Origin of the sequence: Aquabacter sediminis (assembly GCF_028863665.1) — a bacterium.
Taxonomy (GTDB): Bacteria; Pseudomonadota; Alphaproteobacteria; order Rhizobiales; family Xanthobacteraceae; genus L1I39.
This window is the reverse complement of the sequence record NZ_JARBFX010000002.1, coordinates 512,703-603,987: the sequence shown is the minus strand read 5'-3', so window position 1 is coordinate 603,987 and position 91,285 is coordinate 512,703. Positions and strand designations below refer to the sequence as shown.

General features: G+C 67.2%; 92 protein-coding genes (1 of these 92 running past the window's edge). 55 read left to right on the top strand and 37 right to left on the bottom strand.

Features of this window, described 5'->3' with window-relative positions:
* Nucleotides 1–371: 371 nt before the first annotated feature.
* The 4 genes from PV781_RS05785 (at nt 372) to lpdA (ending at nt 6,558) form a co-directional block, all read left to right on the top strand.
* A complete protein-coding gene (locus tag PV781_RS05785) occupies nt 372–3,323 on the top strand; it encodes a 2-oxoglutarate dehydrogenase E1 component (RefSeq protein WP_274774661.1) in 2,952 nt (983 codons plus the stop codon).
* A 13-nt stretch (nt 3,324–3,336) separates the two neighbouring features.
* Nucleotides 3,337–3,639 (top strand): YciI family protein, encoded by a 303-nt coding sequence (locus PV781_RS05780; RefSeq protein ID WP_274774660.1) that lies wholly within the window; start codon nt 3,337–3,339, stop codon nt 3,637–3,639.
* Between the two features lie 49 nt (nt 3,640–3,688).
* A complete protein-coding gene (odhB, locus tag PV781_RS05775) occupies nt 3,689–4,924 on the top strand; it encodes a 2-oxoglutarate dehydrogenase complex dihydrolipoyllysine-residue succinyltransferase (RefSeq protein ID WP_274774659.1) in 1,236 nt (411 codons plus the stop codon).
* 230 nt (nt 4,925–5,154) lie between these two features.
* Nucleotides 5,155–6,558 carry a dihydrolipoyl dehydrogenase gene (lpdA, locus tag PV781_RS05770; RefSeq protein ID WP_274774658.1) on the top strand — a complete coding sequence of 468 codons (1,404 nt, stop codon included), beginning with the start codon at nt 5,155–5,157 and terminating at the stop codon, nt 6,556–6,558.
* A gap of 97 nt (nt 6,559–6,655) precedes the next feature.
* Here lpdA and PV781_RS05765 read toward each other — a convergent pair whose 3' ends face one another.
* A complete protein-coding gene (locus tag PV781_RS05765) occupies nt 6,656–6,907 on the bottom strand; it encodes a hypothetical protein (RefSeq protein ID WP_274774657.1) in 252 nt (83 codons plus the stop codon).
* A 102-nt stretch (nt 6,908–7,009) separates the two neighbouring features.
* Nucleotides 7,010–7,420 (bottom strand): VOC family protein, encoded by a 411-nt coding sequence (locus PV781_RS05760; protein WP_274774656.1) that lies wholly within the window; start codon nt 7,418–7,420, stop codon nt 7,010–7,012.
* Between the two features lie 71 nt (nt 7,421–7,491).
* Between PV781_RS05760 and PV781_RS05755 the strand changes: the two genes are divergently transcribed.
* On the top strand, nt 7,492–8,061 hold the full coding sequence (locus PV781_RS05755; protein WP_274774655.1) for a hypothetical protein: 570 nt from the start codon (nt 7,492–7,494) through the stop codon (nt 8,059–8,061).
* Between the two features lie 12 nt (nt 8,062–8,073).
* Here the strand turns inward: PV781_RS05755 and PV781_RS05750 are convergent, their stop codons facing one another.
* The gene (locus tag PV781_RS05750; RefSeq protein ID WP_274774654.1) at nt 8,074–9,057 is read right to left on the bottom strand and encodes a tyrosine recombinase XerC; all 984 of its coding nucleotides are present in this window, start codon (nt 9,055–9,057) and stop codon (nt 8,074–8,076) included.
* 156 nt (nt 9,058–9,213) lie between these two features.
* Here PV781_RS05750 and PV781_RS05745 point away from each other — a divergent pair, with 156 nt between their 5' ends.
* On the top strand, nt 9,214–9,831 hold the full coding sequence (locus tag PV781_RS05745; RefSeq protein WP_274774653.1) for a PadR family transcriptional regulator: 618 nt from the start codon (nt 9,214–9,216) through the stop codon (nt 9,829–9,831).
* A gap of 33 nt (nt 9,832–9,864) precedes the next feature.
* Here the strand turns inward: PV781_RS05745 and PV781_RS05740 are convergent, their stop codons facing one another.
* Both PV781_RS05740 and PV781_RS05735 read right to left on the bottom strand, forming a co-directional pair.
* Nucleotides 9,865–10,254: an MAPEG family protein gene (locus PV781_RS05740; protein ID WP_274774652.1), complete on the bottom strand. Its 390-nt coding sequence runs from the start codon at nt 10,252–10,254 to the stop codon at nt 9,865–9,867.
* Between the two features lie 116 nt (nt 10,255–10,370).
* Nucleotides 10,371–10,859: a YaiI/YqxD family protein gene (locus PV781_RS05735; RefSeq protein WP_274774651.1), complete on the bottom strand. Its 489-nt coding sequence runs from the start codon at nt 10,857–10,859 to the stop codon at nt 10,371–10,373.
* Between the two features lie 69 nt (nt 10,860–10,928).
* Here PV781_RS05735 and PV781_RS05730 point away from each other — a divergent pair, with 69 nt between their 5' ends.
* Complete coding sequence (locus PV781_RS05730) at nt 10,929–11,711, top strand: phosphatase PAP2 family protein (RefSeq protein ID WP_274774650.1); 783 nt, start codon at nt 10,929–10,931, stop codon at nt 11,709–11,711.
* Nucleotides 11,712–11,780: 69 nt separating this feature from the next.
* On the opposite strand, the gene PV781_RS05725 is transcribed toward PV781_RS05730, so the two are convergent.
* The 5 genes from PV781_RS05725 to lgt form a co-directional block, all read right to left on the bottom strand.
* Nucleotides 11,781–12,734, bottom strand: a complete 954-nt coding sequence (locus PV781_RS05725; protein WP_274774649.1) for a ribose-phosphate pyrophosphokinase — start codon at nt 12,732–12,734, stop codon at nt 11,781–11,783.
* Nucleotides 12,735–12,815: 81 nt separating this feature from the next.
* Entirely contained in the window at nt 12,816–13,361 is a 546-nt protein-coding gene (locus PV781_RS05720) for a hypothetical protein (protein WP_274774648.1), read from the bottom strand.
* 259 nt (nt 13,362–13,620) lie between these two features.
* Complete coding sequence (gene pgeF / locus PV781_RS05715; RefSeq protein ID WP_274774647.1) at nt 13,621–14,388, bottom strand: peptidoglycan editing factor PgeF; 768 nt, start codon at nt 14,386–14,388, stop codon at nt 13,621–13,623.
* Nucleotides 14,385–15,500 carry a class I SAM-dependent methyltransferase gene (locus PV781_RS05710; RefSeq protein WP_274774646.1) on the bottom strand — a complete coding sequence of 372 codons (1,116 nt, stop codon included), beginning with the start codon at nt 15,498–15,500 and terminating at the stop codon, nt 14,385–14,387. The genes pgeF and PV781_RS05710 overlap by 4 nt, the downstream gene beginning before the upstream one ends.
* Nucleotides 15,501–15,503: 3 nt before the next feature.
* Nucleotides 15,504–16,337, bottom strand: coding sequence for a prolipoprotein diacylglyceryl transferase (gene lgt, locus PV781_RS05705; RefSeq protein ID WP_274774645.1), 834 nt, complete (start codon nt 16,335–16,337; stop codon nt 15,504–15,506).
* Nucleotides 16,338–16,534: 197 nt separating this feature from the next.
* On the opposite strand from lgt, the gene PV781_RS05700 reads away from it, so the two are divergent.
* The 5 genes from PV781_RS05700 (at nt 16,535) to PV781_RS05680 (ending at nt 19,699) form a co-directional block, all read left to right on the top strand.
* A complete protein-coding gene (locus PV781_RS05700) occupies nt 16,535–16,807 on the top strand; it encodes an accessory factor UbiK family protein (protein ID WP_274774644.1) in 273 nt (90 codons plus the stop codon).
* Between the two features lie 293 nt (nt 16,808–17,100).
* Nucleotides 17,101–17,601 carry a type III secretion system chaperone family protein gene (locus PV781_RS05695; RefSeq protein ID WP_209105036.1) on the top strand — a complete coding sequence of 167 codons (501 nt, stop codon included), beginning with the start codon at nt 17,101–17,103 and terminating at the stop codon, nt 17,599–17,601.
* Between the two features lie 65 nt (nt 17,602–17,666).
* Nucleotides 17,667–18,503 (top strand): pyrroline-5-carboxylate reductase, encoded by an 837-nt coding sequence (gene proC, locus PV781_RS05690; protein ID WP_274774643.1) that lies wholly within the window; start codon nt 17,667–17,669, stop codon nt 18,501–18,503.
* An 83-nt stretch (nt 18,504–18,586) separates the two neighbouring features.
* The gene (locus PV781_RS05685) at nt 18,587–19,243 is read left to right on the top strand and encodes a TetR/AcrR family transcriptional regulator (RefSeq protein WP_274774642.1); all 657 of its coding nucleotides are present in this window, start codon (nt 18,587–18,589) and stop codon (nt 19,241–19,243) included.
* 102 nt (nt 19,244–19,345) lie between these two features.
* On the top strand, nt 19,346–19,699 hold the full coding sequence (locus PV781_RS05680; protein ID WP_274774641.1) for a tRNA-binding protein: 354 nt from the start codon (nt 19,346–19,348) through the stop codon (nt 19,697–19,699).
* A gap of 55 nt (nt 19,700–19,754) precedes the next feature.
* On the opposite strand, the gene fae is transcribed toward PV781_RS05680, so the two are convergent.
* Together fae and PV781_RS05670 are read right to left on the bottom strand one after the other, a co-directional pair.
* A complete protein-coding gene (gene fae, locus PV781_RS05675; protein ID WP_274774640.1) occupies nt 19,755–20,264 on the bottom strand; it encodes a formaldehyde-activating enzyme in 510 nt (169 codons plus the stop codon).
* A 266-nt stretch (nt 20,265–20,530) separates the two neighbouring features.
* Complete coding sequence (locus PV781_RS05670; RefSeq protein WP_274774639.1) at nt 20,531–21,766, bottom strand: glycoside hydrolase family 2 TIM barrel-domain containing protein; 1,236 nt, start codon at nt 21,764–21,766, stop codon at nt 20,531–20,533.
* A gap of 277 nt (nt 21,767–22,043) precedes the next feature.
* On the opposite strand from PV781_RS05670, the gene PV781_RS05665 reads away from it, so the two are divergent.
* The 4 genes from PV781_RS05665 (at nt 22,044) to PV781_RS05650 (ending at nt 25,862) form a co-directional block, all read left to right on the top strand.
* On the top strand, nt 22,044–22,940 hold the full coding sequence (locus PV781_RS05665) for a metallophosphoesterase family protein (RefSeq protein WP_274774638.1): 897 nt from the start codon (nt 22,044–22,046) through the stop codon (nt 22,938–22,940).
* A gap of 256 nt (nt 22,941–23,196) precedes the next feature.
* Nucleotides 23,197–23,748 (top strand): Spy/CpxP family protein refolding chaperone, encoded by a 552-nt coding sequence (locus tag PV781_RS05660; protein ID WP_274774637.1) that lies wholly within the window; start codon nt 23,197–23,199, stop codon nt 23,746–23,748.
* A 245-nt stretch (nt 23,749–23,993) separates the two neighbouring features.
* The gene (locus tag PV781_RS05655) at nt 23,994–25,232 is read left to right on the top strand and encodes an MFS transporter (protein ID WP_274774636.1); all 1,239 of its coding nucleotides are present in this window, start codon (nt 23,994–23,996) and stop codon (nt 25,230–25,232) included.
* A gap of 168 nt (nt 25,233–25,400) precedes the next feature.
* Nucleotides 25,401–25,862: a hypothetical protein gene (locus PV781_RS05650; RefSeq protein WP_274774635.1), complete on the top strand. Its 462-nt coding sequence runs from the start codon at nt 25,401–25,403 to the stop codon at nt 25,860–25,862.
* A 20-nt stretch (nt 25,863–25,882) separates the two neighbouring features.
* On the opposite strand, the gene PV781_RS05645 is transcribed toward PV781_RS05650, so the two are convergent.
* Nucleotides 25,883–26,800 carry a LysR family transcriptional regulator gene (locus PV781_RS05645; RefSeq protein ID WP_274774634.1) on the bottom strand — a complete coding sequence of 306 codons (918 nt, stop codon included), beginning with the start codon at nt 26,798–26,800 and terminating at the stop codon, nt 25,883–25,885.
* Between the two features lie 1,727 nt (nt 26,801–28,527).
* Between PV781_RS05645 and PV781_RS05640 the strand changes: the two genes are divergently transcribed.
* The 6 genes from PV781_RS05640 (at nt 28,528) to PV781_RS05615 (ending at nt 36,700) form a co-directional block, all read left to right on the top strand.
* A complete protein-coding gene (locus PV781_RS05640; RefSeq protein WP_274774633.1) occupies nt 28,528–30,696 on the top strand; it encodes a calcium-binding protein in 2,169 nt (722 codons plus the stop codon).
* Between the two features lie 57 nt (nt 30,697–30,753).
* Nucleotides 30,754–31,473 carry a SapC family protein gene (locus tag PV781_RS05635; RefSeq protein WP_274774632.1) on the top strand — a complete coding sequence of 240 codons (720 nt, stop codon included), beginning with the start codon at nt 30,754–30,756 and terminating at the stop codon, nt 31,471–31,473.
* Nucleotides 31,474–31,485: 12 nt separating this feature from the next.
* Nucleotides 31,486–32,331 carry a SapC family protein gene (locus PV781_RS05630; protein WP_274774631.1) on the top strand — a complete coding sequence of 282 codons (846 nt, stop codon included), beginning with the start codon at nt 31,486–31,488 and terminating at the stop codon, nt 32,329–32,331.
* Nucleotides 32,328–33,560, top strand: coding sequence for a glycosyltransferase family 4 protein (locus PV781_RS05625; RefSeq protein ID WP_274774630.1), 1,233 nt, complete (start codon nt 32,328–32,330; stop codon nt 33,558–33,560). Before PV781_RS05630 ends, PV781_RS05625 begins: the two co-directional genes overlap by 4 nt.
* Before the next feature lie 93 nt (nt 33,561–33,653).
* On the top strand, nt 33,654–35,378 hold the full coding sequence (locus PV781_RS05620; protein WP_274774629.1) for a type I secretion system permease/ATPase: 1,725 nt from the start codon (nt 33,654–33,656) through the stop codon (nt 35,376–35,378).
* Nucleotides 35,378–36,700: an HlyD family type I secretion periplasmic adaptor subunit gene (locus PV781_RS05615; RefSeq protein WP_274774687.1), complete on the top strand. Its 1,323-nt coding sequence runs from the start codon at nt 35,378–35,380 to the stop codon at nt 36,698–36,700. The genes PV781_RS05620 and PV781_RS05615 overlap by 1 nt, the downstream gene beginning before the upstream one ends.
* A gap of 67 nt (nt 36,701–36,767) precedes the next feature.
* On the opposite strand, the gene PV781_RS05610 is transcribed toward PV781_RS05615, so the two are convergent.
* The 4 genes from PV781_RS05610 to PV781_RS05595 form a co-directional block, all read right to left on the bottom strand.
* Nucleotides 36,768–37,568 (bottom strand): cobalamin-binding protein, encoded by an 801-nt coding sequence (locus PV781_RS05610; RefSeq protein ID WP_274774628.1) that lies wholly within the window; start codon nt 37,566–37,568, stop codon nt 36,768–36,770.
* 67 nt (nt 37,569–37,635) lie between these two features.
* The gene (gene gpmI, locus PV781_RS05605) at nt 37,636–39,159 is read right to left on the bottom strand and encodes a 2,3-bisphosphoglycerate-independent phosphoglycerate mutase (RefSeq protein ID WP_274774627.1); all 1,524 of its coding nucleotides are present in this window, start codon (nt 39,157–39,159) and stop codon (nt 37,636–37,638) included.
* 66 nt (nt 39,160–39,225) lie between these two features.
* On the bottom strand, nt 39,226–40,050 hold the full coding sequence (locus PV781_RS05600; protein ID WP_274774626.1) for a GntR family transcriptional regulator: 825 nt from the start codon (nt 40,048–40,050) through the stop codon (nt 39,226–39,228).
* Nucleotides 40,051–40,072: 22 nt separating this feature from the next.
* On the bottom strand, nt 40,073–40,966 hold the full coding sequence (locus PV781_RS05595; RefSeq protein WP_274774625.1) for a LysR family transcriptional regulator: 894 nt from the start codon (nt 40,964–40,966) through the stop codon (nt 40,073–40,075).
* Between the two features lie 110 nt (nt 40,967–41,076).
* Here PV781_RS05595 and PV781_RS05590 point away from each other — a divergent pair, with 110 nt between their 5' ends.
* On the top strand, nt 41,077–42,567 hold the full coding sequence (locus PV781_RS05590) for a CoA-acylating methylmalonate-semialdehyde dehydrogenase (RefSeq protein WP_274774624.1): 1,491 nt from the start codon (nt 41,077–41,079) through the stop codon (nt 42,565–42,567).
* Between the two features lie 71 nt (nt 42,568–42,638).
* Here PV781_RS05590 and PV781_RS05585 read toward each other — a convergent pair whose 3' ends face one another.
* The 3 genes from PV781_RS05585 to uraH are packed head-to-tail and all read right to left on the bottom strand — an operon-like array spanning nt 42,639 to nt 45,749.
* Nucleotides 42,639–43,937, bottom strand: a complete 1,299-nt coding sequence (locus tag PV781_RS05585; protein WP_274774623.1) for an allantoate amidohydrolase — start codon at nt 43,935–43,937, stop codon at nt 42,639–42,641.
* A complete protein-coding gene (gene puuE / locus PV781_RS05580) occupies nt 43,934–45,364 on the bottom strand; it encodes an allantoinase PuuE (RefSeq protein WP_274774622.1) in 1,431 nt (476 codons plus the stop codon). Before puuE ends, PV781_RS05585 begins: the two co-directional genes overlap by 4 nt.
* A 31-nt stretch (nt 45,365–45,395) precedes the next feature.
* Nucleotides 45,396–45,749, bottom strand: a complete 354-nt coding sequence (gene uraH / locus PV781_RS05575) for a hydroxyisourate hydrolase (protein ID WP_274774621.1) — start codon at nt 45,747–45,749, stop codon at nt 45,396–45,398.
* A gap of 209 nt (nt 45,750–45,958) precedes the next feature.
* Here uraH and PV781_RS05570 point away from each other — a divergent pair, with 209 nt between their 5' ends.
* A complete protein-coding gene (locus tag PV781_RS05570; RefSeq protein ID WP_274774620.1) occupies nt 45,959–47,350 on the top strand; it encodes a nucleobase:cation symporter-2 family protein in 1,392 nt (463 codons plus the stop codon).
* Between the two features lie 154 nt (nt 47,351–47,504).
* On the opposite strand, the gene PV781_RS05565 is transcribed toward PV781_RS05570, so the two are convergent.
* Nucleotides 47,505–48,431, bottom strand: a complete 927-nt coding sequence (locus tag PV781_RS05565) for a LysR family transcriptional regulator (protein ID WP_274774619.1) — start codon at nt 48,429–48,431, stop codon at nt 47,505–47,507.
* Nucleotides 48,432–48,567: 136 nt separating this feature from the next.
* On the opposite strand from PV781_RS05565, the gene PV781_RS05560 reads away from it, so the two are divergent.
* From PV781_RS05560 to PV781_RS05540, 5 genes are all read left to right on the top strand, one after another.
* Entirely contained in the window at nt 48,568–49,806 is a 1,239-nt protein-coding gene (locus PV781_RS05560; protein WP_274774618.1) for a urate hydroxylase PuuD, read from the top strand.
* Nucleotides 49,807–49,912: 106 nt separating this feature from the next.
* On the top strand, nt 49,913–51,142 hold the full coding sequence (locus PV781_RS05555) for an ArgE/DapE family deacylase (protein ID WP_274774617.1): 1,230 nt from the start codon (nt 49,913–49,915) through the stop codon (nt 51,140–51,142).
* A 201-nt stretch (nt 51,143–51,343) separates the two neighbouring features.
* Entirely contained in the window at nt 51,344–52,285 is a 942-nt protein-coding gene (locus PV781_RS05550) for a ring-cleaving dioxygenase (protein ID WP_274774616.1), read from the top strand.
* A 71-nt stretch (nt 52,286–52,356) separates the two neighbouring features.
* Nucleotides 52,357–52,998, top strand: a complete 642-nt coding sequence (locus PV781_RS05545; protein ID WP_274774615.1) for an alpha/beta hydrolase — start codon at nt 52,357–52,359, stop codon at nt 52,996–52,998.
* A 359-nt stretch (nt 52,999–53,357) separates the two neighbouring features.
* Nucleotides 53,358–54,668 carry a glycosyltransferase family 4 protein gene (locus PV781_RS05540; RefSeq protein WP_274774614.1) on the top strand — a complete coding sequence of 437 codons (1,311 nt, stop codon included), beginning with the start codon at nt 53,358–53,360 and terminating at the stop codon, nt 54,666–54,668.
* 12 nt (nt 54,669–54,680) lie between these two features.
* Here the strand turns inward: PV781_RS05540 and PV781_RS05535 are convergent, their stop codons facing one another.
* Both PV781_RS05535 and PV781_RS05530 read right to left on the bottom strand, forming a co-directional pair.
* Entirely contained in the window at nt 54,681–55,133 is a 453-nt protein-coding gene (locus PV781_RS05535) for an NUDIX hydrolase (protein WP_274774613.1), read from the bottom strand.
* A gap of 157 nt (nt 55,134–55,290) precedes the next feature.
* Nucleotides 55,291–55,980: a hypothetical protein gene (locus PV781_RS05530; protein ID WP_274774612.1), complete on the bottom strand. Its 690-nt coding sequence runs from the start codon at nt 55,978–55,980 to the stop codon at nt 55,291–55,293.
* Between the two features lie 216 nt (nt 55,981–56,196).
* Between PV781_RS05530 and PV781_RS05525 the strand changes: the two genes are divergently transcribed.
* Nucleotides 56,197–56,955 (top strand): hypothetical protein, encoded by a 759-nt coding sequence (locus PV781_RS05525; RefSeq protein WP_274774611.1) that lies wholly within the window; start codon nt 56,197–56,199, stop codon nt 56,953–56,955.
* A gap of 17 nt (nt 56,956–56,972) precedes the next feature.
* Here PV781_RS05525 and PV781_RS05520 read toward each other — a convergent pair whose 3' ends face one another.
* Nucleotides 56,973–57,950 (bottom strand): GDP-mannose 4,6-dehydratase, encoded by a 978-nt coding sequence (locus PV781_RS05520; protein ID WP_274774610.1) that lies wholly within the window; start codon nt 57,948–57,950, stop codon nt 56,973–56,975.
* A gap of 90 nt (nt 57,951–58,040) precedes the next feature.
* Nucleotides 58,041–60,398 (bottom strand): glycosyltransferase, encoded by a 2,358-nt coding sequence (locus PV781_RS05515; protein WP_274774686.1) that lies wholly within the window; start codon nt 60,396–60,398, stop codon nt 58,041–58,043.
* Nucleotides 60,399–60,673: 275 nt separating this feature from the next.
* On the opposite strand from PV781_RS05515, the gene PV781_RS05510 reads away from it, so the two are divergent.
* Nucleotides 60,674–61,855, top strand: a complete 1,182-nt coding sequence (locus tag PV781_RS05510) for a glycosyltransferase (RefSeq protein WP_274774609.1) — start codon at nt 60,674–60,676, stop codon at nt 61,853–61,855.
* A 15-nt stretch (nt 61,856–61,870) separates the two neighbouring features.
* Here PV781_RS05510 and PV781_RS05505 read toward each other — a convergent pair whose 3' ends face one another.
* The 5 genes from PV781_RS05505 to PV781_RS05485 form a co-directional block, all read right to left on the bottom strand.
* Complete coding sequence (locus PV781_RS05505) at nt 61,871–62,251, bottom strand: hypothetical protein (RefSeq protein WP_274774608.1); 381 nt, start codon at nt 62,249–62,251, stop codon at nt 61,871–61,873.
* 275 nt (nt 62,252–62,526) lie between these two features.
* A complete protein-coding gene (locus PV781_RS05500) occupies nt 62,527–64,251 on the bottom strand; it encodes a methyl-accepting chemotaxis protein (RefSeq protein WP_274774607.1) in 1,725 nt (574 codons plus the stop codon).
* A gap of 66 nt (nt 64,252–64,317) precedes the next feature.
* On the bottom strand, nt 64,318–65,781 hold the full coding sequence (locus PV781_RS05495) for a mannitol dehydrogenase family protein (RefSeq protein WP_274774606.1): 1,464 nt from the start codon (nt 65,779–65,781) through the stop codon (nt 64,318–64,320).
* A 356-nt stretch (nt 65,782–66,137) separates the two neighbouring features.
* The gene (uxaC, locus tag PV781_RS05490; RefSeq protein ID WP_274774605.1) at nt 66,138–67,556 is read right to left on the bottom strand and encodes a glucuronate isomerase; all 1,419 of its coding nucleotides are present in this window, start codon (nt 67,554–67,556) and stop codon (nt 66,138–66,140) included.
* 8 nt (nt 67,557–67,564) lie between these two features.
* Nucleotides 67,565–68,356, bottom strand: a complete 792-nt coding sequence (locus PV781_RS05485) for a GntR family transcriptional regulator (protein WP_274774604.1) — start codon at nt 68,354–68,356, stop codon at nt 67,565–67,567.
* A gap of 110 nt (nt 68,357–68,466) precedes the next feature.
* Here PV781_RS05485 and PV781_RS05480 point away from each other — a divergent pair, with 110 nt between their 5' ends.
* Complete coding sequence (locus PV781_RS05480; RefSeq protein ID WP_274774603.1) at nt 68,467–70,032, top strand: UxaA family hydrolase; 1,566 nt, start codon at nt 68,467–68,469, stop codon at nt 70,030–70,032.
* 317 nt (nt 70,033–70,349) lie between these two features.
* Here PV781_RS05480 and PV781_RS05475 read toward each other — a convergent pair whose 3' ends face one another.
* The gene (locus tag PV781_RS05475) at nt 70,350–71,021 is read right to left on the bottom strand and encodes a GntR family transcriptional regulator (protein WP_274774602.1); all 672 of its coding nucleotides are present in this window, start codon (nt 71,019–71,021) and stop codon (nt 70,350–70,352) included.
* Between the two features lie 158 nt (nt 71,022–71,179).
* On the opposite strand from PV781_RS05475, the gene PV781_RS05470 reads away from it, so the two are divergent.
* The 6 genes from PV781_RS05470 (at nt 71,180) to PV781_RS05445 (ending at nt 76,102) form a co-directional block, all read left to right on the top strand.
* Complete coding sequence (locus PV781_RS05470) at nt 71,180–72,166, top strand: TRAP transporter substrate-binding protein (RefSeq protein WP_425532358.1); 987 nt, start codon at nt 71,180–71,182, stop codon at nt 72,164–72,166.
* A 95-nt stretch (nt 72,167–72,261) separates the two neighbouring features.
* Nucleotides 72,262–72,792, top strand: a complete 531-nt coding sequence (locus tag PV781_RS05465) for a TRAP transporter small permease (RefSeq protein ID WP_274774600.1) — start codon at nt 72,262–72,264, stop codon at nt 72,790–72,792.
* Between the two features lie 16 nt (nt 72,793–72,808).
* The gene (locus PV781_RS05460) at nt 72,809–74,089 is read left to right on the top strand and encodes a TRAP transporter large permease (protein WP_274774599.1); all 1,281 of its coding nucleotides are present in this window, start codon (nt 72,809–72,811) and stop codon (nt 74,087–74,089) included.
* A 31-nt stretch (nt 74,090–74,120) separates the two neighbouring features.
* Nucleotides 74,121–74,960: a 5-dehydro-4-deoxy-D-glucuronate isomerase gene (gene kduI, locus PV781_RS05455; RefSeq protein WP_274774598.1), complete on the top strand. Its 840-nt coding sequence runs from the start codon at nt 74,121–74,123 to the stop codon at nt 74,958–74,960.
* Nucleotides 74,961–74,965: 5 nt separating this feature from the next.
* Nucleotides 74,966–75,724 (top strand): 2-dehydro-3-deoxy-D-gluconate 5-dehydrogenase KduD, encoded by a 759-nt coding sequence (gene kduD / locus PV781_RS05450; protein ID WP_274774597.1) that lies wholly within the window; start codon nt 74,966–74,968, stop codon nt 75,722–75,724.
* A gap of 30 nt (nt 75,725–75,754) precedes the next feature.
* Nucleotides 75,755–76,102: a cupin domain-containing protein gene (locus PV781_RS05445; RefSeq protein WP_209104946.1), complete on the top strand. Its 348-nt coding sequence runs from the start codon at nt 75,755–75,757 to the stop codon at nt 76,100–76,102.
* Between the two features lie 29 nt (nt 76,103–76,131).
* Here the strand turns inward: PV781_RS05445 and PV781_RS05440 are convergent, their stop codons facing one another.
* The gene (locus tag PV781_RS05440; protein WP_274774596.1) at nt 76,132–76,758 is read right to left on the bottom strand and encodes a flavin reductase family protein; all 627 of its coding nucleotides are present in this window, start codon (nt 76,756–76,758) and stop codon (nt 76,132–76,134) included.
* A gap of 197 nt (nt 76,759–76,955) precedes the next feature.
* On the opposite strand from PV781_RS05440, the gene PV781_RS05435 reads away from it, so the two are divergent.
* From PV781_RS05435 to PV781_RS05405, 7 genes are all read left to right on the top strand, one after another.
* Nucleotides 76,956–77,459, top strand: coding sequence for a hypothetical protein (locus PV781_RS05435; RefSeq protein WP_274774595.1), 504 nt, complete (start codon nt 76,956–76,958; stop codon nt 77,457–77,459).
* 7 nt (nt 77,460–77,466) lie between these two features.
* Complete coding sequence (locus tag PV781_RS05430) at nt 77,467–78,747, top strand: DNA-packaging protein (RefSeq protein WP_274774594.1); 1,281 nt, start codon at nt 77,467–77,469, stop codon at nt 78,745–78,747.
* A 950-nt stretch (nt 78,748–79,697) separates the two neighbouring features.
* Entirely contained in the window at nt 79,698–80,870 is a 1,173-nt protein-coding gene (locus tag PV781_RS05425; RefSeq protein ID WP_274774593.1) for a phage portal protein, read from the top strand.
* Nucleotides 80,867–81,073 carry a hypothetical protein gene (locus PV781_RS05420; RefSeq protein WP_425532357.1) on the top strand — a complete coding sequence of 69 codons (207 nt, stop codon included), beginning with the start codon at nt 80,867–80,869 and terminating at the stop codon, nt 81,071–81,073. The genes PV781_RS05425 and PV781_RS05420 overlap by 4 nt, the downstream gene beginning before the upstream one ends.
* 68 nt (nt 81,074–81,141) lie before the next feature.
* The gene (locus tag PV781_RS05415) at nt 81,142–81,330 is read left to right on the top strand and encodes a hypothetical protein (protein WP_274774592.1); all 189 of its coding nucleotides are present in this window, start codon (nt 81,142–81,144) and stop codon (nt 81,328–81,330) included.
* On the top strand, nt 81,327–81,845 hold the full coding sequence (locus PV781_RS05410; protein ID WP_274774591.1) for an HK97 family phage prohead protease: 519 nt from the start codon (nt 81,327–81,329) through the stop codon (nt 81,843–81,845). Before PV781_RS05415 ends, PV781_RS05410 begins: the two co-directional genes overlap by 4 nt.
* Before the next feature lie 9 nt (nt 81,846–81,854).
* The gene (locus PV781_RS05405; RefSeq protein ID WP_274774590.1) at nt 81,855–83,114 is read left to right on the top strand and encodes a phage major capsid protein; all 1,260 of its coding nucleotides are present in this window, start codon (nt 81,855–81,857) and stop codon (nt 83,112–83,114) included.
* Between the two features lie 161 nt (nt 83,115–83,275).
* Here PV781_RS05405 and PV781_RS05400 read toward each other — a convergent pair whose 3' ends face one another.
* Nucleotides 83,276–83,572 (bottom strand): putative quinol monooxygenase, encoded by a 297-nt coding sequence (locus tag PV781_RS05400; protein ID WP_274774589.1) that lies wholly within the window; start codon nt 83,570–83,572, stop codon nt 83,276–83,278.
* Nucleotides 83,569–83,928 carry a nuclear transport factor 2 family protein gene (locus tag PV781_RS05395; RefSeq protein WP_274774588.1) on the bottom strand — a complete coding sequence of 120 codons (360 nt, stop codon included), beginning with the start codon at nt 83,926–83,928 and terminating at the stop codon, nt 83,569–83,571. The genes PV781_RS05400 and PV781_RS05395 overlap by 4 nt, the downstream gene beginning before the upstream one ends.
* A 68-nt stretch (nt 83,929–83,996) precedes the next feature.
* On the opposite strand from PV781_RS05395, the gene PV781_RS05390 reads away from it, so the two are divergent.
* Nucleotides 83,997–84,842 (top strand): MmyB family transcriptional regulator, encoded by an 846-nt coding sequence (locus tag PV781_RS05390; RefSeq protein WP_425532362.1) that lies wholly within the window; start codon nt 83,997–83,999, stop codon nt 84,840–84,842.
* A 75-nt stretch (nt 84,843–84,917) separates the two neighbouring features.
* Here the strand turns inward: PV781_RS05390 and PV781_RS05385 are convergent, their stop codons facing one another.
* The gene (locus PV781_RS05385) at nt 84,918–85,673 is read right to left on the bottom strand and encodes a S1 family peptidase (RefSeq protein WP_274774587.1); all 756 of its coding nucleotides are present in this window, start codon (nt 85,671–85,673) and stop codon (nt 84,918–84,920) included.
* An 84-nt stretch (nt 85,674–85,757) separates the two neighbouring features.
* On the opposite strand from PV781_RS05385, the gene PV781_RS05380 reads away from it, so the two are divergent.
* From PV781_RS05380 to PV781_RS05345, 8 genes are read left to right on the top strand one after another with little or no spacing between them, the layout of a single operon-like run.
* Complete coding sequence (locus PV781_RS05380) at nt 85,758–86,318, top strand: head-tail connector protein (protein ID WP_274774586.1); 561 nt, start codon at nt 85,758–85,760, stop codon at nt 86,316–86,318.
* Nucleotides 86,315–86,638 (top strand): phage head closure protein, encoded by a 324-nt coding sequence (locus tag PV781_RS05375; RefSeq protein ID WP_274774585.1) that lies wholly within the window; start codon nt 86,315–86,317, stop codon nt 86,636–86,638. The genes PV781_RS05380 and PV781_RS05375 overlap by 4 nt, the downstream gene beginning before the upstream one ends.
* The gene (locus PV781_RS05370) at nt 86,635–86,916 is read left to right on the top strand and encodes a hypothetical protein (protein ID WP_274774584.1); all 282 of its coding nucleotides are present in this window, start codon (nt 86,635–86,637) and stop codon (nt 86,914–86,916) included. Before PV781_RS05375 ends, PV781_RS05370 begins: the two co-directional genes overlap by 4 nt.
* Complete coding sequence (locus tag PV781_RS05365; protein ID WP_274774583.1) at nt 86,913–87,338, top strand: DUF3168 domain-containing protein; 426 nt, start codon at nt 86,913–86,915, stop codon at nt 87,336–87,338. Before PV781_RS05370 ends, PV781_RS05365 begins: the two co-directional genes overlap by 4 nt.
* Nucleotides 87,339–87,360: 22 nt before the next feature.
* Complete coding sequence (locus tag PV781_RS05360; protein ID WP_274774582.1) at nt 87,361–87,768, top strand: phage major tail protein, TP901-1 family; 408 nt, start codon at nt 87,361–87,363, stop codon at nt 87,766–87,768.
* Between the two features lie 13 nt (nt 87,769–87,781).
* Nucleotides 87,782–88,135, top strand: coding sequence for a gene transfer agent family protein (locus tag PV781_RS05355; protein WP_274774581.1), 354 nt, complete (start codon nt 87,782–87,784; stop codon nt 88,133–88,135).
* Entirely contained in the window at nt 88,132–88,332 is a 201-nt protein-coding gene (locus PV781_RS05350; protein WP_274774580.1) for a rcc01693 family protein, read from the top strand. Before PV781_RS05355 ends, PV781_RS05350 begins: the two co-directional genes overlap by 4 nt.
* A gap of 15 nt (nt 88,333–88,347) precedes the next feature.
* Nucleotides 88,348–89,055, top strand: coding sequence for a phage tail tape measure protein (locus PV781_RS05345; RefSeq protein ID WP_274774579.1), 708 nt, complete (start codon nt 88,348–88,350; stop codon nt 89,053–89,055).
* Nucleotides 89,056–89,059: 4 nt separating this feature from the next.
* Here PV781_RS05345 and PV781_RS05340 read toward each other — a convergent pair whose 3' ends face one another.
* Both PV781_RS05340 and PV781_RS05335 read right to left on the bottom strand, forming a co-directional pair.
* Nucleotides 89,060–89,446, bottom strand: coding sequence for a porin (locus tag PV781_RS05340; RefSeq protein WP_274774578.1), 387 nt, complete (start codon nt 89,444–89,446; stop codon nt 89,060–89,062).
* A 376-nt stretch (nt 89,447–89,822) separates the two neighbouring features.
* Nucleotides 89,823–90,737 (bottom strand): hypothetical protein, encoded by a 915-nt coding sequence (locus tag PV781_RS05335; RefSeq protein WP_274774577.1) that lies wholly within the window; start codon nt 90,735–90,737, stop codon nt 89,823–89,825.
* Nucleotides 90,738–90,952: 215 nt separating this feature from the next.
* Between PV781_RS05335 and PV781_RS05330 the strand changes: the two genes are divergently transcribed.
* On the top strand, nt 90,953–91,285 hold the 5' portion of the coding sequence (locus PV781_RS05330) for a DUF2460 domain-containing protein (RefSeq protein ID WP_274774576.1). 306 nt of this gene lie beyond the right edge of the window; 333 of the gene's 639 nt are visible here — the first part of the coding sequence; it begins with the start codon at nt 90,953–90,955; the stop codon falls past the right edge of the window.

Sequence of the window (91,285 nt, the reverse complement as noted above, 5' to 3'; positions counted from 1 at the left end):
GAAGAAGCGGGCATCCGCGTCTCTCCCTCCCCGGCGCGTCTCGGCAAGACCCTCGTCGAGGTGCTGAAGGGCTGATCAATCTGGCGGGCCGGAGCAACGCTCCGGCCCGCTGGCATTTGATCTGCCCCCTGGGCAGAGCGGGAATGCGCCAAAAAGGCGGGAAGTGTTCCGCTTGGTGCTTTCGCCGACCATGCGTCAGGGTTATGTACAGCAGGCCGGCCGCTGCCCGGGTTCAGCCTGGACGGGCCGGCGGATGGGGGAAAGTGTCCCCCGAATGCAATTTGTGCCAGTGGACGATCGTGGGGGCTTCGTCGGGCCGCAATTGTGCGCCATAGACGTCGCCGTTCCCGATCCTCCTGGGATGGAAGCCCATGTCGCGCGCCGATCAGAATGATCAGTTTCTTGCCACCTCCTTCCTCTATGGCGCCAATGCGGCGTGGATCGAGGATCTCTATGCCCGGTACGAGGCCGACCCGTCGTCGGTGGACGCCCAGTGGCAGAGCTTCTTCTCCGCGCTGAAGGACGACCCGAACGAGGTCCGCAAGAATGCGGAAGGTGCCTCCTGGAAGAAGGCGGGCTGGCCGATCCATGCCAATGGCGAGCTGGTCTCCGCCATGGACGGCAACTGGATCGAGGTGGAGAAGAAGGTCTCCGAAAAGGTCAAGGAAAAGGCCCAGAAGGCGGGCGTGGAATTCTCCGCGTCCGAGGTTCAGCAGGCCACCCGTGACAGCGTCAAGGCGCTGATGATGATCCGCGCCTATCGCATGCGCGGCCATCTGCATGCGGATCTTGATCCCCTGCACCTGACCCCGCCGCGCGAGGCCCCCGAGCTCGACCCGGCCTCCTACGGCTTCTACGAGGCCGACCTTGATCGCAAGATCTTCATCGATCACGTGCTGGGGCTGGAATTTGCCACCGTGCGCGAGATGCTGGAGATCCTGCGCCGGACCTATTGCCGGTCCATCGGCGTCGAATTCATGCACATCTCCTCGCCTGAGGAGAAGGCCTGGATTCAGGAACGCATCGAGGGCGTGGACAAGGAAGTCTCGTTCACCCGCGAAGGCAAGCGCGCCATCCTCAACAAGCTGGTGGAGGCCGAGGGCTTCGAGAAGTTTCTCGACGTCAAATATACCGGCACCAAGCGCTTCGGCCTGGATGGCGGTGAAAGCCTCATCCCGGCGCTGGAGCAGATCATCAAGCGCGGCGGCAATCTGGGCGTGAAGGAAATCGTGTTCGGCATGGCCCATCGCGGCCGCCTGAACACCCTGACCCAGGTGATGGGCAAGCCCCATCGCGCCCTCTTCCACGAGTTCAAGGGCGGCTCCTGGGCGCCCGACGACGTGGAAGGCTCCGGCGATGTGAAGTACCACCTGGGCGCTTCGTCGGACCGCGAGTTCGACGGCAACAAGGTGCACCTCTCGCTTACCGCCAACCCCTCGCATCTTGAGATCGTGGATCCGGTGGTGCTGGGCAAGTCCCGCGCCAAGCAGGACCAGCTCAAGGACGCCGAGCGCGTCCAGGTGCTGCCGCTGCTCATCCATGGCGATGCGGCCTTTGCCGGCCAGGGCGTGGTGGCCGAGTGCCTGGGCCTGTCCGGCCTGAAGGGCCACCGCACCGGCGGCTCGCTGCACTTCATCATCAACAACCAGATCGGCTTCACCACCAATCCGCGCTATTCGCGCTCCTCGCCCTATCCGTCCGACGTGGCGAAGATGATCGAGGCGCCGATCTTCCATGTGAACGGCGACGATCCGGAAGCGGTGACCTTCTGCGCCAAGGTGGCGACGGAGTTCCGTCAGCGCTTCCACAAGCCTGTCGTGATCGACATGTTCTGCTACCGCCGCTTCGGCCATAATGAGGGCGACGAGCCGGCATTCACGCAGCCGCACATGTACAAGGTCATCCGCGAGCATCCGTCCGTGCTGGAGCTTTATTCCAAGAAGCTCGAGGCGGAGGCCGTGATCGATGCCGGCGAACTCGACAAGATGCGCGCCGCCTGGCGCGACCACCTGGAAGGCGAGTATGAGGCCGGACAGGCCTACAAGCCCAACAAGGCGGATTGGCTGGACGGCCGCTGGGCCGGCTTCCGCCCCGCGCACGAGGATGACGATCCGCGCCGTGGCGACACCGGCGTCGACATCGAAAAGCTGAAGGCCATCGGGGAAAAGATCACCAAGGTCCCGGAAGGCTTCAGCGTCCATCGCACCATCCAGCGCTTCCTGGACAATCGCCGCAAGGCGGTGGAAGACGGCGTTGGCATCGACTGGGCGACCGGCGAGGCCCTGGCCTTCTGCACCCTTCTGGAAGAAGGCCGCCCGGTGCGCCTGTCCGGCCAGGATTGCGAGCGCGGCACCTTCTCGCAGCGCCATTCGGTGCTCACCGACCAGGTCACCGAGGCCCGCTACAAGCCCTTCAACCATCTGGGCGAGGGGCAGGCCAAGTACGAGGTCATCAATTCGATGCTCTCGGAAGAGGCGGTGCTGGGCTTCGAATATGGCTACACCCTGTCGGAGCCCAACACCCTGGTGCTTTGGGAAGCTCAGTTCGGCGACTTCGCCAATGGCGCGCAGGTGGTGTTCGACCAGTTCATCTCTTCGGCCGAGCGCAAGTGGCTGCGCATGTCCGGCCTCGTCTGCCTGCTGCCGCATGGCTATGAAGGCCAGGGGCCGGAGCACTCCTCCGCCCGCCTCGAGCGCTATCTGCAGATGTGCGCCGAGGACAACATGCAGGTGGCCAACTGCACCACGCCGGCCAACTATTTCCACATCCTGCGCCGGCAGATGAAGCGTGAGTTCCGCAAGCCGCTCATCCTGATGACGCCGAAGTCCCTGCTGCGCCACAAGCGTGCGGTGTCGCGGCTGGATGAGTTGGCGGCGGGCACCTCGTTCCACCGCGTCCTGCTGGACGATGCCCAGACCCGCGCCGGCGAGGCCATCACCCTGGTGCCGGACGAGCAGATCCGTCGCGTCGTGCTGTGCTCCGGCAAGGTCTATTACGACCTTTACGAGGAGCGCGAGAAGCGCGGCATCAATGACATTTACCTGCTCCGCGTCGAGCAGCTCTATCCGGTGCCGCTGAAGACGCTGGTGCAGATTTTGTCCCGCTTCAAGGGCGCGGAAGTGGTGTGGTGCCAGGAAGAGCCCAAGAATCAGGGCTCCTGGTTCTTCATCCAGCCCTATCTGGAATGGGTGCTCGAGAATGTGGGCGGCGCCTCCAAGCGCCCCCGTTATGCCGGTCGTCCGGCCTCCGCCGCCACGGCGACGGGCCTGATGTCCAAGCATCTGGCGCAGTTGAAGGCCTTCCTCGAGGAGGCCCTGGGCTGAGAAGGGAGCGGCGGTGGCCTATTTCGCGATGCGGTTGCGCGCCCCGCGCGTGACCTTTCCGTTTGATGCCACCGCTGAGGAAGTGGCGCTGATGCAGTCGCACGGCGCCTATTGGCATGAAAAGGCTCAGGCCGGCATCGCCATCGTGGTGGGACCGGTCATGGACCCCGCAGGGCCTTTCGGGCTGGCGGTGGTGGAAGTGGAGGACGAGGCCGGCGCGCGGGCCCTGGGGCACGCCGATCCGGTGGTGGCGGCGGAGGTGGGCTTCTCCTATGAGGTGATGCCCATGCCGTCGCTGATCTTGCGCCGGTCCTGATCCGGCGCGCGACGGGAAATCGAGGGAGGTCCCTGCGGGGACGAGACAGATGGCGACCGAAATCCGCGTGCCCACCCTGGGCGAGTCCGTTACCGAGGCCACCATCGGCAAGTGGTTCAAGAAGCCCGGCGACGCCGTGAAGGCCGACGAGCCCTTGGTGGAGCTGGAGACCGACAAGGTCACGGTGGAGGTGCCTGCTCCCGCCGCCGGCGTGCTCTCGGAGATCATCGCCAAGGATGGCGAGACCGTCGGCGTCGGCGCCCTGCTGGGCGCCATTGCGGAAGGCGGCGCGGCCGCTGCTGCCGCTCCCGCCGCCCCCAAGGCCGAGGCCCCCAAGGCCGCTCCGGCTCCGGCTGCCGCCGCTCCCGCTGCGCCGGCCAAGCCGGCTCCCGGCGCCGAGAACGGCCCGGCTGTCTCCCGCCTGGCGGCTGAAAGCGGTGTGTCCGCGGCCGGCGTTGCCGGCTCCGGCAAGGATGGCCGGGTGACCAAGGGCGACATGCTGGCGGCCATCGCCACCGGCGGCGCCGCGGCGGCAGCCCCCGCTCCGGTCTCCGTGCCGCGCGTTGCTTCTGCGCCGGTCGATGCGGCCCGCGAAGAGCGGGTCAAGATGACCAAGCTGCGCCAGACCATCGCGCGCCGCCTTAAGGACGCCCAGAACACCGCCGCCATGCTCACCACGTTCAACGACGTGGACATGACCGCGGTGATGAGCCTGCGCGCCCAGTTCAAGGATGCCTTCGAGAAGAAGCACGGCACCAAGCTCGGCTTCATGGGCTTCTTCACCAAGGCGGTCATCGCCGCCCTGAAGGACCTGCCGGCGGTGAATGCCGAGATCGACGGCACCGACATCGTCTACAAGAACTACTACAATATCGGCATTGCGGTGGGCACCGAGAAGGGCCTCGTGGTGCCGGTGGTGCGTGACGCCGACCAGCTCTCCGTCGCCGACATCGAGAAGACCATTGCTGGTTACGGCCGCAAGGCCCGCGATGGCAAGCTCGGCATCGAGGACATGCAGGGCGGCACCTTCACCATCACCAATGGCGGCATCTACGGCTCGCTGATGTCCACCCCTATCCTCAACGCGCCGCAGTCGGGCATTCTCGGCATGCACCGCATTGAGGAGCGCCCGGTGGCCATCAAGGGTCAGGTGGTGATCCGCCCGATGATGTATCTGGCGCTCTCCTACGACCACCGCATCGTTGACGGCCGCGAGGCCGTGACCTTCCTGGTGCGCGTGAAGGAGACCCTGGAGGATCCGGCGCGCCTCGTGCTCGATCTGTGATGTGACGATCGAAAGGCCGCCCACGGGGGCGGCCTTTCCCCTTCCAGCGGGGGAGAAGCCGGGTCCCGGCCGTCGGCCAATGGGACGCGGATGCTGGGCCAAGACCCCTTCCGGCCTGTCCCGGCCGGATATTGATTACATCTCCTCGACCGGGGGCGATCCTGCGGCTTAAGGCCGATGCAGCGCGGGAACATGGGTCGCTCCTTCATTCGAGGCCTGGAGACGAACGCATGTCCTACGATCTCATCGTCATCGGCACCGGCCCCGGCGGCTATGTGGCGGCCATCCGCGCCGCCCAGCTCGGCCTGAAGGTGGCCGTGGTGGAAAAGCGCGGCACCCATGGCGGCACCTGCCTCAATGTGGGCTGCATCCCCTCCAAGGCGCTGCTGTTTGCCTCCGAGAAGTTCGAGGAAGCCGGCCACGTCTTCGCCTCCATGGGCATCGGCGTTCCCGCCCCGACCCTCGACCTGCCCACCATGCTTGGCTTCAAGGACAAGGGCGTGGACGGCAATGTGAAGGGCGTCGAGTTCCTGCTGAAGAAGAACAAGGTCGACGCCTTCTTCGGCACCGGCAAGATTTTGGCGCCCGGCAAGGTGGAAGTGACGCTGAACGCCGACGGCGCCGTGCAGGTGCTGGAGACGAAGAATATCCTGATCGCCACAGGTTCCGACGTGGCGCAGCTGCCCGGCATCACCATTGATGAGAAGCGGGTGGTCTCCTCCACCGGCGCGCTCTCCCTGGACAAGGTGCCCGGCAAGCTGGTGGTCGTGGGCGCGGGCGTGATCGGCCTTGAGCTGGGCAGCGTGTGGCGTCGCCTCGGCGCCAAGGTCACGGTGGTTGAATTCCTCGACCGTATCCTGCCGGGCATGGATGGCGAGGTTGCCAAGAACTTCCAGCGCATCCTCGGCAAGCAGGGCTTCGAATTCAAGCTGGGCACCAAGGTGACCGGCATCGACACCTCCGGCGAGACGCTGAAGGTGTCGGTGGAGCCCGCCGCTGGCGGCGCTGCCGAGACGCTGGATGCCGACGTGGTGCTGGTGGCCATCGGCCGCGTGGCCTACACCGCCGGCCTCGGCCTCGCCGAGATCGGGGTCGAGACCGACAAGCGCGGCCGCGTGGTGGTGGACGGCCACTACAAGTCCACCGTGGACGGCATCTATGCCATCGGTGACGTGATCGCCGGTCCCATGCTCGCCCACAAGGCGGAAGACGAGGGCGTGGCCCTGGCTGAAATGCTCGCCGGCAAGGCGGGGCACGTGAATTACGACGTCATCCCCGGCGTGGTCTACACGTTCCCGGAGGTCGCTTCCGTCGGCAAGACCGAGGAAGAACTGAAGGACGCCGGCATCGCCTACAATGTGGGCAAGTTCCCCTTCACGGCCAATGGCCGGACCAAGGTGAACAACACCACCGACGGCTTCGTGAAGATCCTGGCCGATGCCGCCACCGACAAGGTGCTCGGAGCCCATATCATCGGCCCGGAGGCTGGCGAGATGATCCACGAATGCGCAGTGCTGATGGAGTTCGGCGGCTCGTCCGAAGATCTCGCCCGCACCTGCCATGCCCATCCGACCCGCTCGGAAGCGGTGAAGGAAGCCGCCATGGCGGTGGAGAAGCGCGCCATCCACATGTGAGTGGTCTGACAAGCGGCCCGTCATGCCTCCGAGACGTTCGGCGGCATGGCGGGCCTTTTTCTATGGCTCAAGCGGAACGAGCCGACGGCCGAAGGCCTCATCGCCCTTTGGGGTTTTCCAACTGGTGGATGCCCTCGGTGATGAGGTCGGTGCCCGATTTCATCAGGTCGTGTCCCGTGCGCGCCTGTCCGACCACATGGGTGGTGACGAAGCCTACAGTGGTGACCATCGTCCCGGCGACGGTCTTGGCGACGCCGAGCATTGTGCTTGCCGGGCCTGCGCCCGCCACGTCTTGAAGCTCCTTGTCTGCCAGCGGGGCGGCCTCGGTCTCGGGGGTGTCGGCACTCATGGTCTTGCCCTCAGCAATGCGATCTCACCGTCAGCACGCGCGGCTAAGCGGGCGAAGATATGGCCGTGGAGCCTGAGGTGCTACGGACCGGGAAGCGTCCCCTTAAAGGGAACTGAACGTCACCGCCTCAATCCGCCAGCCATCGAGATCCACCAGGAAGGCGCCATAATAGGCCGGGCCATAGGCCGGGCGCAGGCCTGGGGCGCCATTGTCCCGGCCACCCGCCGCGAGGCCGGCGGCGTGGAAGGCGTGAACCGCCGCGCGGTCTCTGGCGCTGAAGCACAGGTGGAAACCGGGCGGACAGGAAATATCGGCGCCCTTGCGCTCCTCCAGCCAGAAGGCGGCATTGTCGGTTGCGTCCGCGCCGCCGGGAAAATCATAGCCGGCGGAGGCGGTCCCCGTGGGCTCGTCGAAGGTCATCACCCGGACGATGCCGAGTGGGGCGAGGACCCCGTCGTAGAAGGCGGTGGCGCGGGCGAGGTCCCGCACGCCGAGAGACATGTGGTCGAACATTCAGGGCTTCCCTTCCTATCGCGCGGACGGGATTGGACCCCGGCACTGGACCTGAGGCAAGATTGGGATCGATGTCCGATCAAAACTCCCAAGGGCCGGCGCCTCGCCGCCGCTATCGCCCCATCCTGATCCTGCTCGCCTTTCTGTTCCTGGTGGAAGCCTGGCTCTGGCGGCATATGGAGCCGGTGGTCCGCTGGTTTGCCGACCTCATTCCGTTCGAACGGTTCAAGCATTGGGTGGCCGAGCGGGCGCGTGGGCTTCCCCCTTATGCCGCGCTCGCATTGTTTCTGTCCCCCCTGCTGCTGGCGGAGCCGCTGGAAGGCATTGCGGTGTGGGCCTATGCCCACAAGCATTGGATCTTCGGCAGCCTCTGCCTGCTGGCGGTGAAGCTGATCGGCGTCGGCGTGATGGCCTTCCTGTTTGCGGTTTGCGAGACCCAATTGCTGTCCATCGGCTGGTTCGCGCGACTGGTGCAGATTTTTCTCAAGGTAAAGGCCTGGGCGGAGGCGGAGGTTGAACCCGTCAAGGCGTGGCTGCGCACCTGGCGCGACCGGGTGCTGGCCGACTTCCACGCCAGTGGCGGCTTTGGCCGGCGCATTGCGGCGCTGCGCCGGCGCATCTTCTCGCGCAGCCGGGCTTGAACCCGACGGACGTCATGCGCGGGGATGGAAGGCGCGGTAGGCGTCCAGAAGCCGTGTCTCGTCGAGGGCGGTGTAGATCTGCGTGGTAGAAAGCGAGGCGTGGCCCAGCAATTCCTGGATGGCCCGCAATTCCCCACCGCGCGCCAGGAGATGGGTGGCGAAGGAGTGTCTGAGCGCATGGGGCGTTGCAGTGTCGGGCAGGCCCAGCGCCCCCCGCATGCGCTCTACCGCCTGCTGGATGATGCGCGGTGAAAGCGGCCCGCCGCGCGCCCCCAGGAACAGCGGGCCGTCGGGGGAAAGCGGGATCGGGCAGAGCGCCACATAGTCCGCAATCGCCTGAGACACGGGCGCAATGATGGGCACCATGCGCGTCTTGTTGCCCTTGCCGGTCACGGTGATCTCGCCGAGGACCCCGGGCGCAGGGACTTGGCTTGCAGTGAGGCCAAGCGCCTCGGAAATGCGCAGGCCCGCGCCATAGAGCAAGGCGATCACCGCCGCGTCTCGGGCCAGCACCCAGTTTTCACGGGCCTCACCCGCGCGGGTACCAGCATCCGCCAGGGCGCGCGCGGCGTCGGCGGTCACGGGCTTCGGCAAGGCGCGGGGGACCTTAGGCGCCCGAACCGAGGCGAGGGGCGCCACCTTGCCGAGCCCCTCCCGCTCCAGGTGCCGGGCGAAGGAGCGCGCGGCTGCGAGAAGCCGCACCAGCGTGCGCGGTGCGCTGCCTTCGCTGCGGCGGGCGGCGAGCACGGCGCGCACGTCCGCCGGCTTGAGCGCGGCGAGCTCCGCAAGCGAAGGGCGTCCTCCCAAATGATCCGTGAGAATGGTCAGGACGCGGGTGAGATCGCGGGCATAGGCCTCCCGCGTCTTGGGAGAAAGGTGCCGCTCATGGGCCAGGCGCGCCAGCCAGCCTTCGGCGGCGGCGCCCACATCCGGCGCGGTCACACTGAGAAGGGCGCCTTGCGTTCGCCGCGCCTTGGTCTCGTCGCTGCTGGCCATGGCGCCTCCTTGAGGGCTGAGCATGCTGCCACTCCTTCTTGCGCGTCAAATCTCAAGGATCGCTGAATGGGCGGGCAGGGGATCTTGTCAAAAAGATATATCGAACGATATAAGGGGTGCAGGGTATCGAACGATATATCTAATGGAGCACTTCCCATGTTTGGATGCAGATCCCATTTCGAGCGTCATGCCGCCGGCCGGTTCGGCGAAGGCGGAGGTTTCGGCGGTGGCCGGGGCGGTCGCGGCCGGGGGGGCGGCGGCGACATGTTCCGCCTCGGCCGCATGCTGGCCCAGGGCGACCTCAAGCTGCTGGCGCTCGCGCTCATCGCCGAGCAGCCGCGCCACGGCTACGAGATCATCAAGCTGATCGAGGAAAAGACAGGCGGCTGGTACTCGCCGAGCCCGGGCGTGGTCTATCCGACCCTGACCTATCTGGAAGAGGCCGGATTCGTGGTGGCCGAGGCGGACGGCGCCAAGAAGCGCTATGCCATCACACCAGAGGGCGAGGCCCATCTGGCTGAGAATCGGGACTTCGCCGACGCGCTTTTGGGCCGCCTGTCCGAGATCGGCCTGCGCATGAGCCGCTTTAAGAAGTGGATGGGGCGCGGCGAGGAGGAAGGTCACCGGGAGGGCAACCTGCCGCGCCTGGTGGAAGCCGCCTTCGAAAATCTGCGCGAGGCCAGCCAGCAAGCGCTGGAGGCCGACCGCGGTGGGGAACTGCGGATCGTGGAGATCCTCTCCCGCGCTGCCAACGACATCCGCCAGAACGGCTGACAGACGGGCATGCGGCCCCTCAGGGGCCGCGCCTCACAGAAGGGCGGCGAGGATCAGCACGATCCCGCCGCTGGCTGCGCTCCACACCATGGAGCGCACATAGGGAATGCCGAACGCATAAAGCGGCACGTACAGAACCCGCGCCCAGAAATAGAGCGCGGCCCCAAAGCTGGTCAGCGCCGAATGCACCCCCGCGGCGTGGGTGAGCAACACCGCTGCGGCGAACAGGGGAAACGTCTCCAGGACATTGCGAAATGCGCGGTCGAGCCGACCGGCCACGGGAGGCAAGGGGGGCGTCTCCTCATCCCGGGCACCGGCATTCCATGCCAGACCCCGCGCCTTGGTGGCGCCGGCCGCGGCGAGAAACAACTGCACGAAGACCAAGAGAATACTTAAGGCCAGATAGCGCAGTTCCACGGTCATGGATGGTCCTTCCGAGAGGGGGGCGGCGCGCCTGCCTGTCTAGGCGACCGCGATGGCTTTGGCTCAGGCTCGGTCCCGCAACCTTTCAAGTCTCTTACATCCGTCGTGTTCCGCGCTCAGGCCAGATAGCCCGCCCGCTTCAGGCGGACGATGGCCAGATCGAGCGCGGACAGGAAGGCGGAGCGGTCGCGCGGCGAGAAGGGGCGGGGGCCGCGCGTCATTTCTCCGGCAGAGCGCAAGTCTTCCATGAGGTTGCGGGTGGCGAGCGCGGCGCCGATGGTGGCCTCGGTGAAGGCCTTGCCATTGGGTGCGATCACCGACGCGCCCGCCTTCACGCAGCGGTCCGCCAGCGGAATGTCCGCTGTCACGACCACATCGCCCCTTGTTGCCCGGCTGGCGATCCAATCATCCGCCACATCCGCGCCGCTCGCCACCACCACCCGCTCGACAAAGGTCTCGCGCGGCACGGCGATGGGCGAATTGCTCACCACGAACACCTTCAGGCCATGGCGCAGCGCGACCTTGTAGGTCTCCTCCTTTACGGGGCAGGCATCTGCATCCACATAGATGGCGATCGGTTCGGGACGGGGCGGCTCTGTGATCATGGATGGTGTGATGACATCGGACGGCAGCAGGTTCAATGCGAATGCGCGGCACGGATCGGAGCCGTGGGCATGAAGGACACGCTCTCGACCCTCAACCGCCGCCTGCAGAGACTGCCCGTTATCGGCCCCATGCTCACGCGCGTCAGCGAACTGGAGCGCGCCACCCTGGCCATAATCGCGCTCGCGGCCGTTGCCTTCTACGGCTTCCTGGCGCTGGCAGAGGACGTGCTGGAGGGGGAGACCCATTCCCTCGATGAACGCATCCTGCTTGCCCTGCGCGAGACGACGGACCGCTCCGATCCCATCGGCCCGCCCTGGTTCGAGGAGAGCATGCGCGACCTCACGGCGCTTGGCGGCACAACGATTCTCACGCTCATCACGCTGGCGGTGCTCGCCTATCTGATCCTGGTGGGAAAGCGCCACACGGCGCTCATGGTCACCGTTTCCATCGCCGGGGGCGCCATCTTGTCGAGCCTCCTGAAATGGGGCATCGGCCGGCCCCGTCCCGATCTCGTGCCCCATGGCATGGAGGTCTATACGGCCAGCTTCCCGAGCGGCCATTCCACCATGTCCGCGGTGGTCTATTTGACGCTGGGGGCCCTGCTCGCGCGCGCCCAGCCGCGCCAGAGGGTGAAGGTCTTCCTGCTGACGCTGGCTGCCAGCGTCACTGTCATCGTGGGCATCAGCCGCGTCTATCTGGGCGTGCACTGGCCGACCGATGTGCTCGGGGGATGGGCGCTCGGGGCCGGCTGGGCCTGCCTCTCCTGGCTCGTCATGCTGTGGCTGCAGGAGCGCGGCGAAGTGGAGCGGGAGGCGCAGCCCGTGCTCCCCGGGGACAAGCCCGCCGCGTAACCGCGCACAAAAAAGGCGCGCCAGCTTGGCGCGCCCGTAATGGTGGCGTGTTCGGAGAAGCCGGCCGGCTCAGTCGAACAGGCTGGAGACCGATTCCTCATGGGCGGTGCGCGCAATGGCCTCACCGATAAGGGTGCCGATGGACACCACGCGGATGTTGCGCGCAACCCGCACCGCCTCGGTAGGCAGGATGGAATCCGTGATCACCAGTTCCTTGAGCTTGGAGGCGGTGATGCGCGCCACCGCCCCGCCGGAGAGCACGCCGTGGGTGATATAAGCGTGCACTTCCTTGGCGCCGCGCGCCAGGAGCGCATCGGCCGCATTCACCAGCGTGCCGCCGGAATCCACGATATCGTCCACGAGGATGCAGGACCGGCCTTCCACATTGCCGATCACGTTCATGACCTCGCTCTCGCCCGGACGCTCGCGGCGCTTGTCGACGATAGCCAGCTGCGCGTCGATGCGCTTGGCGAGCGCACGGGCGCGCACCACGCCGCCGACGTCGGGAGAGACCACCATCAGGTTGCCGATGTCGAACCGCTCCTTGATGTCGCGGACCATAACGGGGGCGGAGTAGAGGTTGTCCGTCGGGATGTCGAAAAAGCCCTGGATCTGCCCGGCATGGAGATCCAGCGTCATCACGCGGTCGGCGCCCGCATGGGTGATGAGATTGGCCACCAGCTTGGCGGAGATCGGGGTGCGGGGACCGGGTTTGCGATCCTGCCGGGCATAACCGAAATAGGGGATCACCGCCGTGATGCGCTTGGCCGAGGCCCGGCGCAGCGCATCAATGATGATCAGCAATTCCATCAGGTGGTCATTGGTGGGGAAGGACGTGGACTGCACCACGAAGACATCCTGTCCACGCACGTTTTCCTGAATCTCGACAAAGATTTCCATGTCGGCGAACCGCCGCACCACCGCCTTGGTCAGAGGAGTGGAGAGGTAGGCCGCGATGGCTTCTGACAGGGCGCGGTTGGAATTGCCGGCGACAATCTTCATGGATCCGTTCTCGGTCGACATGGACGCTCCGCCAAAACCGCGGAAAGGGGATTCTGTGACGCCGGCCTGATTGGCCTTTGCGAACGGCTTTGTAAAGAAGCCTTAGCGCGCCGCATAAGCCAGCGTGGTGGAGGAGGCGGCCTCGGCCACCGGCGGGCCGTCGCCGTCCACGGGCGGACCGCTGGGTGCGGCGGCCGGCGGCTCGGGTGCTGCCGGGGTGGCCGGGGCTGCCGCAGCAGCGGCCGGGGCCGCCGTAGCGCGAGCCTGGCCCGACGGCGCGGGAATGCCAATCGTCTCGGCAAGGCTCGCCATGGACTTGCCGGCAATGCGATTGAGCATTTCGTCGTCGCAGGCGGCCCAGGCATCGCCCTTCACGCGCTTGGTGACTTCCTCCCCGGTGATGCGGGCAACGCGCTGCTTGTCGGCGTCGTAGATTTCCCAGGCGTAGCTCACCGCAGTCTTGGACTTGTCCGAATGCACGGACAGGTAGCCGCGAACGCGATAGGTGGAGGTGTCGGTGCGCGATACGACCGGCACCTGCTGCGCCTGCGCCTCCGAGGTCAGCTCGGTGACCAGCTTTTCGAAGGTGGGCTTGGGCGGGCCGTCGATAGAATCGAAGGCCAGTGTCCGGCTGCCGGACGAGGCCATCGGGCTGCCGCCGCTTCCGTCGGTCTGACACGCGGCCAGGGAAAGGCCCGAGAGAAGGAGTGCGACGCGGCTCGCGATCCGAAGCCGCTTCGCCCAACCCGTGCTGGCCGTCGCCCCGTTCATGCGGTCGCCCCTGTCTGTGTCATCGTCACAGGAGGGTTATCCGCAATCGGGCGCGAGGTCCAGGAAAACGGTTAAAATGTCGTTAACGGGCGAAATCCCCATGCGGCAGCAACCGTCTGGAGGTGCGACGGGCCATTCAGACGAGCGCGATTGCCGCCACCATGCGTCCGTAATCGGCCTCCTTGCGATGGGTGGCACGCCGGTAACTGAAGAAGCGGGCCTCGTCGGAATAAGTGTCCAGCTGGAGGTCCTCAACTGTGCCCACGCCCGCCTCGTTCAGGCGGTGGGCGATGAAGCCCGGCAGGTCGAACAGGGCATGCCCCTGCCGTTCGGCGGCGCGGAAGAAGCGGGCATGGGCCCGGTCTTCCTCCAGGAAGCGGGCGATGAAGTCGTCGCCCACCTCGTAGCTGTCCTGGCGAATGAGGGGCCCGATGGCGGCGACCATGCGGCTGCGGACTGCCCCCAGTTCCTCCATCCGCGCGACCGTCGCGGCGAGCACCCCTCCGAAGGCTCCCTTCCAGCCCGCATGGGCGGCGCCCACCACGCGGGCGAGGGGATCGGCGAAGAGGACGGGTCCGCAATCTGCCACCGTGACGGTGGCGCCAAGTCCGGGACTGGCGGTCACCACCGCGTCGGCCTGGGGGGCGTCCTCCCGGCTCCAGGGCTTCTCCAGGACCACGGCGGTCGGCGAATGCACCTGCCAGCAGGCGACCAGGGCCTCTGGCGCGATGCCGAGGTCCACCGCCATCCGGGCACGGTTTTCCTGCACGTTGGCCAGGTCATCCCTGGATCCCATGCCGCCGTTCAGGCTGGCATAGAGCCCTTCCGAGACGCCGCCCTGCCGGGTGAAGAAGCCATGGCGGATGCCGGGGAGGCGCGAGAGGGAAGGGGCTGTGATCTTCATGGGGTCTCCGAAAAAGCCTCGGACGGGTCAAAGCCGGGGGGCGCCTCGAAGGTGGGGCTGGTGACGCAGAGCACCTTGAAGAGCTCGCCCATCTCTCCCTTGCCGGTCCCCGACAGGCGACGATGGGCGGTATCGACGACTTCTTTCTGCACCGGCGTCGCGTTGAATTTGAGGCGCTCCGCACGGGCGGACAGCCCCAGCCGCTCCAGGAACTCACCCTGGGTGAGGGGGCCGAAGGCACGTGCGCCCGCCTGAAGCGCCGACCGGGCGAGGGCGGCGAAGTCCACATGGGCGGTGAGGTCCGCCTCGCCCGGCCGATCCAGCGGATCGGCGAAGCGATGGGCACTCAAGGCCTGGAGCGTGTCGCCGAGGCCGCTGCGGACATGTCCGTAATCGATGACCAGTGCCGCGCCCTCGCCGGACGCGAGCCGCGAGGCAAGGGCATCCATGGCCCCGCTTTCCAGGTGCTCCAGGATCGCGCCAGGCGCGTAAGGTGGCGGCACATTTCGGGCGAAGGTCGCCGCCATGGGGGAGGCGATGGGATCGACCCCGAAGGCCAGCGCCCCGTCCGGTCCGAGGCCCACCTTGCGTTCATGCCAGCCATTGGCGCCCCGCGCGAACTGGGCGATGGGCAAGGCATCGAAGAACTCGTTCGCCAGGACGATCACCGGACCGTCCGGCACATCTTCGATGCGCTCGTGCCAGGTGACCGGCACGCCGCTCGGCCGCAACGCGTCTTCCTGCTTGCGGCGCAGGACGGGGCTGGTTTCCACCAGATGCACGTCCACCGCCTGCAGGAAGCCGGGCACAATGCGCCCGGCGCGCAGGGCATCCGCCATTAGGGTCCCGCGGCCAGGGCCGAGCTCGACGAGGCGCAGCACGTCGGGCGCGTGCATGCTTTGCCAGACGGCTGCGGCCCAAAGGCCCAGCAACTCGCCGAACATCTGGCTGATCTCGGGGGCTGTGGTGAAATCGCCTTTCGCCCCGAGCGGATCGCGGGTGAGATAATAGCCATGGACGGGATGGCCAAGGCACAGGGCCATGTATCGGCTCACCGAAAGGGGGCCTTCCGCCGCAATGAGCGCCCGGATCTCAGCCTCGAGCGGCGTCACCGCTCAGGCTCCCGCGCCGGTCCGGGGCGCGCTTGAGCGCAGGCTATAGAGCACAAGGCCGATGCCCGCCAACACCAGCGGCACGGAGAGGATCATCCCCATGGTGGTGCCGAAGGCCAGATAGCCGAGCTGCGGGTCCGGCTCGCGGAAGAATTCGCCGACGATGCGGCCAAGACCATAGCCGATGCCGAAGATGCCACCGGCCAGACCCGGCCGGCGCAGGGCGCCGAGGCGCACTGCGATGATCATGATGACGAACAGGAGCAGGCCTTCCAGCGCCGCCTCGTAGAGCTGGCTGGGGTGGCGTGGCACATTGCCGCCGGTGGGGAAGATGATGGCCCAGGGCACGTCCGAAGGGCGGCCCCACAATTCGCCATTGATGAAGTTGGCCAGGCGCCCGAAGAACAACCCAATCGGGGCCACCACGCCGGACACATCCAGCAGCGAGGGCACCGCAATGCCGCGGGAGCGGGCAAAGAGGATGAGGGCGACGATGGTGCCGGCAAGGCCCCCGTGGAACGACATGCCGCCCTTCCAGACCATGAAGATCTCGGCCGGGTGCTGCAGGAAGTAAGGCAGGTTGTAGAACAGCACATAGCCGGTACGCCCGCCCAGGATGACGCCCAGCGTCGCCCAGAACAGGTAGTCGTCAATGTCCACCGGCTGCATGGGCGATGTGCCGCCCCACAGGGCCGGGCGAGAGACCAGCCAGCGCGCGAGGCGCCAGCCAATCAGCAGACCGGCAATGTAGGCAAGGGCATACCAGCGAATGGCAAAGGGGCCGATTTCGACGAGAATCGGGTCGAGGGCCGGAAATGGCAGCGCGAGCTGGATCATGGCGACCCCGTCTTGAACTGGTGGCCTGGCGCGGGCCGGAGCAGGGCATGTGCCCGCCGCAGGCCCATCCGTCAAGGTGACGCGGGTGAGGATGGCGGCGGATCGCCTCTTGCAGCGTGCGGGCGGCATGCCCATTGTCTCACCGAAAGCGGCCTGCTCCTGAAAGCGGACTGGCCGGTGTGTGACGGAGGCAAGCCATGACCCAGACCTCAGGCCGGATTTTCGATGAGATGGCCCGCCTCGTGAATGATGCCGCCGGCGTCGCCCAGGGCGTGCGCCGCGAGGCCGAGACGGTGATGCGCGCCCAGATGGAGCGTTTCCTGCGGGACATGGACCTGGTCAAGCGCGAGGAGTTCGAGGTGCTCAAGGACCTCGTCGCCGCCACACGCGAGGAAAACGAGCGCCTCTCGGCCAAGATCGCGGAGTTGGAAACCCGGCTTTCTGTCCAGACCCCGCCCACCGGCGCGTGACAGGCGGCGTTGCCGCCAAGATACATTCCAGGGGAAATGAGTTTCCCCTCCCTCAATATGTCGTAGCGATGCCGCATTGCATCGCGATATAGTGGAGAAGTGGCGATTCGAAGCCGGATCGTCGCGCCGTGCGCGACGGGGTGCAGCCTCGCCATGGCACATCGAGCCGGAGCCGATGGCTTCGGACGGTGGAGCCGCCGGTACGCCGCGTCGCGCAAATCCTGGCTGGCTTTGAGTGCCGTGTTGTGCCGCGTTCGACCCTCTCCGCGTTCCTCAAACCGCGAGGTCGAGGCATGTCTCTCATCGACATCGAAGCTGAAGCTCCGGCCAATCCCGTCGACCTTGTCGAACGGCTCGCTGCCGTTCGCGACTGGGCGTTCGAGCGTTCCGACGAGGACGAGATCACCTTGTCGCTCTCCAGCCGCTGGACGGACTGCCACGTCTCGTTCCAGTGGATGGACGAGATCGAAGCGCTGCATCTTGCCTGCGCCTTCGACTTCAAGGTGCCGGACGGCCGCCGTGCCGAGGTGCTGAAACTCCTCGCTCTCATCAACGAGCAGATGTGGCTCGGCCATTTCGACCTGTGGGCGCAGGAAGGGGTGATCATGTTCCGCCACGCCCTGGTGCTTGCCGGCGGGGCCACCGCCAGCGACCGGCAGTGCGAAGCCATTGTGGACGCGGCCATGGACGCGGTGGAACGCTATTATCCCGCCTTCCAGTTCGTGGTGTGGGCCGGCAAGTCCGCGCGCGAAGCCATGGACACGGCGCTTTTCGATACCGTCGGAGAGGCTTAAGACTGGACGCACTCGGATTTGCGCGGGGCCGGCTCGTCCGGTCCCGCCGCCCATGAAGGTGTGCCATGTCGGTAAATGTTCTGAAGCAGTTGAGCGGCCCCGTGGTGCTGGTGGGGGCTGGCAAGATGGGGGGCGCCATCCTGGAGGGGTGGCTGCGCAGTGGCATCGACCCTGAGCGTGTGGTCGCCCTTGACCCCAATATGTCGGACGAGATGGCCGCCAGCCTCACCGGCCGCGGCGCCCTCGCCAATCCCAGCCTGGACTCCCTTCCCGATCCCTCGATTGTTCTGCTCGCCGTGAAGCCGCAGGTGGCGCCCGCGGTGCTGGCGACCGTGCGGTCCATCGTCAAGCCGGGTACGCTGGTCGTCTCCATCATGGCCGGCCGCACCATCGGTTTTCTCCAGGAGGCCCTGCCGCGTGGCACGTCCGTCGTGCGCACCATTCCCAATACGCCCGCCAGCATCGGGCAGGGGATCACGGTGGCGGTCGCCAATGCCCAGGTGGCCTCGCAGGATCGGGCCCTCGTCGGCGCGCTGCTGGCGGCACTGGGGCCGGTGGAATGGATCGAGGACGAAGACCTGATGGACGCGGCCACCGCCGTTTCCGGCTCCGGCCCCGCTTATGCGTTTCTGCTGGCCGAGACCTTGGCGAAGGCCGGTGCGGCGGCGGGGCTGCCCGCTGACCTTGCGGACCGCCTCGCCCGTGCAACCGTTGCGGGGGCGGGCGCCTTGATTGCCCAGTCCGGCATCGACCCCGCCACTCTGCGCGAGAATGTCACTTCGCCGGCGGGAACCACCGCCGCCGCGCTTTCGGTCCTCATGGATTCCCAGCGCGGGTTCGGCCCGCTGCTGACCGAAGCGGTTGCGGCGGCGACCCGGCGCTCCAAGGAGCTGGGCGCCTGAAGAGGCGTTCAACGGCGATCGCCTCTTGAGGGAGGCGATCGCCGTTCACACATCGGGGCGGCAGCACGAACGGGAGGCTCACCATGGTGTCCGAAACCACGCGCGCGGCGTGCCTCAACGCCTTTCTTGCCCTCGTCGCCGAACAGGGCTTTGAGCGCGTGACCTACGCGCAGATCGCGTCGCGGGCCGGCGTTCCGCTGTCGCAGATGCGGGTGGGCTTCTCCTCCACGTTCGACTTCCTGTTCGCCCTCGGCAAGAGTGTTGATCTGGAGGTGCTGGCGGAAGGTGGGCTTGCCGACGACATGGCGGGGGAGAGCCCCCATGAGCGGCTGTTCGAGGTGCTCATGCGCCGGCTCGATGCCCTCGAGCCGCACCGGCCGGCCATCGCCTCCCTTTTCGCTTCGGCGCGCCGCAATCCGGCGCTCGCCGCGGCGTTGCTGAAGAGCAATACGCAGTCCCAGCGCTGGATGCTGGCGGCCGCCGGCATCGATTCTGCAGGCCTGGAAGGAGATGTGAAGGCCCACGGCCTTGCGCTCCTGTTCGCCCGCGTGGTGGAGGTGTGGCTGAAGGATGAGGATCCCGGTCTCTCCCGCACCATGGCGGCGCTCGACCGGGAATTGCGCAGCGGCGCAAAGTTGCTCGATATGCTCGACGACCTCGCCTACATCGCCTTGCCGTGGCGGGTGCGCCGCGCCTCGGCCGCTGTGCCGACGCGTCCGGAGGGTGTGGAGGAGGCGTGAGCGGCCGCCCCCTGCTTCGTGCCGGCGAGCGCTCTGTTATCCAAAGGCTCAGCGCACGCGGGCGATTCGCCCGCCATGCCCCTGATGCCCGAGGAACAAGCCATGACCCAGAAGATCGCCGAAACCATCAGCTTTGACGACTTCATGAAGGTGGACGTCCGGGTCGGCACCATTGTCGAGGCAGAGCCGTTTCCGCAGGCTCGCAAGCCCGCCTTCAAGCTGCGCATCGACTTCGGGCCGGAGATCGGGGTGAAGAAATCGTCGGCCCAGATCACCGTGCACTACACGCCGGACGATCTCATTGGACGCCAAGTTGCAGCGGTGGTGAATTTTCCGCCGCGCCAGATCGGCCCCTTCATGTCGGAAGTGCTGACCCTGGGCTTTCCCGATGCTGACGGCGCGGTGGTCCTCATCGGCCCGTCGCTGAAGGTGCCGGACGGCGGCCGGCTGTTCTGAAGGAGGAGCGGCGGCCCCGGTGAGGGACCGCCGCGGAAGAGCGTCACGCTTCGGGTCAGGACGCCGCGAAGGGGTGATGCGCCGTCTTGGCCTTCTGCACCACGTCGGCAGCCTTGGGCTCGCCAGCTACAGCGCGGGCGATGGCTTCCTTGGTGGCGGTGTAGTTGAATTCCTGGATCTTGGCGTCGTCCGACGCCTCCCAGTGAATGAATACGCCGACGCAAATGAAAATGTCGTCGGCCTCTTCGGCTGGGATGGTGCCGTCCTCGACGCTGTCTGTCACGGCCTTGGCCACCGCATATTGCGCCGGGCCGAACATCTGCACGGCCTGACGCGCATCCTTGATGGTCACCTTGTTGAAAAGAACCGTGTTCGGCTTGGCCAGAAGGTTGGGTTCCACCACCGCCAGGAGGGTGGTGAAGCCGTCCTTGTTGTTGGTGAGGGCATTCACGAAAGCGGTTTCCGCCGCCGAGCCGCGCGGGCCCATGATCAGGTCGATATGGGCGACTTCGTTGCCGTCGCCGACGAGGGATTCGCCGACCAGCAGCTTGTTGATCTTTGCCATGGGAGCATCCTCCATAAGATGGCTGCGCGTTTTCAAGACACCGAGAGGGAGCGCGTGCGCTCCTGTCTTGGAGCCGCAAGTCCAGGCACCGGAAGGGTCCAGGATGCGGGCTCCAGCCCGGCTATCCTTGTTGACGGCGTTCGGCGGATGTCGAACCGGTTGGCCAGATAGCGTTTCGGCGGACAGACTTTAGTGCGGCGGCCGGCGAGAGGGAAGCGGAGCGGGACCGTTGCCGTGCCCCCGCTCCACATTTCGACGAGGCCCGTTCAGTCCCGCACCTGGAACGGCACATTGCCCACGGCCGCGGCCCCGCGCCCGTCGCGCACCACCACGAAGGCGCGGTAATTGCCGGGGGCGAGCCCCTGCACGCGCACACCGCTCGAACTCGCCTCGCGGACGGCCTCGGGGAAGCTCGCCGGAACAGGCTCGGCGTCGCCACCCACGCCTTTCACATGGGTTTCTGCCATCACCTGCCATTCGACCTTCAGGGCATCGCCGTCGGGATCGGTCGCCTTCAGCTCGATGTCCAGCGGCTGGCCCGTCGGGACACTCGCGGGGCCACGGGCGCGAAGGGCGAGGATGCGCGGCGCCTTGTCATCGCCGGGCGTGTGGCCGCCCCAGGTTTCGGCCATCACCTGCACCGTCTCGGTCCATTCGCCGGTGGGCAGGAAGAGGCTGTGCCAGGTTGGGGTGACCTCCTGCTTCTGGCCCCAATAGAAGGGGAGGGCGCCGGTCTGTCCCTGCTTGAGCACCTGCAGATAGGCTTTCACCTTGTCTGCCTTCTCCGTGCTGGTGGGCTCGATGGGGGCGCCCCAGGGGGTCTTGCCCGCCTGCCATTGGCCGAGGGCGCCCAGCTCGGTGATGATGATCGGGCCGCTCCAGCCCTGGCTGCGGGCGCGTCCGACCACGGTGAGCAGGCTGTCGCCATAGGCGTTGATGCCCAGCAGATCCACCGAAGGAGCGAGACGGCGCAAGGTGGAAACCTTGTCCTCGCCGGTATCGGCCAGGACCGCCATGACCGGATGGGAGGGATCGATCTTCTTGACGAGCTGGGCTGCCTCCTCGATGGCGGGCCAGACGGGGGCAGCTTGTGCTGGGGTGAGCTCCGTCTCCACCTCGTTGCCGACGCTCCAGGCAAGAAGGGCGGGGTGGCTGTGATAGTGCTCCACCATCCGTCGCAACTGGTCCAGCTGAGCCTCCACGGCGGCGCGGTTGCGATAGTCGAAGCCGCGCCGGGGATGTTCGAGCCAGAAGCCCACAATCACCTTCAGCCCCGCCCGCTGCGCGGCATCGAGCACCGGACCGGGATCCTCCCCATAGGTGCGCACCACGGTTGCTCCGACGCCCTTCAACTCCGCAAGGCGCGTCTGGCCTGCGGCGCCATTGGCGATGAAGGGTGCTCCATCGAGCCGCAATTCCGTGCCGCGAATGCTCACCACGCTGGCCGCCGCGGGCGTGGCGAGCAGTGCAAACAGGATGGTGGCGAGGGGAAGTGATCGCACGAATGGCTCCTGAGGAGTGGCAGAGAGGGGAATCTCGTCCCCGACGATGGTGTCAATGAGACCTTATAGCAGCGGCGGTGCGTCACGGATGATGTCCTTAGGTCACATTCCCTTTGCCCCTTCCGATCAGGGCGCGGCATTGCGATGCGGCCGGCGGATCTCGCGGTTTCCTCCCGGCCGCACTCGCCCTAAAGAAGGGACGGGCCGAAACGGGAGAACCTGTCGGCCCGTGGAGCGTTTAGGGCGAGAGCCAGAAGGGGCACCTGTGGAACCGTTCGTGCTTGCCCATCTTTCCGATCCGCATCTCGGCCCCATCCCGGAGGCGCGCTTGTCCGAGCTTCTCGGCAAGCGCTTCTTCGGAATGATGAACTGGATCGGTGCGCGGCGTCGGAATTTCGGCGCGGCAACGCTGACTCCGCTCCTGAACGACCTTTTGGCCCAGGGGGCAGACCATATCGCGGTCACCGGAGACCTCGTGAATGTGAGCCTGCCGGCGGAGTTCGACACCGGCGCCACCTTCCTGTCCTCCCTCGGTGACCCGCACGATGTGACAGTCATCCCCGGAAACCACGACACCTATGTTCGCTCCGCCTTGACCTATCATCTGGAGCATTGGGCGCCCTTTCTCTCCGGCGACGACACCCATCCTCACACGCCGCTGGACGTGGACGCCTTTCCCTTCGTCCGCCGGCGCGGGCCGGTGGCCCTCATTGGCGTCTCTACGGCCATCCCCACGGCCGCTTTCCTGGCGAGCGGAAAGGTGGGACGCCAACAGCGCGAGCGGCTCCGGGTCCAATTGCGGAAACTGAAGGAAGAGGGCCTGTTCCGGGTCGTGCTGATCCACCATCCCCCCGTGGGGGAGCGCGCCTTTCACCGGGACTTGCGGGATGCGTCAGCCGTGCGCGACGTGCTGGCGGACGCGGGGGCGGAGCTGGTGCTGCACGGCCACGACCATCGGGCGTCCATCGGCAGAATTGCGACGGCGGAGCGCGATATTCCGGTCATTGGCGTACCATCGGCATCCGCGGGACCGGAGGACGGCAGGGGACCGGGGCGCTATAATCTCTACCGGGTCTCGGGCACCCCTGGCGACTGGGCCTGCACCATGGAAAGCCGGGGCTATGAAGCCGGCGATGTTCACGTGCGTCCGAGAGAAACCCATCGGCTTTTCTAGGGAGTGAGGGCGCACGCTGCATCGTGCAGTCCGGCGGCGACGGTGTGTGCCTGCAAAGGCATCCATTTTGGAAGTAATTTGTCAAATGTGGTGAAAATTCGCCTGTTTGTATCCGAATGTAATTTTCGGTGACTTAGCGTTATCGCAAAATGAATAAATATCCGCACGGCTGAGCTTGCGAAAAATTACATATCTTTAAGTTGAAGCCCGGTTCCGTGGGCTTCATCCTCATCCCATCATCATCGGAGGATGAGACATGAAGAAGGCCATCATTGCCGCCACCACCGCTGCACTCCTGGCAGGTTCGGTCGCCACCTATGCGGCCAATCCCGGCCCCGGCCCGGCCGGAGGTCCAGCGGGCGGGCCGCCGGCTGCTGGAGAACAGGCGCAGGACCAGGGGCGCTGGAAGCCCAGTCCCGCCGACCGTGCGGCCTTGACCGATGCCCGCATCGCCGCCCTGAAGACCGGCCTCAAGCTGACCCCGGATCAGGAAAAGCTCTGGCCTGCCGTGGAGGACGCTCTGCGCGCCACCGCTGCGGATGTCTCCGCCCGCCGCGCGGAGATGCAGAAAGCCCGTGCTGACAATGCCCGGCCCGATCCCATCGAGCGCCTTCGGCTTCAGGCGGACATGATGACGTCGCGCGCCGGCGACCTGAAGAAGATCGCGGACGCCGCAGAGCCGCTCTACAAGACCCTGGACGACGGGCAGAAGCATCGCCTGCAGATCCTGCTGCGCGAGGACCTTCTGAAGGGGCCCTTCATGCACCACGGCCCCGGCCAGGGTCCGGGGGGTCCGCGTCGCGGCTGACCTGGCCCGTTAAGGATGGCCCGCCGCCTTCGGGAGGCGGGCCATTTTCCATGTCTGGCCCCTGTGCCGGTGGGTTCCGTGCGATGCGGCAACCAGGTGCCGACGCTGGGCAGGTCTGTATGCAAAAACAGGCATACATGAGAATTCGTCATGCATAACGTGACGAAGATTGATTTTTTACAGCGGCTTCACGTGCCTTATGGTGGTCGGGAAAAGAGGGGAATCCCTCGCCCGAGGTCACGTTCATGAATTCCGCTTCCTCTTCTCGCGCACCCGTGGCGCGCGCGTCCACGTGGCTGATCGTAGTCGCCGGCTGCCTGATCGCCATGCTCACATTTGGCCCCCGCTCAGCGTCCGGCTTTTTCCTGCTGCCCATGTCCAGCCAGTTCGGCTGGGGCCGGGACGTGTTTGGCCTCGCCCTGGCCCTGCAGAACCTGCTCTGGGGACTCGGCTCTCCCTTTGCCGGCGCAATCGCGGATCGGTTCGGCACCGTCAAGGTGCTGTGCGCCGGCGCCATCGTCTATGCCGGTGGCCTGGCGCTCATGTCCATGGCCATCACGCCGGGCCTTCTGCACCTGAGCGCGGGCGTGATGGTGGGCTTCGGCCTATCCGCCTGTTCCTTCAATCTCGTGCTCGCGGCCTTTGGCAAGCTCCTGCCGGAGCGTTGGCGCTCCCTGGGCTTTGGCGCGGGCACGGCGGCCGGCTCCTTCGGCCAGTTCCTCTTCCCCCCGCTGGCGACAGGGCTGATCGGCTCGGTGGGATGGCAGGAGACCTTGGTCATCTTTGCCGTCATCCTGCTGCTGGTCATTCCGCTCTCCTTCGCGCTGGCCACACGGGGGTCAGCCACGCCCTCCGCCGCCAGTGCGCCGGCCCAATCGCTGGGTGCCGCTCTGAGCGAGGCCTTCGGTCATCCCAGCTATGTCTTCCTGGTGCTTGGCTTCTTCACCTGCGGGTTCCAGCTGGCCTTCGTGACCGTGCATATGCCGGCCTATCTCGCCGACAATGGCATCACGCCGGCGGTGGGCGGCACGACACTGGCCCTGATCGGCCTATTCAACATTGTCGGGTCCATCGGAGCGGGGGCGCTCGCCTCGCGCTTTTCCCGCAAGTGGATGCTCGCCTTCATCTATGCCGCACGCGGCGTGGCCATTGCGATCTTCGTCCTGGCGCCCATTTCGCCCATGAGCTGCTTTGTTTTCGGTGCGGCGATCGGGTTGCTGTGGCTGTCGACGGTCCCGCCGACGTCCGGGCTCGTCATGCTCATGTTCGGCACCCGTTATATGGCGATGCTCTACGGCTTCGCCTTCTTCAGCCACCAGGTGGGCGGCTTCCTGGGCGTCTATCTCGGTGGCATCCTGTACGAGATGACGGGGTCCTATGCGGTGGTCTGGTGGCTCTCCGTGGCCCTGTCCTTCGCCTCCGCCGCCATCAACTTGCCGATCCGCGAACGTCCTGTGGTGCGCCCGGCGATGGCCGCGGTGTGATGTGCGCCCTGCCTGTGGCGCGACAGATGCGCCACAGGCTTCGACGAAAGCGACCTGCGAGCGACCCGCGCGCTCTCCTTCGTCTTGCCCGCGAGGAGCCTCTGTTGCATCGTATTTGTTAACCAAGGCGCTGTATCACGGTGTCACAACCATCGTTCCACGGTCCCCATGCGAAGCACACTCCTTGCGGCAGCCGGAATCGCCTTCTTCGGGATGGGGGCGGCCCACGCGCAGTCACTCAATCCCGACCAGGCAAAGGCGTTCGTCGTCGGGCGAACCTTCACCTTCACCTGCTTCGAGGGGACGACCGGTGCCGGCCGCATCTTCTCTGACGGCTCGGTGGCGGGGACCATCACCATGCGCTCCCAGGGGCAGACGCGTTTCGTCCGGCTGCCGCCCAATTCCGTTCGGGTGCGGGGGGAGAATGTGTGCGGCTTCGTCGAAGGCATGACCTTCGAGCCATGCTTCGAGGTGGTGAAGACCAGCGCTTCCACATTCCGCGGCAACCTGGCCGGTGTCGAAACCATGTGGTGCGAGTTTACGCGCCTCGGGTCCGACGCGCCCAAGGTGGCCAGCCGCCGCAAGCCGCGGGCCAGTGAGGCTGTGGCGCAGGACACCTCGGCAGAATAGCGCGCGCCGGGCGCACGGCGTCATTCGCCCGACGTCCCTCCAGGGATCTCTTCGCGCCCTTCGATCAGTCCGCGCCGCCGGGAGAGTTCACGGGCCATATGGTCCATGAAGGAGCGCACCCGGGCCGTGCCCTTGATGTCGGGGTGCGTCACGAGCCACAGACTCGCCTCCATGTCAGGCAGGGGGCCGGCGAGGCGCGAGAGGCCCGGCGTCGCCGCGCCGATGAAGCAGGGGAGCAGGGCAAGGCCGATCCCCGCTGCAGCCGCCTCCGCAAGTCCAAGCACCGAATTAACCTTGTAGACCACCCGGTCCTCGCCCGCCCGCTCCCGCAGCCATTTGGCGGCGCGCAGCGAGGCCAGGTTGTCCGAGAATCCCACCCAATCGTGACGGCGCAAGTCCGCCGGGTCGAATGCACCACCTTCCAACGCGTCCAGGCGCCCATAAAGGCCCCACGCGATTCCGGCGATGCGCCGGCCAACCAGCGTATCTCCGGGTCGATCGCTCGCCCGAATGGCGACATCTGCATCTCGCTTGGACAGGCTCAGAGACTGGTTGGACACCACCACTTCCAGCCGGATCTCGGGAAAGGCCCTTCGGAATGACGCAAAGACAGGCGTCATCAGGTGGATCAGAAGCGTATCGTTGGTGGTGACCCGCAACTCGCCGGACGGACGCAGGTCCCGGCCGGTGATATGGCGCTCCACGGTCAGGATATCCTCGGCCATCTTGTCGGCCAGGCGCACCATCTCCTCCCCGGTGGCGGTCGGCACATAGCCGCTCCGCGCGCGCTCGAAAATGCGGGTGCCGAGCGTCGATTCCAGAGTGCCGAGGCGGCGGAATACCGTGGAATGGTTAATTCCCAGGACGTCCGCTGCCCCCGCAAGGGAGCGGGTGGTAGCGATCGCCTGGACCAGGCGGAAGTCGTCCCATGCGATCATGATTTGCAGGCCTGCAATGCTGCTCGGCAAAGATGGCAAAACTTATTGCAACAGCGCGCAGTGGGCAAGGGCGAGCGGTGTTATTTTCGCCCTTTGGTGGGACGCGAGGGGCCAGACGGGGGCTTTTGACCGGATGGAGACAACTCCGATCCTTGAGCCTTCCTTTTCGCGCGCGGGCGTACGCCATTCCCCCATTGTGGAAAGAAGCCCGCTCCAAACTGGACGCAACTCCCGCGCGGATCGCCCCGTGCAGCCGGTTGCAGTGCGGTAAAAAACCACCCTTGCGCCGGCCACGCGATCGCGGAAACGCTCTCGCGCCGTCTTTTCAAGACCTTCTCAGCACCGCGCATCAATCCGAGTGTGTATGTCTCTCGATCGGGCCTGTGCTCAGCGCGGGAGGGAGGAAAGCTCGCGAGGCACGCTAGGAGGATGATCTGCAACCCACTCAATCATACGGGCCAAGCGGCATGAGAGACCCTCAGAGGGTCAGGGGATGACTAGAAAGCCGACGAAATGACGAGGGCTTTGTATTTCATTTCTCAAGTATTGGACGAAGATGAACGGCTATTAACAAAGGACGTGAGACTCGCTGTCCTCTTTCGACTGTCCCATGGGAAGCGAGATCCCGCCCCCAGAAGGTATGCAAGTAGCCGGCTGTCGACAGGGGGTGGTATTAAACGCAGCAGATCCAATTAAAGGCATTTTCCCCGGTAAAATAGCACCATTATTGCGTCTTTTTAAGCGATCGACGGATTGACGCAATGCACTAAAATCAACATAAACTTGGTCCGTAACGGATGGATTGAAGGGGGATGGGGTGGCCGACTCGGGAGATGCGCGCGTGTCGGAGTTGAGCGTAGAGGCAGGCCTCTACGTGATCCGCTACGTGTCCGCTCCGTCGTCCGGTCAGGCGCCGGTGGTTCAGATTGAACCCGACTGGCGATCTTCCGGTTCCCTTGAAGTCGTGTCCGATCCGCGTCTGCGGAGTGGTTTTTTGACCGGGCCGGGGTCTGCCCTTGTGGTTCGGTCGACGGGAGAGGGGCGCCTCGTGATGACGGCGCGTCCTCGTGTTCCGGGTGGTTCTGTGGAGGCGCGTCTCCAACTGGAGCCGCTGGTCACATTGCCGGGCGCAGGCGGGGCTGAAGATCCTGTTGTGCGTGGACGTCCGGCGGTGCCATCGGCGCCGTTGGCTGACGAGGGGCTTGCGATTGCAGGTCATCTCTCGCGTCGGGGGGATGTGAAGGTCGGATCGGGTCAATGGCTCGGCGGACCGCGGCAGCCCCTTCCGATCGAAGGATTGCAGATTTCGCGCCTGCCGCGCGGGGTCGATCTTGAATACCAGGTGTTGGTCGGGACTCGTCCAGCGCAATGGTCTCCCTGGGTGCGCGCTGGCGAGTTCGCCGGGTCTCGGGGCCGTGCTTTGCCGCTTCTCGGTGTCCGGCTTCGGCTCGGTGGAGAGGCGGCGGCGCGCATCAGGGCGGAAGCTTTGTTCCTCGGGGCGCCGGTGGTGTCCCGGACAGGACGGCAAGTGGAATTTATCGGTGTGTCCGAGCGGGATCCCCTCGTGGGCCTGTCTCTTGCCATCGATGTCGCCGAGGACGCGGGGCGAGTTGAGCCTCGGCGTGTGGCTCCGGAGGGAGCTGGTCGCGTGAGAGTATTTCGGGCGGGTGCTCTCTGATTTTTAACTGGTTGCGGCGCCCGAAAGCGGGCGAGGGTGAGGGGTTGTCATGGCTCTATATGATCTGACGAGCACGCAGCTCACCGAGGGTGATGCTGGTTTCGCTGGTTTGACGGCGCTCGGGATGTCTGCTGAAGAGCAGTCTGAGATCATCGCGGCTCTGGAGGCTGCGGGTGTCTACAATCCGGCCCAGCCGGATGCGTTGGCGACGCTGAATATCAAGAATCCGGCACTCAAAAACGACACGACGGCGATCAATTCCTATCAGGGCGACACCGAAGTCGATGCCCTGATCTACACGAACCTGAATGGTGTGGTTGTCAACGTCGTCAATGACGGCCCGGGCGGCGGCATTGTCGCTGGCAGCAACGGCAATGACTACATTGCCAGCTATGGCGCGGACAACATCATCATCGGCGGCGCGGGTGCCGACACGGTGGTGGCTGGAAACGTCGGGGATCTGGCGTCCACCTTCGCCGAAGATGCCCGTGGCAATACGGTGTATGGTGGCGAGGGGAACGACCTCGTGGCCTCCGTGGCCTCCCAGCTTGCGTTCAATCCGGCCACCAATGCGGGGGACTTCAACGTCCTCCACGGCGACGCCGGAAATGACGATGTCTACACCTTCTATTCCGGCAGCATTGTCTACGGTGATGCCGGAAACGATACCGTGAGTGCTGCCTCCGTGGTCAATGCAGGCCAGGCGGCGGGCGACACGCTCTACGGTGGTGATGGCGATGACGTCCTGCGGGGCGCCAACGGCCTGACCTGGCACGTCATCAATGGCGCAACGGTGTCTGGCGGCGCGATCATTTATGGCGATGCCGGCAACGATACCTACGAGGGCCAGTATTTCGGCTACGACACCGTTTATGGTGGCGATGGCAACGACACGTTGGGCGCGTCCTTTGGCAGCAATGTGCTCTATGGCGATGCCGGTGTTGATTACATTCTGGGCGGCATCGATACGACCGCCGGCATGGTCGACACCCTCTATGGCGGTGATGGCGCGGATACCCTGGTGAGCCGCACGACCCATGCGGTCATGTATGGCGGGACAGGCGCTGACAGCATCGCTGGTGCGAGCGGCGCCGACACCATCTATGGCGGCGACGGCAACGACGTTCTTTGGGTCTCCTTCGGCAACAACGTCATTTATGGTGACGCCGGTGTCGACGAGATCATTGGCAGCGCGTCCGTAGGCGGGATTGACACGATTTACGGTGGCGACGGCGACGATGCTCTGGCGACCCGCGACGGTGTGGGCCTTGTTTACGGCGACGCTGGTAATGACCAGATTTCCGGCTTTAGCGGAGCGGATACGCTCTATGGTGGCCTCGGTGAGGACACCATGTGGACGGTTAACGGGTCCAACCTGCTTTATGGTGATGCCGGCGACGATGAAATGAAAGCCGGGCAGGACAGTGCTGGCGTCGACACCCTCTATGGCGGCGATGGTCAGGACTTCGTGTACACCCAGGTTGGCGGCACCAAGGGTCTGCTCTATGGCGGCGAGGGCAATGACAGAGTCGTTGGCGCGAGCGGCGCCGACACCCTGCATGGCGATGCCGGCAACGACCTGATGTGGGTCAATGGCGGCTCCAACCTGATGTATGGTGAGGACGGCGACGACACCATCTCCGCATCCGTCGGTTCGACCGGCGGTGGTATCGACACTATCTACGGTGGTGACGGGAACGACTCGATCAGCAACTTCGGTTCCGCGAACGAGATGTTGGCATATGGCGGTGCCGGTAATGACAGCATCATCGGCGGGACCGTCGGGTCGACCATGTCGGGCGGTGACGGCGACGACGAAATGTGGTCCACGGTTGCTGGCGACCATCTCATGTATGGCGACGCCGGAGTCGACGTGATGGCTGTGACGGGTGGAAGCAACACCCTCTATGGCGGAGAAGGCGCGGACAACTTCTTCATCAGGGCGGCTGGCGCGACCACCATGGATGGTGGTTCGGGAGACGACACCTTCACCGTCCTGGCGCAGGGCGGCTCCGGCTCCGTGGACGGCGGCGACGGTCAGGACGGGCTCTGGTTCAAGGCCTACTCCTTCGCCGACGTGCAGACGCATACGCTGGACGGCAGCGGTGTCACGACCATCACCTTCACGGACGGCTCTGTCTATACCGTCAGCAATGTGGAAGTGGGTGCTTTCGGCGACAACGGCGACACGGTCGACTTCAACAACTGGACGAGCTGATTTTAATGCCCCGGGGAGACCCGGGGCATTTCCTTTCGGGGTTTTGGATCAAGTCAGATGGATCCCGAATTTTATACGCGCCCTCTGGTGCTGTCCGGGTCCGTGGGGAGAAGGCGAATCTTCTCTCCTCAATCCTACCCCATCGGTCGAAACCGCCAGATTCTCCCTGTCGTTCACATGGAGGCGCTCGATCTGGCCGCGTGGTTTCCAGTGGTCTGGACACGCCTTCGCGGCCCTCTCGAACTGGTGGTGTTGCGTTCCCTGCTCCCGGAGGGGGCCGGCCACCCTTATGGGTCCCCTCAGGTCCCTTCGTCTCTTCCATTCATCCTCAAGGCCTATCCCTTGGTGGTCGATCCGGCGCAGGCGGGCGGCGATGTCCGGCTGGACGACGTGATTGCGGACGAGCCCACGGACGTGGGAGCCACCTTGCTGACCGAGCGCGGCCTGCCGAGCAAGGCGCTTGAGGAACGTATTTCGTACCTCCACCGGTTCACTTCGGCGCATGCGGTGACACTGCGGATGGGAGAACATCTGGCGGAGGCGGGCCTGCTCCAGACCTGGGATTTGCGTTTCCCCGATGACGTCGGGCTTGGTCCTTTTCCTGAGTTTCTCGTGGTGCGGCCAGAGGCTTATGAAACCGACGGCTTCATCAGTTTTGGCCGGGTGTTCGGTGCCGCGGGCCTGCGCCTTCTCAGCGCGCATGCCATTTCCCTTTACCGGGCCGCAATTTTGTATCAGCGTGCACGCCAGGATCTGTCGCGCACCGCGGCCGCCTGACGGGATCGATCAGTGAGTGCAGAGGAGCTTGGCTTTCGGCCACTGCGCAAGGACGAGCGGACCTCGTGGTCCAAGCCTTCCCATTTTTCCTTCCTCGACCAGATGGAGCGCGTTCCGCTCGCTGACAGCGAATTGCTCCAAACCTCCCATTACCTTCCAATTCTGATCGAGCGCCGCGGCGCTGTGTTGGATGTGGTCGCGGGCGTTGGGTCGTTTCTCCAGCGCCAGCCGCTTGTGGACCCGGAGCAGCGGTGGCTTCGGTTTTACATGCCGCTTTACCTGAAGTGCCTGCCCTTCACCCTCGATCTGCCCGTATTGTCCCCACAGGAGCAGTTGCGCATCGCCGTCAGCGACCGGCTGCTCCGTGAGGCCGAGGGGGATCTGAACGTCATGTTCGAGCCAAGCGGCGCACCCAGCCGGGCCCTTGCAGACACTGTCAAGATGCTCAAGCACCTGCAGAATGGCATTTGCAAGCTTCGGGAGGCGGCCGAGCTGCTTTACTTGGCAGATCTCCTGATGCCGATTGATGTCAGCTTCAAGCAAGGCGGAGACGTCCTCGTGGTGGACGCGGAGAAGCTGTCTGCGTTTTCCGCTGGCCGATGCGTTCCCCTGGTCCGTGGCGGCTTGCTGCCGAGCCAGCTCATGTTTGCGATGCTGTTCTCCCGCCGGATGCTCGCAGGAACCCTCGGCGTTTCTGTCCATCGTCCCGCACAGCAGGTGCACAAGCAGCAGGACGTCGCCGCGCCCGCCGCTCCCGACCCATTTTCCGCCTTGTTTTCAGGGCTTGAGAATCTCGATTTCGCCATGGATGAGAGTGATCTCGTTCCGATCGAACCTCTCAGCGAGGCGCGGGAGTGACGTTGCGTACCGTTCTCTTCATTCACAACAACTTTCCTGCCCAGTACCGGCATTTGGCGGCGACCTTGGCCATCCGGCCTGGCTACCAGGTGGTGGCCTTCGGATCGCCCACGGCGCGCGCCATCCCGGGGGTGAAGCTGCTTCGTTACCCCTGGTCGGGACAGCCGGAAAGCGAGGGCCACAGCTTCGGACGCCGATTCAACTCCGAGTGCCGCCGTGCCGAGGAGATCATGTATCTGGCGACCGAGTTGCAGGCCGAGGGTGTGGAGCCAGACGTCATTTTCGTTCATCCCGGTTGGGGAGAGGGGTTGCCTTTGCGGCCGCTATTCCCCAACGCAAAGATCATAGCCTTTTGTGAGTTCTATTATCACCCGGTTGGGAAGGACGTTGGGTTCGACGAGGAGTTCCTGCGCTTCGGACTGGATGGTCAGATCCGCGTCCACTTGCGCAATGCCACCATGGCGATGGCTCTGGCGGACGCGGACCTCGGGATTGCCCCGACCGAGTGGCAGCGCAGCCTGTTCCCGCCGATCTTCCAGGCCAATATCGAGGTGGTCCACGACGGTATTGATGTGGATCAGGTGCGACCCAATCCTGACGCCACCTTGACTTTGCCGGATGGCAGGACGGTGAGAGCCGGGGACAAGGTCATCACCTATGTGGCGCGCAACCTGGAGCCCTACCGCGGCTTCCATGTCTTCATGCGGGCCCTGCCTCGGGTCCTTTCTGCCCATCCCGACGCCCAGGTGGTCATTGTGGGCGGGACGGACGTGTCCTATGGCGCGCGCCCGGAAGATGGAAGCAGCTGGCGGGATGTCTTCGTTCGGGAAGTCGAGGGAGCCGCGGATATGTCCCGCGTGCATTTCCTGGGGGTCGTTCCGCGTCCCACCTTCCTGGACGTCCTGCAGGTCTCAGCCGCGCATGTGTACCTCACCTATCCCTTCGTTCTGTCGTGGTCCCTCACCGAGGCGATGGCGGCCGAGTGCCTGATCATCGGCTCGGACACCCCCCCGGTGCGCGAGGCGATTGCCCACGGCCAGACCGGGCTGCTCGTTCCCTTTTTCCAGCCGGACCTATTGGCCGACACCATCATCCGCGCGCTCGATCGCCCCGATCTCTTCTGGCACATGAAGCGTGCCGCCCGCGAGGTGGTTCTGCGGCGGTATTCAGTTGGCAAATGTGTGGCGCGCCAGATTGAATTGATGGACTCTCTTTTGAGCTCCGCCTGAACGAGAACGAGGTCATTCTCGTTCTGCAGCAAGCTGTGCATGTGATAATGTCGCAGTGCGGCAAGCCGCTTTTCTCCCGCTTGGACTTCACGCATGAAACAATTCAACTCTCCGACCCTACTGGCGATCCGCGATCTGGCGCCAGCATATGGAGGGTTGTTGGCGCTGAGCTCGGTTCTCCCGATTCTGTTTTTGGCGGGGCCGTTTTATGGTTGGCAGATTGTCCGGCGCGTCCTGCACAGCCATAATGTGAATACGATGATGGTGCTTGCCCTCATCTGCACGTTCTTGCTGGTTACCGCGGTCCTTATTGACTATGTGCGCACGAAGGCATTGCAGCGCCTTGGTATACAGATTGATGTTCGTCTGAGTAAGAAATTGTTTGATAGTCTTTATAAAGAGGATGCGGGATCACGTGTATCTGCAAGTAGTTTGCAAGATCTGAATTTTGTAAGGGAGTTTTTGTCTGGTGGTGTGATGATGGCGTTAATGGATGCCATATGGTCGCCGCTTCTTATCTTGGTTCTTTTCCTAGTGCATTGGGTGTTTGGCGTTGTTGCGTTCGTCGTTTTGGCGTTGATTGGCGGGTTGATTTTTCTGGAGCAAGCTGTTGTTGCGAAGGACAGTATCCGCTTCCGAGAGGCCAGCAGCGCAGAAGCGGCGTATGGAGCGTCGGCTTCGCGCATGCTTGAGCCCGCGCGGGCCATGGGGATGCTCCCTGCCATTCGTGCCAGATGGAGCCGCCTTCATATGGCAATGCTTGGGTGGCGATACGAAGCACATCGGCGGGCAGATGTCATTGTTGCCACTTCGCGCTTCGTACACCTCATGATTTATATTGTCCTCATATCAACCGCTGCGCTTTTGTTTTTTGAAGGAGAGATTGGGAGTAGTGGGGTGCTCATTACGGTGATGGTACTTCTCAGGGCCACCGGCCCTATTGAGGGCCTGATCCGGAATTGGGAGCGAATTTCCGCATTCGGCCCGGCCAGAGAGCGTCTGGATGCGGTGATATCCGGGCAGGACTATGTGGAGCGCATGTCGCTTCCGGCGCCCAGCGGTCCCCTGGTCGTTTCGCGCCTGTGGGGTGCTGCGCCAAACTCCGAGAAGGTCATCATCAACGATGTCTCGTTCACGGTGACCCCCGGGCGCGTGCTTGCTGTTGTGGGACCAAGCGGGGCCGGCAAATCCTGCCTTGCCCGTTTGCTCGTGAACATTTGGACGCCCAGGCGAGGTTCCGTGACCCTCGGCGACAGCGACTTCACGCATTGGAACCCGGATGAGCTCGGGCGCTTCGTGGGCTATGTTCCGCAGGACATTGAGTTCATGCCGGGTACGGTGGCGGAGAACATCGCGCGCCTCGACGCCGACAATGCGCAACGATCCGATCTGATCGTGGCCGCCGCTGAGTTGGCGGGCGTTCAGGATGTGGTACGAAACCTTCCTGACGGCTATAACACCCGCATCGGTGGCAATGGTGTGGTATTGTCCGGTGGTCAGAGACAGCGCCTGGCGCTTGCTCGGGCTGTGTTTGGAGACCCCCATCTCATTGTGATGGACGAGCCAAATGCCCACCTGGATGCGGGGGGAGAAAAGGCGCTCGGCGAGGCAATCTTGCGGTTGCGGTCCCAAGGAAAAGTGGTGGTCATCATCACGCATCGCATGAGCCTTTTGGCTTTCTGTGACGATCTTCTGGTGCTCAATGGAGGGGCCGTGCAGGCCTTCGGGGAGCGCGACCAGATCGTCAATCGTCTTCCCCGCTTGAAGGCACAACCCAATCTCACCGTCATTGGTGGGCATGCTGAAGGGCGTGAGTGATGAAAGAAGATCCGCTGCTTGAGCATGCACCGATCGCGCCAGGCGACTGGAAGTCCACACTCTCCTATGGCTATGCCATCATGGTGTTTGCCGTTGTGGTGACCTTCACTTGGTCGGCGATTGCCAGGATCGACGGCGCGGTGACAGCGTCCAGCATCGTTGCGGTATCATCAAACCGGAAGGAGATCCAGCACCTGGAAGGGGGGATCGTGCGCGAGATTCTCGTGCGCGATGGGAGCATTGTGAACAAGGGCGACGTCCTGCTGCGCCTTGATCCGACGCGCAGCATGGCGGCTGCGGAGACCTATGAGAAGCAGTTGGCCCAGGCGCAGGCACAAGAGGCGCGGCTTGAGGCTCAACGCTCTCTCGCGAAGCAGGTGACGTTTCCCGAGAGCGTCATGAAGCTGGCTTCCGATCCCCAGGTGGCCTCTGCCATCAGCGACAACAGGCGCCAATTCGATAGCCGCCTCGCCACGCTGCAGAGTTCGCTGGACGTGATAGATGCCCAGCTTGCACAGGCTCAAAAGCAGATCGAGCAGGCAGCCATTACCAAGAAAACGTCGGAAGACCAGATCCTCACCGTGAAAAGCGAATTGGAAGGCGTGATGACCCTCTACAAGAAGGGCTTTGTTGCCTTGCCGCGTGTAACGGCCTTGCAACGCCAGGAATCGGGTCTGCAGGGTGCCATTGATGGCGCGATCGTTTCCATCGCTCAGGCGCAGGATAAGGTCAATGAGCTGACAGCCAGCGCAGATCAGCTGCGGAAGACGTATGTACAAGAAGCGGCAGCCGCATTGCCGGATGTTCGCAAGACAATCGGCGACCTGACGCAGCAGATCATCGTAGCCAAAGACAGTTTGAGGCGGGTGGATATTACTGCCCCTGTCTCTGGTTCTGTCCAAAGCATGAAGGTGTTTACGATTGGTGGTGTGGTGCGTCCGGGGGATGTCATCATGGAAATCGTGCCATCTTCGGACGTTCTTGTGTTGCGGGCGAAGATCCTTCCTGATGATATTGACCGTGTTCGGGTTGGCCAGGAGGTTGACATCCAGTTGACCCAGTTTCGCGAATTCAGGAGCGAGATAATCAAGGGCACGCTGGAAACGCTATCGCACGACGTGATCGAGGATGTGAAAACGGGAGGCACCTATTATGCCGCTGAAGTTTCGGTGGATCGATCATCTATCCCGCCGGAAATTCGCGACCGCATCATTCCTGGAATGCAGGCTGTTGTATTCATGCCGACGGGAGAGAGGACGGTTTTGCAGTTTTTAGTTGCACCAATTTTTGACCGTTTTTACTCATCCATGACTGAGCGATGACAGCTGGAAGTTGTGCAGAAGTCTTTTGCGCCAGAAGCCGCCCTTTTTCTTGCTGATGACCTTGAACTCAAGGCCGAGCTTTTGCGTGCCAGGCGGTGATTGCGGTGCGGATCGCATGAACTCCGTCGGTAAGCGCAGCGGGTCCTGGCTGGAGAATGAGGGGCGACTTGATCTCGACGATCCATCCCTCGCGCACCGCCGGAATGGCAGACCAGCAGGGGCGGGCAGCGATCGTGTCCTTGGCCACTCGCTTGCCGCACCAGGAGGCAAGGATCATGTCGGGAGCCGCAGCCACGACCTGTTCCGGCGTGACGATGCGATCACAGGCCGCATGATTCTTGCCCAATAAGGCGAAGGCATCGCGGCCTCCAGCAATGTGGATGAGTTCGCTCACCCAGCCGATCCCCGAGATCAGTGGCTGGTCCCATTCTTCGAAAAAGACACAGGGACGCGGCCCGTCGGGGATGGATCGCGCCAGATCTTCAAGATCTCTCCAAAGGGCGCGCGCAAGCGCGTCGGCTTTTTCAAAGGCGCCCACCAGGGCACCCAAGGTTCGGATCATGGCAAGGATGCCGGCCACGTCTCTTTGGTTGAAAGCGTGGACGGCAATGCCGGCGCGCACAAGGGAAGCAACGATCTCGGCCTGCAGGTCCGAATAGGCGAGGACCAGATCTGGCTCGAGCGCGAGAATCTTCGGGATATCTGCGGAGGTGAAAGCGGACACGCGCGGCTTTTCTCGGCGCACGCGCGGTGGACGAACCGCATATCCGGATACGCCGACGATTCTGCGATCCTCTTCGAGCAGATAAAGCGTTTCGACCGTCTCTTCCGTAAGGCACACGATCCGCTCCGGCGGGAAAGTCCGCATGTCCCTCTCCCGCACATGTCCACGGCTTGAGACAAACGGGCGCCGATGAGACCGGCGCCCTCGGGCTTCACTTCGCGCGCAGCAGGGACTTGCCCGTCATCTGCGAAGGCTGTGGCAGGCCGATCAGGGCCAGCAATGTCGGCGCCACATCACCCAGGCGACCATCAGCCAAGGCGACGCCAGGGCGGCCGGCGAGGAAGATTGGCACCGGATGGGTCGTGTGTGCAGTGTGGGGATTGCCCGTCAACGGGTCTCGCATGAGCTCGCAATTGCCGTGGTCGGCGGTCACCAGCAAGGCGCCGCCCATGTCCAGCACCGCATCCGCCAGCTTTCCGAGCCCCGCATCCACCGTCTCCACCGCCTTGATGGCCGCCGGCAGGGACCCGGTGTGCCCGACCATGTCCGGATTGGCATAGTTGAGAACGATCAGGCTGTAGGTGCGGGAGCGGATGGCCTCCAGAACCTTTTCCGTCAGCTCGGGGGCCGACATTTCGGGCTGGAGGTCATAGGTCGCCACCTTGGGGGAAGGCACCAGAATGCGATCCTCTCCCGGATAGGGGGTCTCGCGGCCGCCATTGAGGAAGTAGGTGACGTGCGGGTATTTCTCCGTCTCTGCCGCGCGGACCTGGAGCAGGCCCGCCTCGGCGACCACCTCGCCCAGGCCCTTTTCCAGCGACTGCCGGGGGAAGAGCGTGACCATGACCTGGTCGAGATCGCTGCCATAGGAGGCCATGCCGGTCGCGGCGCAGAAGGAAACGGGCGTGCCGCGGTCGAAGCCGTCGAAGGCCTTCAGCAGCAATGCGTCCAGAAGCTCGCGGGCGCGGTCGGCGCGAAAGTTGGTGCACAGGATGGCGTCGCCATCTTTCATGCCGGCATAGGCGCCGATGACGGCCGGGGCGATGAACTCATCCGAAATGTCCGCAGCGTAGGAGGTCTCCACCGCTTCCACCGCGCTTGCGCGCTTTTCTCCCTCTCCCCGCACCAGCAGGTCGTAGGCCCGCTTCACACGCTCCCAGCGCTTGTCGCGGTCCATGGCGAAATAGCGGCCGCAGACGGTGACGATGGGCGCACCCTCAGGCAGGTCGGCCTCCAGCTTCGCCAGAGCCTCGGCGGCGGAGCGGGGCGCGGTGTCGCGGCCGTCCGTGAGGGCGTGAACGGCAACGGGAATGCCCCGCTCGCGCAGAATCTTGGCCACGGCTACCGCATGGTCCTGGTGGGCGTGTACGCCGCCGGGCGACATGAGGCCGATGATGTGGCAGGTGCCGCCGGTCCGCTTGAGGGACGAAACGAGACCGCTGTCCTCAATCCGCCGCGCCAGTTCGCCATCGGCAATGGCTGCGTCGATGCGCGGCAGGTCCTGCATCACCACGCGCCCGGCGCCGAGATTGAGATGACCCACTTCAGAATTGCCCATCTGTCCAGGCGGCAGGCCCACATCAAGACCGGACGTGCTCAGGAAGGCATGGGGAGAGCCAGCGTAAAGCCGGTCGAAGTTGGGTGTGTGGGCGAGGCGCACCGCATTGTCGGCGTCTTCCTCGCGCCATCCCCATCCATCGAGAACGACGAGCATGGCAAGGGATGGCTTCGACATGTCAGACCTCGTTGCGTCGCATAATGCTGGCCCTGCCGATAAGGCGGGCCGGCGGCGAACACAAGGTCACACGCTTGTGGCGGCGTCTTGTCGGCGCAGATTGAGAAGGGCGACTTCGGCCGCCTTGGCGACATGGCGAACCGCCGCGGCACGGGCGGCGACGCCGTCGCCGGCCATGAGCGCATCCACCAACTCGCTCAGCTCGGCGATGCTCTCCTTGCCCCGACCGGGGGTTTGAAGGGAGGTGGCGCGCAGCACGGTGATCCGCGCATTCAGCATGTTCAGGGCCTGCCCCAGTGCCTCGTTTCCGGCGCCTTCTATGAGGCAGTCATAGAAGTGGTTCTTGGCGTTGATCCGGTCGAGCGGATCGGCTGAGGTCAATGCCGTCTTCAGTTGACGGAAGGCGGCCTTCAGCGCCTTTTTCTCGACCGGCCCGGCCTTTGCCGCGAAGCGCTCCGCGGCCAGCCCCTCCAGTTCCGCCCGCACCTGATAGATGCCTTCGGCCTGCTCCGGCGTCACCCCTGCGACGATGGGCCCCCGGTGGGGCACGACGATGATCAGGCCCTCTGATTCCAGTTGCCGCAAAGCTTCGCGCACCAGGGTGCGGCTGACCCCAGTCAATTCGCAGAGCGCGCGTTCCGGCAGCCGTTCTCCCGTTGTAAAGCGCCCGAGCGCGATCGCATCGCGGATGCTCTCCACCACCGAGTGGCGCAGGGGTGCTGCAAGGCGGGCCACCTTGAAGTCGCGGCCCGGCACGGCGGCCGGTTTGGAGGTCCGATCGTCCATCTGTTCGTCCGTAGCGGCCGGCACGGATGCGCGCGGCATTCCTCCTGTAGCCCACAGCAGGGCTGAATTGCATAGCAATCTGATCGCATCCTCACTGGGATTCAACCAAGTCTCGCGGTTGCTGTCGTCAGGCGCGCCCGGGCAGGAAGGAGACGCGCTCTCCTCGCACCGCGTCGACGATGAAGTCCTCCATCTGCGAAATCCGGCGCAGGTCCCGCATGTCCGCGTGCACCACCAGCCAATAGGCGCGCTCAAATCTCACATGGGGCAGAACGGGGACGAGATCGCTATGGGCGGCGGCGGCGTAGTCATGGAGAATGGCGACACCGCCGCCGGCGCGCACCGCCTCCAACTGGCCGACGGCGCTGGCGCACTCGAACCGGCGCCCGCACAACTCAACCAGGGTGCTCATATAGTCGAGGCCGGGGCTGTAGGCGAGGTCCTGCACATAGGTAACGAGCGTGCGGTTCTTCAGGTCCGCCTCGCACCCGATTGGGCCGGTCTCCTCCAGATAGGCGCGGGAGGCGTAAACCGAGAGGGAATAGTCCGTGAGGCGCCTTACGAAGAGGCGCCCCTCGGAGGGGCGCTCGATGGTGATGGCGATGTCGGCCTCTCGCTTGGACAAGGAGAAGGTGCGGGGCAGGGGCACCAATTGGACGACGAGGTCGGGATGGGGTGCGGCGAAGCGTGGCAGGCGGGGGGCGAGGAAATAGGTGCCCAGCGCATCCGGCGCGCCGATGCGAATGGTACCCTCCAGCTTCAGGTCGGCATTCCCCAGATCCGATCGGGCCCGGATCATCTCGCTTTCCACCCGCTCCGCGACGGCGAGGAAGCGCTCTCCCACGGCTGTCAAGGTGCAGCCTGTGGTGCGCCGCTCGAACACGCGCGCGCCCAGGTCCGCCTCAAGGGCATTGATGCGGCGGGTCACCGTGGCGTGGTCCACGTTCAGGCGCTGTGCCGCGCCCAGCATCTGCCCGGCCCGGGCCACGGCGAGAAAGATGCGGGCATGATCCCAATTCACGCGGTAAGCCTATTTCTGCATAACGTGTCCGGGATGTTAGGCATTGCTCCGCGCAATTGCCAGATGTTCTCTGCGCACCAGATACCCGCCCGAGAGTTCTGGAGGACGCCTTGACCACCATCGGACATTTCATTGCCGGCCAGCATGTGAGCGGTTCGGGCCGTTCCGCTCCCACCTTCAATCCCGCCACCGGCGAGCAGATCGGCGAGGTCCTTCTCGCGTCCGCGGCGACTGTGGACGAGGCGGTGCAGGCCGCCGCCCAGGCGTTGCCTGCCTGGGCGGCAACGCCCGCGCCGGCCCGTGCCCGCGTCATGTTTAAGTTCAAGGATCTGCTGGATCGTCACATGGACGAGCTGGCGGCGCTCATTTCGCGCGAGCACGGCAAGACGGTCGACGACGCCAAGGGCGAACTGGTGCGCGGCATCGAGGTTGTGGAATTTGCCTGCGGCATTCCCCACCTGCTGAAGGGCGAGTTTTCCGACCAGGTGGGCCGTGGGATCGACACCTTCTCCATGCGCCACCCGGTGGGCGTGTGCGCCGGCATCACGCCGTTCAACTTCCCGGCCATGGTGCCCATGTGGATGTTCCCCATGGCCATTGCCACCGGCAACACCTTCGTGCTGAAGCCGTCCGAGAAGGACCCGAGCGCGTCCCTGCGCCTGGCTGAGCTTCTTGCCGAAGCCGGCCTGCCTAAGGGCGTGTTCAATGTGGTGAACGGCGACAAGGAAGCGGTGGACACGCTCCTGACCCACCCGAAGGTGGCCGCCGTGAGCTTCGTCGGCTCTACCGCCATTGGTGAATATGTCTACAAGACCGCTGCGGCGCATGGAAAGCGCGTTCAGGCCCTGTGCGGCGCCAAGAATCACCTCGTGGTGATGCCCGACGCAGACCTGGACAAGACCGTGGATGCGCTGATGGGCGCCGGCTACGGCTCGGCCGGCGAGCGCTGCATGGCGGTCTCGGTGGCGGTGGCCGTGGGTGGCGTGGGCGATGCCCTGATGGAGCGCCTCGCCCCGCGCGTGCGCTCCCTCAAGGTTGGCCCCGGCAACGATGTGGCCTCCGAAATGGGCCCGCTCGTCACCAAGGAGCATCTCGCCAAGGTGCGCTCCTATGTGGACCTGGGCGTCACCGAAGGCGCCGATCTCGTGGTGGATGGGCGCGACCTCAAGCTCCAGGGCTATGAGAACGGCTATTACATTGGCGGGTGCCTGTTCGACAACGTGACTCCCGACATGCGCATCTACAAGGAGGAGATCTTCGGACCCGTCCTCTCCGTGGTGCGCGTCCCCGGCTTCGATGATGCCCTCAAGCTGGTCAACGAGCACGAATATGGCAACGGCGCCGCCATCTTCACCCGCGACGGCGATGCCGCCCGCGCCTTCGATTACGGCGTGCAGGCAGGCATGGTCGGCATCAATGTGCCGATCCCGGTTCCGATCGCCTATCACTCCTTTGGCGGCTGGAAGCGGTCCATTTTCGGCGACCGCAACGTCTATGGCTTGGAGGGCGTCGGCTTCTACACCCGCCTGAAGACCACCACCGCCCGCTGGCCCGGCGGCGTGCGCACCGGGGCGGAGTTCGTCATGCCCGTGCTGGGCTGAGGCTTCCGCAAGGCACTCCTGACAAACAACACTTCGGCCGGCGCATGCGCCGGCCGTTTTGCGTTCGCAGGTTAGTGCGCGCCCGCCTCCTGCTCGGCAAGGCGCAAGAGGAAGGCGTGGAGCGCGCGGGCCGCAAGGCCGATATCCTCGGGGGCGGCATATTCCTTCGGATTGTGGCTGCCGTTGAAGGACCGCACGAACAGCATGGCCATGGGCAGGACGTCGCGGAACACCATGGCATCGTGCCCGGCGCCGGACGGCAGGTGATGGACGGGCAGGCCGAGGGAGGCAACCGCCTCGGAAAGGCGCGCCTTCAGCCTCTCGTCGCAGGGGGCGGCGGGGGCGTCGTGGCCCCAGGAGATGAAGGGCGTGATGCCGCGACGGGCCGCAATGTCCTCAATCGCAGCGGTGATGTCCGCCACGGCGGCGCGGCGCACCCCGTCATCGGAGGAGCGCACGTCGATGGAAAAGACCACCTCGCCCGGCACCACGTTTACGGCGCTTCCGGCGATGGTGAGCGTGCCGACCGTGGCCACCAGCGAGGCCGGGGCCACGTCCGCCCGGCCGCGGGCTTCCACCGCCAGGATGATCTCGGCGGCGGCAGCAAGTGCATCCTGGCGCATGGGCATGGGCATGGTGCCCGAATGGGCCGCCTGCCCCTTGAGGCGGATGGAGGCGCGGGAGGCGCCGGCAATGCCGGTGACAATGCCGAGCGGCAGGTTCAGCGCCTCCAGCACCGGCCCCTGCTCGATATGCACCTCCACATAGCCGAGCGTCTCTTCGGGCGTGCGGGCGCATTGGGCCACGGTGTCCACCGGCGCGCCGAAGGTGCGCAGCGCTTCGTGCCGGGAGATGCCGGCGCTGTCCACGTCCTCCAGGCACTTCGGATCGAAGCGCCCGGCAAAGGCCTTGGAGGAGGAGAGGGTGGACAGGAAGCGCACCCCTTCCTCATCGGCGAAGGCGGCGACCTCCACGGCGAAGGGCAAGCGCCGGCCTTCCCGACGCAGTTGGTCGACGGCGGCGATGCCCACAAGCACGCCGAGATTGCCGTCATAGATGCCGGCATTGCGCACCGTGTCGATGTGCGAGCCGATGATCAGCGTCTTGGCATCCGGCCGATCGGCGGCATAGCGGCCCACAATGGTGCCGGTGGCATCCATATGCACATGGTTCATTCCGGCGGCGCGAAACCAATAGGCCACCTGCGCCGCGGCCCGCTTATGGGCGGGAGAGAGCGACAGACGGGTCATCTCACCCGGCACATCGGTGAAAGCCGCCAGTTCCCTCAGGCGGGATGCGATGGTCTCGCCGGCCAAGGGCTCGGGTTCGGCGGGAGCAGTTTGGGCCTTGGAGGCTTCGGTGCGGATCATGCGGTGCCTCCGGGAAGCATCTGTTCCAGGCGCAGCAGCGCGATCTTCTCGATCTGGGCGAGGGCTTCCTGGAATTCCGTCTCGGCGTCTTGGCCGAGCCGGCGCTCAAAGGCAGCGACGATTTCCTCCTTGGAGCGGCCGCGTATGGCCATGATAAAGACGAACCCGAACTTCTCCAGATAGGCCGTGTTGAGCGCGGTGAAGCGGGCCTTCTCCTCGGCAGTGAGACGGTCGAGGCCGGCAGAGGCCTGCTCCTGCGCGCTGTCGGCCGTGAGCAGCTTGGCGGCCGCGAGCTTGCCGGCAAGATCGGGATGGGCGTGGATGACGCTCATCTGCTGCTCCCGGCTTGCCGTCCGCAGCACCTTGGACATGGCGGCGTGAAGGCCGTCCGGCGTGTCCTCCGCCTGGGAGAGCCCCGCCTCATAGGCGCCTTCCGCAATCCAGGGCGAATGCTCGAACACACCGCCGAACCGCTCCACGAACAGAGCCTTGGACAGGCGGCTCGGCACATAGCCACCCTTCGGCGGGTGATGGGCGATCCAGTGGCGGGCAATGTCAATGCGCCGCGCCACCCACACGCCCTCGTGCCCCTGGATATAGTCCAGAAATCGGGCCAGCGCCGCCGCACGGCCGGGCCGGCCCACAAGGCGGTTGTGAAGGCCGATGGAGAGCATCCGGGGGGCGCGGGCGCCTTCCGCGTAAAGCAGGTCAAAGCTGTCCTTCAGATAGGTGAAGAACTGATCTCCCGCCGAAAAGCCGGCGGGAATGGAAAAGCGCATGTCATTGGCGTCGAGCGTATAGGGCACCATCAGGAACGGGCCCTTGGGTCCCTCGATCCAATAGGGCAGCTCGTCCGCATAGGTGTCGGCGGAATAGACGAAGCCGCCTTCCTCCATGGCAAGCGGTGTCGTGTTCTCGGAGGAGCGGCCCTGGTAGAAGCCCAGCGGCCGGGATCCGGTCACCTGCGTGTGCAGCCGGATGGCCTCCAAAATGTGCGCGCGCTCGGTCTCGATGGGCACGTCCTTGTAGTCCACCCATTTGTAGCCGTGGCTGGCGATCTCCCAGCCCGCCTCCTTCATGCCCGCCACCGCCTCGGGATTGCGCGCCAGCGCTGTGGCGACGCCATAGACCGTCAGCGGCATGTTGCGCTCGGTGAACAGGCGATGCAGGCGCCAAAAGCCGACGCGGGAGCCATATTCGTAGATGGACTCCATGTTCATATGCCGCTGCCCCGGCCAAGGCTGCGCGCCGACGATCTCGGACAGGAAGGCTTCCGAGGCCGCGTCCCCGTGGAGGACCGAGTTCTCGCCCCCTTCCTCGTAATTGATGACGAACTGCACCGCGATCCTGGCATCGCCCGGCCAGCGGGGATGGGGGGCATTGCGGCCATAGCCGATGAGATCGCGGGGATAGGGCTGGGCGGTCATGGCAAGGTTCGGCCTTGTGTGCGGAAGGGAATCAGGAGCCGCGATAGGTGGAATAGGCCCAGGGGGAGCACAGGAGCGGCACGTGGTAGTGCCCCTCGTCGGCCAGGGTGAAACGCAGCGGCACCACATCCAGGAAAGGGGGCTCCGCGGCTGGGGCGCCGGTATGCGCAAAATAGGCACCGACCTGGAACACCAGCTCATAGGTGCCCGCCTGGAACGCCTCCCCCGCCAGGAGGGGCGCGTCGGTGCGGCCGTCTGCATTGGTGGTGCAGGCGGTCAGGCGCGAGCGGGTGCCGTCTTTTGCGATGCGGAAAAGCTCGATCTCAACGCCCGAAGCGGGGGTGCCCCGCACCGTGTCCAGCACATGCGTCGACAGACGACCCATTCCCAACTCCTTCCACGCCAAGCCTCATCGCGCCTCAGCATAACCCAGACCGCGCCGAGTCATTTTCCGATTCAATCGGAAGATATTCTGATTGTCCGGCATGTTTCCTTCGCCGGGGAAATTGCGTGTGATGCAATGCAGCGACGGCGCAGACCGCCGCCAAGAACCGCAAAATCCTTGAAGTGTCCGACCTTTTCCAGGGGGTCTCCATGTCTTCAGCCGTTCACCCAGTGGACGAGATGCTGCCAGCGCCGAAATTGATCGCGCTCGGGCTCCAGCACGTCCTTGTCATGTATGCCGGTGCCGTCGCCGTTCCGCTCATCATCGGCCGGGCCCTCAAGCTGCCGCCCGAGGATGTGGCCTTCCTCATCAGTGCCGACCTGTTCGCCTGCGGCATCGCCACGCTTGCCCAATGCCTCGGGTTGTTCGGCGTGGGCATCCGCCTGCCGGTGATGATGGGCGTCACATTTGCCTCTGTGGGACCGATGCTCTCCATGGCGGCGGACCCGTCCATCGGGCTCTTGGGCATCTATGGCTCGGTGATTGCCGCCGGCCTGTTCGGGCTGCTGGTGGCGCCCTTTGTCAGCCGTCTCCTGCCGCTGTTTCCGCCGGTGGTGACGGGGACCATCATCATGGTCATCGGCATCTCCCTGATGCGGGTGGGCATCAACTGGGCGGGCGGGGGCATTCCCATGTTCACCAAGGTGGTGAACGGGGAAACCGTGCAGGTGGCCAATCCCGCTTATGGTCAGCTCCAGGGGCTGGGCATTTCGCTGTTCGTGATGCTGGTGATCCTCGGCCTCATCAAGTGGGGCAAGGGTTTCATTGCCAATGTGGCGGTGCTGCTGGGCATCGTGGCCGGCGCGGTGTTGGCCAGCGTCCTGGGCATCATGCACTTCGAGAAGGTGGCCTCCGCCGCCTGGTTCGACGTGATCGTCCCGTTCCATTTCGGCGTGCCGCAATTCCACCTCGTGCCCATCGTCACCATGTGCATTGTCATGGTGGTGGTGATGATCGAATCGCTTGGCATGTTCCTGGCGCTCTCGGACATCACCGGCAAGCCGGTGGACCAGAAGGCGCTGGCCAAGGGTCTGCGGGCGGATGGCTTCGGCACCCTCATCGGCGGCATCTTCAACACCTTCCCCTACACCTCCTTCTCCCAGAATGTGGGCCTGGTGGGGGTGACCGGGGTGCGCTCGCGCTGGGTGACGGTGGCGGGCGGCGTCATCATGCTGCTTCTTGGGCTTCTGCCTAAAATGGCGGCGCTGGTGGAGGCCGTGCCCAATGTGGTGCTGGGCGGCGCGGGCCTGGTGATGTTCGGCATGGTGGCAGCGACGGGTGCGCGCATCCTGACCGCCGTGGACTTCAAGACCAACCGCTTCAACCTGTTCATCGTGGCTCTGTCCGTGGGCTTCGGCATGATCCCTCTGGTGGCCCCCAACTTCTTCAAGAACCTGCCCCATGAGCTGCATCCGCTGCTGGAATCCGGCATCCTGCTCTCGGCCATCGTGGCGGTGCTGCTCAACGTCTTCTTCAATGGGGTGAAGTCCACCTCGGTGGACGAGATCGTGGCGGCCGCCAAGCAGGCGGAAGCGCACTGAGGAGAGCCGCGCCGGCCCTTCATTGCCAAGGACCGGCGCGCCTGGAGCGCGGTCCGATCAGATTGACTCAATCTGATCGGGGAATCGCCCACTAACGCATTGAGAGAGAATGCGTGATCCGATCAGCCTGCGTGCAGGCTGATCGGCGCATGCTCTAGCCGGTGAGCTTCTCGCCGATCTTGGCCAGCTCCCGGGACAAGAAGCGCCGGCCCTCATCCAGCAGCATGTCGGCGAAGGCTTTCACCTTCAGCGGCACCAATTGCCGGGCGGGATAGAGCACGGCGAGGGTGACGCTCACCGGCGGATGGCTGGCGAGGACCGGCACTAGGCGCCCGTCGGCGAGGGCGTCCGCCACCTCGAAGCGCGGCTTCACCACGATGCCGCGCCCTTCCATGGCCCAGACGGTGAGCACGTCGCCGTCATCGGCCTCCAGATGGCCCGAGACCGGAACGGCAAGCTCCTTGCCTTGGTCGGTCAGGGTCCAGCGGAATTCACGGGCCCCGGCAAACCGCAGGAGCAGGCATTGATGGCGCAACAGGTCGGAGGGCGTCTGCGGAACCCCGCAGCGCGCCAGGTAATCGGGGGCGGCGCAGGCGACCCGGTCGATGCGCGCCACCTTGCGCATGATCATGCTGGAATCCTCGAAGGTGGCGAGGCGCAGCGCCAGGTCCACCGATTCCGCAATGAGGTCCAGCGTGTGTTCGGACAGGCGCAGGCGCACGTCGATCTGGGGATGGGCCTCCTGGTAGCGGGCCGCCACGGGGGCAACGAGGCGCCGGCCGAGATTGAGCGGCGCCGTCACCCGCAGACCGCCGCGCGGCATGGCGCCCAGTTCCGTGACGTTGGATTCGGCCGCCTCGATCAGGCGCAGGGCTTCGGTGATGTTCTCGTAGAAGACCCGACCCTGCTCGGTCAGGCTCATGCGCCGGGTGGTGCGGTTGAACAGCCGGCAGCCCAGGTGCTTTTCCAGCATCTGGATGCGGTGGCTGACCACATTGGCGGACAGGCGCAGCCGCCGGCCGGCCTCGGAGAAGCTCTCGCTCTCCACCGCCTGGACGAAGGCCCGCATATTCTCAAGCATCTCGCCCGGCTCCCCTGCCGGCCCGCCTCGTGGCGGCCGGCCTCTTGCCCGGCGTCAGCTTATGGTCCATCGGGCGACGGACGAAAGGTCCGGCGCCGCCGTTCCCCCCTTCTCTTCCTCCAAAGGTCCGCCTGACATGGAACCCCTCCTGCACGAGTTCGGCAGTCTGCTGCTGCGCTGGACGCACATCATCACCGGCATGGCCTGGATCGGTTCGTCCTTCTACTTCATGCACCTGGACGCGGCGCTGCGGCCGTCCCCGGACATTCCCAAGGGCAAGGGCGGCGAGGCCTGGGAGGTGCATGGCGGCGGCTTCTACCAGGTGAAGAAATATCTGGTGGCCCCCGACAACCTTCCGCGCCACCTCATGTGGCACAAGTGGGAATCCTACTCGACCTGGATCTCCGGCTTCTTCCTGCTGATGTGGGTCTATTACTATCAGGCCAATCTCTTCCTGATCGACCCGGCAGTCCTGAACATGTCGCCGCTCACCGCCATGGCCATCGGGCTCGGCGGCATTTTCGCCGGCTGGGTGTTCTATGACCTGCTGTGCCACTCTCCGCTCGGGCGCAACGACGTGGTGGTGGGGATCATCGTCTTCATTTTCGTGGTGCTGATGGCCTATCTGTTCCAGCAGGTCTTCTCGCCGCGCGGCGCCTTTATCCATGTGGGCGCGCTCATGGCCACCATCATGACGGCCAACGTGTTCTGCGTGATCGTGCCCAACCAGCACAAGGTGGTGGCGGCGCTGAAGGCCGGCCAGGAGCCGGACCCCATGTACGGCAAGATCGGCAAGCTGCGCTCGTCCCACAACAACTACTTCACCTTGCCGGTCATCTTCCTGATGATCTCCAACCATTATCCGCTCACCTATTCCACGCCCTATGCCTATGTGAACGTGGCCCTGGCGCTGGTGGGCGGGGCGGTGGTGCGGGTGTATTTCAACAAGAAGCATGCGGGACAGCCGGGCTTCGGCTGGTGCTGGATCGTCGCCTTGCTGTGCCTCGTCGCCGCCATGGTGCTCACCGCCACCACCTCGCCAGCGGCGCGCCTCGCGCTCGGCCTGCCGCCGCTCACCTCCTCGGCCGTGGCCGCGCCCGCGCCAAACGTGAAGGTGCCGGAGGACGTCCAGAACATCGTCATGGGCCGCTGCGCCATGTGTCACAATCCGACCCCGCAATATGAGGGCATCGCGGTCCCGCCACGCGGCATCCTCCTGGACAGCCCGGCCGAGATCGCCCGCAACAAGCCGTTGATCCTGATGCAGGCGGTGCTCACCCACGCCATGCCCCCCAACAATGTCACTGACATCAGTGCCGAGGACCGGGCGGTGCTGAAGGCGTGGGCGGAGGCGCCGGAGCCCAAGGCGCGTTGAATTCCACGCGCCTTTTATGACGCCGGCTGCGCTGTGCGGCGCCCCGGCTTGACCTTGAAGCCGCCCGGCCCCATGCCGGGCGGGCATGCATGAAGGACCCATTTCCATGACCCAAACGACGTCGCCCGGGCTCGGTGCCCTCATCGACGCGCGCTTCGAGGAGCAGAAGGCCTTCCTCGCCGAGCTGGTGAAGGTGCCCTCGGACAATCCTCCCGGCGATTGCGCCCCCCATGCGGCGCGGGCCGCCGAGCTCTTGGAAGGCCTCGGCTATGAGGTGGAGCGCCACGCGGTGCCGGCCGAGCGCACCCGCGCGGCCGGCATGGTGACCGCCACCAACCTCATCGTCCGCCACCGCTTCGGCGAGGGGCCCACCATCGCCCTCAACGCCCATGGCGACGTGGTGCCCCCCGGCGAGGGCTGGACCCGCGATCCCTATGGCGCCGAGGTGGTGGACGGGGTGATGTATGGGCGCGGCGTCGCCGTCTCCAAGTCCGACTTCTCCACCTATGCCTTCGCCCTCGACGCCCTGAAGCGTTCGGGCCTGCCGCTGAAGGGCACGGTGGAGCTGCACTTCACCTATGACGAGGAGATTGGCGGCGAAGTCGGCCCCGGCTGGATCATCGAGGAGGGCCTCACCAAGCCCGACCTCGTGCTGTCCGCCGGCTTCTCCTATGCGGTGGTGGTGGCCCACAATGGCTGCCTGCACCTGGAAGTGGAGGTGGAAGGCAAGTCCGCCCATGCGGCGCTGCCCTTCACCGGGGTGGATGCCCTGGAGGCGGCCACCGGCATTCTCGGGGCGCTTTATGCCTATCGCGCGACCTTGCCGGCCCAGGTGTCGAAGGTGGACGGCATCGGCTCGCCGCAGATCACGGTGGGGCTCATTTCCGGCGGCATCAACACCAATGTGGTGCCTGACCGCATCACCTTCCGCCTCGATCGGCGCATCATTCCCGAAGAGATCCCCGAGGCGGTGGAAGCGGAAGTGAAGGCCGTGATCGCCAGCGCGGCGGAAGCCTTCCCGGCCGCCAAGGTGCATGTGCGCCGCATCCTGCTGGCCCGCCCGCTGGTGCCGAGCGAAGGCTCGGTGCGGCTCTCCGATGCGCTCCGGCGCAATGCAGAGGCCGTGATCGGCGAGCCCGTGCCGGCCAAGGGCGTGCCGCTCTATACCGATGCGCGGCTCTATGCGGAGGCGGGTTTCCCCGTGGTGCTCTATGGCGCCGGACCTCGGACCATCGAGGAGGCCAACGGGCATCGGGCGGATGAGAATTTGCGGCTTTCGGACCTGAGGAAGGCCACCGAGGTGGTGGCGCGGACGCTGGCGGAGCTGCTGGCCTGACGGCTTGGCTGTTGCACGTGAAACACGGAAGGCCCGGCATATGTCGGGCCTTTTTTGTTTTAGAACAATCGATTACCGAAATTGAGGATGCGTCGGCACGGTTTTGAGCTTGCGTTGGCGCAATGGAGTTGAGATGGCGGACGCGCGGTCATTGCACTAAATCTTGTCTCAAGACGAACCCAACCGGTTCAGGAGATCGAGATGACCACCAACGGACTTCATCATGTTACCGCCATTTCAGGCCCCGCCCGTCGGAACATCGAATTCTATGCCGGTGTTCTCGGCTTGCGGCTGGTGAAAAAGACGGTGAATTTCGACGATCCCGGCACCTATCACTTCTATTATGGCGACGCGGCCGCCGCCCCCGGCTCCATCCTCACCTTCTTCCCCTGGGCCCATGTGGCGCCCGGGCGCCTCGGAGTGGGGGAGACGCAGGGCACCATGTTCCGGGTGCCGGAGGCGGCCATCGGCTATTGGACCCACCGCTTCGTGGAGAAGGGCGTCAAGCACGAGGCGCCGGTAAAGCGCTTCGGCGAGACCATGCTCGCCTTCACCGATCCCGACGGCATGCGCCTTGCCCTGGTGGGCGTGCCGGGCGCGGAGCTTGAGCCCGGCTGGGCGGGGGGCGACGTGCCGGCGGAGATGGCCATTCGGGGCCTCAAGGGCGTCGGCCTGCTGCTGGCGGACGTCGCCCCCACCGCCGCCATCCTGACCGACGTCTTCGGCTTCAGGGAAGTGGCCCGCGAGGGCGCCTATGTGCGCTATGCCACCGACGCCCTTCTGGGCAACGTGGTGGACCTGCACGGGGTCGGCAATTTCCTGCGCGGTCGCCAGGGCGGCGGCTCGGTGCACCATATCGCCTTCCGCGCCGCCGATGACGCGGCGGAGGAGGCCATGGTGAAGCGGCTGGCGGAACATCACGGCATCCGCACCACCGAGCAGAAGGACCGGAACTATTTCCGCTCCGTCTATTTCCGCGAGCCCGGCGGCGTCCTGTTCGAGATCGCCACCGACGTGCCCGGCTTCGCCGTGGACGAGCCGGCGGACAGCCTCGGCACCGCGCTGAAGCTGCCGGCCTTCCTGGAGTCGCACCGCGCCCACATCGAAAGCGTGCTGCCGGACCTGTCGCCCGAGGCGGCCTGATCACCGGCGCCTTCCTCTCAATCCCGGTCCGCGCCGGGCCCCCATCGGCCCGCGCGGCAAGGAGAACACTCATGAACGCCCATGCCGTCACCGGCGCCGCCTCGGCGGGCAGCGCTTTCATCCATCGCTTCGAGCCGGCCACCAGCGCCGGCCGCGCCCCGCTTTTGCTGCTGCACGGCACCGGCGGGGACGAGAATGACCTCATGGCGCTCGGCCGCACCCTCTCGCCTGGCGCGGCCTTGCTCTCGCCGCGCGGGCAGGTGCTGGAGCACGGCATGCCGCGCTTCTTCGCCCGCCGCGCCGAAGGTGTGTTCGACCATGACGACGTGCGCCGGCGCGCAGACGAACTCGCCGACTTCGTCGCCGCCGTCGCCGCCCGTCAGGAACTGGCGCCGCCCCTCGCTGTGGGATTTTCCAACGGCGCCAATATCGCGGCCGCGATCCTTTATCGCCGGCCGGAGGTGCTTTCGGGCGCCATCCTGCTGCGGGCCATGGTGCCGCTGGAGGAGGCGCCCCTGGCCGACCTGTCGGGCAAGCGGGTGCTGATCCTCTCCGGTGCGCTGGACCCCATCGTGCCAGCGGAGAATGCCGCCCGCCTCGCCGCCACCCTTTCGGCTGCGGGAGCGCAGGTGGAGCACAAGGTGCTTCCCGCCGGCCATGGCCTCACCCAGACCGATCTTGGCCTTGCCAAGGCCTGGCTGGGCGCGGCGTGAGATAGGCTCGGCCTTGGCTGAACCGGTTCAGGCCGCATGGCCGGGGAGGCGGGAACGGCGCGCACCGGTCCTGTCCTGCCCCGGCCTTTCTGCCTTGCACTTCTGCGCTGCCTGCGGCATTTGCCAAGGCGCGCGGGGCATGTTGTGGTGCACACAAGGGCCGGGACGCGCGGGCGTCTCCGCAGGACAGGTCCGGCGATCTGAGCCGCCCGGCACCCGCTCCTGAGAAAGCTGCCGCCGCGCCGGCGACAGCGAACCGGTCAGAGGACGTGTTCATGAATCGGATGGATCGAGGCAGCCAGACTGCGGGGAAAGATCTTCCCGCAGCCGGGAGCGCGGCCTGGTCCACGCCCGAAGACTTGTATTTTGATACCACAGACCTGGTGGATTACTTCCACGGTAACGCCACGCCCAGCGGTATCCAGCGCTTCGCCATCGAGGTGATCCGGGCGGCGGTGGCGAATCGCCCCGCCGGCACCGTGCATGCCATCTGCTTCCGGCCGCAGATGCGGGATGTGGTGGAGGTGCCGCTCGGCTGGTTCCTGGACGAGGGCGCCCCCAAGGTGAAGGAGATGGTGCGCGCGCTCTCGCTGTCCTTGCCCAAGGCCACGCGCCTGAAGGGGTTCAAGGGGCCGCGCTATGTGCTCAAATATCTTGAGCATTTCTATCGCACCGACATCCGCGCGCTCTGGGATGCGCGCTACCAGAACCGGCTTGTGCCCCTCGACCTGCCGGCCAACGCCCATGTGGTGGTGCTTGGCGCGGTGTGGAACTTCCAGGGCTATGCGGATTATCTGGCCCGCCAGAAGGCGCGGCGGCCGGGCCTTCGGCTCTCGGTCTTCGTCCACGATCTCATTCCCTGGTACGGCAACAAATATGTGGGCGACGGGGTCGCCCCGAAGTTCCTCGCCTATCTGCGCAGCTACCTGGCGCTTGCCGATCACCTGCTGTGCAATTCCAACGCCACGCTTGAGGATGTCCGGCGCTTTGCCGGCGAGCAGGGGTTGAGCGTGCCGCCCGCCACCGTGGTGCCGCTGGCCCACGAATTCCCCACGCCAGCTTTCACCGTGACCATCCCCAATGGCGAGGGCCCGGAGGCCCGCGTCGGCGTGCGTCGGCTTCAGGGCGAGCGCTTCGTCCTGTGCGTGGGCACCATCGAGGAGCGCAAGAATTCGCTTGCCTTGCTGAAGGTGTGGACCGCCCTGGCGCAGGAGCATCCGTTCGACCTGCCGCTCCTGGTCTTCGCCGGCCGCAGTGCCGAGCACTACAAGGCGTTCATGCACTATGCCGCCGCCACCGGCTGGTGCGCGGGCCAGGCGGTGTGGCTGAACGGGGTGCGGGACGGGGAACTGGCCTGGCTCTATGAGAATTGCCTGTTCACGGTGTTTCCGAGCTTCATGGAAGGCTGGGGCCTGCCGGTGGGCGAAAGCCTGTGGTTCGGCAAGCCGTGCGTCGCCTCCAACACCTCCTCTTTGCCGGAAGTGGGCGGGGACCTGTGCGACTATGTGGACCCCTCCGACACCGCCGCCTTGCACGCTGCTGTGCGGCGCCTGACCTTCGATGACGCCTATCGGGAGGCGAGCGCCGCCCGCATCAAGGCGGCGCGGCTGCGCACCTGGGTCGAGACCTGCGACGGTCTGCTGGCCGCCATTTCCACGCCGCGCATGTGACAGACCACCCCCTCAAGGCGCCTGGAGGCGGGTCTTCAGGCCGGCGGGAAACAGCGGCGGCCCGCCGGGTGTGTCCAGCGTGGCGAGGGGAAACCAGCGCGCGCAGCAGGTGAGGCCATCATCTTCCTGGAACAGGATCTGCGCCGCGTCGGCAAAGGCCCCCGGCGGAAAGGCCACCGTGAACAGAGCGAGGACCTCGTGCCCCACATGGCCTTCGTGGGTGTAGATGTTCTCCATGAAGACCGGCGGTCCCAGCGGGGCCACCGTGATGCCCAGCTCTTCCTGGAATTCCCGGATCACAGCCGCCTGCGCCGTCTCGCCGAACTCGACCGTGCCGCCGAGAGGCCGCACCCCCTTCAAGCGCCCCTCATCATCGCGAACCTCGGCCGCAAGAAGCCCATCCCCCCGCCAGTGAAGGCCCAGCGCTTTCAGACGGATGGTGGAGGGCGGGCGCCAGATGATCATAGCGCGACCCTATGGGGCGGGGCCGGTGGCGGCAAGGTGGCGTGCACGGAGGTCACGCGGGGATCCGGCGCGCGCAAGCGGGCCAACCGAGCGAGGCATCGGTGATGCGTTGCGTCAGGGCCGTGCCGGCGGGATGGGCGCAGGACGGTCGCGCCTCTCACATCAGCGTCGAGCCGTCATCCCGCCCGCTTTGATCGCTGGTCTCCTCTGGCAGGGGCGCGCCCTTCGCGTCCGCATTGGCGACCGGCTTGAACAGGGCCCGCACGAAAAGCCAGATGAAGAGAAGGACGAAAACAGGATAGAGGGCGAGCGTGAGCACCAGCGTGTCGACCATGTGCAAATGGAAAAGCGCTTTCAGCGCCTCGCCCGCCAGGGGTGGCATCGCCACGCAGACCACGATGCCGGCCGAGACCTTCAGGGCAGCGACACCATCGATCTTGCCTCGTGGCGGCTTGCCTTTTTTGCCTGCCTTTGCCTGCCCTGCCTTTGCCTGCCCTGCCTTTGCCTGCCCCGCCTTTGCGTGTCCTGCCTTATCCTTGGCCGCTCCGGCCTTGGCTGCGCCTTTCGCGCCGGCAGGGCCTTCGGGGCGGGGACGTGGCGCAGGCTTTGCCCCGGCATCGGGTTTCGCCTTGGGCTGGCCCCGGGGCGGCCGGGTGGCCGGCTGGCCGATCTCTTGCGCCTCCCGCGAGCCCTCTTCGGGATAGGGCGTCGCCTCCAGGATGGGCACCGGCCCATCCCCCCACAGGTCCACGGGGGGCGTGCGCCCGGCCGTGCCGGGGGGCGGGGGGGCGGCGCCCCCTGCTGCGGGGACGCCCTCCGGATGTGCCGTGGCCCTCTGCTGCGTCATTCTGCAGCCTCCCTTGCCGCACCCCGCCTGCACCTGCCATAGCTCAATTTCTGCGGCCCTGCCACGTCACGCAGGGACAAGGGCGCGACCGGCGCCCGTTCCGCCGATCCCGCACCGATGGCCTGCGGCCGATTTGCGCTGCAAAAGAACAGGCATCTGCTCTAAACAGGGAGCGGCGCGGGCGGGGCGCAGCCGCAGCACGGAGCAGGACGAGGCATGAAGCTGTTCGGTCGCAATGTCACCCTTCCGAGCCGCGTGGTGGAGATCGGCTGGCTGCTGGACGCGGAAAAGGGGACCTTCATCTGGGAGGCGCCCCGCAAGCTCCAGCGCGAGGAAACCGGCATGCGCCACGCCAAGTCGGTGCGCTTCTGCCCCGCGGTGATCGACCACGACGCCCGCCAGTTCGAGGTGCTCTCGCCGATCGACATGCATCTGCGCTTCGCGGTGGACGAGAAGACCAAGGCGCCGACGCTGATCAATGTCTCGGGTGACCAGTCCACCGTCCGGCCCAAGCATCTGGCGCAGATGATCACCATCGTCTCGCCCAAGGAGTGGCGGCACCCCCAGCGGCCGGTGATCCAGCTCATCACGCCCTATGTGTTCGTCTCCGACGAGCCGGTCTATATCAACCAGCTCCCGCCCTATAACCACTACCGCGAGACCCAGTTGCCGGGCCTGCTGATCGGCGGGCGGTTTCCCATCGAGGTCTGGCCGCGCCAGCTCATGTGGGCCTTCGAGTGGCACGAGCCGAAGAAGGACATCATCATCAAGCGCGGCGAGCCGCTCTTCTATGCCCGCTTCGAGACCGCCGATCCCGCGCGGCCCGTGCGCCTGGTGGAAGCGGTGATGACGCCGGACCTGCGCTCCCACATCAACGGCATGTCCGGCGTGACGAATTATGTGAACCGCACCTTCTCGCTGTTCGACATCGCCCGCCAGCGCCGGCCCAAGAAGCTGCTGACCAAGAAGACGTGAGGGGAAGGGCGCGCGCCTCAGTGCGCCTCGGTGAGAAGGCGCAGGTCCTCGTCCACCATCTCGCAGATCATTTCCTCCAGGCCGATGACCGCCTCCCAGCCGAGCACGCGCTTGGCCTTGCTGGGATCGCCGATCAGCTCCGGCACGTCGGCGGGCCGATAGAGCGAGGGGTCGATGATGAGGTGGTCCTCCAGCTTCAGCCCGGCATGGGAGAAGGCGATGTGGCACATGTCGCGCACGCTCACCGAGCGGCCGGTGGCCACCACATAATCGTCCCCCTTGGGCTGCTGGAGCATCAGCCACATGGCGCGCACGTGGTCGCGCGCATGGCCCCAGTCGCGGCGCGCCTCGATATTGCCGAGCCGCAATTCGCTGGCCTGGCCGAGCTTGATGCGCGCCACGCCGTGGGTGACCTTGCGGGTAACGAAGTCGAGCCCCCGCAGCGGCGATTCATGGTTGAACAGGATGCCGCTGGAGGCATGGAGGCCGAAGCTCTCCCGGTAGTTCACCGTCATCCAGTGGGCATAGGCCTTCGCCGCCGCATAGGGCGAGCGGGGATGGAAGGGCGTCGTTTCCGACTGCACCCGGCTCTCGGTGATGCCGAACATTTCCGAGGAAGAGGCCTGGTAGAAGCGGGCGGTGGGACATTCCAGGCGCACCGCCTCCAGCACGTTGGCGCAGCCGAGACCGGTCACGGTGCCGGTCAGCAGCGGCTCCTGCCAGGAGGTGCGCACGATGGACTGGGCGGCGAGATTATAGACCTCGTCGGGCTTCAGCTCACGGAAGATGCGCAGCAAGGCGGACAGGTCGGTGATGGTGCCGTCCACATAATGCACGTCGTCGGCGATGCCGAGCCGGCGCATGCGCCCGTCGGACACCTCGCTGGAGCTTGACCGCCGCACGAGGCCGTACACCTCGTAGCCCTGCTGCAGGAGAAGCTGGGAGAGGAAGGCGCCGTCCTGGCCGGTGACGCCGGTGATGAGTGCCCGCTTCATGTGCCCCTTTCCAAGTCCCAATCCCCGCCTGCAAACCCGTCCCGCCCGCTCGCCGCCATCCGCCGCCCACGGCGCGGCCTTGCGCCTGCCTCAGGTGGCCAGGAGGGCCGGTCGCCGCGGCGCCGCCACGGGCGCGAGGTCCAGATGCTCCAGCAACAAGGTGTTGTAGCGCATGAAGGAGTGCGCGTCGCGGTAGTCCTGCGCGGCGGAAACGGGCCGCGGTGCCAGCGGGCCGGCGGCGAAGATCTCCGCCAGCTGCTCGGCGATCAGCACCGCCGAGAGATGGTCGGGCACCCGCCGCACGAAAGCGGGGGCGTCCATGGCCGCGGCCAGGTGCAGGTTGGCGACCGTGGGCAAGGCGGCGCCGATGCAGTCCACGATGGCGCCCGACACCGAGCCCAGCTGGTAGGTGCGCAGCTGCACCGCCGCGTCGGACGCGGCCAGATAGTCCTCATAGACGGCCTTCGACACCGGCTTGTCGTGGAAGATCACCTTGTCGGCGAGCCCGATTTCCTCGGCGAGGCGCGTCAGCCCGCCGCGCAACTGGCCCACATCGCTGCCGCAGAAGGCGAGTCTGACCTTGTGGCCCCAGGCGGTCAGCAGGTCGAAGGCCCAGACCAGCTGCGCCAGCGCCTTGTCGGGGGTCAGGAAGCCGAAGGTGGTGAGGAGAAACTCATCCTCCGCGCAGCCGAGCCGTGCCCGCGCCGCGCGGCGGGCCTCCGGCGCCAGGCGCTCCAGGGCGAAGGTGGAATAATGGGCGAAGGGCAGGGCGATGGCGTCCTTGCCGCAGGTTGCCTGCACCAGATCGCGCGTGATCTGGGAATGGACGAAGAAGCGACCCGCCCGCAGCGCCATCTCGGCCAGGATGGGCACCGGCAGGCGGCCGGGATCGGAGGCCCATTCGCGCACCGTCTTGTCGCTCACCGGCCGGCCCAGCTCCCGCTCGGCCACGGCGCGCGTGCGCTCCACCCCGACGAGGTGCATGTAGAAGTCCAGCATGCGCACGTCGTGGGAGATGCAGTCGCCGCCATATTCCATCATCAGGCGGAACGTCCTGAGGTGGAAATGGGAATTGCCCATCACCGAAAGCACGGCATCGGAGGGGCAGGTGGTGAAGGCGCGGGCGGAAATGGGCTCCTGCGCCAGGAGCGCAGGCCGGGGGCCGGCGGGCGAATCGGTGAAAAGGCGGATGTCGGCGCGCTGGGTCAGGTCTTCCAGGCAGCGCAGCGTATAGTCGGCGATGCCCGACGGGCTCGGCGGCATGGGGGCGAGCAGCGAGAGGACCGGCCGCGCGCCCCGCTGGATGCGGGCGCCGGAAAGCGGGGTGCGGCGCGCCGCGTCGGCGGACAGGTCGGCCCAGAAGCGCGCCGCCACCGCCTCGGGGCGGAAGGCCCGCCAGATGTCCGCCTGGGCTGTCCGCGCGGCCTTCCAGGCCGCGGCGCCGTTGGGCGCATGTGCGGCCAGCGTTTCCAGCCGCGCGGTCAGGGCGTCCACGTCCTTGGGATCGAAGCGATAGGCTGCGTCCGCCACCAGCTCCCGGTGGGCGTCGATGTCGGAGACCAGAACCGGAGTGCCGGCGGCGCTCGATTCGACCACCGGCATGGAGAAACCCTCGCTGAAGGAGGGAATGAGCGTGAGGATGGACCCGCGATACAAGGCCAGCAGCGTCGCATCGTCCAGGTGGCTTTCGAACGCCAGCTGGCCGGGGGCGCCGCCCTCCGCCAGGTGCAGATCCATGAGGCGGCGGCGCGTCGCCTCATCGGTGCCGCCGAACACGCGCAGCGGGACACCCGCCGCGCGCAGGCGCGCGCTGCGGCCGTGGGCGCGCACCGCGAAGTCCACATTCTTGCGCGGGTCGGCGCCGCCGGCCACCAGGATGCCGGCCCGGTCCGCGGGCGGCAGGGGCGGCGCGGTGGGGATCAGCGCATCGCGCGTTCCCACCCCGGTGACGGAGCAGGTGAGGTCGTCCCGCCGCAGCAGGTTGTGCAACTGGCCGCGGGCGCAGCGGGAGATGGCGTGGAAGCTGTCATATTTGCCGAGCCAGAGACTGTTGGTCAGATAGTCCAGCCGGTCCTTGGGCGTGGTCAGATACCAGTCGGGATAAAGTGTGGGGATGGCATCGTAGAACAGCGCGGCCTTTACCAGGTCGGCACGCCGCAGCACGGGTGCCAGGGGCAAAGCGGAATGGGTGAGGGGCGAAAGCTGGATGAACCAGGCGCCCGGCGCGTCGAGGGCCGCCAGATCCTCCACCACCGCGTCGAACAGGGCGGCGAACTCCGGCAGCAGGTCCGGCAGGTGCGCGCTCACCAGGGCGACGAGGCGCGGCGTGGCGGGTGCGAAATGGGGCCGGGCGCCCCCGATCATGACCGTCGCATGATGCCCGATGCCCCGGTGCCGATAGGCCGGATCCTGCAGGCAGCGGGCGTCGAACACGATCACGGGCGGCATCGCCAAGGGCACTCCTCAGAACGGCGGCCGATCGCGGGCAAGCACGGCGCGCCGCCTGCCGGGGCGCTCCGTTCGGGACACTGCGATCACGGTCGTGCATAGCATGGCACATGCTGCGCTGCCCACTTGGATGTGCGGCACAGGTTCAGCTGACGTGGTCTACACCCGGGCGGTGGCGCCGTGGCATTTGAGAAAGTGGGAAATCAGTCTATCAACGGCACGCGGGCAGGCATTATGGCGTGTTTTCCTGGCACGGCCGAAGGATTGATCCACAGATGGCCACCTTGGACGGTGCAATCCTTTACGATGTTACCGAGTTTGCGCTGCATCCCCTGCGCACGGGCATACAGCGGGTGGTGTTCGAGATCCTGCGGCACTGGCCCAAGGGCGCGCCACGCCTCGTGCCGGTGGTGCTGGCGGAGGATGGTGAGTCCTTCCACCGCCTGCCGCAGGCCTTCGCGGCGGAGATGACGGCCCATTTCGAGACCGGCGCGGACCTGGACGCGGGCACCGCGGTGATGCGGCGCCTGAGGCGCGACGCCGATCCGGTATCCGAACAGGCCGTGGCCGCGGCCCGCGCCCTTCTCAATCCGGAGGTTTATTACGATCCGGCGCGCGCCCGTTTCTATCGGCGCCTCTCCGCCAGCGGGACGATCGATATCCATCAGGTGGTCTATGACGCCTTGCCTTGGCTGCGCCCCGATTTGTTCTCGCGGGACACCACCGGCTTGACCATGCCCTACCTGCATGCGCTGCGCACGGTTGGGACCCTGCATTTCATCTCGGCCATGTCGCGGGACGATTATGCCCGCCGGGTGCTGCGGCGGGGGGAGGCGGGCATGTTCGTCCACCCGCTGGGGGCCGATGGCCTCGGCCGCGCCGCGCCGCCCTTCGATCCGGCCAACCGCACCTTCGCCTCCATCGGCACCATCGAGCCGCGCAAGCGCCATCATATCCTGCTGGAGGCGGCCGAGGGCTTGTGGGAGGAGGGCCACGTCTTCGAACTCATCCTGGCGGGCCGGGCCGGCTGGCAGACCGACGACCTTCAGGCGCGGATGGCGGACATCGCCGCGCGGCGGCCCGGCTTCCACTGGCTCTCGGACGCCTCCGATGCCCAGGTGCGGGACGTGGTGACGGGCGCGCGGGCGACCCTGTTCTGCTCGGATGCAGAAGGCTACGGGCTGCCGCCGGTGGAATCCCTGGCGCTGGGCGTGCCGGTCATGGTGTCCGAACGCATCCCCGCCACCGCCGGCCTGCCGCCCCTGGGCCAACTGCGGCTCAAGGAGGTGGACGTGGCCAGCGTGCGCGCCGCCCTCCTGCGTCTGCTGGACGACGCGGAAGCCGCCCGGCTGCGGGCCGAGATCGCCCAGCTGGACCTGCCCACCTGGAAGGGCCATGCGGAGAGCCTGGCGGCGGTGTTCAGCGCCGGCCGCGCCCAACACGCCGCCTCGGCCTGAGGCGGCGCGGGCCGGTCAGCGGCAGCGCGACTCGTGGTCGGTCTGGCGCATGGTCTCGGTTTCGATGCCGTCGAAATCGAAGTCCTCAATGCCAGTGTTGACATAGAAGACGCAGAAGCTGGCATCGGCGTCATAGGGATTGGACTTCGCCCGCACGGCCAGCACCGGCGCGGCGCGCAGGGCGGCCGGCAGGTCGAACTCCGTGGCGTCGCCCTTCTTCCAGGTCATCCAGGGTGTGAGCGTATGCTTGTCCGGGCCGGCCATCAGTTCCAGGCTGTCGGAGCGCGTGGCGGCGGGATCGATGCGGATCCACCAGCCGGTCTTGGCGGCCTGGGCGAAGGCGGCGGGACTGGCGAGAAGCACGGCAGCGGCCACGAGGCCGGGAATGAGACGCATGGTAAGCCCCCATTGCGACATCCGGCCGACGGGCCGGCGCGACGGCGCAACCATAATCGGTGCATCGGGGCTGGCAATCGGGATGACCCGCGTCCCTTGGTCGTTCACGCCGCGACGTGCAGCAGGGGCTGGGACCTGATCTTGATGCCCGATGTGGGCGCCTTGTACCGCACAGGCGGTTCGCTTGGAGGGGCGATCCCGCCCCATCCGATCAGGCAGAGGGCAAGTGGCCGCCCCGATGGTCCCGGTTGTGGCTCGCCCGGCTGGATCGCGTTCTACAGCACGTAAGCGGTGCGGAACCCGCCCCAATGACGCCCGGCGACGAAGATGGGCGCGTCCACTTCCCGCGTGCGCACCACCCTGTCGCCGAGGTCGCGGGCATAGACCTGGATCAGATGCGGCTGAAGATTGCGCGCGGCCAGCAGGCCCGCCCGGTCGTCGAAGATGCGGCGGTTGCGGCTGTTGCCCATGTTCCAGGCCCGGTCGCCGGGCCGCTGGGGCTTGGCGTAGCGGGCATTGTGCACCGGCAGGTAGCCGTTGATGTCCACGCTGGCCGCAAAGGTCATGGAGGGGTCCTCGCCGGCAATGGCCTCCTGGCCCGCCGCGAGGCGCCGCTCCAGCTCCTTCAGGGCGCGCGTCTCGTATTGCACCGGATCGGTGCCCGGGAGAGGGCGATAGGCGGTGTCGAAGAGATCGTCGAGGGTCAGCGCCCGCTCGGCCAGCGCCTCTTCCATCAGGCGGGCAACGGTGGCGGCGCCGCGCTGGGCGCGCTCCACCACTGCGCCATAGCTGGCCGCCAGCTCGTCCAGCTTGGCCACCAAGGGAGGAGCGCCGGCGTCCTGGAAGGCGAGATGGCAGCCGAGCGGACTCACGCCCACCACGCGACACGGCAAGGGCGGCAGGCCGGCCAGTTCCAGCGTCCCGGCCTCGATCCTGGCGGGCGGGGCACCCTCCAGCGTCACCAGGGCGCCCCCCAGCGACAGGTCGAACGTACGGGCACGCCGCGCGCCGGAGGCCAGGCGCAAGGTGCCGGACACTTCCACCGGCCAGCGGGGATGGCGGCGGCGGTTGCCCATGGGGGTCTGGCGCAGCACGGTGAGAAGCTGGCGGGACATCTCGTCCGTGCCCTCGGCCATGGCGCTGGCGCTGGCGCCGATGGCGGCCTGGGAGGCCTGTGCGGCAAGGGAGGCGTCGCGGATGCGCCGCGCGCCCTCGTCCACCGCCTCGGCGAAGGCGCGCGCCTGGCTGGCGGCGCTGCCGATATCCGCCACGGCGCGGGCCTGGCCCGCCACCGCTTCCGCCACCGAGGACGCCACGGGGCGGATCTCGCTGACGCTGTCGATGACCCGGCCCACCGCATCCGTGCAGGTGTGGGCGGCGCCGATGAGGCGCTCGATCTTGGCGGAGATTTCCACCGTCGCCTTGCGGGTCTCGCCCGCCAGCGTCTTCACCTCGCTCGCCACCACCGCGAACCCCGCCCCGGCGGCGCCCGCGCGGGCGGCTTCGATGGAGGCATTGAGGGCGAGGAGATTGGTCTGGCCGGCAATGTCGGAAATGAGCGCCACCACAGCCTTGATCTCGCCGATGGCGCTGCGCAATTCGTCCACCGCGCTGTGCGCCTCGCCCGCGGCGCTGCCGGCTCGGGTGGCCAGTTCGTCCGAGGTGCGGGCCTGCCGGCCGATGGCGGAATTGGTGCCCGCAAAGGCGTCGAGCGCTTCGGTGAGGCCGAGCGCGCTGGCGCGGGCCTGGTCGGTCTGGCCCGCCAGCTGGTCGGACTCGCGCCCGATGAGCGTCATGTCCCGGGCGCCTGCATCGCAGGCTCCCGACATGGCGCTGGCGCTGTCTTCCAGCCGCGCGCGGGCGCGGCGGATGTCGGCCTCGATCAGATCCACCAGATGCCGGTCGTCCGCCCGCTCCTGCGGGGGCACGGGAGGGGCGGGAGGCGGGGACGTGTCGGCGGCGGGACGGCTCGCCGGCCGCTCAAGGGGTCGTCCCCACATCTTTCGGTCCTCTCCTGGCTCAGGCTCGATCGCAGCCTAGGCCGGGGACCTTGCGCCGGGATTGCCTCAGGCGGCCGCCACGGTGGCCGCCGCGCCGTGCTTCAGCAGCGCGCCCAGCGCCCGCACCAGCGCGGCCTTGAAGCGCGGATCGGCGGGCAGATCGGTGCCGAACACCTCGCGCACCCCCATGAGCGCCTCTACGAGGCGCTCCGCATCGGGACCGGCTTCATCGGCGAGCGCCTTGAGGCGGGCGGCGTGGGGGTCGCGCACGTCGATGGCGCCGCCCTTTTCGTCGCGCCCGGTGACATAGCGCATCCAGCCGGCGACCCCGAGCGCCAGCAGGCCGATGGAGGCCCCTGCCGCGAGGCGATCGCGGATGGTCTCCAACAGGCGCTGCGGCAGCTTCTGCGAGCCGTCCATGGCGATCTGCCAGGTGCGGTGGCGCAGCGCGGGGTTGGAAAAGCGCTCGCGCAAAGCGCGCGTGTAGGCGGGCAGGTCCACGCCGGGCACATGGACGGTGGGCAGCACTTCCTCGTCCTGGAGGCGTTCCACCAGCCGCGCGAAGGCGGGGTCCGACATGGTGTCGGAGATGGTCTCGTGGCGGGCGAGATAGCCGAGATAGGCCAGGGTGGAATGGGCGCCGTTGAGCAGGCGCAGCTTCATGTGCTCGAACGGCACCACGTCCTCAACCATCTGCGCGCCCACCGCCTCGAAGGGCGGGCGGCCGGCGGGGAACTTGTCCTCGATCACCCACTGGCTGAAGGGCTCGGCCATGACCGGCCAGGCATCCTCGACGCCCAGCGCGCGGGCGACCTCCGCCCGGTCGGCATCGGTGGTGGCGGGGACGATGCGGTCCACCATGGTGCAGGGGAAGGCCACCTCGGACGCGATGAAGGCGGCGAGATCGCCGTCCCGCAGCTCCGCGAAACGGTGCACCACGCGGGCCACCGTGCGGCCATTGGCCGGCAGGTTGTCGCAGCACAGCACGGTGAAGGGCGCCGCCCCCGCCGCCCGGCGCCGCCGCAGCGCCTCCACCAGGAAGCCGGGCACGGAGCGCGGCCGTTCGGGTGTGGCGAGGTCCGCGACGATGTCCGCATGGGCCTCGTCGAGGCGGCCGGTGGCCGGGTCGTGGCAATAGCCCTTCTCGGTCACGGTAAGCGTGACGATGCGCACCTTCGGGTCCGCCATGGCGGCCAGCAGGGCCTCGGGATCGCGCGCGCCCACCAGGAGGCGGCGGAGCGATCCGATCACCCGCAGGTCCGTCCCCGCCCCGGAGCGCACCGCCAGGGTATAGAGCCCGTCCTGCGGATCGAGGGCCTCCGACGTATCGGGGCTGCGCAGGCTGGCGCCGCAAATGGCCCAGTCGGTGAGCCCGCGCGCCAGGAGATCATCCACATAGACCGCCTGATGGGCCCGGTGGAACGCGCCCACGCCCAGATGGACGATGCCGGTCGACACCGCGTCGAGATCATAAGCGGGCCGAGCGACGGGGGTGGGGAGGGTGGCGAGGTTGGTTCGGTCGAGGCGCATGGGGCGGGGTCTTCAGGTGGAGGCGGGAGAGGCGGCGAGCCAGGCCCGCCGCGCGGAGGCCGGGGATCCGGCCGCAAAGGAGGATGGAGGGACGCTCCATAGGCGAGAGCGCGATCCGATCAGATGGCGAGGCCATCTGATCGGCGCATACTCTCGGCCAGAGACAGGGCCGGGACGGGCGATCGGAGGTGCCCGCCTCCTGGATCAACATTGCCGTCATGGCCGGGCTTGTCCCGGCCATCCACGCCGCTCCGCAAAGACGCCCCCCGCAGGACTGTTCCAGGCCCATCCCCGTGGATGGCCGGGACAAGCCCGGCCATGACGAGCCCCCATTGGGGGCGTTCCTCGCGCGGGTCTTAGAGCTTGTAGGCGGACTTGGCGAGGCGGTAGGCGAGGTCGTGGGCGACTTCGTGGGCCTCGTCCTCGTCCATGCGATGGGTCGCCACCAGCTCGGCCAGGAAGGCGCAGTCCACGCGGCGGGACACATCGTGCCGGGCGGGAATGGAGGGGAAGGCGCGGGTGTCGTCGTTGAAGCCCACCGTATTGTAGAAGCCGGCGGTCTCCGTGGTCAGCTCGCGGAAGCGGCGCATGCCCTCCGGGCTGTCGAAGAACCACCAGGCCGGGCCGAGGCGCAGGATGGGATAATGGCCGGCGAGCGGCGCCAGCTCGCGGGAATAGGCGGTCTCGTCCAGGGTGAAGAGGACGAGGGTGAGGTCCTTCTCGTTGCCGAAGCGGTCGAGCAGTGGCTTCAGGGCGCGCACATAATCGGTGGCGGAGGGAATGTCGGCGCCCATGTCGCGGCCATGGCGGGCGAAGATGCCGCCATTGTGGTTGCGCACCGAGCCGGGATGCAGCTGCATCACCAGCCCATCCTCCAGCGACATGCGGGCCATTTCGGTGAGCATCTGGGCGCGGAAGAGTTCGGCGTCCTGCGGGTCCGCATGGGGGGAGGTGACCCGTGCGAACAAGGCTTCCGCCTCGGCGGTGGTGAGGTCGGCGGTGCGGGCGGTGGGGTGGCCGTGATCGGTGGAGGTGGCGCCGAAGGTCTTGAAGAAAGCGCGGCGCTTGCGGTGGGCGGCAAGATAGCCGGACCAGGTGAGGGTATCCTCCCCCGTCAGCTCGCCAAAGCGGGCGAGATTGCCGAGGAAGTTCTCGAAATCCGGGTCCACCACCGGGTCGGGCCGATAGGCGGTCACCACCCGCCCGCCCCAGCCGGACTCCCGCAGCATCTGGTGCCACTTCAGCTCGTCGAGCGGGCTCTCCGTGGTGGCGATGGCCTCGATGTTGAATCGCTCGAACAAAGCGCGGGGGCGGAAGGCGTCGGTGCGCAGCGCCGCCGCGATGGTGTCATAGATGAGGTCGGCATTGCCCGCATTCAGCCGCTCGTCGATGCCGAACAAGGTGGAGAAGGCATGGTCCAGCCACAGCCGGGTCGGGGTGCCCCGGAAGAGATGGTAATGGGAGGCGAAGCGCCGCCAGATGGCCCGGCCGTCTTTCTCGACCGGCCCGCCGTCCCGGCGCGGCACGCCCAGATCCTCCAGCGCAACGCCCTGGGAATAGAGCATGCGGAAGATGTAGTGGTCGGGCACCACGAACAATTGCGCCGGATCGGGGAAGGGCGCGTTCTCCGCATACCAGCGCGGGTCGGTATGGCCGTGGGGCGAGATGATGGGCAGGTCCTTCACCTGCTCGTAAAGCCGCCGGGCGATGCCGCGCACGGTGGGGTCGGCGGGGAACAGGCGGTCGGGATGAAGGCCCGGGGCGGTGCTGGGCATAACGGGGCTCACCTTTTTCTGGGGCGTGTCGTGCTTTTGTGCGGCGGCGTGTCGGCGGCAAGGCCCGGCCCAAGGGCAGGGGGCGCCACGGACGCCTCGGGGGCAGGCTCGAAATAGTCGGGATGGGTGGCCGCCAGTTCATCGACGCTGGGCACCACGCGGCCCAGATGCGCCTGCATGGCGGCCTCGGCCGCATCCGCGTCACCCTTGGCGATGGCGGCGATGATGGCCGCATGCTCGCCCATGACGGACAGGCGGCGGTCGGCGGCGGGCAAGGTGAGGATGCGGCAGCGGTCCACCTGCGCCTTTTCATGCCGCACCACCCGCCAGAGATTGGGGTGGCCGGAGATTTCGGCGATCAATTGGTGGAAGCCCTCGTCTTCCTCATGGAAATCGGCGAGGCGCTCCATCTCGTGGGCGGCCTTCTGGGCGGCGAGCGTGGCGTTGAGGCGGGCGATGTCCTCGACCTGCGCGCGGGCGGCCGCCTCGCGCACGGCGGTGCGCTCCAGCGCCTGGCGGATCACCATGGCGTCGCGCACCGCGGGAATGGAGATGCGCGACACGAAGGTGCCGTATTGGGGAAAGATGTCCACCAGCCGCTCGTCGGCGAGCTTGAGGATGGCCTCGCGCACCGGCGTGCGGGAGACCCCGCAGGCGAGCGCGATCTGCTTTTCCTGGAGCGCGGTGCCCGGGCGGATGTCCATGCCGAGGATCTGCTCGCGCAGTGCCGCGTGAATGCGGGCGGACGCGGGCACGCCGCGCAGGCTCTCCGACCCCCGCTCCCGGCTCTTCAGCAGCACCGGCTGTCCTCCCCGTGACACGCTTTACTTGTTCTTGGTGACGTACTAATATATTAACATATCACCAACGTCAACGAGGCGCCGCAGAGCGCCAGGTGGGGAGGAGCCGGATGGGAGAGCTGGATCTGCGATCCGAAGCGGGCGCGCCGGATGCCGCCGGCCGTGCGCCGCGCACCTTGCGCCTCTCCCCGAAGGATAATGTGGCTGTCGCCCTCGATACCGTGCCGGAGGGGCTGGACCTGGGGGGCATCGTCGCCACGGGTCGCATTCCCCGCGGCCATAAATTTGCGCTGGCGCCCATCGCCGATGGCGCGCCCATCCTCAAGTTCGGCCAGATCATCGGCTTTGCCGCCGGCGACATCGCGCCCGGCGACCATGTGCATGTGCACAATGTGGTACTGCACGATTTCGACCGGGACTATGCCTTCGCCGCCGAGGCCCGCCCGCCGGCGCTCCTGCCGCCCGAAGCGCGCGGCACCTTCCAGGGCTATCGCCGCTCCAATGGGCGCACCGGCACGCGCAATTATCTGGGCATCCTCACCTCGGTGAACTGCTCGGCCTCCGTCGCCCGCTTCGCCGCCGCCGCCTTGGAGCGCTCGGGGCTGCTGGAGGACTATCCCGGCATCGATGGCGTGGTGCCCATCGTCCACGGCACCGGCTGCGGCATGGCCTCTAAGGGGGAGGGCTTCGACATCCTCTCCCGGACCTTGTGGGGCTATGCCACCCATCCCAATTTCGCGGCGGTGGTGATGGTGGGGCTGGGCTGCGAGATGTTCCAGATCGCCCGCTTCAAGTCCGACTACCAGGTGGACGAGACCGATGCCTTCCGCACCCTCACCATCCAGGACGAGGGCGGCACGCGGCGCACGGTGGACCACATTGTCGGCGCGCTGAAGGAGATGCTGCCCGCCGCCGCCGCCCAACGGCGGGAGACGCGGCCCTTGTCGGAGCTGGTGCTGGCGCTCCAGTGCGGCGGGTCGGACGGCTATTCGGCGCTCACCGCCAATCCGGCGCTGGGCGTGGCCTCGGATCTTCTGGTGCGCCATGGCGGCACCTCCATCCTCTCCGAGACGCCGGAAATCTACGGCGCCGAGCATCTGCTCACCCGCCGCGCCGCCGACCGGGCGGTGGGCGAGAAGCTGGTGGAACGCATCCGCTGGTGGGAGGACTACACCTCCAAGCTGGGCGGCGAGATGAACAACAATCCCTCGCCCGGCAACAAGGCGGGCGGCCTCACCACCATCCTGGAAAAGTCGCTGGGCGCCGCCGCCAAGGGCGGGTCGGAGACGCTGCGCGCGGTCTATGAATATGCCGAGCCGGTGACGGAAAAGGGCTTCGTCTATATGGACACGCCCGGCTATGACCCGGTGGCGGCCACGGGCCAGGTGGCGGGCGGGGCGAACCTCATCGCCTTTACCACCGGGCGCGGCTCGGCCTTCGGCTGCAAGCCCACGCCCTCCCTGAAGCTCGCCACCAATTCCGACATCTATGCCCGCATGACCGAGGACATGGACATCAATTGCGGCGACGTGCTGGACGGCGTGTCGCTGGAGGAGAAGGGCCGGGAGATTTTCGATCTCCTGGTGCGCGTGGCCTCGGGCGAGCACACCAAGTCCGAGGCGCTGGGCTATGGGGACGCCGAGTTCGTGCCCTGGCAGATCGGCGCGGTGATGTGATGGCAAGGGGGGCGCAGAAGGCGGAGGGTGCGCTCCTGATTGGGGGGGCGGTGTCTTCGCTGTCCTGGAAGTCCGCTGTCGTCGCTTGCGCCCTTCCCCCTCCCCAACCCTCCCCCGCAAGCGGGAGAGGGGGCGGGACGGCGTCGGGGAGAGAGTGGCGGCTTCTGTCTCATCCGTCCGCCGGACGGGAGCGCATCCGCGCCGCCGGGCAGGCCCTTGCTCCCTCTCCCGCGCAGCGGGGGAGGGCTGGGGAGGGGGCATGCTGGGGGCAGGCGGGAGAGGGGGGCGTCGGCGGACCGACCGCTCCCGAACATCCCCTATTCGAACAAGTCGGGATGCTCCGCCTCGATGCGGGGCAAAGCGCGCAGGATTTCGCTCAGGTGCGCGTGCATGGCGGCGGCGGCCGCGTCGGGATCGCCCGCATCCACGGCGGTGACGATGGCGCGGTGCTGGTCCACCAGCGGCGCCATGGAGCCAGCCAGCGTCAGGTGGCAGGCGCGGTCCATATGGGCCTTGATGTCCGCGATGGCCTCCCAGGCGAGGCCGCAGCCGGCGCCTTCCGCGAGCGTCGCGTGGAACATCTCGTCATAGCGCTGGAACGTCTCGTGGTCCTCGCGCGCGGCGGCCTTGGCCTGGAGGTCCAGGAGATCGTCAATGCGCTCGCGGGCGGAGCGGTCGAAGCCTTCGGCGGCGCGCCGCGCCACGGCGGTCTCGATGGCCTCGCGCACGAAGCGGGCCTCCATCATCTTGCGGACGGAGATCTTCACCACCACCGTGCCGCGCTGGGGCAGGATTTCCACCAGGCGCGTGCGGGCAAGGCCGATGAGGGCCTCGCGCACGGGTTGGCGGGAGACGCCGGCGCGCTCCGCAATCTCCTGCTCGGACAGGCGCGTGCCCGGCGGCAGCGCCAGCGTCACGATCGCCCGCCGCAGCTCGGCCTCCACACGCTGGGCCGCCGAACCGGACGACGGGACTCTGATGGCGTCCACGGGACCTCCACAGTTGCATACAAGTCGACACTACCATACAAGTAGGGCCGATCGAGGCGGAACTCAACCTCCGCCGCATACTGGATCGGTTCGCCGGTCCCAACAAGAACCGGGCCCGCCAAGGGTCCTTCCGCCAACAAGCCGCATGTCTAGGGAGAATGCCCATGCTCACCCGTCGCCACGCCATCGCGCTGGCCGCCGCACTCAGCCTTGCCCCGGTGGTGCCCGCCGCCGCCCAGAGCGTGACGCTGCGGTCCGCCGACATCCATCCGGACGGCTATCCGACCGTCGAGTCGGTCAAGTATTTCGGCGAGATCGTCTCGCAGAAGACCAATGGCCGCATCAAGGTGCAGGTGTTCAATTCCGGCCAGCTCGGCCAGGAGAAGGATACCATCGAGCAGACCCGCTTCGGCGTCATCGACCTGAACCGAGTCAACACTGCCCCCTTCAACAACCTCATCCCCGAGACGGCGGTGCTGGGCCTGCCCTTCCTGTTCCGCTCGGTGGACCACATGTACAAGGTGGTGGACGGCCCGCTGGGCGAGGAGATCGCCAAGGCGTTCGAGCCCCACGGCCTGATCGTGCTCGGCTTCTTCGATAGCGGCGCGCGCTCCATCTACAATTCCAAGAAGCCCATCAAGACGCTCGAAGACATGAAGGGCATGAAGATCCGCGTCCAGCAGTCGGACCTCTTCATCGCCATGATCAATGCGCTCGGCGCCAATGCCACGCCCATGCCGTTCGGCGAGCTGTATTCCGCGCTCCAGACCGGCCTCGTGGACGGGGCGGAGAACAATTATCCGTCCTATGAATCGGTGAAGCATTACGAGGTGGCGAAATACTATTCGCTCACCGAGCATTCCATGGCGCCGGAAGTGTTCGTCATGTCCAAGCGCTCCTGGGACAAGCTCACCCCCGCCGACCAGGCCATCTTCAAGGACGCCGGCAAGCAGGCGACGCTGAAGATGCGCGAATTGTGGGCCAAGCGGGACGCGGACGCCAAGGCTGTCGTCATCAAGGGCGGCGCGCTCATCAATGAAGTGGACAAGAAGCCCTTCATCGACGCCATGAAGCCGGTCTACGACAAGTTCGTCACCTCCGACAAAATGAAGAACCTGGTGGAGCGCATCCGCGCCACCCAGTGACGTCCCGGCGGCCCGGTGCGCCGGGCCGCCTTTTCCTCCGCCATCGGACGCGGATGCCGCACATGGCTCAGCTTTCCCTCGCCAGAGACCGCGACATGGGTTCCTCTTTTCTCATCACCCTGCGCCATGGCGTGCGCTGGCTCTCGCGCATCGCGCTGTGGGTCTCCGGCCTCGGCCTCCTCGCCATGACCGCCGCCGTCGCCTGGCAGGTGACCGGGCGCTATGTGCTCAACGATTCCCCCAGCTGGACCGAGCCCTTCTCCCTGCTGCTCATGAGCTGGTTCATCCTGCTCGGCGCCGCCGTGGGCGTGCGCGAGGGCGATCACCTGGGCTTCGAGATCGGCCTGCATTTCGCCCCGCCCCCCGTACGGCGCATCATGCAGCTGACCACCCATGTGCTCATCACCGCCTTCGGGGTGTGCATGGCGGTCTATGGCTGGGAACTGGCCATGGGCACCTGGAGCGCCAAGATGGCCGGCGTGAACCTGCCCCAGGGCGTCGACTATCTGCCGCTCGCCGGCGGCGGAGTGCTCATCGCGCTCTTCTCGTTTGAAAAGCTGCTGTGCGACCTGATCGCCCCGGCTGTCCCCCCGGTGCCGCTCGGCGCCGAGCATCCCATCGATTGAGGCCGGGAGACACGCCATGGCCATGACCATTCTGTTCGGGGTCTTCACCCTCCTGCTTCTCATCGGCACGCCGGTGGCCTTCTGCCTCGGCCTCGCCTCGCTGGCGACCGTGCTCTATCTGGACCTGCCGCCCGTGGTGGTGTTCCAGCAGATCAATTCCGGCATGAATGCCTTTTCCATGCTGGCCATCCCCTTCTTCATCTTTGCCGGCGACCTGATGATGCGCGGCGGCATCGCCGACCGGCTCATCGGCATGGCGGCCTCCCTGGTGGGCCATCTGCGCGGCGGGCTCGGGCAGGTGAATGTGGTGGCCTCCACCTTGTTCGGCGGCATTTCCGGCTCGGCGGTGGCGGATGCCTCGGCCATTGGCGGCATCATGATCCCCCAGATGGCCCGCCACGGCTATGCCAAGGACTATGCGGTCAATGTGACCGTGAACTCGGCCATCATCGCGCTGATGATCCCGCCGTCCCACAACATGATCATCTATTCCCTGTCGGCGGGCGGCACCATTTCCATCGCCGATTTGTTCACCGCCGGCATCGTGCCCGGCCTGCTGCTGGCGGCGGCCATGATGATCACCGCCTATGTGGTGGCGATCCGGCGCGGCTATCCGGCCGGCGTCTTTCCCGGCTGGTATGGCGTGCTGCGCGCCGTGGTGGCGGCGGTGCCGGGCATCCTGCTCATCGGCATCATCTTTGGCGGCGTGCGCTCGGGCGTCTTCACCGCCACGGAAAGCTCCTGCATCGCGGTCATCTATGCGTTGCTGGTGACGGTTCTGGTCTATCGGGAACTGGACCTTGCCTCCTTCTGGCATGCGACCCTCGGCGCGGTGCGCACCACCGCCATGGTGCTCCTGGTGATCGGTACCGCCGGCGCCTTCGGCTGGCTCATGGCCTTCCTCCAGGTGCCCGCCGCCACCATCGAATTGATGAACGCCATCTCGTCCAACAAGTACGTGATCCTGCTGCTCATCAACATCCTGCTCCTGATCCTCGGCACCTTCATGGACATGGCGCCGATGATCATCATCTGCACCCCCATCTTCCTGCCGCTCATCAAGGCCTTCGGCATCGATCCCGTGCAGTTCGGCGTGATCCTGATCCTGAATGCGGGCATCGGGCTGAACACGCCGCCGGTGGGCTCCGTGCTCTTCGTGGGCTGCGCGGTGGGCAAGATTTCCATCGGCGAGGCCATGAAGACCATCTGGCCCTTCTTCGGCGCCTCCATCGCGGTGCTGATGATCGTCACCTATGTGCCCGCGGTTTCCCTGTGGCTGCCGTCCGTCTTCCGCTGACGGCGCCCTCCTTTTATCGAGGTTTTTCAAGATGATTTCCGACGTGCGCCATGTGAGCCACCCCGACGCCGTGCGCTATTTCGACACCGAGGAACTGCGCGAGCACTTCCTGGTGGAGGGCCTGTTCGAGCCCGGCACCGTGCAGCTCACCTATTCCCATGTGGAGCGCTTCGTCATTGGCGGCGCCACCCCCACCGACCAGCCGCTGACGCTGGAGAGCGACAAGGCCACCATCGGCTCGCCCAACTTCCTCGATCGGCGCGAGCTGGGCGTGTTCAACATTGGCGGACCCGGCAAGGTGGAGGCGGACGGCGTCTCCTACGTGCTCGGCCATCGCGACGCGCTCTATGTTGCGCAAGGCACCAAGTCGGTGGTCTTCTCCTCCGACGATGCGGCCAATCCGGCCCGCTTCTATCTGCTCTCCACGCCGGCCCATGCCCGCTACGAGACCAAGGTGGTGAAGATCGCCGAGGCCAAGGCCATGGTGCTGGGCGACCAGGCCACCGCCAACCGGCGCACCATCTACCAGATGATCCATCCCGACGTGGTGAAGTCCTGCCAATTGGTCATGGGCATGACCAAGCTGGACGACGGCAACATCTGGAACACCATGCCCTGCCACGTCCATGACCGCCGCTCGGAGGTGTACCTCTATTTCGACGTGGCGGCCGATGCCCGCGTCATCCATCTCATGGGCGAGCCGGACCAGACGCGCCATCTGGTGGTGGCCGACGGGCAGGCGGTGATCTCGCCGCCCTGGTCCATCCATTCCGGCGTCGGCACGCGGGCCTATACCTTCATCTGGGGCATGGGCGGCGACAATATCGACTATACGGACATGGACATGGTGGCCATGGACCAGCTGAAGTGAGCGCCATGATCGCGTCTCCCTTTGACCTTTCCGGCCGCCGCGCGGTGGTCACCGGCGCCAATACCGGCCTGGGCCGCGCCATCGCGGTGGCGCTGGCCCGCGCCGGGGCCGGCATCGTGGCTGTGGGCCGCTCGGCCATGGACGAGACCCAGGCGGAGGTGGAAGCCGCCGGCGTGCCGTTCCAGGCGATCAAGGCGGACCTTTCAACGCTGGAACCCATCGCCCGCGTGGTGGAGGAGGCAACCCAGGACGGACGGGTGGACATCCTCGTCAACAATGCCGGCATCATCCGCCGGGCGGACGCTGTGGATTTCACCGAGGCCGATTGGGACGCGGTGATGGACGTCAATCTGAAGTCCGTCTTCTTCCTCACCCAGGCATTCGCGCGCGGTTGGATGGCGGATGGCAAGGGCGGGCGCGTCATCAACATCGCCTCGCTCCTGTCCTTCCAGGGGGGCATCCGCATTCCCTCCTATACGGCCTCGAAAAGCGGGCTGGCCGGCCTCACCAAGCTGCTGGCGTGCGAATGGGCGGGGCGGGGCATCAATGTGAATGCCATCGCGCCCGGCTACTTCGTCACCAACAATACCGAGGCGCTGCGCAACGATCCCAAGCGCTCCGCCGACATCCTCGCCCGCATCCCCGCCGGCCATTGGGGCCAGCCGGACGAACTGGGCGGGGCGGCGGTGTTCCTGGCTTCCGCCGCCGCCAGCTACGTGCACGGCATCGTGCTGCCGGTGGACGGCGGCTGGCTTGCCCGGTAAAGCCCCGGCCATCGATCAAGGAGCAATCTCATGTCCCGCAAGGGCGACGTGTTCGGCCTCGTCGACGAGGCCCCGGTGGAGCGGGTGGACGACATCGTCCGCCGACAGATCCTCACCTATAATGACGAGATCATGATGGTGCGGGTCATGTTCGACAAAGCCGGGCCGGGCGGCGTGCCCCATTCCCACCCCCATGTGCAGATCACCTCCGTGGAGAGCGGAGTGTTCGACATCACCATCGACGGCAAGACGGCCCGCCTGAAAGCCGGCGACAGCTTCTACGTGCCCTCCGGCGTCCATCACGGCGCCATCTGCGTGGAGCCGGGCGTGCTGGTCGACGTGTTCACGCCCATGCGGGCGGATTTCCTGAAGGGCTGAGGGGAGGGGGCTTGCCCCTCCCTGTCCCCCTATCGCGGCCGGCGCATGTCGAACATGATGTCCGGGCTCACCTCCGCATAGGCGGCCGGGCCGCCGGCGCGCAGGATGGGGTGGGCCTCAGCGGTCTGGTAGATGCCGTCCTTCAGCAGCGCCTTGTCGATGTGCACGGCCACCACCTCGCCGATGCTCAGCCAGGCATCCACGGGCGTTCCGGCCGCATCGGTCAGGCGGATCAATTGGGCGAGGCGGCACTCGAACGAGACCCGGCTTTCCGCCACGCGCGGCACGCCCACCACGCGGCTTTCCGCGGGGGTGAGGCCGGCGAGCGCGAACTCGTCCACCTCCGGCCCCACCGAGGCGGAGGTGGCGTTCATGGCCTCCGCCAGGTCGCGGGTGGCCAGGTTCCAGCAGAATTCCCCCGTTGCCTCGATATTGGCCACCGTGTCCTTCCAGGACGTGCTGGAAAAGCCCACCAAGGGCGGGGTGTAGTTGAAGGCGTTGAAGAAGGAATAGGGGGCAAGGTTCAGCGTCCCGTCCACCGCGCGGGTGGAGATCCAGCCGATGGGGCGCGGCCCCACGATGGCGTTGAAGGGATCGTGCGGCAGGCCATGGCCCTTGGCCGGCTCGTAATAATGGACGTCCCGAACGGCGCTCATGCGGCCTCTCCTGTTCCAGGAGGCAAGGCATAGCACGCCTGCATCGGGCCGCCAGTCATCCCTGCATATGACTGTTCAAATTCCTAGGAATAACGTCTTGACAGCGGTGCGCTCCTCCGCTAGGGTTTGTCCATGTTCAAGAGGTGCGCCTGAGGCGCCGCCTCCGCGGCCTTTCTTCTTCCAGAGCGGATGTCCCCATGAGCGAACCGTCCCCCGGCGTCGCGGCGACCGTGCGCGCCCTCTACCAGGACGGCGTGCCCATCCATGAGATCGTGGCCCGCACGGGCCTGTCCACCGGGCGCACCTATTACTGGATCGACCATGCCCCCGGCCCGGACGGCATCGCCATCAAGGCGCCCTTGCCGCGCCGGCGCACCAGCCGGCGCACCTCGCTCCTCCTGCCTGCCCGACGCCGCGCCTTGGTGGAGCGCCTGTGGCGCGCCGCCGAGATGCAGGTGGACGAGATCGAGGCGCGCCTTGCCCGCACCGATGGCCTCGCCGCCGATGCGGAGCGCGATGCCCGCACGCTGGCGGTTCTGGCGCGGGTGCTGCGGGAATTGAAGGCGCTGGAGGCCGCCTCCGGCCCCCGCCGGCCGGTGGATGCGGAAAACCGGGAGGATGCCATTGCCTTCGACCTCGACACCTTCCGCCGCGAGCTTGCGCGCCGCCTTGAGGCGCTGCGCGACAAGGACGAAGCCTGACGAACTCATGGCGCTGCTGGCGGACCCCGCCATGGGCGCGCTGCTGCATGACTGGGAATTATGGGCCCGGCCGGACCAGCTTCCCCCCGCTCTGGCCCAAGGCGGGGCGCCCTGGACCACCTGGCTGGTGCTGGGCGGGCGGGGCGCCGGCAAGACGCGGGCAGGTGCCGAATGGGTGCGGGGCCTGGCCTTCGGCCGCCCTCCGTTTGCCACCGCGCCGGTCGCGCGGATCGCCCTGGTGGCGGAGACCATGGCCGATGTGCGCGAGGTGATGGTGGACGGCGTGTCCGGCCTCCTCGCCATCCATCCCGCCCATGAGCGCCCCCGCTGGGAAGCCGCCCGCCGCCGCCTGGTCTGGCCCAATGGCGCGGTGGCGCAGGGCTTTTCAGCCGAAGACCCGGAAAGCCTGCGCGGCCCGCAATTTCAGGCCGCCTGGCTGGACGAGCTGGCTAAGTGGCGCCGGGCGGACGCCACCTTCGACATGCTGCAATTCGGTCTGCGCCTGGGCGACCAGCCGCGCCAGATGATCACCACCACGCCGCGCCCCACCCCCCTGGTGAAGCGCCTCCTGGCCGATCCCACCACGGCGGTGAGCCGCGCCCGTACGGCGGACAATGCCCGGCTTCTGGCCCCCGGTTTTCTCGCCGCCGTGCTCACCCGCTATGGCGGCACGCGCCTCGGCCGGCAGGAACTGGATGGCGAAATCCTGGAGGATCGCCCAGACGCTCTGTGGAGCCGCGCGCGCCTGGAGGCCGCCCGCGAGACCGCCCCGCCGCCTCTGGCGCGGGTGGTGGTGGCGGTGGACCCGCCCGCCTCCTCCCGCTCCGGGGCCGATGCCTGCGGCCTCGTCTGCGCGGGCATCGACAAGGAGGGCATCGTCCATGTGCTGGCGGATGACAGTGCCGCCGGCCTCACCCCCGTCCAGTGGGCAAGCCGCGCCGTGGCGCTCTATCAGCGCTTTTGCGCCGATCGCATCGTGGTGGAGGTGAACCAGGGCGGCGAGATGGTGCGTGCCGTCATCGCCGAGGTGGACGGTGCCGTTCCGGTGGAGCCGGTACGGGCCACGCGCGGCAAATATCTGCGCGCCGAGCCGGTGGCCGCCCTCTATGAGCAGGGCCGCGTGCGCCATGCGGGGGCCTTCCCCGCGCTCGAAGACGAATTGTGCGACTTCGCCCCCGAGGGCCTCTCCAACGGCCGCTCGCCGGACCGCCTCGACGCCCTGGTGTGGGCCATCACCGCCCTCGCCCTCGGCCCCCGCGCCCCCGCGCCCCGCGTCCGGGGGCTGTGAGGGGCGCTGGAGGCGGTCGGCCCGCTTGCCCCTTCGGCCATCTGTCCGCTGGCCGGCCGCCCTCCCTCTCCCGCTTGCGGGGGAGGGCCAGGGAGGGGGCCGGCGCGGCCAGCGGTCGGCTGGTCCTTTTCTCGCCGCGTGGCGGCGCCCGTGCATCCCCGTGGCGTCTGTTTCGCCCGTGTGCCCCCCTCCCCAACCCTCCCCCGCTTTGCGGGAGAGAGGGCTGGTCGCGCGCAGGGAGGAGCGTCCGCCGAGTTCCGCCGTCCCATGCCGGCCGCCATTCTCTCCTGCCCCATGCCGCTGGCCGGCCGGACCTCCCTCTCCCGCCTGCGGGGGAGGGCCGGGGAGGGGGCCGCCGGGGCCAGCGGTCGGCTGGTCCTTTTCTCGCCGCGTGGCGGCGCCCGTGCGTTCCCGTGGCTTCCGTCTCGCCCCTGTGCCCCCTCCCCAACCCTCCCCCGCTTTGCGGGAGAGGGGGCTGGTCGCGCGGGGGGAAGGGGCGTCCGCCGAGTTCCGCCGTCCCATGCCGGCCACCGTGCTCTCCTGCCCCATGCCGCTGGCCGGCCCCCTCCCTCTCCCGCTTGCGGGGGAGGGCCGGGGAGGGGGCCGGCGCGGCCAGAGGTCGGCTTGTGCTTTTCTCGCCGCGTGGCGGCGCTCGTGCGTTGCCGTGGCGTCTGTTTCGCCCCTGTGCCCCCTCCCCAACTCTCCCCCGCATTGCGGGAGAGGGGGCTGGTCGCGCGGGGGGAAGGACCATCCGCCCCGTTCCGCCGCCTTATGCCGGCCGCCTGCTCTTCTGCCCCATGCCTCTGGCCGGCCCCCCTCCCTCTCCCGCTTGCGGGGGAGGGCCGGGGAGGGGGCGGGAGGCGAACGGGAAACGGGTTGAGACCGTATCCAACACCGCCGCCGCAGGGCGCATCGGCCTTGCCGCACCGGCCCCCCCTTGGGAGACCGCCATGTTCCGCACCCTTCTCGCACCCTTCCGGCCCCGTCCGCCGCAGGTGAAGGCGAGCCGGACCGCCGCGCTGGTGGCGCTGTTCGGTCACGGCCAGGCGCGCTGGACGCCTTGCGACTATGCCGGCCTTGCCCGCGAGGGCTATGCCCGCAATGCCATTGCCCACCGCGCCGTGCGCCTTGTCGCCGAGGCGGCGGGCACCGTGCCCTTCGTGCTCATGGAAGAGGGGCGCGAGCTGGACCGCCATCCGCTCCTGGCGCTGCTCGCCAATCCCAATCCGCGCCTGCGCGGGCCGGACCTGGTGGAGGCGGTGTGCGGCCATCTGCTGGTGGCGGGCAATGCCTATCTGGAGCTGGTGTGCGTGGACGGGCAGCCGCGCGAAATCCACATCCTGCGCCCGGATCGGGTGAAGGTGGTGCCCGGCCCCGATGGTTGGCCGGAGGCCTTCGACTATGTGCTGGACGGGCGCACCTTGCGCATTGCCCAGGAGCCGATGGAGACGCAAAGCGGCACCGCCTTGCCCATCCTCCACATTGCCGCCTTCAACCCGCTGGACGACCATTACGGCTTTGCCCCGCTGGAGGCCGCCGCCCGTGCCCTCGACCTCCACAATGCCTCCGCCGCCTGGAACAAGGCGCTCATCGACAATGCCGCCCGGCCTTCCGGCGCCCTCGTCTATGGCGGAGCGGGAACCTTGAGCGAGGACCAGTTCCAGCGCCTCAAGGAGGAATTGGAGGCGAGCTTCCAGGGCGCCGCCAATGCCGGCCGGCCGTTGCTGCTGGAAGGCGGGCTCGACTGGAAGCCTTTGGGCCTCAGCCCCAAGGACATGGATTTCGAGGCCGCCCGCGCCAATGCGGCGCGCGAGATCGCGCTCGCCGTGGGCGTGCCGCCCATGCTGCTGGGCCTGCCCGGCGACAACACCTTCGCCAATTATGCCGAGGCCAACCGTGCCTTGTGGCGGCTGACCGTGCTGCCCTTGGTCCGGCGCATCGGCGCGGCCCTGTCCGCCTGGCTGGCGCCGGCCTATGGCGGGGAGCTCTCCCTCGTGCCGGACCTCGACCAGGTGGAGGCGCTCTCCGCCGAGCGCTCGGATCTCTGGGCGCGGGTGGGCGCCGCCGCCTTCCTCACCGAGGACGAGAAACGCGCCGCCGTGGGCTACGGGCCGCATCCATGAACACGGCGGCGGGCCTGCCCGTGGACGCCCTTCTGCGCGCCTTCGCCGAGCGGGGCGATCTTGCCCATCTCGCGCTTCTCCTGTGGGCCGGCAGCGCCACTTTGGTGGCGGTGCGGGCGCTCGCCGCCCTCTCCCGCGCCACCGAGCGCCTTGATGCCTTCGTGCGGGAGCTCGCCCGCTTCAACGCCCGCAATGACGGCTGATTGTCCGGCCCGCGCCGGCTGAGCCCGCGCCCTTTTTCGCCTTCCATCCTCCCTCGGAGACCATCGGCATGCGTGCCCCCTTCCAGAAGGCGCCCGCGCCGCGCATTCGCGCGCTCGGGCCCACCCTTCGCCGTGCCCAGGCGCCAGCCCCGGCACCGGCGCCGGGCGGTGTGTTCCGCGATTTCGTCGCCACCTTGGAGCGCCTGGAGCGCGGCAAGCGCCGCAAGCCCGGCGCGGGCGGAAAGGACCCGGCATGAGCTTTGCCCGCACCTTGCGCCCGCCCGTTCGGCGGGCGGTGGAGGCGGATGCGGAGGGGTGGATCGAGGGCTATGCCTGCCTGTTCGACCGGGTGGATCTCGGCCGCGACAGCATCGCCCCCGGCGCCTTCGCCCGCTCCCTGGAAACGCGGGGCGCGGCCGGCGTGCGCCTGCTCTACCAGCACGATCCGGCCGAGCCGATCGGCGTGTGGACCGACATCGCGGAGGACGAGCACGGCCTTCATGTGCGCGGCCGCCTCGCCCTTGATGTGCGGCGCGGGCGGGAGGTGATGAATCTTGCCCGCGTCGGCGCGCTGGATGGCCTGTCCATCGGCTTCAAGGCCGCCGCCGCCCGTACCGATCCGCGCAGCCGCGTGCGCCGCATCGCCCGCATCGATCTGTGGGAAGTCTCCGTCGTGACCTTCCCCATGCAGCCCCAGGCCCGCTTCGCCCTGGCGATGCCGGCCGCCTTTCCCCTCGCCCGTCCCGCCGGGGCGGTTCGCCTTCAACCCTGAGGATTGTCCATGACCCATCCCTTCGCCGCCCCCGAGACCAAGGTGACGAGCCCCGGCGCCTTTTCCGAGCATGAGGACCTGATGGTGGCCTTCGACACCTATCGCGCCGCCAATGACCAGCGCCTCGCCGAGATCGAGCGGCGCGGCGCGCCCGACGTGTTGCTGGAGGAGAAGCTCGCCCGCCTCGATGCCGCCCTCGACGCCCAGAAGGCGCGGCTCGATGCGCTCGCCACCAAGGCGGCCCGCCCCGGCCTCGGCGCGCCGGCTCGCGGGCTCGCCGTGGACGCTCATGCCGGCGCCTTCGAGACCTATGTGCGCCATGGCGAGGCCGGTGGCCTCAAGGCGCTGGAAGCCAAGGCCATGGAAGGCAAGGCCATGACCGTGGGCTCGGGCGCCGATGGCGGCTATCTGGTGCCCGCCCAGACGGAGCACGAGATCGGCCGGCGCCTGTCCTTGCTCTCGCCCATCCGGGGGCTCGCTACCGTCATCACCATTGGCGGGGGCACCTACAAGAAGCCGTTCATGAAGACCGGCCCCGCCGCCGGCTGGGCCGCCGAGACCGCCGCCCGCCCGCAGACCGACAGCCCGGTGCTGGCGGAACTCTCCTTCCCCGCCATGGAGCTCTATGCCCAGCCCGCCGCCACCCAGCCGCTGCTGGATGACGCGGCGGTGGACCTGGAAGCCTGGATCGCGGGGGAGGTGGACATCGCCTTTGCCGACCAGGAGAGCGCCGCCTTCGTCTCCGGCGACGGGGTGGCCAAGCCTAAGGGGTTCCTGGCCTATACCAAGGCCGCCGAGAGCGCCTGGACCTGGGACAAGGTGGGCTATGTGGCCACCGGCGCCGCCGGGGCGTTTTCCGCCACCAATGCCTCCGACGCGCTGGTGGACCTGGTCTATGCACTCAAGGGCGGCTACCGGCAGAATGCCAGCTTCGTCATGAACCGCCGCACCCAGGCGGCGGTGCGCAAGCTGAAGGACGAGAACGGCACGTACCTCTGGACCCCGCCGGCCGTGGCGGGGCAGGGCGCGAGCCTGCTGGGCTTCCCCATCGCCGAGTGCGAGGAGATGCCGGACATCGCGGATGGTGCCTTCCCCATCGCCTTCGGCGACTTCCGCCGCTTCTATCTGGTGGTGGACCGCGCCGGCGTGCGGGTGCTGCGAGATCCCTATTCCGCCAAGCCCTATGTGCTGTTCTACACCACCAAGCGCGTGGGCGGCGGCATCCAGGACTTCGACGCCGCCAAGCTGCTGAAGTTCGCGGTGAGCTGACGGCGCGAGCGGCCCTTGCCCCCTGCCCCCTCCCTTGCCCCCTCCCTGGCCCTCCCCCGCTGGCGCGGGAGAGGGAAGCCCGCCGGACCGCCGGAGGTGCGCGCGGCGGGGGCGGGCGTCGCGCCGGGATCTCCCCAGCCTCCGGCGCCGCAAGGCGTCCTTCAGGTCTCCACCGGCTGCCAGATCTCGATGCGGCGTTCACCCTCCAAGAGGTCGGGCAGGGCCGCGTGCCAGTCCTGTCGGTAGGGGCGATGAAGCTGGACGTTCAGGACATCCGCGTGATCCGCCCAAACCTCATGGAGGAGGAAGCGGTTGGGGTCGCCCGGGTCCTCGTGCAGCAGAGCGCTCCGATAGGTCGCTTCCTGGGCCATGCGGTCCAGAAGCGCGGTGATGAGGCTCAGGAACCGCGCCCGCTCGCCGCCTTTGAGTTTGAATGTGATCAGATAGGCGACGCTCATGGGCGCACCGCGTCGAGGAAGCCGATCACCTCGGCGATGCACCCCTGCGCGTTGAGACGCACGATATCGGTCCCGGCGGCCAACGCCGTGCCGCCGTCGGGGCCGAGCGTCCATGCGAAGCGCGCGAAGGGGCCGTGGCCATCGGGCGTTCCGTGGAGGCGAAAGGCGAGCCCCGCAAAGCGCTGGCGCGCCGCCTCGATCATCGTGAAAATGGCGGCTCGGCCCTCGGCCTGCATGAGGGGGTCGCGGTAAGTGGCGTCCGGACACCACTCCGCCAGCCGGCGTTGCCGCTCGGGCGCAGTGTCCGCGTTCCACACGGCGAGATAGTCCTTCGCGATCTCGAGAGGGGTCTGCATGCCGGTCTCCTTTTCGTGCGCCCTCAGCATGGGCGCGTCGGCAGCGTCCGGCGATTACCTTGGAGGTCATGGGCAAGGTGTCAGGCCCATGCGAGAAGGGGCAGATGACGATGGCAGCCCTTGCGAGCGAAACGGTGGGAGATGTCCTGCGCGACTGGCGACGGAGGCGGCGCGTCAGCCAGCTCGCGCTCGCGCTGGAGGCCGAGGTCTCCGCGCGGCACCTCAGCTTTGTGGAGAGCGGCCGGTCGGCGGCCAGTCGTGACATGCTGCTGCGCCTGGCCGAACGGCTTGCCCTGCCACTCCGCGAGCGCAATCGTCTGCTGCTGGCCGGGGGCTATGCGCCCGCCTTCGCCGAGCGCTCGCCCGAGCGGCCCGACATGGCGGCGGCCCTGGAGGCGGTCCGCATGGTCCTCGCCGCCTATGAGCCCTTTCCAGCCCTGGCGGTCGATCGGCACTGGAACCTGGTTGCCGCCAACGCGGCTCTGGCGCCTCTTCTGGTCAAGGTGGCGCCGCGCCTCGTCGAACCCCCCGTCAATGTCCTGCACCTGTCGCTGGCGCCGGACGGGCTGGCCCCCTTCATCCTCAACTTTGCCGACTGGCGACATCACATTCTGGAGCGCCTGCGGCGCGACGCAAACGTGTCCGGCGATCCGGATCTATTTCGCCTGCACGATGCCCTGCGCGCCCTTCCCCCGACCGCCGGAGGGGAAAGGGCGGAGGATTGGGCCCCCCAAAGCAACCAGATTGCCGTGCCTCTCATGCTGCGGCACCCCTCCACGGGGGAGCGGCTGTCCTTCCTATCAACCACCACCGTGTTCGGAACCGCGACCGACATCGCGCTCGCCGAACTGACGCTGGAGGGCTTTCTTCCCGCCGATGAGGCGACGCGCCGCGCGCTGACCGCGCACGCCTGACGTCGCCTCTGCACGAGCGCCTTCAAGGGGGGGCGTGGCCTGACCAGGAGCGCGGCCCGCGGCACCGCTCCGCCCTCACTCCCCCAACGGCCGCCCGAGCTTGGCCGCAGCCGATCGGATCCAGTCCGAGAACAGGCCCACCAAGGTGATGCCGGTGACGCCGCCGCAGCCGCGCGCGCCGCCGGCCGCCGTGACCCAGCTCACCACGCCGGCGACCGTTCCGTCCGCGAAGGCGGGGCCGCCGCTGTCGCCGGTGCAGGCGCCCGCCGCGCCCTCGGGCGCGGACAGGCGGGCCATGATGCCGCCGGTGGTGCCGATGGAGGGAAGCGACACCGCCCGCAGCGTGCCGGCGGTCTTCTCCGCCCCGTCGGCGGTCATGCCATAGCCGGCCACCAGGAACACCGTGCCCTTCGCCGGCAGTCCGGAGGTGGAGAGCCGCGCCGGGCGGGTGCTTGCCGGCAGGTTTTCCGCGAGGCGGATCACCGCCAGGTCCGGCGTCGGTCGGCGGGTGCGGAACTGGTCGTCCGCGAAGGAGGGATGCACCACGATGCCGGTGACGGGAATGAGCCGCGGCGCCCCGCCGCCCAGGATCGCCACCGCATAGTCCGCCGCCGGCTTCACACAATGGGCGGCGGTGAGGACCAGGTCCGGCGCCAGCGCCGTGCCGGTGCAGGAGGCGCCGCGCGTCGAGACGATGAGCACCGTGCGGGCCGCCACCTCGGCCGGCGCCGGCCCCCCGCCCACGATGGCGGAAGCGGGCCCCGCGCCGAGCGCGAGAACGAGGGCCGCAACGCCAAGGGCGCCGGCGCGGAGGAAGGAGTGGGCCGTCATCGGCCGCTTTCTGGCCCTCCCGCGCCGCGCCGTCAATTCCAACGCCGGAGCTTCTGCGCATCCGGCCCCGCCCCGGAGGTTTCCGTGCCCGAATGCCTGACCGGCCCCGCCGCCGAGCCGCTGACCCTTGCCGAGGCCAAGGCCTTCCTGCGCATCGACCATGATGCGGAGGACAGCCTTCTCGCCGCCCTCATCACCGCCGCCCGGCAGGCCATCGAGAGCGCCAGCGGGCGCATCCTCATGACCCAGAGCTGGCGGGTGACGCGCGATGCCTGGCCGGTGAGCGGCCTCATCCTGGCGCCGCTCGCCCCGGTGCGCGCGGTGCTCGCCGCCCGTGTCTTCTCCGGCACCGCCTTCGCGACGCTGCCGCTTGATCTCTTCACCTTGCGGCGGGACCGGGCGCCGGCTTTGATCGGCGTCGATCCCGCCCGCGCGCCGCGCCCCATGCGGCCGCTCGGCGGCATCGAGCTGGACCTGACGCTGGGCTATGGCGCAACGCCCGCCGAGGTGCCGGCGGACCTGATCCAGGCCGTGCGCCTTCTCACCGCGCATCTCTATGAGAACCGTGACGGCACGAGCGGTGCTGGTCGCCTGCCGGAGCCGGTGGAAGCGCTTCTGCGGCCCTATCGCCTGGTGCGGCTGTGACCGGCCCCGGCGCCCTGCGCCTCCGCTTCGCCCACCAGACCGGCGTCGACCTGCCGGACGGCATGGGCGGCATCACGCGCACCTATCTGACCATCGACCAATTGTGGGGCGCGCTGGAGACGCTCTCGGCCGAGGGCGATCTCTCCGCCGAGAAGCGGGTGGGCGTGCTCGCCCATCGCATCACCGTGCGGGCGCCCAACACCCTCCAGCCCGGCGACCGGCTGGTGCTGGGCACCCGCATCTTCGCTGTCGAGGCGGTGAGCGATCCCGACAATCGGGGCCGTTTCAGCCGCTGCCGCTGCCGGGAGGAACAGCCATGAGGATCACCGCCACGGTCACCGGCGGCACCGACCTCGCCGCCCGCCTTGCCGCCGCGCTGGAGGTCCCGCTCGCCCGCCGCGCGCGCCTTGAAGCGGGGGCGGCCCTGGCTGAGCGCGTCGCTCAGGCCGGCGTCGTGCCGCTGGTCGAGGAGCAGGGCGACCGGGTGCTGGTGGGGTCCGATGATCCCGCCGCCATCGCCCGCGAGACCGGCACGCTCAACACCGCGCCGACGCCGTGGCTGCTACCTTCTGCGGCGGACGTGAGGGCGCGGCGATGAGCATCCCTCCCGCCCCCATGCAGGCGGCCCTCGCCTTGCGCGCGGCGCTTCATGCGCGCCTCACATCGGATGCCGCCCTTGTCTCGGCGCTGGGCGGCGCGCGCATCCATGACGCGCCGCCCGCCAAGGCCGCCTTTCCTTTCGTGACGCTCGGCGAGGCGGTGGTGTCCGACTGGTCCACCGCCACAGAGGCGGGCAGCGAGCAGATGCTGACGCTTCACATCTGGTCCCGCGCCGCCGGGCGGGCCGAAATCCATGCTCTGGCGGGCCTCGTGCAGCAGGCTCTGCATGAGGCCCCTCTCAGTCTTTCCGGCCATCGCCTCGCCAATCTGCGCGCCACCAGCGCAGAGATCCGGCGCGAGGAGGAGGGCCGCACCTTCCATGCCTTGGTGCGCTTCCGCGCCGTCACCGAGGCCGTCTGACACCCCGCAAGAGGAGGCCGCGATGGCCGCGCAAAAGGGCAAGGACCTGCTGCTGAAAATTCACGATGGAAGCACGTTTGCCACCGTGGCGGGGCTGCGGTCCCGCACGCTGGCCTTCAACGCCCAGAGCGTGGATGTGACCAACGCCGAATCCGCCGGCCAGTGGCGCGAGCTGCTCGCGGGAGCGACGGTGAAGCGCGCCTCCATCTCCGGCTCCGGCGTGTTCAAGGACGCCGCCTCCGACGCGCTGGTGCGCGCGGCTTTCTTCGATGGGGCACTGAAGACCTGCCAGGTGGTGATCCCCGATTTCGGCACGGTCGCCGGTCCCTTTCAGGTGACCGCCCTGGAGATCGCCGCCAACCATGATCGCGAGGTGACCTTCGACCTGACGCTGGAAAGCGCGGGCGAACTCACCTTCACCGCGCTCTGAGCGGGAGCCCCTCATGGCCAATCCCCGGCGCGGCGAGGTGGAGGCGCTCATTGATGGGCGTCCGCGCATCCTCGTCCTCACTTTGGGTGCCCTGGCGGAACTGGAAGCCGCCTTCGGCGCCGATGATCTCGTTTCGCTCGCCGAGCGGCTGGAGCGCGGGCGGCTGACCGCGCGCGAGGCCATGGTGATCCTCGCCGCCGGTCTCTCCGGAGCGGGCACGCCGACCCGGCCGGACGAGGTGGCGGGCCTTCGCTTCGAGGGGGGCGCAGTGGGCGCGGCGCGGATCGTGGGCGCGCTTCTCGCCGCCACCTTCGGCACGGCGGGGGAGGGCGGCCCACCGCGCCCTCCGGCGCCGCAGGAGGCGTGAGGGCACCCGCGCGGCCCTTCCCCTGGGAGGCGGCCATGGCCGCCGGCCTCGGCCTTCTGCGGCTCTCACCCGACGCCTTCTGGCGCATGACCCCGCGCGAACTGGCGGCGGCCATGGCGCCCTTCACGCCCCCAGCATCCGCCCTCGACCGCGCCGGCTTCGAGGATCTCCTGCGCCGCTTTCCCGACACCCGCTGAAGAAGGACATGTTCCATGGCGGAGCTTGATGCCCCCATCGACACCGTTTCGGTGGCCATCACGGCCGATACCCGCGCCTTCCGCACGGAGCTGGCCGACACCGAGCGCACCACGCGGGGCTTTGCCGCAACGCTGGCCGATGCCTTCACCGCCGTGACCGTGAAGGGCAAGGACGTGGGCGACGTCATCGGCATGGTGGGCCAGCGCCTCTCCAGCCTCGCCCTCAATGCCGCCCTGAAGCCGCTGGAGCAGGGTGTCGGCGGGCTGCTGAAGGGGCTGCTCTCGGGCACCGCCTTCGCGCGGGGCGATGTGCTCTCCGGCGGCGGCGCCGGTGTTGAGGTGCGCCCCTTCGCGCAAGGGGGCGTGTTGGCCGGACATGGAGGCGGGGCCCCGGCGCGGCCCTTCGCGCTCGGCGGTGCGCTGGCCGGGGAGGCGGGCGGGCTTCAGGTGCGCCCCTTCGCCCAAGGCGGCGTGGTCGCCGCGCCCACCTATTTCCCCATGGCGGGCGGCCTGGGCCTCATGGGCGAGCGGGGCGCGGAAGCCATCCTGCCTTTGGCGCGCGGCGCCGACGGGCGGCTTGGCGTGCGCACCGAGGGCGGCGCGGGCGCCACCTCCGTGGTGGTGAACGTGTCCACGCCCGATCCCGGCGCCTTCCGCCGCTCCGATGTCTATCTGTCGGGCCTGGTGGCGCGGGCGGTGGCGCGCGGGCAGCGGGGGGCGTGAGGCGTCAGCGCGCGGTCTTCCAGGCGTCGGAACTGGAGGCACTGGACGTGCCCATGTCCGTATTGTTGTTGCCGGGATTGGGGGCATTGCCGAGCGTGCGGCCGGTGCCCGCGTCGAGGCGCAGCGTCACGCCCATGCGCACGCAGGTGTCCGTGCCCGGCTGGAGCACGAAGTCCGGCCCGAACTGGGCGCACGACTTCATCTTCGTGCCGGATGTGCCGGAGGCGCTGCCCTTGGCCGTCCCGGCTTTTGCTGTGCCACTCTCGGCGGGCGGGGTCAGGGTGAGCGTCGACAAAGGCACGGGCGTCGTCGTCTGCGCGACGGCCGGCGCGAGGCCGGCGGCGAGGGCGAGGCTCGCGAGGCTGCACTTGCGCATCAGGCCGCTCTTCATCTGGCTCACTCCACCGCACCGGCACCATGCCGCACCGCGTCCCGCACGGCTCGCCCGCACACTAGTGAAAGGCGGGAGCGGCGGAAAGACCGACCCAAGGAGAGCCTCGACGTGAACTGGCGGCACCGCCGCCAGACCGCTTTGGAAGGGGCAGAGGGGGCGCGATGAAAAGCCGAACGCTGCCCCCGCATACTCTTCGGCGTACCGCGGCGGGACCCTGCCAGCGCAGGCCGCTGGGCTGGCTGAGCGGTGCCTGGCCTGACCGACCGCCCCCCTGGTGTGCCCCGTGACTGAGGGCCGGCAAACCACGACGCACGCAACGGCCCAGCAGGCATCTCACCCGCCGGGCCGCTGAACGGGTGCGGCGGCGGGCGCCTCAGGAGGCCTTGCCGCCTTTGGGCTTTGCGGTCGCCTTGGGTTTCACGGCCGCCTTGGGTTTCACGGCCGCCTTGGGTTTCACGGCCGCCTTGGGCTTTTCTGCCGCCTCGGGTTTCGCCGCCGCCTTGGCTGCGGGCTTGACCACTGCCTTTGCAGGCGCCTTCGCAGGCACCTTGGCCGCTGCGGACTTCGCCGCGGGGGCTTTCGGCGCTTCCTTCACCGGCTCCTTGGCCGCCGCCTTGCTCGCGGGCGCCTTGGCCGGAGATTTTGCGGGCGCAGCCTTCGCGGCGGGAGAAGCGGGTGACACGGCCGCCTTGGCTGCGGGCTTTGGCGCGGCCTTGGCCGGCGCCTTCTTTGCCGCCGGCGCCTTCGATTCACCCTTAGGCGCCTCTGCCTTTGGCGCGTCCATCGGGGCCGCCTCGGCCTTGGCCGGCTTCGCGGCGGCCTTCGCCTTGGATGCGGCTGCCACCGGTTTCGCCGGCGGCGTCTCGGGGGCCTTGGCGGAAGCTTTGGCAGAGGCTTTTACCGGCGCCTTGCCGGCAGCCGGCTTCGCGGTCGCGGCCTTGGCCGCCGCGAGCTTGGTGGCGGCCGCCTTGATGGCGGCCGTCTTGCTGGAGGCCTTTGCCGGGGCGGCAGCGGGCTTGGCGGGGGATTTGGCGGGGGATTTGGCGGCCGACGCCTTCTCCGGCTTCGCGGCGGGTTTGGCGGGTGCCGCCTTCGCGGCCTTGGCCGGCGCGGCTGTCACCGGCGCGGCGGGCGGCGGGGCAGCGGCCGCAGGTTTTGACGGCGCGGCCTTGGCTGCCTTTGGTGCGGCCGGTGCCTTTACTGCGGTCGCCTTCGATGCGGGCACTTTGGCCGCCGCCGATGACTTCACGGCGCGCGTCTTGGCGGACGCCGTGGCGGGTGCCGCCACCGGTGCCGCCGGGGGTGGAGCCTCGACCTTCGGCGTCTCCGCCGTCTTGCCCTTCGCAGCCTTTGTCGGCGCCGTCGCCGCGGGCGTCTTTGCGGGTTTCGTGGCCATGCTCTGGCTCCACCTTCGACAAGGATGAGAAAGTCAAGGCGCCCGCGAAAACTATGTCAAGACGCCCAATATTGGAAACGCGCCAGATTTCGCAGGAATGAAACGCTATGCCCACCTTTCATGAGGTTTTGTTCCCCCTGGACGTGGCGCTCGGCGCCTCCGGAGGCCCCGAACGAGCCACCGAGATCGTTGCAACCGCCACCGGACGCGAGGAGCGCAACACGCGGCGCGCTGATTCGCGGCGCCGCTTCGATGCCGGAACGGGCGTGAAAACTTTCGCTGCACTGCATGATGTCCTCGTCTTCTTCGAGGAGCGGCGCGGGCGCCTCCACGGCTTCCGCTGGCGCGACCGGCTCGACCATGCCTCCGCCCCGCCCGGCACGGCGCTCACGCCCGGCGACCAGACGCTCGGCACCGGCGATGGCAGCACGCGGGTGTTC

Coding starts and splice junctions, on each gene's coding strand:
- PV781_RS05785 (WP_274774661.1), top strand. CDS start 372: ATGTCGCGCGCCGATCAGAATGATCAGTTTCTTGCCACCTCCTTCCTC.
- odhB (WP_274774659.1), top strand. CDS start 3,689: ATGGCGACCGAAATCCGCGTGCCCACCCTGGGCGAGTCCGTTACCGAG.
- lpdA (WP_274774658.1), top strand. CDS start 5,155: ATGTCCTACGATCTCATCGTCATCGGCACCGGCCCCGGCGGCTATGTG.
- PV781_RS05765 (WP_274774657.1), bottom strand. CDS start 6,907: ATGAGTGCCGACACCCCCGAGACCGAGGCCGCCCCGCTGGCAGACAAG.
- PV781_RS05760 (WP_274774656.1), bottom strand. CDS start 7,420: ATGTTCGACCACATGTCTCTCGGCGTGCGGGACCTCGCCCGCGCCACC.
- PV781_RS05755 (WP_274774655.1), top strand. CDS start 7,492: ATGTCCGATCAAAACTCCCAAGGGCCGGCGCCTCGCCGCCGCTATCGC.
- PV781_RS05750 (WP_274774654.1), bottom strand. CDS start 9,057: ATGGCCAGCAGCGACGAGACCAAGGCGCGGCGAACGCAAGGCGCCCTT.
- PV781_RS05745 (WP_274774653.1), top strand. CDS start 9,214: ATGTTTGGATGCAGATCCCATTTCGAGCGTCATGCCGCCGGCCGGTTC.
- PV781_RS05740 (WP_274774652.1), bottom strand. CDS start 10,254: ATGACCGTGGAACTGCGCTATCTGGCCTTAAGTATTCTCTTGGTCTTC.
- PV781_RS05735 (WP_274774651.1), bottom strand. CDS start 10,859: ATGATCACAGAGCCGCCCCGTCCCGAACCGATCGCCATCTATGTGGAT.
- PV781_RS05730 (WP_274774650.1), top strand. CDS start 10,929: ATGAAGGACACGCTCTCGACCCTCAACCGCCGCCTGCAGAGACTGCCC.
- PV781_RS05725 (WP_274774649.1), bottom strand. CDS start 12,734: ATGTCGACCGAGAACGGATCCATGAAGATTGTCGCCGGCAATTCCAAC.
- PV781_RS05720 (WP_274774648.1), bottom strand. CDS start 13,361: ATGGCCTCGTCCGGCAGCCGGACACTGGCCTTCGATTCTATCGACGGC.
- pgeF (WP_274774647.1), bottom strand. CDS start 14,388: ATGAAGATCACAGCCCCTTCCCTCTCGCGCCTCCCCGGCATCCGCCAT.
- lgt (WP_274774645.1), bottom strand. CDS start 16,337: ATGATCCAGCTCGCGCTGCCATTTCCGGCCCTCGACCCGATTCTCGTC.
- PV781_RS05700 (WP_274774644.1), top strand. CDS start 16,535: ATGACCCAGACCTCAGGCCGGATTTTCGATGAGATGGCCCGCCTCGTG.
- PV781_RS05695 (WP_209105036.1), top strand. CDS start 17,101: ATGTCTCTCATCGACATCGAAGCTGAAGCTCCGGCCAATCCCGTCGAC.
- proC (WP_274774643.1), top strand. CDS start 17,667: ATGTCGGTAAATGTTCTGAAGCAGTTGAGCGGCCCCGTGGTGCTGGTG.
- PV781_RS05685 (WP_274774642.1), top strand. CDS start 18,587: ATGGTGTCCGAAACCACGCGCGCGGCGTGCCTCAACGCCTTTCTTGCC.
- PV781_RS05680 (WP_274774641.1), top strand. CDS start 19,346: ATGACCCAGAAGATCGCCGAAACCATCAGCTTTGACGACTTCATGAAG.
- fae (WP_274774640.1), bottom strand. CDS start 20,264: ATGGCAAAGATCAACAAGCTGCTGGTCGGCGAATCCCTCGTCGGCGAC.
- PV781_RS05660 (WP_274774637.1), top strand. CDS start 23,197: ATGAAGAAGGCCATCATTGCCGCCACCACCGCTGCACTCCTGGCAGGT.
- PV781_RS05655 (WP_274774636.1), top strand. CDS start 23,994: ATGAATTCCGCTTCCTCTTCTCGCGCACCCGTGGCGCGCGCGTCCACG.
- PV781_RS05650 (WP_274774635.1), top strand. CDS start 25,401: ATGCGAAGCACACTCCTTGCGGCAGCCGGAATCGCCTTCTTCGGGATG.
- PV781_RS05645 (WP_274774634.1), bottom strand. CDS start 26,800: ATGATCGCATGGGACGACTTCCGCCTGGTCCAGGCGATCGCTACCACC.
- PV781_RS05640 (WP_274774633.1), top strand. CDS start 28,528: ATGGCTCTATATGATCTGACGAGCACGCAGCTCACCGAGGGTGATGCT.
- PV781_RS05635 (WP_274774632.1), top strand. CDS start 30,754: ATGGATCCCGAATTTTATACGCGCCCTCTGGTGCTGTCCGGGTCCGTG.
- PV781_RS05620 (WP_274774629.1), top strand. CDS start 33,654: ATGAAACAATTCAACTCTCCGACCCTACTGGCGATCCGCGATCTGGCG.
- PV781_RS05615 (WP_274774687.1), top strand. CDS start 35,378: ATGAAAGAAGATCCGCTGCTTGAGCATGCACCGATCGCGCCAGGCGAC.
- PV781_RS05610 (WP_274774628.1), bottom strand. CDS start 37,568: ATGCGGACTTTCCCGCCGGAGCGGATCGTGTGCCTTACGGAAGAGACG.
- gpmI (WP_274774627.1), bottom strand. CDS start 39,159: ATGTCGAAGCCATCCCTTGCCATGCTCGTCGTTCTCGATGGATGGGGA.
- PV781_RS05585 (WP_274774623.1), bottom strand. CDS start 43,937: ATGATCCGCACCGAAGCCTCCAAGGCCCAAACTGCTCCCGCCGAACCC.
- puuE (WP_274774622.1), bottom strand. CDS start 45,364: ATGACCGCCCAGCCCTATCCCCGCGATCTCATCGGCTATGGCCGCAAT.
- uraH (WP_274774621.1), bottom strand. CDS start 45,749: ATGGGTCGTCTGTCGACGCATGTGCTGGACACGGTGCGGGGCACCCCC.
- PV781_RS05570 (WP_274774620.1), top strand. CDS start 45,959: ATGTCTTCAGCCGTTCACCCAGTGGACGAGATGCTGCCAGCGCCGAAA.
- PV781_RS05565 (WP_274774619.1), bottom strand. CDS start 48,431: ATGCTTGAGAATATGCGGGCCTTCGTCCAGGCGGTGGAGAGCGAGAGC.
- PV781_RS05560 (WP_274774618.1), top strand. CDS start 48,568: ATGGAACCCCTCCTGCACGAGTTCGGCAGTCTGCTGCTGCGCTGGACG.
- PV781_RS05555 (WP_274774617.1), top strand. CDS start 49,913: ATGACCCAAACGACGTCGCCCGGGCTCGGTGCCCTCATCGACGCGCGC.
- PV781_RS05550 (WP_274774616.1), top strand. CDS start 51,344: ATGACCACCAACGGACTTCATCATGTTACCGCCATTTCAGGCCCCGCC.
- PV781_RS05545 (WP_274774615.1), top strand. CDS start 52,357: ATGAACGCCCATGCCGTCACCGGCGCCGCCTCGGCGGGCAGCGCTTTC.
- PV781_RS05535 (WP_274774613.1), bottom strand. CDS start 55,133: ATGATCATCTGGCGCCCGCCCTCCACCATCCGTCTGAAAGCGCTGGGC.
- PV781_RS05530 (WP_274774612.1), bottom strand. CDS start 55,980: ATGACGCAGCAGAGGGCCACGGCACATCCGGAGGGCGTCCCCGCAGCA.
- PV781_RS05525 (WP_274774611.1), top strand. CDS start 56,197: ATGAAGCTGTTCGGTCGCAATGTCACCCTTCCGAGCCGCGTGGTGGAG.
- PV781_RS05520 (WP_274774610.1), bottom strand. CDS start 57,950: ATGAAGCGGGCACTCATCACCGGCGTCACCGGCCAGGACGGCGCCTTC.
- PV781_RS05515 (WP_274774686.1), bottom strand. CDS start 60,398: ATGCCGCCCGTGATCGTGTTCGACGCCCGCTGCCTGCAGGATCCGGCC.
- PV781_RS05510 (WP_274774609.1), top strand. CDS start 60,674: ATGGCCACCTTGGACGGTGCAATCCTTTACGATGTTACCGAGTTTGCG.
- PV781_RS05505 (WP_274774608.1), bottom strand. CDS start 62,251: ATGCGTCTCATTCCCGGCCTCGTGGCCGCTGCCGTGCTTCTCGCCAGT.
- PV781_RS05500 (WP_274774607.1), bottom strand. CDS start 64,251: ATGTGGGGACGACCCCTTGAGCGGCCGGCGAGCCGTCCCGCCGCCGAC.
- PV781_RS05495 (WP_274774606.1), bottom strand. CDS start 65,781: ATGCGCCTCGACCGAACCAACCTCGCCACCCTCCCCACCCCCGTCGCT.
- uxaC (WP_274774605.1), bottom strand. CDS start 67,556: ATGCCCAGCACCGCCCCGGGCCTTCATCCCGACCGCCTGTTCCCCGCC.
- PV781_RS05480 (WP_274774603.1), top strand. CDS start 68,467: ATGGGAGAGCTGGATCTGCGATCCGAAGCGGGCGCGCCGGATGCCGCC.
- PV781_RS05470 (WP_425532358.1), top strand. CDS start 71,180: ATGCCCATGCTCACCCGTCGCCACGCCATCGCGCTGGCCGCCGCACTC.
- PV781_RS05465 (WP_274774600.1), top strand. CDS start 72,262: ATGGGTTCCTCTTTTCTCATCACCCTGCGCCATGGCGTGCGCTGGCTC.
- PV781_RS05460 (WP_274774599.1), top strand. CDS start 72,809: ATGGCCATGACCATTCTGTTCGGGGTCTTCACCCTCCTGCTTCTCATC.
- kduI (WP_274774598.1), top strand. CDS start 74,121: ATGATTTCCGACGTGCGCCATGTGAGCCACCCCGACGCCGTGCGCTAT.
- kduD (WP_274774597.1), top strand. CDS start 74,966: ATGATCGCGTCTCCCTTTGACCTTTCCGGCCGCCGCGCGGTGGTCACC.
- PV781_RS05445 (WP_209104946.1), top strand. CDS start 75,755: ATGTCCCGCAAGGGCGACGTGTTCGGCCTCGTCGACGAGGCCCCGGTG.
- PV781_RS05440 (WP_274774596.1), bottom strand. CDS start 76,758: ATGAGCGCCGTTCGGGACGTCCATTATTACGAGCCGGCCAAGGGCCAT.
- PV781_RS05435 (WP_274774595.1), top strand. CDS start 76,956: ATGAGCGAACCGTCCCCCGGCGTCGCGGCGACCGTGCGCGCCCTCTAC.
- PV781_RS05430 (WP_274774594.1), top strand. CDS start 77,467: ATGGCGCTGCTGGCGGACCCCGCCATGGGCGCGCTGCTGCATGACTGG.
- PV781_RS05425 (WP_274774593.1), top strand. CDS start 79,698: ATGTTCCGCACCCTTCTCGCACCCTTCCGGCCCCGTCCGCCGCAGGTG.
- PV781_RS05420 (WP_425532357.1), top strand. CDS start 80,867: ATGAACACGGCGGCGGGCCTGCCCGTGGACGCCCTTCTGCGCGCCTTC.
- PV781_RS05415 (WP_274774592.1), top strand. CDS start 81,142: ATGCGTGCCCCCTTCCAGAAGGCGCCCGCGCCGCGCATTCGCGCGCTC.
- PV781_RS05410 (WP_274774591.1), top strand. CDS start 81,327: ATGAGCTTTGCCCGCACCTTGCGCCCGCCCGTTCGGCGGGCGGTGGAG.
- PV781_RS05405 (WP_274774590.1), top strand. CDS start 81,855: ATGACCCATCCCTTCGCCGCCCCCGAGACCAAGGTGACGAGCCCCGGC.
- PV781_RS05400 (WP_274774589.1), bottom strand. CDS start 83,572: ATGAGCGTCGCCTATCTGATCACATTCAAACTCAAAGGCGGCGAGCGG.
- PV781_RS05395 (WP_274774588.1), bottom strand. CDS start 83,928: ATGCAGACCCCTCTCGAGATCGCGAAGGACTATCTCGCCGTGTGGAAC.
- PV781_RS05390 (WP_425532362.1), top strand. CDS start 83,997: ATGGGCAAGGTGTCAGGCCCATGCGAGAAGGGGCAGATGACGATGGCA.
- PV781_RS05385 (WP_274774587.1), bottom strand. CDS start 85,673: ATGACGGCCCACTCCTTCCTCCGCGCCGGCGCCCTTGGCGTTGCGGCC.
- PV781_RS05370 (WP_274774584.1), top strand. CDS start 86,635: ATGAGGATCACCGCCACGGTCACCGGCGGCACCGACCTCGCCGCCCGC.
- PV781_RS05365 (WP_274774583.1), top strand. CDS start 86,913: ATGAGCATCCCTCCCGCCCCCATGCAGGCGGCCCTCGCCTTGCGCGCG.
- PV781_RS05360 (WP_274774582.1), top strand. CDS start 87,361: ATGGCCGCGCAAAAGGGCAAGGACCTGCTGCTGAAAATTCACGATGGA.
- PV781_RS05355 (WP_274774581.1), top strand. CDS start 87,782: ATGGCCAATCCCCGGCGCGGCGAGGTGGAGGCGCTCATTGATGGGCGT.
- PV781_RS05345 (WP_274774579.1), top strand. CDS start 88,348: ATGGCGGAGCTTGATGCCCCCATCGACACCGTTTCGGTGGCCATCACG.
- PV781_RS05340 (WP_274774578.1), bottom strand. CDS start 89,446: ATGAAGAGCGGCCTGATGCGCAAGTGCAGCCTCGCGAGCCTCGCCCTC.